We start from the raw sequence: 115343 nt of genomic DNA on the forward strand, positions 1-115343 counted from the left end.
TTCCATGCTTTTATATTCAGCACCTTCTTTGACATCAAACATTTCCATTTTGCGGGTTGTCGCATCTACAATAGTATAGATTTCTCTGTAAGGTGCTTTTTTTCCTGTTACCGGATTTACTACTTCACCTTTAAATTCCATACTTTTTTTTCCTTCATCATATTTTCCCGTGGCAACCATCATTCCGGTTCCCATATTGTCGATAAAAGTTGTGGTGTATTCTTTACTCGCGTTGTTATAGGCTAATGTACTTTTTCCTTCAAATGGTGCTCCCATAATTTTTCCAACATAATTACTTTCCTGATAACGTCCGCCAAGAATCATTTTGATAGTCGCAACTGATGTTGATTTTTCTGGTTTTCCGTTTGGTTCGTGCCAAAAAGTCATTTCACAATTCCACGTTCCAACTTCGTCTGTCATTAATTTGTGCGGTGCGCCCGGAGTTGAATACGCTTGCCAGGCTTTCATTTGTGACGCAGAATCTACTGGTGCTTCGGCTGCTGGTTCTTCAGTTTTAATACTGTCCAAATCTTTTGGCGTATCAACTTCGGTTTTTACTTCTTTTTTACAAGAGATAAAACATAATGCAATAATTACTAATGTTGTGGTTACCTTTTTCATAAGTATTTGTTTTTATGTTTGTTATAAAAACAAAAGTAAGAAAAATAATAACTAGAGTTGTTTCAGGTTTGAAGTTTCAGGTTTCAGGTTATGCTGTGTGGTTTTTAGCGCAAAGTTCGCTAAGGTTACGCAAAGAAACGCAAAGTTGTTTTTTAAGAACCTGACTTAAATTATCTTATATAACTTATATGGTTTTAATATTCGTTTAGAAAACTTGAAACTTGAAACCTGAAACTTGAAACAAACTTTTTATCGTTTATCTATTTTCACAGATTTAATGATGGCTTCGAGATCGAACATTAAGTCGCGTTCTTGGTTTGAGGGTGAATAGCAGAATCCTTCGATAACCAGTATTCGGTTATAGACTGGATCTACAATTGCGTAGTTAATGAAAGGTCCGGCCATGAAGTCATTTTTCAGTTCCCATGTTCCTTTGGTTTCGAAGGCTTCTTTTCCGTCTAATGAAGTATTCGAAAAATAAGGTGCATACGCTTCTCCGGTAATCATTCGGGTTTTTGGTTCTCTGCCTTTGATGTAGTAACCAATTGAGTCGCGCATTTTTATTATATTTCCCACTATATTTCCACGGGTTTTAAAGTTGTGCAGCGGAATCTGGTATATTAATAAACTGGTGTTTCCACTAATAATATCTTTTTTAAGCCAGATAAAATTCTTTTTGTGAAGCATATATTCATATCCGGTTGGAATCTGGATATCAATATGGAATTTGTTTTTGATAACAGCCGGATTTAAAAGTGAAGCACTGTTGTCTTCCTGAATTTTCTCGATTTCGGCATCGCGAATCATTTTGATGATTTGTGCCGAATTCAATTCGATACTGCAAATAATGTCATCAACAGATTTTCCGTAAATACGAAAAGTGTTGTGCGGCAATGATTTATTGTGGGTTATTTCAAACTTATCTACAGCTGATTTTTTAACAACGATAATGCTTCGGCTGTCGGTTACAAATCCTTCGAGAAGTTTGGCAGGATATTGATTGATTGTAAATAAAGGTTCTTCCTGAGTTAAACCCAGAACTGGCGATGCAAATTTATTTCGGATACTGTCGCCAACTTCTCCATACCATAACTGATCGTCGATGATGATGGAAATTGTATTTGTTTTTCCGGAAACAGGTTCTTCTTGTTTATCTGTTTTTAAACAAGAAATCAATAGAAACGGAAGTATTATAAATAAAAAATGGGTTTTATTCATTTTCTTAATTTATGAAATAAAACCCAAATTTAAATAAGATTTTTTATTATCCGTTTATTTTAAGTTTCATTCCGGGTTTTATATCTTCATCTTTAATACCATTCCATTTTTTAATATCTGAAATTGTTACTCCAGGATATTTTTTAGAAATACTGTATAAAGAATCACCTTTTTTAACGTAATAATCTTCCGCAGCAGTTTTTGCTGAAGGCGCTTTCTTTTTGAAAGAGTCAACAGAAGTAGAAGCAATAGCAGTAGAAACCGGTTCGTGGATCTCTGTAACTATTTTAGAAACTACTAATGTTTTTCCTAAACCAATATTATTAGAGCTAAGATCATTTAACTCTTTTAAGTCCGCAATAGTCGTACCGAATTTTTTAGCAATGCTTCCTAAATTGTCTCCGGCCAATACAACGTACTCTACAGTTTGTATTGAAACTTTATCATTATCTTCTGCAGAAGCAACTGCTTCTTCTGTATTTTTCTCTACAGCAGGTAATACTTTCGGCTCTTTAATAACTTTGGCAGAAGTATCAACATCTGATTTAATTTTTAAAGATTTTCCTAACGCAATTGCATTTGATTTAAGGTTATTCCATTTTTTTAGATCTGAAATATTCACATTATACTTATCCGCAATACTGCCTAAGTTATCTCCTTTTTGAACTTTATAGAACTGAATATCTTTAATCTCTTTATCTTTAGACACTTCCAGAGATTTGGTATCTCTAACCGGTTTTCCTTTTGGAGCAATTTTCATTGCTAAACGTGTTGGAATAGTTCTGTTTTCTGATTCGTGTTTTACGTAAGCATAAATCTTGTCTTCATTTGAAACAAAGGTTGCGATTTTGTCTTTTGGTAACCGAAGGAAATTTTGTTCGCCTTGGTAAGCCGGTACAACATTTAATTTATAAGATGGATTTAAAAGCTGTAACTGTGATTGCGGCATGTCTAGCAAATCAGCAATTTGTTTAAAAGACATTTGATTTTTAACCGCTACAGTATCTGTTTCAAAGTTTTTAATAACAGCTCTTTCCGGATTGATTCCGTGTTCTTTGTGATATTCAAAAAGATACATTGTAGCATAAAATGCCGGAACATAACCTTGGGTTTCTTTTGGAAGGTAATTACGAATATCCCAGTAACCAGTTTTTCCGCCAGAACGACGAATTGCTTTAGTTACATTTCCAGGACCTGAATTATAAGAAGCTAAAACAAGTTCCCAGTCATTAAAGACATTGAACATTTTTGTCATGTAATTTGAACAAGCAGCAGTAGCTTTAAGAGGATCACTTCTTTCATCAATATAAGAATCGATTTTTAAAGCGTATTGTTTTCCGGTTCCGTACATAAACTGCCAAAGTCCGGTAGCGCCCATTTGAGAAACTGCTTTAGGGTTTAAAGCAGATTCTACAACGGCCAAATATTTTATTTCCAACGGGATTTTTTCTTTAGCGAAAGTTTCCTCGAATATTGGAAAGTAGTATTCTGATAAAGCCATTAATCGAGAAAACGATTTTTTTCGATTCTTAAGAAATGACTTTATTATATTTTCTAATCCTTGATTGTATTCAATTTCAAAAGGCGATTTTGCATTCATTGCCGCCAAACGCTGCTTAAGCAGTTCTGTTGGTAATTCTTCATCAACCGTAACGTCCTTGTTAATGGTTTGAATATCTTTTGTCAAATCATCGTAGATATCTAAACTTACTAACTCATTCATCCAAAGGCTGTCAACTTTTGTTGCCAGATCATCTTTCTTGAATGTGCTTTTGATAGAATCTAAATAAGACAGCTTTACTTCGGGCTTAATTTCTCTTGATACTTCTGCAGTTTCCTGCGAGAACATCGATAGAGAAAACAATACGGTTACCGCTAATGATATTTTCTTTACAATCATATAACATTTTTTTAAAATTCTATAAATCAACCCATTATAGAATCATTATTTTTGCAAACTTAAAAAGTTTAAGGCTTAAATATACGCAAAAAAATGTTAATTGTGATTTTTTAGTCTAAAATTGCAGCAATTCCAGGTAAAACTTTGCCTTCTAACATTTCAAGCATTGCGCCTCCACCAGTAGAAACATAACTCATTTTGTCTTCAAAACCGAATTGTTTTACTGCTGCAACAGAATCCCCTCCTCCAACTAGAGAAAATGCTCCTTTTTCAGTTGCTTCTGCAATATAATCTCCTAATGCAATTGTTCCTTTAGAGAATGTTTCCATTTCAAAAACTCCTAATGGGCCGTTCCAAAGAATAGTTTTTGATTCTAAAATTACTTTTTTGAAGTTTTCTAATGATTTTGGACCTGCGTCAAGACCTTGCCATCCATCAGGAATTGCTGTTACGTCTACAACTTGTGTGTTTGCTGAATTTGAGAAATCATCTGCAGCAATTACATCAACAGGAATATGAATTTGAACATTTTTTTCTTTTGCTAATCTTAAAATTTCAAGTGCTAAATCTAATTTATCATCTTCGCAGATTGAATCTCCTACTTTTCCGCCTTGAGCTTTAATAAATGTAAAAGTCATACCGCCGCCAATAATCATGTGGTCAACTTTGTCTAAGATATTTTCGATAACGGTAATTTTAGAAGAAACTTTAGAACCACCTAAAACTGCTGTTACTGGCTTTTCGCTATTTTTAAGTACTTTGTTTAAACTGTCAATTTCTTTTGCCAATAAAGTTCCAAATGTTTTATCGTTTGGAAAAAACTGTGCAATAATTGTTGTTGAAGCATGCGCTCTGTGTGCAGTTCCAAAAGCGTCGTTTACATAAATATCACCAAGTGAAGCTAATTCTTTTGCGAAAGCAACATCTCCAGCTTCTTCTTCTGCGTGAAAACGTAAATTTTCAAGTAATAAAACTTCTCCAGGCTGTAAGTTTTTAGCAGCTGTTTGAGCTGGTTCCCCAACGCAGTTTTCAGCAAACTTAACTTGTACTCCTAAAATTTCAGAAGCTGTTTTTAAAATATGTTTTAAAGAGTATTTTTCTTCAGCTCCTTTTGGTCTTCCTAAATGCGACATTAAGATTACACTTCCACCTTGAGCTAAAATAGTATCGATAGTTGGTTTTGCAGCTTCAATACGTGTCGTATCAGTTACATTAAAATTCTCATCCAAAGGCACGTTAAAGTCTACACGGATAATTGCTTTTTTATTTTTAAAGTCGAAATCGTTTAAAGTTTTCATTTGATATTTTTTTTAGTTTTTTTAGAAAGAAAAACAAATATAGGACTTTTAAAGTACTAATAAATTCGGATAAACTAAAAAAGAGACAACAAAAAGAACGAAAACGTTATAAATTCACAAATAAATTGGTTTATTAAGGATTAAAAACAATTATCGATAGTAATTTGATACCTGATGAAATGAAAAAACCTTTTCTGTTAACAGAAAAGGTTAATCTATTTGGATTAAAAAGTCGTTTATTTCTAAATCGTTTTAAACTCGGAGAGAATAAGAGTTTATTTAATTAATTTTTCAAGCCTCAACATCATTTCATCTTTCTCTTTCAACATACGCTCATATAACGCAATTTTTTCTTCATGAAGTGAAATCAATTTTTCAATTGGATGAATATTAATTGTTCCGTAATTAAATGAATTACTAAAAGCGTGCTCTCCAAAAGTATTAGAAATAATATTCACCGCTTGTTCTTCATCAAAATTTTTAAAAGCTTCAACAGGAATATTCAGAACTGCAGAGATCTGTTTAAGCAGGTTGTCTTCAATTACATCTTTTTGTTCTAACAAAGAAATCTTCTTTTGATTCCAGTCTTCTCCCAGATCATAAGCTAATCCTTCCTGTTTTATGTTAAGCATTTCTCTGAAACGTTTTACATTTCTTCCCTGATGAATTTTCTGTTCCATAATGAGTGTCATTTTTCTGAAGGCTCAAAGATAAAGCCATTTCGATTAAAAGCCCGAATTTCAAAGATAAAAAATATCCTGCAAAAATCCATTTTATAAAAAACCCTTTTCTGTTAACAGAAAAACAGAAAAGGTAAAAAATGAATTAGATTATTTTTTGTTTTTGGATCTTGAATTAGTCTTCTGTTTGAATGAAACAAATAGACAAATTATGCTGAACGGGAAACATTAACGTTTCATATTCGTTTGTGTTTTCGGTATTTTTTGAAACGAGATAATTGCCTTCGATAATTCCGAAGTAGTTTAATAAAGGCGAATAAAATGTGATTCCGATTTTATGTTTTGATGTATCTGTAATGTCTGTATTGATAATATCCAACTGATAATTGATAAAAGGAAAATAGTTATTTCCCAAAATATCTGTTACACGGTGGAAATTTCCTTTTAACTGCTCTACATAACCGCTGGCAGCGATTCCGGTTAGAAAATGCAGTTGATTTGCTTTTTCATTTTCACTTAATAATTCTCTAAATGTATTTTTTGGATTTGATGCCGAATTAAACTGCTGAGACTGCATTTGGTATTCTTTGAAAGTATCTTCAAAAACATATTTATCCCAAAGCAAAGTCGATGAGCTGTCTATTACTATACGATAAGCGAGTTTTATTTTCGTTATTTTCATTTAATTTGAATTTAGAGGAACTTCAATTACAAGCAACATCGCATTTTGTGACAACGATTCCCATTCTATAGTTTCGGTTTTTTGGATAGCTAAACCATCTTTTGCTTCCAGAAGTCGGTTTTCGATTTCAAAAGCTCCGTTAATTACGAAAACAAAAACGCCATTATTGGTATTCTTTAAAGTAAAAGTTCCTTCTTTTCTTCCGTCATAAATGCCAATAAATCCAAAAGCATTTCCAATTTCAAATAATGAATTCAGTTTATTATGTGTACTTAAGTCGAATTTATATTGCTGAAAATCATTTTTAAGATCTTCTTTTTCCATTTGAAATTCAAATTCTAAATAACTCACATTTTCCTTTTCGTATGGATTAAAAATTTCAACGGTTAATTCTTCAAATGTTTTCAGAATTCTAATTTGCTCTACATGCAAAAATTCCTCATTACCGATATTATCTTTAAATTCTATTCCGCCAAATAAAGGCAGGATGATCACATTTGTGTTTGGGTTTACAAATCGAGTAATACTTTGTTGGGGAGCTAATATTACTTCATTTAAAACTTTTAAAGATCCGAATGCGTAACGGGATAAATCTTGGTAATGTTCAAAATTAAAAGTCGAGAAGCAGTTGTGTTTTTCTGAATTAGAAAACCCTCTTGAATCTGACTTGTAAATTTGTGCCGGAATTTGAGCTATCATAAATTATAATTTGAAATTATCCTGCAACGTTAATGGTGTGAGTTAAAACAAAACCTTCATTAACGCTTCCTGTTATTGTACCTAATTCATTTGCAACAGAATCTGAAAAGACGTTGTCTGAAGCATTATAGGTGTAACCAGACATTCCTTTTGTATAACCATTTGTACTCGATGCGTTTACTAAAGCAACGGCACTGTTTGTTCCTTCGGGAAAAGCAATTTGTGTTACGAGTAATGAAGTTCCGCTGGCGTTATAAATGTGAACGTGAATATGAGTTGCTCTTCCTGAATACCAGCCCGGAAAGATTGAGGTAAAAGTTACCAAACCATTAGCATTGGTAGTTTGTCTTCCTCTTAAAAAGTGAGCGGTTGTGTAATTTACAGATTGCATTGAAGTTCCACCGTATTCTGAATAATAACCGTCTTTGTCGCAGTGCCAAATATCTACAATGGCATCTTTTAATACGGCACAGCTTGCATTTGTATTTTTTATGCTAATTTTTATGGTGAAAGCTACGCCAGTTCTGTCCATTGTAATATCTGATTTTACTAAAGAAGATGGTGTAATGGTTGGAAATGGCCCAGCAGTTTCTGAAGCTGTAACTGAACAATCACCTGAAGATGAACCTGAACCAGAAGATGAATCTGTATTAGTTGAAGAATTTGATGAACCATCATCATTATCCTGACTACATGAGTTTATGATGGGAATTGCTAATGAACCAATTCCTATTAAACCTAAACCTCTTAAAAACTCTTTTCTTTTCATTGCTTTTTCGTTTAAATGTTATTTTAATTGAATGAATAACAGTTGTTTTCAAGTAAAATTATTCGAAATAAAAGCGTTGTAAAAAGTTTGAGGTAAAGGTTATAATTTATGAGGTGAACGAATGAATATTAATTTTTTGTAGTAAAAATCTTTAACAAATAAAAGGTGTTATTTTTGATCAAAAAGTTTTGAAAAAGCTTCTTCGTAACTGACACTGATTGGAATTTCGGCTTGACCGATGAAAATTATCTTATTTCTTATTTTAGAGATTTTAGAAATAGGAATAATAAAAGAACGATGAACTCTTAGGAATTCGGTTTCTGGCAATTTCTGGAGAATTGCTTTTAAGGTCATTCGCGCGACAACTGTTTTTTGGTTTTGGATGTGGATTTTTAAATAATCGTCTAAACCTTCTATATATAAAATATCTGAAAACAGAATTTTAATCAAACTATAATCGGCACGAATAAAAAGATATTGCTGTTTGATGTTTTGGTTTTGCAGTTTCCATTGTGAAAAGGCTTTTTCGGCCGCTTGTTGAAATCGGGAAAGCGAAATTGGTTTTAACAGATAATCGGTTGCGCTGAGCGTAAAGCCTTCAACGGCAAATTCAGAATAAGCTGTTGTAAAAATTACCATTGTTTTATGCGGAAGCTTTTTGTAGAAGTCTAAACCGGAAATGGACGGCATATTGATATCGAGAAACAATAAATCGACAGGATATTTTTTTAAGTATTTGAATGCTTCATCAGATTTCGTGAAAGTCTTGTTCAGTTCTATGTAATCAATTGTATCACATAAACTCTGAAGAATTTCTAATGCCAATGGCTCGTCATCTAATGCTATTGCTTTTATCATCGTATTTTAACGTTCAAGTTTACAATGTATTTTTCTGCTGAATCTTCGATTTTTAAGTGGTGCTTATTAGGATATACTAACTTCAATCTTTCGATTGTATTGTGAAGTCCAATTCCTGAATCTGATTGTATCGAAAATGTCTTTTTATTAGAAACGTATAAACTTAGTGTTTCATCATCGATATCAATTTTGATACAAATCTCGGAAGTCAGATCTGGATTTACTCCGTATTTGAATGCATTTTCAATAAATGAAATCAAAATGAGCGGTGTTATGACTTTTCCAAAAGTGTTTCCGGTTACATTATAATCTACGTTTACTGTGTTTCCTAAACGTGTTTTTTGAAGTGAAATGAAATTGTTGATGTAATTGATTTCCTTGTTTAATTCAATAACCTCATCGTTTGAATTGGTCATTATATAACGCATTAACTCCGACAGCTGAACTACGGCGTCTGCCGTTTTATCGTCTTTTTTTAAGGCCAATGCGTAAATGCTGTTTAGTGTGTTGAACAAAAAATGCGGATTTATCTGGGCTTTTAAAAAAGCTAATTCTGATTTTACTTTTTCTTTTTCAACATTTTGCAATCTTCCTGAAATGGCGAAAAGCAAACTTGAAACTACGCCAATTAAATAAACAAGTGTTGTGTGTCCGTATTGTGTTGGCGGACCTCCGTTGAACTCAAAAGGCATTGGCTCGTTTCTGTGCGGCGGTGGAAATCTCCCTTCAAATGGTTTGGGGTGAATTGGTAATTTTCCGGAATGATATTCAAAATCCAAAAAGTTTCGGCTTGGATGATCCAAAACGGTAGATATCCAAAGAAAGAATAAAAGAAAGATGGCTATTATGAAATAATACAGAAGCTTTTTTTCTGAAAAGTATAATCTGGGAATTAGATAATAATAATTAAAGTAAAAGAAGCAAAGAAGTGTAAAATAGATAAACAGGTAAATGCGATCGTGCGGATTTGTGTACAAATGCGGTAATGAGAAAACGGTATTTGTAGACGTGAACGCATACGGTATAAATAAAAAAGCGAGGCACAGAACTATATGTTTCGCATAAAGTGAAAATTTTGCTTTCATGAATCAAATTTGATTTATACCGTTTTGACAACCAAAATGATATATTCAAATTTAATGCTATTGCATGTTTATTTCAAATTATTGCGGTAAAAACACATAATGTTGCGACTCGCTTTATAATTTTTGGCTTTTCAGCCTATTTTAAAATAATCGTCTTTTGGCGATTAATCGTGTACCGGACTTTGTGTACAAGGACAGTTACTGATAGCTTGTAAGAAATCGAACCCTATAGTTACCACGTGTGTTCCTGTATTGTAATTTCCTAAATCGTTGAACATAACCTGATATGAATATCCAAAATAAAATTTAGATTTCATGAAACCTGCCATTGGCCCAACTGATAATGGTTTTGGAAACTGGTCGTTTAGGAAACGGTATGAAACTCCAATCCAATAATAATCTTCGTAACGATTATATCTTCTGTACTTGAAGTTAATATCGGTTGTTGAACGTTTATCACTTGCAAAGTACTGATAGAAAACAGATGGTTCGTATTCTATACGGCTATTTTCAGCATCACGAAAAACATAACCAGTATAAACCTGATAGTTTGAAAGCAGGTTTGGTTCTACTCCACGATATTTATCTGTATTTTTCTTTAAAACGTTGTTGGCATTAAAACTTATATAAAAATCTTTATTACGGTACAAAGCACTAATGTCAAAGTTGTTGTTTGCATTGTAACGATTGTCTGTAACTGTTGGATCTATAACAGGATGTTCTATCGTGGTATTGAATTCATCCGTATCAATTCTAAATGTATTGAAGTTGTATGAAATACCAAAAGATAAATACTGTTTTGAGTAATAGTCTAAGATAAGGTGGTGCGCAAAGGATACTTTAGCACCGGTTTGTCTTGTATATCCGTTTTTATCATTATAAAGCGATATACCCACCCCTGAACGATCTAAGATTCTAAAATCGGCATAAAGCGACTGGTTTTGAGGTGCATCTTTAATTCCAACCCATTGTGTTAAACCATTTGCTCTAATTCTAAGGTTGTCACCAATACCTGCATAGGCAGGAGAAAGCACAAACGGGTTATCAGCCAGATACTGAGTAAAAACTGGTAGGTTTAACTCTTGGCTGTAACTTGTTGTTACAGCCATGAGTACTAAGGATAAAATAAACTTTTTCATTGTAATAATTTTTTTAGATAACATCATAAGGGGCTATATTTTGTTATCTGTATAAAGTGAAATGTCCAACAAACTCTCTTGCATCATTCACGTCATTAAGTTTAAGAACATACCAGTAATCACCTGTTGGTAATTCCTCGCCATTGTATCTACCATCCCATTTTTGACCATAATGATATTTAGCAATCTGACGTCCGTATCTATCGAAGATCGCAAACTCAAGATTAGTGTAAATATTTGTACAACCAGGTCCCCAACCACTGTGAGTTCCGTTTGGTGTAAAGTAATTGTCAAGACAAACATCAATGTAAGTCAATGGTATTGTAATTGTGTCAATACATCCGTTTTGATCTCTTACCTTAATTACATAATCTCTAGACTCATAATATTTAAATTTAGTCTCAGATGTAAATGGACCTCCGTCAAAACTGTATTCATAAGCAGGTCTTCCGCCAATTGCAGTTAAAGAAACAATATTCATTTCTTGTTGTCCTCCAGCTAATTGAATATGTAATTTATCAAATGCCTGGATTGTGAAACTTGCTGTTGGCTGGATACATCCGTTTGTATGTCTTGCGTAAATTACGTGATCACCAGGTAATACATCTTTAAATTCATTTGATAATTGATATGGACCAGCTATAACATCTAAAGAGTAATCAACATCAGCAGGATCTACAGAAGGATCTATAGTTACTGTCACTGTATTAGTTTCACAACCGTAAACAACTTCTGCTATTGGATTGATGTCAACTGCCAATGGCACAAGAACCTCAATTTCAAAGTTACATCCATTTGCATCTTTAACATAAGCGGTATGCTTACCTCCTGCAAGACCATCAAATGTATGCTGAGTTCCAGTAATTGGATCAAAAGGACCATTTGGTAAATCAAGACTTACTGTGTAAGGAGCAGTTCCACCAGTGATATCAATTGTAAATTCTCCATTTAAGTCGCCTTTACATTGTTCTCCTAATATTGAGCCTGCTGTAACTATAAGCGGTGCAGCTGGCTGCGTGATTGTGATATCTGTCATTACATAACATCCGTTTTCATCTTGCGCAATTACAGTATACAATCCTGGAGCAAGTTTATCAAACACACTGATTGTATCAAACTGATTTAGATCTGGTGAGATTGCGTATTTAATAACTCCTGTTCCTCCTGTTGCAGTTACTACAATTTTACCATTGTTTTCACCGAAACATGTAACATTAGTTGGCGTAAACACAGCTTGTAAAGCAACTGACGGCTCGTTGATTGTAATTACAGCAGATGCATCATCACAATCTCCACTTTCTACTTTTACAATGTAATCTCCAATTACTAAGTCTTCGAAGATTCCAGTAGCCTGAGGACCTTGGATAATAGTTCCAGCAGTATTCTCTAATGTATAGATATAGTTTCCTAAACCTCCTTTAGCTTCTGCTACGATAACTCCCGTAGCTTCACCTGTACATTTTACAACTGCATTTGTTACATCAACCTCAATGTTAAGCGGTTCAAGAGGATCAATTGTGATCTCATTAGAAACATAACCTACACATCCTGCAGCATCTTTTACATAGTAGCTGTATTTACCAACAGCAACCGGGAACGTAACTGATGCATTGAATGAACCAATAGTTGTTGCAAAATTAGCATCAGTACTATAAGTGTAAGGAGCTGTTCCGCCCACTGCGCTTAATGTAAGTGTTGCCTGAGTTAAACATGTTTGTGAACTAGCTTCAACTAAAGTTGGAATAACCTCTGTTGGCTCATTGATCACAATATTTGCTGAAGTTGCAGAACAACTAAATCCGTCAGTAACTGTAATACTATAAGTTCCAGCACCTAAACCTGTGAATATTGGGCTAAGTTGTGGTCCAGAACTAATAACTGGATTTGCTGAAAGAATATTTAAAGTATACTGATAGTTACTTCCTTGTCCACCTGTTGGAGGGTCTACTGTAATTATTGCAGTTTTATCTCCAAAACATGTTAGTGTTGTAGCACTTGCTGATGCAGTAACCACGATTGGTGCCGGAACAACTAATACTTCTGTTGCTGTAGCGATACAACCTACATTATCTCTAACGTTAATTGTATAGTTACCTGCTGATAATCCTGACCACACGAATTGAGCTGAGTAGTCAACTAATGTTGTACCATTCAATACCAATTGGTATTCGTATTTATTATCCCATCCGCCTGCTGCTGAAGCAGTGATTTCTCCGTCGTTATTTCCTGTTACACAAGTAATATCCGATTTCGCTGTTGTTACTGTAAGAGCTGCTGTTGGCTGCTCAATTGTGAACAATGTAGAAACTGTACAGAATGGGTTGTTTACTAGTGTTGCAACAACTGTGTATTGACCAGCAGTTAAGTTAGAAATACTAACCGGACCTGCATTTGTTGTTGTTCCGTTACTTGGAACTGGTCCTGTAATTACATAGTTGAATGCACCTGCATCATTTGTTGGGTTTAACTGATTATCTACAAAAGTTAAATCAACGCTTCCGTTTGCAGTACCGTAACAGATTTGTCCGTTAACTGGTGTTACATTAATATCAAAAGTATTAGGATCATTAACATAATGTGCTTGTACAATTGAACATCCTGTAGCAAGGTTTGTAACGGTAATTAAATAATTTCCGATAGTTAATCCTGTAAAGACACCAGTTGTATTTGACTGATTGTATGTATTTCCATCAGTTCCGGCAACATTGTAATTCAATATTGCTGGTGTTCCTCCAATAGATGTTACCGATACAGTAATATCTTCATTAGAAATACAAGTTACAGCAGTATTTACAGCAACATTTATTTGATCTAAACGAATGAAAGGATTTACTCTAATTATTCCTGTACTAGATCCCATACATCCTTTATCATCGTAAACATTTACTGTATAGTCACCACCTGTAAAGTCTGACTCGCTGTAAGCATTTGATGGACCTCTTTGAACTACAACTCCACCTTTAATGAACTCATAGATTGTATAAACTCCAGAACCACCAACAACGTTATTTACTGTAATAACTGCATAGTTTGAAACGTTTGTTCCAGTTGTACAATTGTATTGTGTGATAACTGGTGCGTTAACTGTAATTAGGTTTGGTTCGCTGATTCTAATATCTTCAGAATCCACACAACCTCTACCAGAAGTTACTGTTACCGTATAATCTCCAGCCTGAAGGTTATCAAAAATGTTTTGAGTCTGAGCTGGTCTGTTAACCGCTACTCCTAAAGCTGTAGTTCCTGTTAATGTATACGTATAAACCGGGTTATCGTTTACGCCTGGTGCACTTGGAGCTAAATTAGCCGTGATTGAACCATCTGAATTACCTCTACAAGAAACATTTGTTCCGTTTAAAGTAAATCCAGTAATAACTGTTGCCGGATCAATTACGATTGTAACGTTAAAGTCACAAGTTGTTAATACATCTCTCACTCTGATAACGTGTGTACCCGGAGCAACGTTGTTAAATACAGCCGGTGTAGTATTTATGCTTACACCTCCGTCTAAAGTATATCTATAATTAGCTGTTCCTGAACCTCCTGTTGCAGTAGCAGTAATTACACCATTATTAAATGTACAACTTGGTAATGTTGTAACTGTAGTCTCTAACTGTAATCCCGGAGTGATCGTTACTGCAGCAGTTGCTGTAGCTGTACATCCGTTTGCATCTCTTACTGTTACGTCGTATGTTCCTGCAGCGTTTACAGTAAATGTAGGGCTTGCTTGGAATCCTGCTCCAATACTGTATTCGTAAGGTGCTACACCAGAACCAACAGTAACTGTAAATGTATATTCACCTGCTGCCGTAGGACATTGGCTAGTAACATTAGCTGTTATTGCAGTTGGTAATGGATCTACCGCAATTGTTATTGGGATAAATGTTTCACAACCTTTAGAATCTAATACGTATGCTCTCCAGTTTAAGCTTACTGACGGATCTAAAACAGCATTATTACTGTTTGTATAATCTGCTGATGTTGGAGTTCCTGCTCCTGCGATGAAAGCATATTTATAATCTGGTGTTCCCCCTGCAGCTGTTACACTAACCTGAGCACCTGAATTACAATTAGCATTTACATTTGAAGCCACAGTCAATGTTAATACTGAAGGCTGACCAACAGTTACTGAAGCTGAAGCTGTACATCCTGTTGTTGTGTCAGTAACTTCTACTGTATACGTACCGATTGGTAAGTTTGTCAGCGTTACTACTTTTCCAACTTGAGTTAAAGTTCCTGTAGTTGGTCCTCCAATTAAAGCAGCTGTGTAAGCTCCGCCAAAATTGTCAACATCAAATTTCACTGATCCGTTTGAACCTCCGTTACAGCTTACGTCATTTACTAACTGACCTGCTGCTGTAATGTTTACTAATGGATCAACAGTGTAATAGATATCATCTTTACATCCGTTAGCGTCTGTTACCTGGAATAAGTAAGTATCTGCTGTTAGACCTGTAAAGATTCCGTTTGCTGCACCAGAAACATTTGTAACGGCGCTAGCTGGAGAAAGAATCTCGTAGTGTAATGCACCAACACCATGTGAAACAGTTACAGTAACTGTACTTGTTGTGTTAGCAGCTGGTGTACACCAAATATCTGTTCCTGTTACAGAATCGATTACTGGAGCATCTAGTGCCGGAATTGTAACACTTACCGGTACTGCAATTGTACAATTATTAGCATCTTTTACCGAAGCTGTAACTGTTCCTGCATTATAAGTAGTGAATGTGTTCGTTGCACTATAATTTATTCCATTAAAACTGTATTGGTAAGGTGCTGTTCCTGTTCCTGCAGTTACATTGATTGTAACAATTGCTGGCTGAGTAGCATTACCTGTTCCACAAGTTAAACTTTGAGTTAATACCGCAGTTGCAGCAAGAGCCGTCGGCTCCGTAATTGTAGCTTGTACGATTACTGAAGAACATTGTTTAGCATCACGAACAACGATGTCATAAGTTCCTGCGATTAATCCTGTGAAAACATTTGAAGCTTGGAAGGCTCCTCCATTGATACTGTACTCATATGGTACAACACCATTAGCAGCAGTAACAATGATACTTCCGTTATTTCCTCCTACACAGCTAACATTAGTTTGTGTAAATGTTGCTGATGGAGTTGTTGTTGGAGTTACTATTACCGGAATAGAAACTGCCTGACATCCCTGACTGTCTGTTACTCTGAAAGTATAAGTTCCAGCAGCTGTAGCCGTGTAAGGTGATGTTGCAGGGAAGTATCCTCCTGCATTAAAGTCAACTTCGAATCCTGTGTAAGTAAGAGTACCCTGAGTTGCCAATAGTGTAATAACAGCTGATCCTGCACAAGTTAAATCTTGTGTTAAACTAGCTTGTAATAATAATTCCTGATTTAATTTATAAGGGCTTGAAACGATACAACCGTTACCATCTTTAATATAGAATGTGTAGTTTCCTGGCGCATTCAATACAAAGTTAGGGCTAGATTGGTATCCGTTACCAATGCTGTATGTTGGTGTTCCAACATAAGTTCCTGTAATTGTAATTGGCACCGGACCTCCTGTGTAGCAATATAATCCAGCTGATGAATTGATTGTTGGCAATGCATCTGTAGCAATTGTTACATCAATTTTAGTTGTACATCCGTTTGCATCCATTGCATAAACATCCCATTGTGTATTTACAGTTGGGTCTAATACAGCGTTTGCAACAGTATCGTAATCTAAAACATTTGGAGTAACTCCGTCTTCAACGAATACATATTTATAAACCGGAGTACCGCCAGAAGCAAGAACTTCAACTTTAGCACCGAAATTACAATTTGCATTTATGTTGCTTACTACGTTAAGAGCTATAGCTGTTGGCTGAGCCACAACTACTGAAGCAGTAGCTGTACATCCAGTAATTGCATCAGTAATAAGAACTGTATAAGTTCCCGGAACTAATCCTGTCACATTTACAGTATTTCCTGTTATAGCTAATGTACCAGTACCTGCTGTTAATACTGCTGTGTAAGTTCCTGTGTAATTTGCAACTGTAAATTTAACCGCTCCATTTGATTGTCCATTACAAACCACATTACTTACTAATTGACCTGCAACTGTAATATTTGTTACCGGATTAATAGTATATGATTCTTGGTAAGTACAACCATTAGCATCTGTCACTTGGAATAAGTAAGTGTCTGGAGTTAATCCTGCAAATACCGCTGAAGTTTGTTTTGCTACAGCGATTGGAGAAAGAATCTCATATTGAAGTGTTCCTACACCATTAACTACGTTACTAATCGTAACTGTACTTGTTGTACTTGCGGCTGGAGCACAATAAATTGGTGTTCCATTAATATCCATATTTGTCGGCGCATTTAACGCTGGAATAGTGATAGTAACTGGCGTAGCAATGATACAGTTATTAGCATCTTTTACATAAGCTGTAATTGTACCTGCATTATAAGTAGTCAACGTATTTGTTGTACTGTAATTTATTCCTCCGTTAAAACTGTATTGGTAAGGTGCTGTTCCTGTTCCTGCAGTTACATTGATAGTAACAATCGCAGGTTGAGTTGAATTACCTGTACCACAAGTTAATCCTTGCGTTAACACAGCTGTTGCTGCTAAAGCTGTCGGCTCAGTAATTGTAGCTTGTACGCTTACTGAAGAACATTGTTTAGCATCACGAACAACGATGTTGTAAGTTCCTGCAACTAATCCTGTGAATATATTTGAAGCCTGGAAAGCTCCTCCGTTGATACTGTACTGATATGGAACAACTCCATTTGCAGCAGTAACAATAATACTTCCGTTATTTCCTCCTATACAGCTCACATTAGTTTGTGTAAATGTTGCCGTTGGAGTTGTCGTTGGTGTAACTACTACCGGAATAGAAACTGCCTGACATCCTTGGCTGTCTGTTACTCTGAAAGTATAAGTTCCAGCAGCTGTAGCCGTGTAAGGTGATGTTACAGCAGCATATGCACCCGCGTTAAACGATACTTCGAATGTTGTGTAAGTAAGAGTACCCTGAGTTGCCAATAATGTGATACTCGCTGATCCTGCACAAGTTAAATCTTGTGTTAAAGTAGCTTTTAACAACAATTCCTGACGTAATGTATAAGGGCTTGAAACAATACAGCCGTTAGCATCTTTAATATAGAATACATAGTTTCCTGGCGCATTCAATACAAAGTTAGGGCTAGATTGGTATCCGTTACCAATGCTGTATGTTAAAGGTGCAACACCTGTTCCTGTTATAGTAATTGGTACTGGACCTCCTGTGTAGCAATATAATCCAACTGATGAATTGATTGTTGGCAATGCATCTGTACCAATTGTTACATCAAGTTTTACTGTACATCCGTTTGCATCCTTAGCATAAACATCCCATAGAGTATTTACTGTTGGTGCTAATACTGCATTTGCACTATTTGTATAATCTGCAGCAACTGGTGTAACACCATCCTGAACAAATGCGTATGTATAATTTGGTGTTCCTCCGTTTGCTAAAACAGTCACTTTTGTACCGAAATTACAATTTGCATTTACGTTGCTTACTAAGTTAAGACCTAGAACTGTTGGCTGAGCCACAACTACAGAAGCAGTTGCTGTACATCCTGTCGTTCCATCAACAACCTGAACTGTATATGTTCCAGGAACTAATCCTGTTACGTTTACAGTATTTCCTGTTTGAGTTAATGTACCTGTTCCTGCAGTTAATGTTGCAGTATAAGAAGTTCCATAATTAGCAACAGTAAATCTAACTGCTCCATTTGCACTTCCGTTACAAGTAACGTTACTTATTAATTGACCTGCAACTGTAATGTTAGTTACCGGTAAAACAGTATATGATTCTTGGTAAGTACAACCGTTAGCATCAGTCACCTGGAATAAGTAAGTATCTGGAGTTAATCCTGCAAATACCGCTGAAGTTTGTTTCGCCACAACAATTGGAGAAAGAATCTCATATTGAAGTGTTCCAACTCCGTTAATTACGTTACTAATTGTAACTGTACTTGTTGTACTTGCCGCTGGAGCACAATAAATTGGTGTTCCGTTAATATCCATATTTGTCGGCGCATTCAACGCTGGAATAGTGATAGTAACTGGCACTGCAATGATACAGTTATTAGCATCTTTTACGTAAGCTGTAACTAATCCTGCATTATAAGTAGTCAACGTATTTGTTGTACTATAATTTGTTCCTCCGTTGAAGCTGTATTGGTAAGGAGCTGTTCCTGTTCCTGCAGTTACATTGATTGTGACAACTGCTGGTTGAGTAGCATTTCCTGTACCACAAGTTAATCCTTGCGTTAACACAGCTGTTGCAGCTAAAGCTGTCGGTTGAGTAATTGTAGCTGGTACGCTTACTGAAGAACATTGTTTAGCGTCACGAACAACGATGTTGTAAGTTCCTGCAATTAATCCTGTGAATATGTTTGATGTTTGGAAAGCTCCTCCATTAATGCTGTACTGATATGGAGTAATTCCATTTGCAGCAGTAACAGTAATACTTCCGTCATTTCCTCCAATACAGCTTACGTTTGTTTGTGCTAATGTTGCTGTTGGAGTTGTTGTTGGAGTTACTACTACCGGAATAGAAAGTGCCTGACATCCTTGGCTGTCTGTTACTCTGAAAGTGTAAGTTCCAGCAGCAGTAGCCGTGTAAGGTGATGTTGCAGTAACATATCCACCTCCGTTAAAGTCAACTTCAAATCCTGTGTAAGTTGTAGTTCCCTGAGTTGCCAATAATGTAATACTAGCTGATCCTGCACAAGTTAAATCTTGCGTTAAAGTAGCATTTAATAATAATTGTTGGTTTAATGTATAAGGAACTGAAACAATACAGCCATTAACATCTTTAATCGAGAATGTATAAGTTCCTGGTGCATTCAATACAAAGTTAGGACTAGACTGGAATCCGTTACCAATACTGTATTCAGCTGTAGCTCCTACAAAAGTTCCAGTAATTGTAATTGGTACTGGACCTCCTGTATAACAATATACTGAAGCAGTTAAGTCAATTGTTGGTAACGCATCTGTACCGATTGTTACATCTAATTTAACTGTACATCCGTTTGCATCTTTTGCATAAACATCCCATAATGTGTTTGTAGCCGGAGCTAATACAGCGCTTGCACTATTTGTGTAATCTGCAGCTACCGGAGTAACACCATCCTGAACGAATGCGTAAGTATAGTTTGGTGTTGCACCTGAAGCAATAACTTCAACTTTTGCACCAGAATTACAATTTGCATTTACGTTGCTAACCAAGTTGATGCTTAGAGCTGTTGGCTGAGTAACTACAACTGAAGCAGTTGCAATACATCCTGTAATATCATCAGTAACCTGAAGAGTGTATGTTGCCGGAACTAATCCTGTAACGTCAACAGTATTTCCTGTTTGTGTTACCGTACCTGTTCCTGCTGTTAATGTTGCAGTATATGTTCCTCCAAAGTTTGCAACTGTGAATTTAACGGCACCATTTGCTTGTCCGTTACAAATTACATTACTTACTAATTGACCTGCAACTGTAATATTAGTTACCGGAGCAACTGTGTATGATTTTTGATCTTTACATCCGTTAGCATCAGTTACTTCAAATAAGTAAGTATCCGGAGCTAATAATGTGAATATTCCGCTAGCAGCACCTGAAACATTTGAAGTTGCACTAGCTGGTGATAAAATTGCGTAAGCTAAAGTACCAACACCATTTGTTGTAGTGATAGTAACTGTACTTGTAGTACTAGCCGCCGGAGCACAATAAATTGGTGTTCCAGTAATGTTTGTAATTGTTGGCGGATTTAACGCTGGAATATTAACTCCATTTGTTAAAGTGAATATACATCCTTTAGCATCTTTAACTAAAACATTGAATGTTGTTCCAGCAAAAGCTTCGTATGTATTTGTACTTGTATAAGTTACACCGTTATCAAAACTATATAAGTATGGAGCAGTACCATCTGCAGCTGTTACAGTAACTACTGCTTTTGTTGGTACATTTCCTGCAGCACATGTCAATGCTGTAGTTAAAGCAGACGTTGCTGTTAATGCTGCCGGCTGCGTTATTGTGATTGGCGTACCTGGATAAAGACAAGATTTAGCATCTCTTACCGTAATAGTATATGCAGTACCTGCCGCTAATCCTGTAAATACATTTGATGTTTGGAAAGCTCCACCATCTAATTGATATTGATAAGGACCAACTCCTGAAGTAACATTTACCGTAATTGTTCCATCTGTACCTCCATTACAACTTACATGTGTTTCAACAGTAGTAAATAATGTAGGCTGGATAGGATCTAATGTTAAAGTAGTAGTTGCCTCACATGCTGTTGGCAATTTAGCATCATTTACTTTGAACATATAGTTAGCTAAAACACTAGTTGTTAGAACATTTGATGGCATCAAGGTATAGTTAAGACCTCCATCAGTAGAATAATAATAAGTGTATGCTGTGTTGTAACCTCCTGTAGCTGTTAATGTAATTTGAGCGTCTGGAGTTACAGTACAATCTAGTTCTTTTGTTAATGCTGCACTTAAGTGTAGCTGTGGTTTAACTTCATAAGTTGTAGTTGCTGTACAACCATTACCATCTTTAATTACTAAAGTATAAGTACCTGAAGCATTAAACGTGAAGCTTGGACTTGTTTGGAAAGTACTTCCGTTTACGCTGTAAGTAGCTCCTCCAACTGCTGGATCAACTGTTCCAGAAATTGCAAATGTGAATGGATTACCGTCATAACAAATTCCAGCTGGTGCTGTAATTGTTGGATCGACATCTTTATTTAATGTAATAGCTGCGAATTTGATACAGCCATAAGCATCTTTTGCGTAAGCAATGTAGTTTCCTGCATTTCTGTTAAATGTATTTACAGAAGCCCAACCTGTAGAAGCTGCTGTTGGTGCAGGATCTGTAGACAATAATAATTGATATGTATATGGACCTGTTCCGTCTTTTGCAACAGCTGTAATTACACCAGAGTTTGGATTACAATTTGCATTTTTAGTAACTGAAGCCGTAACTGATAAATCAATAGCAGATTCAGTAATGTTAAATGTATTACTAGCAACACTACAACCTGCATTAGTTCCACCTGCAGTTTCTTTAATTACAACAACGTAATTTCCAAAACCTAATGCACCAATGTTGTTAATTGGAAGTGAACCATTAGCAGGTACTGTACCTGTTCCGGTAACACCTGTAGTAACCATAGTGAAAGAATTGAATATCTCATAACTAATAGGCGTTGGTGTTGGATATGTACTATTTACTGTCAATGAAACATTTCCATTATTGCTTCCTTTACAAGTAACATTGTTAGCTGTTAATCCAGTTACAGTTAAAGTAGAGTTAGTTGGAATAGGGAATTGAGCTGTTTCATAGTAGTAACAACCTGTTCCTGCATCATGAACGATGAAAGTATATTTAACTCCTGGTAATAAGTTTGGTATGCTTGTTTTTTTACTTCCTGGGTTTACTCCTGCAGGAACTCCTAAAACGTCTTCATCATACCACGGTAAAGTAGTTGGAGAAGTATAAGTCATTCCAGGACCTGTGTAAACAGCGAAGTGGAATGGCCCATTACCTGTAATATTAGTAGATGCAGCACCAATAGCTACAACTGCTGAACCTAAAGAAGAACAATCAGCTGGCGGTGGTGTTACTGTAATATCAAGATCATTTGGCGGTGAAGCAACAAATATATTTTGCTCTATATTAGTACAACCATTTGCATCTGTAATGATAATTTGGTATAAACCAAAGTCAACTACTTCGAAAACAACTGAAGCTCCAGTTTGACCTGTAATTTGTTTGTTATATCCATTTACTCCGGTTACATGATAAGTATAATTAGGAGTTCCTCCTGTAACAGAAGTAATTGTAATAGCTCCTAATGAAACACCTAATGCACCACAAGTAATAGGCGTAATTGTTCTGTTTACTACGATTGGTGTTGGCTGAGCAATATTAATATTATCTGTATCTGTACATCCTTTTGCATCAGTTACAGTAATTACATAATTACCAGCAGCTAGGCCAGAAGTTTGTGAACCGTAATTAACTCCTGTAGTTGTATTTAAAACAGTATATACAAATGGTGCTTGTCCTTGTGTATTATCGATTGTAATAGCGATTGCTGCAGTAGCATCACCATTACAGTTTATACTTTGAGTTTGTGTAACTCCTGTAATGTCTGGATTAACTGGAGTTGTAACGATAACCGCAGTAGATGTAGCTGTACAACCTCTAGAATCAGTTACTGTGAAAGTGTATGATCCTGCTGTATTAGTTGTAAATACATTTCCAGCAATTGTTCCTGTATTAGGAGAAGCTGTATAAGTAAATGGTCCGCTTCCTCCTGCTGGTGTCAAAGTAATTTGAGCATCAGTTGGAACTGAACATGTAATGTCCTTGTCTAATGTCGCATTTAGTGTTAATGCGTTATTTACTAAAACAACATTACTATCTGCTGTACATCCGTTACCATCTTTAATTCTGATAGTATAACTTCCAGGTGTAGTAACAACAAACGTGTTACCTGCCTGATATGAAGCTCCTCCATTAATACTGTAGCTCAATGGTGCTACTAGTCCAACTCCCGGAGTTGCTGTAATAGTATAGCTTCCTACACCAAAACACTGACCCGCTGCAGAAGCTGTAACAGTTGGAACAACATCTTTAGCTATAGTAATATCTAATTTAAATGTACATCCGTTTGCATCTATAACGTGAACGTCCCAGTTTAAGTTAACAGCTGGATCTAAGTTTGCTTTGTTATTGTTTGAATAAGCTCCTACCGCAGCACCATCCTGAACAAATGAATATCTGTATATAGGCGTTCCTCCAGTTGCTGTAACTGTAACTGCTGAAGTACTAACAAAACAGTTAGCATTTACCGCAGCATAAGTTGCAGATAAAGCAGCTGCCGGTTGATTAATAGTAATCGAAGCGTTAGCTGTACAACCTGTTACTTCATCTGTAATAACAATTGCGTAAGTATTTGCTGTTAAATTTGGTAAAGTTACAGTTCCAGTATTAACTCCTGTTACTGCCGTACCTCCATTAACTGTATAAGAATATGTAGAACCGAAACCTGAAACAGTTAATCTTATAGATCCTGTATTTCCTCCGTTACATAATACATCACTTAATTTACTAGCTAAAACAGTAATTGGAGTTACCGGATTAACTGTATATGATTCTGTATAATAACATCCGTTAGCATCGGTAACTTTAAACATATAAGTACCTGGTGCAAGATTTGCAAAAGCATTAGATGTTTGTTTAGGAATGATAACCGGAGATGGAGCAATTGTTTCGTATTGTAAAGTTCCAACACCATTTGTCGCTGTTAAAGTAACAGTAGTTGTTGTAGCCGTACAAGTAACTGCCGGAGCAGCAAATGTTAAATCTGTTGGAGAGTTTAATCTCAATAAAGTTCCATTACCTGTTACCGGACATCCTTTTGCATCTCTTACTGAGTAAGTATAAGCTTGGTTAGTTCCGTTATCATTTAATGTTAAAACATTATTTGAGCTGTACCCGCTTCCGTTGAAGCTGTATTCGTAAGGAGCAGTTCCTGTTCCTGCTGTAACATTAATTGTAACTGTTCCTGCTACTTTAGCATTTGAAGTGTTACATGAGAACGGAACTTCAACTACTGTAGCAGCTAATGTTAAAGGCTGCGTAATTGTAACTGCTACTGATCCAGTACAGTTTTTACTGTCTTTTACATAGAAAGTATAAGAACCTGCAGCTAATCCTGTAAATACCGGATTTGCAGCAAATGGTCCTGCAACATTGTTGCTATATGTAAATCCGCCTGATCCTCCAGCACCTGTTAAAGTAACTGAACCATTTGAACTTCCATTACAGCTTGCATTTACCTGAACAGCTGTAACTGTTGGGTTTGTAATAGGAGCAACTGTAACAACTGCAGTTCTTGTACAGCTGTTAGAATCTGTAATTACAAATGTATAAGTATCTGCATTTGCAGGTGTTACTGTGTATGTAAATGTTGGTCCCGAAATAGGTGCACTTGCTGCACTTGGAGCACCAGCACCTTTTTGTACTGTATAAGTATATGTAGATCTACCTCCGCCTATTGTAACTGTAATTGTTGCATTTGGAGTAGCTGTACAATCTAATGTTTTTGTAACTGTACCAGCAGCTGTTAATTGCGGGTAAACCACTGTTGCAGCCGGAGCCGCAGCAATACATCCGTTTTTATCTTTTACATAAACGGTATAAGTTCCTGCAGCTACTGAGAAAGTATTACTTGTTTGGAACGCTCCAGTTGGACCATTAATTCCGTAAGTTAATGGTGCTAAACCTGTAGCAGTCGCAGTAATAGTGAATCCGCTTCCAGAAGCTGTACATTGATTATTAACCGTTACGTTAGTAATCGCTGGCATTGCATCCAAAATAACTGTAGCTGTTGATTTAGCAATACAGCCATTTGCATCTTTCACGTAAACATCCCAAACTAAATCAGCTCCAGAATTAGTATCTACTGTTAAAACAGCACTATTTCCGTAAGTTGAAGTTGGAACTGTTGACGGGCTTTTCGCGAAAGAGTAAGTATAATTTGGTGTACCGCCTGTAGCTGTAACCGTAATTTGTGAATTATCGTTATTACAATTAACATTAGTTCCTACAGCTGTAGTAATTGCTAAAGCAGCCGCTGGCTGACCAATAACAATGCTTGCAGAATTAGTACATCCTGTTGCAGTATCTGTTACCTGAACAGTATAAGTTCCTGCAGCAACATTTGATAATGTTAATGTATTTCCTGATTGTGTTAATGTTCCTGATCCTAAAGTTCCTGCTGTTAAAGTAAATGTATAAGCACCAACTACAGCATTACCAGAAACTGTATAAGTTCCAGATCCCGTTGAACCTCCTCTACATAAAACATCACTTGTTTTATTTCCAGTAATTGCAATTGGAGTAACTGGATTTACAATGTAAGGTTCTGTATAATAACATCCGTTTGCATCTGTAACTCTAAAAGTATAAGATCCAGGTGCAAGATTTGCGAATGAATTTGATGTTTGTTTAGCAATGATTACTGTCGATGGAGCGATTGTTTCGTATTGCAAAGCTCCAACTCCATTTACTGCTGTCAAAGTAACAGTTGTTGTTGTTGCTGTACAAGTAACAGCCGGATTAGCAAAAGTTAAGTCTGTTGGAGGGTTTAGTCTCAATAAAGTTCCTGAACCTGTAACCGGACATCCTTTTGCATCTCTTACTGAGTAAGTATAAGGCTGATTAGCACCATTGTCATTTAATGTTAAAACATTATTTGAGCTGTATCCGCTTCCGTTGAAGCTGTATTCGTAAGGAGCAGTTCCTGTTCCTGCCGTAACATTAATTGTAACTGTTCCTGCAACTTTAGCATTTGAAGTGTTACATGTAAATGGAACTACTGCAACTGTTGCTACTAATGTTATAGGCTGAGTGATTGTAACTGCTACTGATCCAGAACAGTTTTTGCTGTCTTTTACGTAGAAAGTATAAGTACCAGCTGCTAATCCCGTAAATACCGGATTAGTTGTAAATCCTGTTGTTGGGTTATTACTGTATGTGAAACTACCTGATCCTCCGGCACCTGTTAAAGTAACTGAACCATCTGCAGCGCCATTACAGCTTGCATTTACCTGAACAGCCGTAACCGTTGGATTTGCAATTGGGGCAACAGTAACAACTGCTGTTCTCGTACAGCTGTTAGAATCTGTAATTACAAATGTGTAAGTATCTGCATTTGCAGGTGTTACTGTATAAGTAAATGTTGGTCCTGTAATTGGTGCGCTTGCTGCACTTGGCGCACCAGCTCCTTTTTGTACTGTGTAAGTATATGTAGATCTTCCACCGCCAATTGTAACTGTAATAGTTGCGTTTGGAGTAGCTGTACAATCTAATTCTTTTGTAACTGTACCAGCTGCTGTTAATTGTGGGTAAACTACTGTTGCAGCCGGAGCTGAAGCAGTACAGCCGTTTTTATCTTTTACACTTACTGTGTAAGTTCCCGCAGCAACTGTAAATGTATTTGAAGTTTGGAAAGAAGTTCCATCAATACTATATGTCAATGGAGCTAAACCTGTAGCAGTTGCAGTAATAGTGAATCCGCTTCCAGAAGCTGTACATTGATTGTTAACCGTTACATTAGTTATAGCCGGCATTCCATCCAAAATAACTGTAGCTGTTGATTTAGCAATACAGCCATTTGCATCTTTCACGTAAACATCCCAAACTAAATCAGCTCCAGAATTAGTGTCTACTGTTAAAACATTACTAGCGCCATAAGTCGATGATGGTACTGTTGATGGGCTTTTCGCGAAAGCGTAAGTATAATTTGGAGTACCTCCTGTTGCTGTAACTGTAATATTTGAATTATCATTATTACAATTTACGTTTGTAGCAACTGCTGTCGTAATTGCCAATGCAGCCGCTGGCTGACCAATAACAATACTTGCAGAATTAGTACATCCTGTTGCAGTATCTGTTACCTGAACAGTATAAGTTCCTGCAGCAACATTTGATAATGTTAATGTATCTCCTGATTTTGTTAATGTTCCTGATCCTAAAGTTCCTGCTGTTAAAGTAAATGTATAAGCACCTACTACAGCATTACCAGAAACTGTATAAGTACCAGATCCTGTTGAACCTCCTCTACATAAAACATCACTTGTTTTATTTCCAGTAATTGCAATTGGAGTAACTGGATTTACAATGTAAGGTTCTGTATAATAACATCCGTTTGTATCTGTAACTCTGAAAGTATAAGATCCAGGTGCAAGGTTTGTGAATGCATTTGATGTTTGTTTTGCTCTAATTACTGTCGATGGAGCAATTGTTTCGTATTGTAAAGTTCCTACTCCATTTACTGTTGTTAAAGTAACAGTTGTACTTGTAGCTGTACAAGTAACCGCTGGAGAAGCAAAAGTTAAATCTGTTGGAGGGTTTAGTCTCAATAAAGTTCCTGAACCTGTAACCGGACATCCTTTTGCATCTCTTACTGAGTAAGTATATGGCTGATCTGCACCGTTGTCATTTAATGTTAATACATTATTTGAGCTGTATCCGCTTCCATTGAAGCTGTATTCGTAAGGAGCTGTTCCTGTTCCTGCTGTAACATTAATAGTAACTGTTCCTGCTACTTTAGCATTTGAAGTGTTACATGTAAATCCTACAACGGCAACTGTAGCTGCTAAAGTACTTGGCTGCGTAATTGTAACTGCTACTGATCCTGTACAACCTTTACTGTCTTTTACATAGAAAGTATAAGAACCTGCCGCTAATCCGTTAAATACTGGATTAGTAGTAAATCCTGTTGTTGCATTATTACTGTATGTGAAACTACCTGATCCTCCAGCACCTGTTAAAGTAACTGAACCATCTGCAGCTCCATTACAGCTTGAATTTGTCTGAGCAGCTGTAACCGTTGGGTTTGAAATTGGGTCTACTGTAGTTACTGCTGTAGCCTGACATCCATTAGCATCTGTAATTACAAATGTATAAGTGTCTGCATTTCCAGGAGTAACTGAGAAAGTAAATGTTGGTCCTGCAATAGAAGCGCTTGGTGCACTTGGAGTACCTGAACCTTTTCTAGATGTATATGTAAATGGAGTTCTTCCCCCGCCAATTGTAACTGTAATTGTTGCGTTTGGAGTAACTGTACAATCTAATTCTTTTGTAACAGCACCTACAGCTGTTAACTGTGGATAAACTACTGTTGCAGCCGGAGCTGAAGCAGTACAGCCGTTTTTATCTTTTACACTTACTGTGTAAGTTCCCGCAGCAACGTTAAAAATATTTGAAGTTTGGAAAGAAGTTCCATCTATACTATATGTCAACGGAGCTAAACCTGTTCCTGTTGCAGTAATAGTAAACGAATTACCTGAACCTGTACATTGGTTATTGATTGCTGCAGTTACGCTTGGTAAATTATCTGTAGCAATAGTAACTGTATTTTTTGTTGTACAGCCATTTGCGTCTTTCACGTAAACATCCCAAACTAAATCAGCTCCAGAATTAGTGTCTACTGTTAAAACAGCACTATTTCCATAAGTCGATGATGGTACTGTTGATGGGCTTTTCGCGAAAGCGTAAGTATAATTTGGCGTACCGCCTGCAGCCGTAACTGTAATTTGTGAATTATCGTTATTACAATTTACATTAGTAGATGCTGCTGTAAATGTTAATACATTTGCAGGCTCTGCAATAATAATACTTGCTGTATTTGTACAACCTGTTGCATTGTCTCTTACTTGTACAGAATATGTTCCTGCAGCAACGTTTGCTAATGTTAATGTATTTCCTGATTTTGTTATTGAGGCAGCCGCCGCAGGAGGTGTTACTGTATAAGTATAAGCACCAACTGTTGCATTACCAGAAACTGTAAAAGTTCCAGATCCTGTTGCTCCTCCTTTACAAAGAGCATCACTTGTTTTATTACCAGCAACTGAAATTGGACTTACAGCATTGATAATATATGGTTCTTCATAATAACATCCGTTAGCATCAGTAACTTTAAAGTTATAAGTTCCCGCTGCTAATCCAGCAAATACTCCTGTAGTATTTGTTGCTACAGATGCTGCTGGTGATGTAATTGCATACGTTAAAGTCCCTACTCCATTCGTGGCAGTAGCAGTAACTGTAGTTGTAGTTGCTGTACAAGTAACCGCAGCATTACTAAATGCTAAATCTGTTGGAGGGTTTAATCTGTTAATTGTAACTGTTTGAACTGGAGTTTTACAACCTTGTGCATCACTAACTACATAAGAAATAGTTTGGTTTGTTCCATTATCTGTTACAGATAATGTACGCGTGCTTGTAAAAGTTGTCCCTCCGTCAAAACTATATTGATAAGGAGCTGTACCTGTTGTTGGAACAGCAATTGTTACAGTAGCCGCTTGTTTAACATTTGAAGCATTACATGAAAATGCAGTTGCACTTGCAGTAGCTGTTAATGTTGTTGGCTGCGTAATAGTAATATTTCCAACTGCAGATTTACAACCTTTACTATCCATTACCTGGAATGTATAAGTTCCTGCAGCTAATCCTGTGTAATCTGATTGAGCAATAAATGTTGCACTTCCGTTGAAACTGTAAGTATATCCTCCAGATCCACCTGCTCCGACTAATTGAATAGAACCTGTTGAAGCTCCATTACATGTTGCATTTACTTTTGTAGCTGTAACTGTTGGATTTGAAATTGGATTTACAACTGCGCTAGTTGTAGTAATACAACCTTTTGAATCTGTAATTTCAAAAGTATAAGTATTTGCAGTTGTTGCAGTATATACAAATGAATTACCTGTTACATTGTTACTACCACTGTAAGTTCCTGAACCTATTTTAACTTTATATTTAAATGCACTTGTACCTCCCGTAATAGAAACTGTGATAGTAGCATTTGGAGAAGTAGTACAATCTAACGTTTTAGAGATTGTTGCGCTTCCTTCTAATTCAGGTGCAATTACAATGTTGCTAACTGTAGCTGTACAGTTATTACTGTCTGTTACAACAACATTATGTGTACCAGGACCTACATTCGTAAATGTATTTGAAGTTTGTGCAGCTCCGCCGTCTAAACTATAAGTTAAAGTTCCTGTTCCTGTAGCTGTTACTACAAGTGTTGCCTGATTAGTAGAATCATAACATAAATCTGAACTCGCAGCTAATGAAGCTGTTGGAGCTGTTGGATTATTAATATTTACAGTAGCTGAAGCTGGAGAAGTACAAGCGTTTGCATCTCTAACCACTATTCTATATGTTCCTGAAGCAACGTTTGTAAATATATTCGAAGTTTGGAATGGTACTACAACTGTAGTTCCATTAGATTGTCTTAACTCATATTGGTAAGCCGGTGTCCCTCCTGTTACTGTTGCGGTAATAGAAGCGCCAGTTGTACAAGTAGGCTGAGCCGTAACCTGAGCTGTAACTGCTAATGCTGCTGGTGCAGTAATAGGTTGAGAGAATGGGAAGCTACAAGTCGATGCACTATTGTTGAAACGAACTTGAATTGAATAGGTTTGGCTTGTTAAACCTGTTACAGTTACAGGAGATACTTTAGAATTTACCCAGGTAGTTCCATTATTCATAGAATAATCGAATCCGTATGGAAGATTAAAGTTTTCTGCTGCTAATGTAATTTCTCCGTTATTTCCTCCATTACAAGTAACATTTTTAACTCCTGTTATAGAAGCTGTAAATGCTTTATTACTGTCGATAACAATAGGGAAATCTTTTTGAGTAATACATGATTTTGGAATCTGACGTACCCAGATATCATCGATAACTAAGTCATTACCTCCATATTCAGTACTTCCTGAACGAATTCTGAAAGTAAGGTTTGTGTTATTTCCTGGATTTAACGAGATGTTTATTGGAACCCATTTTGTTCTGTTAGCATCATTTGCTGCTTCAGCAATTTTACCTGTATCTTCAGTAGCAACAACATTACCAGAACCATCAACCAATTCGAATCTTACAATTGGAGCTGCTCCGGTTACACCTGTATTTAATAAGTTACCTACATATAAGGAAACCATTACAGGCTGATTTGGGATAACATCAATAATTGGTTTGCTATATAAAACTCCATAAGGTCCTGCTGCACCACCAATATTTACTAATAAATATCTTCCGTTTGCATCTGTTCCATTTGTTGTATGGTCTTTAAAGTGGTACCAAGCTGTATCACCTCTCCAGAAGAAACTTGTAACTGAGTATTGGTTATCTTCAACAGAACGAGTTGGAGTTCCGTTTAAAGAACAAGTATATGGAGGGTTAACTCTTTGGTCGTTGAAACAGTAAGCCGATGCAATACCAGGAGTTGTTGTAGTTCCTCCAGAACCAAAATCTTCTTGTAATAAATTACTATAAGTTGGTACTGAAACTAAATTGTATTTTACACTTACTGTGTGAGATCCTGATGGAACATTTACAAAAACGTTCGAAGGAGTATTTGTGTTTAAAACATTATCTAAATAATATTCATAGCTGTAATTTGCCCCACCACCATTTGTTACCGTTACAGTACTTGTTGCAGTTCCATTACAATTAAATACTGGTGCTCCAACTGCAATTGTAGGGTCTGCAGGTTTTGGATCTAATATAACTCCAGGCATTGCGAACGTACAGCCTTTTGAATCTCTAACATAAAGTGTATAAGTTCCCGGTGCTACGTAAGCTTCATTTGATGTTCCGTAAGTTGTTCCTCCGTTAAAGCTATATGTGTAAGGAGGAGTTCCGCCTTGAGGGTTTGTAATACGTACTTTACCAAAACCATTACCTGATGGATCACAACCTGCTAATTCAGAAACACCCGCAGAAGCACTTAATGCATTTGCAGGAGCTGTAATTGTAATAGTAGTTGTCGGATCAGTACATGTAGTTCCTGATAAAGTATATTTAACTACAACATTATAAGTACCGCCTGTTAAATTAGAGAAAACAGGAGTAGTGCTAAATGTTGCACCATTGTCAATACTGTATTGTAAAGTATATCCGTTTGCGTTTGTAACATTAATATTTATTTGAGCTGTACCGCCGTTACAATTAATTTCTGTATTTGTTATATTGTAAACAGGCTTAGGATTTCCTGTAACTGTAATTGATGTTGTTGCCTCACAGTTATTAGAATCAACTAAACGAATATTATATGTTCCAGCTGTTGTAAAAGTAATTTCGTTTGAAGTAAGGAAAGTGGTCGATCCATTTACAAAGAAGAAATACGGAGCTGTTCCACCTGAACCCGATAATGTAATTTTACCATCGCTACATGCTGTAAGAGGTGTTGTCAAGGCTGCAGTTGCTACTAGAGGAGCTGCAATGTTATTTATAGAAATAACACTTGACACATTACAAGTTGGAGCTGGTGTACCGCCAATTGGTGCATTTGTAACTCTTACCCTGTAAGTGGTTCCAGGATTTAAATTAGCAAAAGTATAATCTGAAGCTGCAATAGGCCCAACACTATTTACAAGTGCATTTGTAGCATTATTATATAAGTAATAATAATATTGCGGGTCTATATTTAAAGCACCTACTTTTATACTTCCTTTATCTCCGTAACAAGTTGGTTGAGTTACTGCTGTAGTAATCTGTAAGTCTCTGCTTCTAATAAGAATACCCGGAACAGAAAAAATACATGGATTAGTAGCAACACCAATTTGTCTGATATAAACAGTATAAGAGTTAGGAGTTGTAATATTGAAAGTATTACTTGTTTGATATGCTCCTACTGCACCACTAGGATCTGTTCTGATAGCATATTCATAACCTGCAGGCACGCCGCCAATTGTAATACTTCCAGGAACACCACAAATAATATCTTTATGTGTTTCTGTTGGAGTTAACAAATTCGTATAAACATTAAAGTAGAAACGGTTGAAACATCCTCCCGCATAATTTAATGTTACTCGAAATTGTCCTGCCTGGTTTGCCGTATAATTTGGCCCTGAACCAACACTAGCCCATGTACAGGCAGCATTTTCATTGGCACAATTTTGATTTGTAACAGCAGTACAACTTCCTTCATTTAATTTCTCCCAAACAATACTTGTTGCGTCAGAAATACTTGTAGTAATTTGTCTGACAGCATTTGAACCACACAAGAAAATATTTGGTAATTTTTTTCCATCATTAGAACAAGTTACTACCTGATCTGCGAAAGGAATTACCGGATTTTCTACTGTTGCTCCAAATCTTGTTACAACAAATGACTGATAGATTGATCTACAAGGTGCAGCAGCGAGATTATAAACATAATAAGTTCCAGGATCTTTTACATTAAATACTTGTCCTTTTCCTATTTCAATAGTTCTTGCTTCATCACTATACCAAGTATAATCTGAATAACCATTAGCAGCTGTTAAGTTAATATTTGCTCCACAAAGTGTAACGTTCGTGGTGTATTTACAACCATCTACTCCAACTAAAAAGTTTGTCGCTTTTGGAACTAAAATACATCCTGTATTGGTATTAACACTCGGGTCATCAGAAATTGTAAAACTTGTATTTTGCTGTCCTTTGTACGTTGCATAAGCAGAGTTGTCAATACTATTAGAACAAGCCTCACTTAAACTTTGACAATCAGGAACAACCTTAACCTTAAAGCTTATAATTTTTTCAGGGTCACCAACTTTAACAATGTTGTTGTTTATTGCAAAAACAATATTTCTTGTCGTTGCATTATAACTTTGAACCGTTACCCCAGTTGGTAACGAAACAATATCAGCCGGATAATTGAAAATAATATTAATAGGCAGCTGATCTCGAATTGTAAATGAGGTAGCATTATCATTACCTGTATTTTTAAAACCAATTTCGTAGTTTAACTGCTGTCCTAAAGTAACATTTTGCCCGCCAATATTTGCTCCTAAATTATTTTTTACAATTTTAGTTAAAACAATTTTCGGTTCAATAATCTCAACGTTAAAAGCATTGAAAAAGAGTCCATAACCGTCTCCTCCCGTACTAAGCTTTAATTGTGCCGAGGTATCGTTGTTTTTAATAATTGCATTTGCGGCATTATTAAGATTTATAATCCCGGCTTCAAATCCCAGCGTATTACCACTACTCGGTGTTCGGTCTGTATAGGGACCATTAACGTCATTAAACGTACTATTAAAGAAGTTATTTACATTACGTTCAGTAGTAAAAATATCAGTATTATTGATAGAGTATTTATCCCCTGTAAGGTTAACGTCTCCCTCTAAAGCAGCAAAAGCCAGTTTTGCTTTTACAACTCCTGTTGGAATTGTTTTAAAACCTGTTAAGTCATAAGTTACAGGTCCACTAGATGCTTGTATCCAACGAAGACCATCGAAAGAAGTGATATATTTTGCAGATGATTTTGGATCTTCATAAACCACAAATAAATTCCAACCTGCAGAAAAACCTCCATTGATTCCACCTCTTCCAGAAATAATATTAGCAACTGTATACGTTCCTTCAGGATTTGCTAATCCTTGTACCATCGTTGTTAGATCATAATAGTATGCATAAGGCATCTGATCACCATTTGACGTCGTTGGATAGTAATCATAAATTAATGATCCTGAAATATTCGTATAAGCTGTTTGATTTGGAAGTTTAATCTTAATTGAACCAAGATTAGCACGATTTACAGTACCATTGTCAACAGTACCTTTACTGTAAATACCAGCCCAATAAAGACCTGCATATACTATTTTATAACATTCTCTACTAGATTGCGGAACAGTTAAATTTGCCGAACTCGAACTAAACGTAGTATTGTCACTATCAATATCAATATATTGCATAGTAAGGTCGTTATTGTTCTGGTTCGTCGCATTGAACGCATTGTTCGGCCGCTCACCATTCTTATTGTTATCTCTATTCAAAATATTATTACCTATCAAGAGCATATCACCTTTTAAACTTTGGTCAAAGCGAGGGGTGAAATCCTTTTGAGAGAACATAATAAAACTCTGTATAAAAAATAATACAGTTAAAACTAATTTTAAAGTAGTAGGTTTCTTCATGTTACTATGGTTTCAGTTTAACTGTTGTTCTTTGAAGGGGCATTCAAAGAACAACATTCAATCTTAATTTAAATTTATGTTTTTACTTTCCTTCTTCTTTCGAAGAAGCCGCCGTCTATATCCTATTATTAATTTTCGACTTTTACGATAGCCATTTTCCCGTTGTATGGTGATTTACCTTTAGCTTCTAATGCCTTAGTTGCTTCTTGCAGACCATCGAATTTCTCGTAATAGATATAATATTTACTTGTTGTTATATTGTAAAAGAAATTAATATTTGAAAGCCCTGATGCTACAGCTTTAGTTAAGAACTCATCTCGTTTTTCAACACTGCTGTGTACTGCAAGAATCATATAATAACCACTTTCAGAATTTTTAATATTCTTAATAATCTGCATGTTTGACTGATCTTCACCAAAATCAAAATCAGCTGCCGTGAGCGGTGTACTGCTTACTTTCGTTGTTTCTTTAATACGTTTAAGAGCAGCTACATCCTGAGCATATCTTCCCTGATCATTTTCGTATGCCGCACGCTTAATTCTACGTTTTTTCTCAATTTCAGTTTCAGCTTTAATACGCTCTAAGTCGGCAAGTAATGCTGCACCTTCAAGTTCCATTTTTAACTGTGCTGCTTTCAATTCGTTTATCTTCTCAAGATAAGCTTTGTTTAAAGCATCATTTTTATTAGGAACTTTTTTAAGCCTTTCGTTATATAAATTTGTCAGCTTAGCAATCTCATCTTTCTGTGCTTTACTAGCATCTGCCAACTGCGATTTTAAAGCTTCTATCTGACTGTTTTCTGCAGCTACGCTTTTGAAAGGTTTTGGTTCTTTATAAATACCTTTTTCACTTAAATCATTCTCTTCTTTTAAATCATTCAAGTCTTTTTGTTTATTAGCTACTGTTGATTTAAACTGATCTAATAAATCGTTTTGTGCTTTACCTGAACTTTCAATTGACTGAGTTAAGCTTTCAATCGCTTTTGCTGTTTCATCTTTTGCAGCTGCTGCTGCTCTGGCCGCTGCTGCTTCTGCATCAGCTTTAGCTTTCTCTACTGCTAATCTTGCCTGACGTTCTTCTTCTTCTTTTAATTTTCTTGTTTCTTCGTCAGCTTTTTGTTTTTCTGAAGCTTCTGCATCCGCTTTTGCTTTTGCATCTGCAGCAAGTTTAGCTTGTAATGCTTCTGCATCGGCCTTAGCTTTTGCATCCGCTGCTAACTTAGCTTGTAATGCTTCTGCATCGGCTTTTGCTTTTGCATCTGCTGCTAACTTAGCTTGAAGTGCTTCTGCATCGGCTTTCGCTTTTGCATCTGCTGCCAATTTAGCTTGTAATGCTTCTGCATCTGCCTTAGCTTTTGCGTCGGCTGCTAATTTCGCTTGTAATGCTTCTGCATCGGCTTTTGCTTTTGCATCCGCTGCAAGTTTAGCTTGTAATGCTTCTGCATCGGCTTTCGCTTTTGCGTCTGCTGCTAATTTCGCTTGTAATGCTTCTGCGTCAGCTTTTGCTTTTGCATCTGCAGCCAATTTAGCTTGTAGTGCTTCTGCATCTGCCTTAGCTTTTGCATCTGCTGCTAGTTTAGCCTGTAATGCTTCTGCATCAGCTTTTGCTTTTGCGTCTGCTGCTAACTTAGCTTGTAGTGCTTCTTCAGCTTCTCTTAATTGTTTTTCTTCTGCTTCCGCTTTTGCTTTTGCAGTTGCTTCCGCATCGGCCTTAACTCTTGCATCGGCAATTAATTTAGCTTGTAAAGCTTCCATATCTGCTTTTGCTTTCGCTTCTGCAGCTAATCTTGTTTTTTCTGCTTCTGCATCCGCTTTTGCTTTTGCATCTGCTGCTAACTTAGCTTGTAATGCTTCTGCGTCAGCCTTAGCTTTTGCGTCTGCTGCTAATTTAGCCTGACGTGCTTCTTCATCTGCTTTCGCTTTAGCATCTGCCGCTTGTTTTGCTTGTAATGCTTCTGCATCTGCCTTAGCTTTTGCGTCTGCAGCTAGTTTAGCTTTTAATGCTTCAGCGTCGGCTTTAGCTTTTGCATCAGCTACTAATTTTGCTTGTAATGCTTCTGCATCTGCTTTAGCTTTTGCTTCTGCATCAAGTTTTGCCTGAGCCTCAGCGTCGGCTTTTGCTTTTGCATCAGCTTTCGCTTTTGCTTCCGCATCTAATTTAGCCTGAGCTTCTGCGTCAGCTTTTGCTTTTGCATCGGCTGCTAATTTTATTTTTAATGCTTCTGCATCGGCTTTTGCTTTTGCTTCTGCAGCTATAATTGCTTGTCTGGCTTCTGCATCCGCTTTTGCTTTTGCATCAGCTGCTAATTTTTCTTTTAGAGCAGCTCCTTCTGCGGCTTTTGCTTTTGCGTCAGCGGCTGCTTTTGCTCTGTTTGCAGCATCAATCGAAGCTTTTGTTTTTGCTTCAGCAGCGGCTTTTGCTTTTGCTTCTGCAGCTAATCTTGCCTGAAGTGCATCTGAGTCAGCTTTTGCTTTAGCATCTGCAGCCAGGATTGATTGTAAATCTGCTTCTTCAGCTTTTGCTTTAGCATCTGCTTTACGTTTTGCTTCTGCAGCATCTGCTTTAGCTTTCGCATCTGCAGCTAGTTTTATTTTAAGTGCTTCTGCATCCGCTTTTGCTTTCTCAGCAGTTAATTGTGCTTGTGTTTTTTGCGGAGCCGGAGCCGGCGTTGTTGGCGTTGCCGCAGCTGTTTGTTTCGCTTTTGCTTCTGCATCTGCCTTAGCTTTAGCATCGGCTGCAAGCTTAATTTTTAATGCTTCAGCATCTGCTTTCGATTTATCTGCAGCTAATTGTGCAGCTGTTTTTTGTGCAGCTGTTGCAGATGGTTTGTTTGCTTGTGCTTGTGCTCTCGCAGCAGCGGCAGCATCAACTCTTGCTTTATTATCTGCAGCTAATTTTATTCTTCTTGCCTCAGCATCTGCTCTTGCTTTATCTGCAGCTAATTGTGCGGTTGTTTTTTGTTCTGCAGCAACGGCTCTGTTTGCTGTTGCTGTCTGTGCTCTTGCGGCAGCTGCGGCATCTGCTTTAGCTTTAGCATCGGCGGCTAATTTTATCTTAAGAGCTTCAGCATCTGCTTTAGCTTTATTGTCTGCGTCTAATTTTGCTTTTGCTGCAGCATCGGCATCAGCCTTAACTTTTTCTGCAGCAGCAAGTCTTGCTTGTTTTGCTTCGGCATCAGCTTTTGCTTTTGCTTCAGCAGCTAATCTTGCTTTCTCAGCTCCATCTACTCTTGTTACAGGAGCTGCATTTGTTTTTGGTTTAGCAATTACTGGTTTAGATGTCGTTCTCGAAGGGTCTATTAATGATCCTTCTTCATCATCTCCGTAATAGTAATTTCTGTTTTTGAATTTATAAGCAATAGCAAATTCATGAGAACCTCCCATATTTGTAAAATTGCCCATTCCTCTTTCGTAGTTATATTCGATTGCAATGCTAGGTGAAATGTTAACCCCTAAACCTGCAGAAACTCCATATAATGTATTGTAACCTGCCTGTGCCCAAACTCCTTGTTTCAACGAAAGCATGGCAAGTCCTGAAAGAACTGTTTTATCTTTTTTAATTTCTGTTTTTACGATTCCTGAGAATTTACTTTGCTCAAAAAAACCATAACTGTCAATGTAACCTGTATACATTGCGTGTAATTCAATTGCTCTTTCCGGATCTTCTTTTACAACGCCAGAACCAAAATTGTAAAGAATTAAGTTGTTTACCGATAATCCGAAATCAAGAAAAGCGGTTCCATAATTAATCCCCGGATTTACAGTAAGCATTGTGTTTGAAGGATAGTCTCCATTTAAAATATCCGGATCATCAGATATAATTTTTCCTTTCTCTAAACCGCTTTGGTAAGCGCCTACGTTTAAACCAAAAGTAAGGTTACTGTCTTCCTGCAAAACGATATTGTGAGCGAAATTAACAACTCCGCCAAACACGGTCATTAAACCATAATTTTGTTGAAACAAACCAATAGCAAAGGCTTCATTTTCTCTAAATCGGCCAGAATAATTAGCTAAATAAGTTTGCGGTGCATTGTCAAACTGCACCCATTGTCTTTTGTTGTAAAAGCTTGCATAAGCATTTGATTCGCGAACAAAGCTAAATGCAGGGTTTATTAAATATCTATTAAACTTTAATGAATTTCTGATAGGTAATGAAAACGAAACAACTCCATTCTCAACTTTGTCCTGAGAATAGAGTACATTAGAAAAACCGTAAAATAAAGTTATGAATAGTAAAATTTTCTTCATTATTTAATCACAGTTATTGATCCTTTTTTTTCACCTGTGTCTGATTGAATGACATAGTAATAAACTGGATTTACATTTTTAAAATCTTTTATAAAAGAGTTAAGTTCCGGATCGTAATTGCTGCCGACATCATCATACATTACCTCTCCATTTGAACTTAAAATTATTAGCTTCGTCGACGGCGTTTTATACGCATCTGGAATATTCCAGTAAGGATAAGCACCGCTCAGTTTAACAATATTTGGAATTACACTAGTAACAGCATCTGTTGCTGATGTAACTCTAAATGTAAATTCTCTTGAAGCTATACAACCTGATTCCTGTGATATTTTAACTTTATATAAACCTCTTACGGCTACCAGATAACTTGCACCGTTAGCACCATTTATTGGTATATTATTTAAAAACCATTCGAATTTTGGAGTCCCTGCATCTGTCGTTACAGATACGTTTAATGTTTCTCCTTCTTGAAGCTCATAAGTTTCCGGAACATCTAGGCTGGCCGTGAAACTATTGCTTTTTAAATCGATGCTTCCTGTAGCTTTACAACCGCCAAAATCAACCTCAACAGAATAAAGACCAGATTCACTTGTAGTAATACTGCGAGATGTTTGCGCGATTACAACACCATCTTTTTTCCAAACATAACTGTTACCTGATGTTGCTGTTAAAATAGTTCCTGAACCGTTTGAACAGAAAGGGTTTCCCAAGCTTGAATCAACTGTTACTGCAGATCCTCCGCCAGAAGATACTACTGTAACACGATTAGAACTAAAGTTATCATCATCACAACCGCCGTAATCGATTTGAGCATAATAAACACCTGGACTATTTGCTACTAACGTTGTACCGCTTTGTCCTGCTATTAATACGTCATCTTTGTACCATTTATACTTTAAATTTGGATAATTGGCAGGAGATGATGGTGTGTCTGCTGGAGTTGGATTATCTACAGAAAGACTTAAATTTCCACCTGAACAAATAGTTGCATTGGCTTCGTTATTATTGATAAAAAATTTCTCTGCAAAGATTCTGTAATAAGCCGGAAACGAAGTCTGGTTCTGGAAATTCTTAACCCTCTGGCTGTAAATAGGCGTGGCCGTATTACTTTTAATGCGAAGGCTGTATGTATTTGATCCTTTTAAATTCGTAGGAATAGCAAACTTAATCGTTTGCTGCTGCGCCACAGGATCGTCTACAAACGAAATTTTTGTTGTAGCAGTAGGAGTTGTGAAACTTCCTAAATCATCTGAAAGTTCTACTTCAAAAGTAGTTCCTGCCGGAAAGTTTAAATAGCTGAATGTTGCGAAGTATTCATTAAATGGCGTTCCATTTACTTCTAAACCGGCACAAATTCTGTCAAAAGGAAGCTGCTGTCCAACTATTGCTGGTGTTTGAGCATAGGTATGCGATTTAGTAAACAGAATTATACTAAATAAAATGAAAACTTTAAAAAAAGATAAAGTAGTTTTTTGAATCATATAGTACGTGTTCTTGCTAAGTCTATACGCTCAAAAAACAAGATATCAATGAATGTTTCAGAAAAATCATATTTGTAGTTCTCAATAATATCTTTTGCAAGAATTGAAGTAGAACCAATCAATGAGTTTTCTTCACAATCTGAAGATTGATCTTTCAAATCAGCCGGCATAGTAAGGCTGTCCTTGGGGGTGGACAGCCCTACTATTAACTGATTAGAATTATCTAATTTGCTGATAGATTTATCAGCTGATTCGTTATTTTGATTTATCTCAATTGAAGCTAATTTGCAGTCAGAAACAGCAGAAACCGTAGGCTTTTCTATTGCTGAACTTTGTGCATACAGACTTAACGAAATAGGAGAAACCAAAAAGAATATATATAAATACTTTTTTGTAGATAGAGCCATTATGTTTTGATCTTTATTTGGTCCTTTTAAGACGATACATAAATTGTGTCTGGGGACTTTATTAATAAAATTTACGCTTTGAAATAAAAATCGAAATCTATTTATCTATTGCCGCTTGAAGCTGTAATTTTTCCTAATTGTAATCTAAAGTCTGGCTTTTTAGGGTTGAAGATATCAATAAATGTCTCTTTGTTGTCACTTTGAGAGTAAACATTAAAGAACACACTGTTTCCATACCAGCTCTCTAAATCTTCGTTGTTTGAGTTGTATTCAGTAAAGATATTTCCTTTACATAAGTTGAAATACATTTCCTCAAATTTGATTTTTTTAAGGTTGGCATCATTGATTTCTGTTTTGCTGTCTAATAACACTGCAGGGTTAAATCCAGAGATCACACTTCTTTTCATTTCAAGAGAAGCAGTTTCAGCTACGTAAACAGCCTCTTTTACTAAACCTGATTGAATGTCAGCATTGATGTTTTCACTGTCATTAAGCATTGTAATGTTAGTAGCAACAACTAAAGTAGTTTTTTTAGTAAAATCTGTTTCGCTTTTCTTTTCGAATGATTTTACCTCCATACAACGAGATCCGTCTTTATTACTAGATAAGTAAGAAGATCTAACTGCTAAAGAGTTATATAAACGACATTGTACACCTTGTGTAAATTTGTAATCGTCGTTGATTGATTTATAAGAAACAAATTTTGTAGCGTTAACGTCTCCACCGAAGAAAGCAAATGAATCTCCTCCAGAGTAGCTAACCATAACGTTTTCAAGAATTGTTTTGTTACCAACACCTGCAATAGTTAAACCGTTGAAAGTATCAACTCCTTTCACTTTTTTACCTGCAAATTCGATTCTAACATATCTTAAAATTCCAGAGTTTGAAGCAACATTGTCACCACCGTAAGTAGTTAAAGTTGGATCAAGGTCCATATTGTAAGAACCTACGTTACCGAATTTGTTAATAGGAGCGTCACCAAGAATTACAACTCCACCCCAGTCTCCAGCTTTTTTCTGGCTGCGGTTAGATGTAAATACGATTGGGTCAGTTTCTAAACCATCAGCAACAAGTTGTGCACCTTTTGTAACTACCAATGTTCCTTTTGTTTCGAAATCACCAATAATTAAAGTTCCAGGTTCGATTGTTAAAACCGCATTGTTTGTAACGTAAACGTTACCTTGCAAAACATAGATATTCCTTTTAAGCAATTTAGTATTAACAGAAATGTTTCCTGCTAAAATTTGATTTGCTTCTCCATACTCTACTTTGTTAGGCTTAAATTCAGTCCAGTTATTTAACCAGTTAGTGTAGCCCATAATTCCTTTCTCTTGTTGAGCACTCATACTCGTAACTGTCAAAAGAACGCAGATCATTTGAGTAATTTTTTTCATGATAAAGGTGTGTATTAGGTTAATAATAAATTTGGGTATGCTTTAAATAATTTGGGTATGCGTAAATGAAAAAAACTGTTCTCGGTTTTTCTAAGTATTATTCAGAGTAAATCGAGAACGAGTTGTTTTGTTTTACTTTTTCAAAATAACGCAGAAACTAAATCCATCTACGTAAACATTCCAAAAAAGGTTTTAAAATATTTTTTTAAATTTTACATTTCGTTCAATTCGTTGAACTCGTGTAAAGATTTTAATGTGTTTTCGTAAAATAAAATTGCCGCGATAAGGTTTCCTTTATCTGAGTAAGGCATCATTTTTCTTTGAAACTCAACTGTAGTATCTAAGAAAGTTGTTGTTCCAAGTGCCTGAGCATCCAAAACTTTTTTGTGTTCACTATCGTCTGGAATACCTAAGTCTGCCATAGTAACACCCGGTTTTGTAACCAACGCAATGTAAGGGAGAGTTTTTACTAATACTTTAATTCGCTCAATATACAATTCCAAAAGTTCTCCTTTTTGCATACCACTCAATTCTTTTTGATCATGGTATTTACGAATAAGAGCTGTTGTACTAATAATACTTCTTGGAGCGTTTTTTGCCTGTGCAGAAACAGCTGCAGAAGTCATGATAAAAAATGCACTAAATAAAATAATTTTCCCTTTCATAAATTCTTATTTATATTGGTTGTTGATGCAAACAAAAATATAGAAATTAACTTAAATTGCAACTTTATTGAATTCTTTTTTCAAAAAAAAAGCTTAAAAAAACCTTAAAACCCCGCTCTATGTCGAGAAAATGTGCGTTTTAACGGGCTTTTTGTTAAATTTGTTAAAACAGGAAACGTAAGAGATTATCTATAAAATTGGAATAAAAATTTCACTATAAATAGCCAAAAAAAGCATACGTTTATCGTTTTGAACAAAAAAATATTAACAAAAAAGTCTTGATATCTGCTCGCGTGAAGTAATTTATTAACAAAACTTAGCGGCAACAGAACAAAAAATTTAGCAAAAAACAATCATATTCTCATAAATGAAATCCAGCTCAATAATCTTTAATCTAAAATTTTTGACTACATCATTTTCTGCTATCTTTGCTTCATGCAATTTTCTCAAATTTTAGGTCAGGATTACATCAAAAGTCACTTGATAAAAAGTGCATCTTCCGGGCGAATTCCTCATGCACAATTATTCATTGGGCCTGAAGGAAGCGGTACATTATCTACAGCGATTGCTTATGCACAGTACATATTGTGCAGTAATACGGGAAATGAAAACGAAAACGGAAATGATTCGTGTAATTTGAAATTTCAAAATATTTCGCATCCCGATCTGCATTTTATTTACCCAACTGTTACGACAGAAGATGTCAAAACAAAACCCAAAAGTTTAGACTTTATTCAGGACTGGCGAAACTTTATTCAGGAAATGCCTTACGGCGGATTATTTGACTGGTATAAACTCCTTGGCGTTCAAAACAAGCAGGGAGAAATCAGAGTCGAAGATGCTCAGGAAGTTTTAAAATCGCTTGCGCTTAAATCCTACGAAGGCGGTTATAAAATCATGATTATCTGGATGGCAGATAAGATGAATATTGCAGCTTCAAATAAACTTTTGAAACTGCTGGAAGAACCTTCAGATAAAACAATTTTTATTCTGATTTCTGAAAACGAAGAAGACATTATTCAAACCATACGTTCTCGCTGTCAGGTGATTCACTTTAACGGACTTCCCGAAAAAGTAATTGCCGAAGAATTGGTTTCCAAAGAAAATATAGACCCAAATTTAGCCAAAAAAATTGCCCATCAGGCGCAGGGAAATTTTAATAAAGCATTGCATTTATTGAAAGAAGATGATACTGAATATCCTTTTGAGCAATGGTTTGTAAATTGGGTTCGTGCTGCTTTCAGGGCAAAAGGAAATGCCGCAGCGATTCAGGATTTAATTTCCTGGAGCGAAGAAATCGCCGGACTTGGCCGCGAAAGCCAGAAAAAATTTATTCAGTTTTGTATCGAAATGTTCAGACAAGCTTTATTACTGAATTATCAAACGCCAAGTTTAGTTTACATTGAGCCAAAAGTCGACAAGTTTAAACTCGAAAATTTTGCGCCTTTTGTAAACGGAAATAATATTCACGAAATTTTCAAAGAGCTTTCTGATGCGATGTATCACATTGAAAGAAACGGAAATGCGAAAATAATCTTAACCGATTTATCTATAAAACTGACTCGTTTAATTCATAAAAAATAGTCCTCAAATGAACAATGTTGCCTCTATTTTAATATTAGCATTTTTAGCCTTAACTTTTTTACAATCGGGCTATGAAAAAATTTTTTACTGGAAAGATAATGTTGTCTGGCTTAAAGAACATTTTGCCAAAACACCATTAAAAAATCAGGTGCCGCTTGCTCTTTTACACTTGTTAATTTTAGAATTAATTTCCGGAATTTTAAGTGTTGTGGGCGCGATTCAATTACTAACAAACAGCGGTCGTGACTATGGTTTTTATGCCGGAATTTTTTCATGTATCTGTTTGTTAATGATGCTTTTCGGACAACGATTAGCCAAAGATTACGATGGCGCAAGAACCATTGTTATTTATTTAATTCCTGCCGTTATGTTAGTGAACTGGATGAATTAATTTATAGAAACCTATTTGTTTCTAAAGTACTAAAGCATTTTAAAATCAATATTTCTAAAAACACTAATATGTCAAAACACATAAAATTAATAGTACAGGATCACGAAATATCTATGCTAAATATTAACAAAAGCGATTATATCTGTTTAACTGATATGATAAAAGCTAATGATGGTGATTTTTTTATAAGTGACTGGTTAAGAAATAGAAATACTTTAGAATATTTAGCTGCTTGGGAAAGTTTAAACAATCCAAATTTTAATTATGGCGAATTCGCCATAATTAAAGAAGGTGCTGGATTAAATACTTTTAAAGTAAGCGTTAAGGAATGGTGTGAAAAAACAAATGCAATAGGCATCACTGCAACAACAGGCAGATATGGTGGTACTTATGCTCACAAAGATATTGCCTTTAACTTTGGAATGTGGATAAGCCCTGTTTTTCAATTGTACATTGTTACAGAGTACCAAAGATTAAAAGAAATTGAAACAAATCAATATAACTTAGAGTGGGATGTAAGAAGAATTTTGAGTAAAGCAAATTATTCAATACATACAGATGCTGTTCAAAAATTTATAATCCCAAAAAGTTCTCTTCCACTAGATAAAAGAGGAATTGAGTATGCAAATGAAGCAGAAATATTAAATCTTGCCCTTTATGGTTATACGTCTAAAGAATGGAAAGAAGCAAATCCAGATTTATCAAAAACAAAAAACATGAGGGATTTTTCTAGCATAAATGAACTTCTAGTTATGTCTAACTTAGAAGTAATGAATGCTGAAATGATAAAATTAAATACTGAAAAAAAAATAAGATTTACTCTACTTCAAAAAATGGCTAAAGAACACTTAGAGCAACTTTCAAAAGTAGATATAATAAAATCTGTTAGGAAAAAAGACGAAACTACATATCTTCAGGCGAAAGATAAAACAGGTGAAGAGTTAGAAGGCGAATCTAAAAAATCCATACTTGAAATTAACAAAGAAAATCTCTTAAAATTTAAAAAAGACAAAGAATCAAATCAAAAAAAGAAAGATTAAATCCTTTCATATATACTTTATCAAAAAAATGAATCCAAAACACCCTTCAGAATCGCTGACAATATTAACTGATTTAGTTTTACCGAGTGAAACAAATCCTTTAAACAATCTTTTTGGCGGCGAATTATTAGCCCGAATGGATCGTGCAGCAAGTATTGCAGCGCGCAGACATTCACGCCGAATTGTAGTTACAGCATCTGTAAATCACGTTGCTTTTAACAGAGCAATTTCCCTTGGAAGCGTTGTTACTGTAGAAGCAAAAGTTTCAAGATCATTCAAAAGTTCTATGGAAGTTTTTATAGACGTTTGGGTAGAAGACCGCGAATCTGGAAACAGAACCAAAGCAAACGAAGCTATTTATACTTTTGTCGCTGTTGACGATACGGGAAGACCTGTTGAAGTACCGGCAATTGCCCCGGAAACAGAGTTAGAAATACAACGTTTTGAAGCTGCTTTACGCCGTAAACAGTTAAGTTTAGTACTTGCAGGAAAATTAAAACCTTCTGACGCTACAGAATTAAAGGCTTTATTTTTGTAATACAAATTGTTACAATTTGAAACAATTTGAAGCAATCAAACTTCAAAAAAAGAAGTATTTTTACACATTCTAATTCGCTAAATAAAATCAGGAAAGTATTTCCATTATTTGGTTTTGAAAGGCAGAAAATAACAATTTTAGATATTTAAGAAAAGATGAGTTCAGACAAAGAAGCCAAATTAAAAGCGCTGCAGTTAACGCTTGATAAACTTGACAAAACCTACGGAAAAGGAACCGTAATGAAAATGGGCGACAGAGCCATTGTAGAGGTAGAAACGATTTCTTCTGGTTCTCTTGGCGTTGATTTAGCTCTTGGAGTAAATGGATATCCAAAAGGAAGAATTATTGAAATATACGGACCAGAATCATCTGGTAAAACCACATTAACATTGCATGCAATTGCCGAAGCTCAAAAAGCGGGCGGAATTGCAGCGTTTATTGATGCGGAACATGCTTTTGACAGAAACTATGCTGAAAAATTAGGTGTTGATATCGAAAACTTAATTATCTCTCAGCCAGACAATGGTGAGCAGGCATTAGAAATTGCCGAAAACTTAATTCGTTCCGGAGCTATCGACATTGTTGTAATTGACTCTGTTGCGGCTTTAACTCCAAAAAGTGAGATCGAAGGTGAAATGGGAGATTCTAAAATGGGTCTTCATGCGCGTTTAATGTCTCAGGCTTTAAGAAAATTAACGGGAACAATCAGCAAAACAAATTGTACTGTTTTCTTTATCAACCAGCTGCGTGAAAAAATTGGTGTTATGTTCGGAAATCCTGAAACAACAACCGGTGGTAACGCATTAAAATTCTACGCTTCTGTACGTTTAGATATTCGTCGTTCTTCTCAAATTAAAGACGGTGAAAACGTGATTGGTAACAGAACTAAAGTTAAAATCGTTAAAAACAAAGTGGCACCGCCGTTTAAAACTGCCGAATTCGACATTATGTACGGAGAAGGTGTTTCTAAAACAGGTGAAATTCTTGACTTAGCGGTTGAATTTGAAATCGTTAAAAAAGCAGGATCTTGGTTTAGCTACGGAGACACTAAACTAGGTCAGGGACGTGATGCCGTAAAAGCTTTAATTAAAGACAATCCAGAATTGGCTGATGAATTAGAAGTTAAAATTAAAGCTCACATCAAAGAATTAGCTGATGCTTAAAATAAATAAAAGTATTTAAAAATCAATACTTTACACTCTAAACCCGAAAGATTTAAAACCTTTCGGGTTTTTTATTTGGAAAAAAATAAAAAAAAGACGCAACCTTTTTGCAGCTCTTTCATCTATACAAATAGACATAATGTTTAATTGGTATTGGCCATAAATACACAGTTCAACATTTTTTTTATAATAAATTTGGTTGGTTGATTCATTAAAAGTCCGTTAGTTTCTCTCATGGTTCTAACGGGTTTTTACTGCTTTTTGAAAAAAAATTTAGCAGCTCATACAACCTTTTTACTTTTTTGCGATCTAATATATTATGCCGTTAACTTGAGTTTACCCAAACTCCTTATTATCAAGCCATAAATATTTAACCATGAAAGAAAAAAGAGAAGTGCTGAGGAGTAGAAAACGAAAAAAAACCAAATTAAAAATTAAAAAAATATTGCGTTTTATCTCTGAGAAAATAATTCATCGATAAGCTTTTTGAATATAAACGGGGGTTTTTATTTCGAAAGAAAACCCGGCAAGTGTAAAATCCTGCCGGGTTTGTTATTTTAATTACTTTTTTAAATCTTTCTTTTGAAATTCGAGTAAACCATTATAAATCAATTGTCTTATCTGATCTCTTAACTCTTTTCTGTGATCCAGTGTCATACCGCTTGTTTCTACAAAAGGGAGAATTTTCCCTCTCATTTTTCCGGGACTTCCGCTTAAAAAAGTATACGAGAAACGTTGTTTATTGTCGGCAAAAACAATAGGTACAATAGGAATTTGATGTTCAATTGCCAGTCTAAAAGCGCCGTCTTTAAACTCGTCCAGTAAAATAGATTCATCATCAGGAACTCCGCCTTCAGGGAAAATACAAATACTTAAACCTTGATTTAAACGGTCTTGTGCACGTTTAAAAACTTCATTTTTGCTTTTAGAAGAATTTCTGTCTACCAAAATACAAGTTCTTTTGTAGAAAAATCCAAATAGCGGAATCTTCACAAGTTCTTTCTTTCCAACAAAAACAAACGGGTTTTTTATAATGGCAAGCATTAACATAATATCCGTCATTGAAGTATGATTTGCCACGATCATATAACTCTTATTCTTGATAAGCTTTTGTTCGCGTTTTACTTTGTAATAAAAACCCATCCCGAAAAGGATGAATTTAGCCCAAATGCGGGCCATTTTAAAAAAATAAGGGTATCCTCTCTCTGAGATAATAGAAATCAGTAAAAACGGCAGCATAATCAATATCGGAATCGCCATTAAAACGTAAAACCAAATGCGCCAAATAATCCAAAAAACAATCTTTAATCCTTTCATGGTTTCAAATGTAAGAAAACCGAAATGAATTTTTATAAAGATTTTGTTTGATGAATAATTTTACACTAAGTCTTGAGGTTTTTAACACAAAGAGCGCAAAGGTTTTTCGCAAAGTTTGGGAGTTTCTACAGTTGTTTTTAACGCAAAGAGCGCAAAGGATTTTCGCAAAGGAAAGAAGTTAATTTTTTTTGAGACTTGCTTTGCAATGAGCTCGCAAAGCTTTATCTATAAGTTGTTTATGACTCTTCTTATTCCATTTTTTCAAGAGACTTTCATTGAAATTTACGAGTAAGCCCTGTTTATAATTTCCTAGTTTTAAATAGGTTAAAGTTTGTGCCAAATGGTTAACAGTAAGTGATTCTACAGTTTTTATTTCGATTAAAAACTTGTTCTCAACAAGTAAATCAATTCGGTATCCACAATCAAGCTTCACTTCTTCAAAAATTAATGGTAAAGCTTTCTCTTTTTCAACTAGAAGTCCTCGCTGCGCAATTTTATAAAACAAGCATTCTTTATAAACATTCTCTAATAAGCCCGGGCCAAGTTTTTTATGAATTTCAATAGCAATTCCAATTATAATATTTGATATTTCGTTTTCTATCATATTAAAAAAATGTCAAATTTATAAATATATTCTTATAATTAAACATAATAATCTTAAGTCTAAAACTTTAAAAATATTGATCCTTATACACAAAGCTTCGCGAGCTCATTGCAAAGCAATTCTTAAAAAAACTTCTTTCCTTTGCGAAAATCCTTTGCGCTCTTTGCGTTAAAAACCACATAACAAACTTTCCAAACTTTGCGGTTAAAAAAAACATCACGACCTTTGTCGTTAAAGAATAAGAAAAAACGAGAATGGCAAAAATACTTACTGGTGTTCAGAGTACTGGAACGCCACACTTAGGCAATCTATTGGGAGCAATCATCCCTGCAATTGAATTATCGAATAATCCAGCAAATGAATCATTTTTGTTTATTGCTGATTTACACTCGATTACACAAATTAAAGATGGTAAAACATTAAGAGAAAACACGTACAGCACTGCTGCGGCATGGCTTGCCTGTGGTTTAAATCCAGATAAAGTTACCTTCTACAGACAATCTGATGTGACTCAAACTGCTGAATTGACCTGGTATTTAAGCTGTTTTTTTCCTTACCAAAGATTGACTTTGGCACATTCTTTCAAAGATAAATCTGATCGTTTAGCAGATGTAAATGCTGGGCTTTTCACCTATCCGATGTTAATGGCTGCCGATATTTTATTGTATGATGCAGAGTTTGTTCCGGTTGGAAAAGATCAGGAGCAGCATTTAGAAATTACACGTGATGTCGCTTCAAGATTTAATCACCAAATGGGAGAAACATTTGTACTTCCAGAAGCCAAAATTCAGGAAGAAGGCAAATTAATTCCCGGAACAAATGGCGGAAAAATGAGTAAATCTGCCAACAATATTATCAATATTTTCCTTGATGATAAAGTGTTACGCAAACAGATTATGAGCATTGAAACGGACAGCACACCGCTGGAAGAACCAAAAAATCCTGATACCTGCAACGCTTTCGCAATATATGCTTTGTTAGCAAATGAAACTCAAATTGCCGAAATGAGAGCGAATTATCTTGGTGGAAATTACGGTTACGGGCATGCAAAACAAGCTCTTTTTGAACTGATTACAGAGAAATTCAAAACCGAAAGAGAAAAATATAATTACTACATAAATAACCTTGAAGAAGTTGATGCCTTATTGAAAAAAGGCGCTGCAAAAGCTTCTGTCATTGCAGATAGTGTTTTAGCAAAGGTTCGAAATGTTCTTGGATTTGAGAATTAAATTTTTCTTATTAGACATTTAATTTATGACGAAAGAAGAAGCAATAGAAGAACTAATGTACCAAAGCGCTCACCATGAAAACATAGAAAGCGATCGCTGGAAAAATGGTTTTCTTGGTCAATTACGTCCGTTTAGAAGAGTTTTACACGAGAAAAATTATCATCTAATTATGCAGGCTTTACAAGTTCTTGCACCAGAATTAGAAAAGGATTTTGTAGATAAAAGAATAATCTCTTGTGTTTGGGGAATTTGTCATTATGGAAGAATGTGGGCACTTTATCCGGAAGGAATGCTGCAAGGTAATAATTTGATTACCAAAGAACAAGTAGAACAAATTGATCAGTGGTTAATTGATATTTCATATGCTGCTTCCTGCCTTCTTGAAGGTGCTGTAGAAGAAGCCTTTTGGAATTATAATGAAGAAAACAAAGAGTAGATTAAAAATCTAAAAATAAAAAGCCTGCTAATTGATTTTAGCAGGCTTTTTTTATATAAAAATCTTTAAGCTCTTCCTAATCTCGCCAATAATAAAATCAATCGTAATACAACGATGGACCAAGTAGACATTCCTCCAGATGAACTGCTGCTGCTATATTCTCTATCCTTTGCAGCGTCGATTCGGTCTTTGTGAGATCGTATTGTATTACTCAATTCGTAATCTATTGGTTTATAATTAACCATTGAAGATACCATTGGTTCTAAAAACTCATTTCGTACGCCTGCACTAACAATTGAACCAGACATTTTACTGTAAATTGCCCTGATTTTCTTGTCATTTTCTGCAGATCTAAAATGAGAAAGCAAGGTGTAAAAACTTCTGTATTTAATAAATTCAATTGTTTCAGCACCAGATGATAAAGAAGGATTTTCATCAAATTTATTTACAACAAAATCAAGTTTTGTGCTTATCTTTTGGCTCAGATTGTCTAATGAATTTTGAGGCAGATATTCTTTAACATTTAAAAGATCATCAAATCTATTCTGCGCTATGTTTTGATCGAAAAAAGTATCTAAATCTTTAGATAAAAATCTGCCTATAAATGATTTAATATTTTCTTCATTAACAGAAACAGAATAATCTGTAATGAATCTGTTTCGGGAGTAATTTTTTCTGGCAAAGAAATTATACAGAATCCGATTATTCGAAATAAACAAAATCTCTTTTGGAAATTCGTTAAATGCAGTAATCAAATTATCTGCAAGATTTGGATCTAAATTTGGGTTTTGTGATCGCTCAATTTCAAATTGCTTCCTGACTTTTTCAGAGTCTTCAGTGCTGAAAGCGCTTCGGTTTTCTTTATAAATCCCAGCATTTTCAATTAGTTCTATTATATTCATTTTTAAGGTTTTTGGTAGAGCAAAAATATACTTTTATTACACTTTGCCTAATTTATTTTAGCATAAATGTTAAATAATTAAATATCCTTTACATTCAATTAATATTTAAGAAATCTGGAATTTAAATATGAAATATCTTTAGTGAGAATACACATTAAATTGCTTCAAATAATTTCCCAGGCAAAGGCCTAATAACTCCTTTAAGTTCCATATTTAGAAGAATTCCTGAGATTTTAAAAACAGGAAAATCACATTCGAGCGCAATAGTGTCAAGCAATTCTTTTCCGTTTTTTAGGAGAAAATCGTAAATCTTTTGTTCATCGAGTTCCAGATCAATAAACAACTGTTTTTGAATGGCTTTTGGTTTCTTTTCGATATCCCAATTGAGAACATAAATCAAGTCGGCTGCACTGCTTAACAAGCTTGCCTTTTGGGTTTTAATCAAATCATTACAACCTTGACTATATCTGTCTGTTACTCTTCCCGGAACGGCAAAAACATCGCGGTTATAATCATTGGCTAAATTGGCCGTGATAAGCGATCCGCCTTTATCTGCAGATTCAATTACTATTGTGGCTTCACTGATTCCGGCAACAATACGATTTCGGCGGACAAAATTCTCTTTATCCGGATTAGAAGTACTCCAAAACTCGGTAATAAAACCTCCATTTTCTTCCATTTTTGCCATGTACTTTTTGTGTGCTTTTGGATAAACCTGATTTAATCCATGAGCTAAAACCCCAATAGTCTGCAATTTATAATCCATTGCAAATTGATGCGCCACGATATCAACGCCATAGGCAAAACCACTCACAATTACAGGATCCAGCGGTGCAAGATCTTCAATGAGTTTTCGGCAAAATTCAGTTCCGTAAGATGTAATTTGACGTGTGCCAACGATACTAATTATCTTCTTATTTTTCAAATCTATATTTCCCCCGGTAAAAATCAAAACAGGAGAATCTATACAATGTTTTAAACGATCCGGATATGTTTCGTCCTGAAAGAAAGAAATCTTGATATCATTTTTTCTGATAAATTCAAGTTCCTGATTGGCCTTTTCAAAAATAGCTTTGTCTTTTATGTTTTTCAGCATAACAGAACCAACTCCATCAATTGCAGCAATTTGATTGGTTTTCGATTTAAAAATTGCTTCTGCATTTCCGCAATGATTTAATAATTTTTTTGCCATAATATCTCCCACTCCATCCACTTTCATTAAGGCTAATAAATAAAATAAATCCTGATCTGACATTTGCAAAAAATATTATGTAAAATAGAAATAAAAACTGTACTCAAATAATAGTGCAAATATGCTAAAAACAAAGTAATTTCTTAATAAAAAATAAAATTTATACAGAAACAAAATAAGCGATGCTAATAAAGTTTTAATTAAAATACTGATAATTAATTGTATATAAAAATCTTGCAATTGTTAATAAAAATTGTGAATAAAATTTTGATAACTATATTCATTACTTAACTTTGTTGCTATGAAAATCGAAACTTATATCGCGCAATTATTATATCGTTATCAGTGTGTAACGGTTCCCGGATTTGGGGCATTTTTAACCGAAATTCAATCAGCACAGCTGAATGAAAGTACGAATTCGTTTTTTCCACCGAAGAAAACGGTTTTTTTCAACAGCCGCTTAAAAAATAATGACGGACTGCTGGCCAATCATGTTGCCCAAGCAGAAAATATATCTTACGGAACTGCCGTAAATGGTATCGCTTTTGAGGTTCAAAAATGGAGACAGACACTTGAAGAAAATGGTGTAATCAGCCTGAAAAATATTGGAGATCTTCGTTTAAATTCTGAGAACAATATCATTTTTTCACCAAACGATCAAATTAACTATTTGTCGACTTCTTTCGGATTAAGTCCGTTTGTTTCTCCAATGGTAAAAAGAGAAATTTTCGAAAAGAAAATCGAGCAAATCTCAGAGAGAGAAACTGTCGAATTGTATGAAGATGAAGAAGTAAGATCATCAAGATCTTATTTAAGATATGCTGCTATTTTTGTTCTTGGTTTAGGCGTTACCGGAAGTATTGGTTATCCTTTGTACCAAAATCAAATTGCTGCACAAACGCTTGTTGTAGAAGGTAATGTCCAGAAAAAAGTTCAGAACAAAATACAGGAAGCAACATTCGTGATTCAAAATCCGCTACCTGCTGTAACTTTAGCTGTTGATTCTGCAAAAGTAGAAACTGCAGAAGTCAAACTTATGCCTTATCATATCATGGCCGGTGCTTTTAGAAGCGAAGCAAATGCAAAAAAAGCGTACAACCAATTAATCAAAGACGGTTATAACGCCAGAATGCTTGGCGAAAACAAGCATGGTTTATTCCCGGTTTTATATGGAAGTTATGCCACAATGGGAGAAGCTGAAAAAGCACAGAAAGAAATTCAAAAAGGCGAAAATCCAGATGCCTGGATTCTGGTCGAAAACTTATAAAATCCTCAAAATCCTATTCTTACCGAATAGGATTTTTTTTGTCTTATTTTATCATTTTTAAATAGTTATCTGGTAATCTTAAAATTAATCATCATTTAATTTCGTCGCCAATAAAATTTAAAAATGATGAATAAAATTCTTAAAACATTTGCAGTTGTGATGTTTATAATGAACTCACAATATTTTATGGCACAGCAAACAATTCAGAATCAAAAAGCTTACGAAATGGAATTGCAAAAAGCTGAAAACGATGCCAGAAAAGCTTCTGTTGAAAATCACAAAAAGCTTGACGATAAAATTTCGGAATTACAAAAGCAGCAAAAGGAAATTGAAAAGCAAAGAAAAGAGGTTGAATCAAAGAAAAAAGCATTGGTCAAATCTGAAGATAATTTAAAATCTACAAAGGAAAAGATCAACAAACTGGAGCTGGCCAATCAAAAAATTGAAAACAAAATAACAACATCTTCGATCTCAGATGAAGAAATTCAAAAACAAAGGCTAAAAACCAAAGAAAACGAGGTTAGTATTCAAAAACTCAAATTAACGCAAATAACGCAGCAAAAAGAGCTTGAAAAAGCCATTTCGTCTCTATAACTGAAAACAAAAAACCCGATTCTGTTTGAATCGGGTTTTTTGTTTATCGTGAAACAATTTTAGCGTTTTGTGAAAGGATTTCTTTTCCATCTTGCGTAATAACTAATCTTGCTGGCGGAGAACCTTTTTCTCCCAAAACTATAATATCGCAAGTATAAACATAATTTCCTTTTTTAAATTCGTAACTGTGGTTTCCTCCTGTACCATCAGCAATAAATTTACCATTTTGAATAATTAAATCCGGTTTCTCACTCATCTTCTGCTTTACAGACCAGGATGCATAACGGTAATTATTATTTCCTAAATCATCAATCCTAATTTTGAATTTTGAGGTTTCAAAAACACAAATCGGACTTTTGAACTTTGCTATACTCGAATGAACGTTTTGCTTTTGAGAAGAAACAAGTTTTGTTTTTAAATCTTTCTCAATTTTCGACTGATAATTAATCGATGTCAATTTCCCATCAGTATCAATCCAGATCGTCCCGTTGTTGAGCATAATGCCCCGCCATCCCATTTCTGACCAGTCTTTATCGGGTTTTGACGATGTTATTTCTTTCTTTAAATCTGCATCAAAAATCTCCGAATATCGCTTTATAAACTCTGTTTTATTTTTGATTGGAGGGATTGGCGTTTCTCTTTCCAACGGATAAGAAATCATATTTGCAATTGCTTCTTTCTTATCCCTTTTTACGTTGTTAATAAAAGCTTGAATGAATTTTTGATATTCCTTTTTGAGTTCCTGACCACTCATACCCGTGACAGAAAAAATAACTAATGCGATGTATATAAGCTTTTTCATGATTTTCTATTTTACATAATGTTTATTGGAAATTATTTAAAATTTCAGTCTATTAAACCCTAAGTTACAAAAAGGAAATCAAGAATCTTCGTTTTATAAAAAATAAGCACAATGAATGTCATTTCGACGAAGGAGAAATCTCCGCACGAAGCTCGGCAAAGATTGGGTTTTCGTTGCGGAGTTACTTATGGAGATTTCTCCTTCGTCGAAATGACAAAAAAGCGTAAACCAACTTTAAAATTAAGTCTTTCTCTAGGTTTATATAATCTTGATTACAAAATCTAAAATCAATTAATACTAGCTTTGAACATCTTAAGTTCATCCCAGGTAAATTCGTCTCCGTATTTTTCCTTTAGCGGACTCAAAGATTCTTCTGCATAAAATTCAAAAGCTTCTCTTAAAGCTAAGATTTTATCATAAGGAAGAACATCTGTAATCTCAACTTTCTTGGCCTGAATCAATTTTATTAAATGCGATTCAACCGTTTGAACGGTCAGCTTTCTCATTCGGGCAATATCTTCAACAGAGTTTTTTGCCAGCCATAGTTCGTGCGTCTCTTCAACAGTAGTCTTTTTTTCAGCTTTTTCTTCCGTTTTATCTGCTTTTTTATACGAATAACGAGTAACTGGCTCATCAACCTGAAACATGTCTGTATTCGTCATTTTAAACTCTTCTTTGGTTCTGGAAATCTTTTCGGTTTTGTAGTTTTTTATTGCTGGAGAAGTCAGGCTTTCTTTGCTGATTGTTTCACGGGAAACCACGATTTCAACAAGCAATTTGGCTTTCATCAAACGTAAAACCGCTTTAGTCTGCAAATCATCTAAAAAGGCTAATTCTTCATAAAATTCTTTTACTTTTTTAAATTTCTGAATTTCAGCCATTTTACTCAAAAGATCCGTAACCAGTTTGTCCATTGGTTTGAAAAAATAATCATAAGCCGCCTCTACTCTTTCCTTGACAAACAACAAATCAACTGTTTCTTTATTGAAAATTTTATTAAGCTGCTGCACGAATTTCTGCGAAGGATCTGCAAGTCCGTCGATAATTTCTAAACGTTTATGTGCCCAGGCAGAATGTTTTGATTTTTCTGATGCAGCGGCATTTTCGTTATAACTAAAACGATGATTTCTCCATTCTTGTGCTAAATCTGTCCAGTTAAAACTGTTAATCAAATAGTTATGAATAAAATTTTTGGTTTCAAAATGAAGCGAATTTTTTAAGTCGTCTTCCGTCGCTTTGTTTAAAGCATAATCCATCACATCCTGATCGTTCGACAGCCCGTTCATTTGTATCGGAGAAAGCAAAATAAGCCCATTTAAGGACGTTAAACGTGAAAGTGCTACATAGGCCTGTCCGGGCAAAAAAACTTGCGATACATCGAGCGCAGCTTTTTCAAAAGTTAATCCCTGACTTTTGTGCACAGTAATCGCCCACGCCAATTTGATTGGATAATGCGCAAATGTGCCTAAAACTTCTTCTTCTATGTCTTTTGTGAGTTCGTTTACTTTGTAGCGAATGTTTTTCCATTCGTATTTTTCGACTTCGATTGTTTTGTTTTCTTCCGGAAAATGAACGAAGATTTCTTCCGGGGAAAGCGATTTGATAACGCCCATTTTTCCGTTGAAATATCTTTTATCAAAAGACAAATCGTTTTTGACAAACATAACCTGAGCGCCAACTTTTAGTTTTAAATTTTCTTCTACGGGAAAAATCTTCTCAGGAAAATCATGAACTACAAATGGCCGATAAGAAAATTCATTTCCAGGCAAATCATTGATTGCCTGTTCGTTGATTGTATCTGCTTTTGCGTTATGCGTGGTTAAAGTTATAAAACCGGGATTCATTTTTAGATCGAAATCTGGTTTTACATATTGGTTTAAAATCTGAACATCTTCTTTTGTAATCTGGTTGTTTCGAAGGTTGTTTAAAACCGAAATAAATTTGTCATCACTCTGGCGGTAAATCTTAGATAATTCAATGTACAGCGGCGGATTATGTTGCATTACATGCGAATGAAAAAAGAATTTTCCTTTGTAATAATTACGCAAAGTTCGCCATTCTTCATCCCGAATTACGGGCGGTAATTGCAATAAATCGCCAATAAAAAGTACCTGAACGCCTCCAAAAGCTTTGGTATTTCTTCGTACTGTCTGCATCATAAAGTCGATAGCGTCCAGCAAATCAGCGCGAAGCATACTGACTTCATCAATAATCAGTAACTCCATATTGCGGATCACATTTCGCTTGACATTGTTCATTTTGAAATGTCGGCGAAGTGATTCTTTATTCTCAAATTTTACGGTTTCTGTAAACTGAGAACTCTCTTCATAAGTGGGTAAAAATGCCGAAAAAGGCAGCTGAAACATCGAATGAATTGTTACACCGCCTGCATTAAGAGCCGCAATACCTGTTGGTGCCACTACAACTGTATTTTTGTGCGTTGTGGCAATGATTTCACGCAATAAAGTGGTTTTTCCTGTACCGGCTTTGCCTGTAAGAAATATCGATTTTTGCGTTTGATTGATGAATTGTAAGGTGTAAGCTGCAGCTTCTGAAACGTTTTGCATTAGGCAGGTATTAAACGTCAAAAATATCGCATTTTTATAAAAGAAAAAAACCTAAATCCAGATCTGGATTTAGGTTTTTCATTTAGTTTAGTTAGTTTGGCAGTTTATTATTTTTTAGCCTCTTCTTTTGCAGCTGGTTTATCTTCTGCTTTTGGAGATGCTTTGTACTTATCGTTCAACTCTTTAATAATAACTTTAGTGATATCGTACTTGTCTTCAGCGTATAAAACTGTAGCCGCATCACCTGTCCCGTAGATATAAGAATATCCGTTTTTCTTTCCGTAATCTTTGATGAATTTTTTAACTCCGCTTACAAGAGAATCCATTTCTACACCACTTTCTTGCTGTAATTGCTGTGATAAAGCTTGTTGAGCATAACCCAATTGCTGTTCTCTTTTTTGCAATTCAGCCCCTCTTTGTTGCGCCCAAGCTTGTCCATTTGCTTGTGCCTGACTTTGAAAATTAGCAGCGTCTTGTTTAAAACGAGTAATCTCAGCTTGCAGTTGTCTTCCTTTTTCTTCTGCCTGAGCTTTGTATTTAGCTTCAAGGTCTTTTGCCTCAGTGTACTCTTTCATCAAAACTGAAGTATCCACGTAAGCTGTTTTTACTTCTTTAGCTTCTGTCGCTTTATTACACGAAACAACCAAAATTGAAAGTGCGGTAATTACTAATGCTTTTTTCATTTTTTAAATTTCTAATTTTTTTATTGTATTGAAGACAAAAATATAAAAAAATAAATAGCATCGACATAAAGTTTAAAAAATGCTATAATTTTATGATATTGGTTTTATTTATGGACTAAAATACTACTATAAAATATCACTATTAAAAGTGGCTTTTATAGCTTTTATTACAGCAGTTTTCTCAAAAAAGACAATATAAAGCCCCAATTTACCTGAGAAAACGCCTTAAATGCGCTTATTTTACGTTTTGATCCTTTTTAAGTGTTTAATCAGTGTCTAAAACTTTTTTGAAATTTACGTTTTTGAATTTCATGAGAAAATGACTGAAAAAATGCTCATTTTAAAATTTTTGCTTTTTTTGAAAAATTGACTGGAAAATTTTTCTTGAAGGTTTTTTAAAATTTTCATTTTTAAAAAATAAAAAAACAGGAAGCGCAAAAAACAAAATTTTCGTAATGTTTTGTTCGACGAAATTCAAAAATCAAAAATCGGAAAAAACAAGAAAAAAAGCCAAAAACTGTAGTCTTTTTGAGGTATTAGTTTTCTTTATCGATGCAAAAAAAGCTATAAAATATCACTATTAAAAGCGACTTTCATAGCTTTTATTAGAACCGTTTTCTCGGAAAAGACGACACAAAGCCTCGTCTAGTCAAAGAAAGCGTCTTAAATGCGTTTATTTTGCGTTTTAGTTGTTTTTTAGCACGTAAATGTGAGATGAATACTCTTTTGTACTCGACGCTTTTAAATTTGATTTTAAACCGATGAAAAATGCTTTGATAAAATTCATTTTTCCGGTTTTGTATTTTTCAGAAAGTAGACTCACATAAAATGAATCAAATTTCATTGGAAGTACTTTTTCTAATTTCATGTCCACTTTTTCAAAAAGCGTTTTGATGGCTTTTTTTGAAAAATGCCAAAAATGAATTGGCACATCAAAAGCTGCCCAAAATTCTCCGTAATGTTTTGCGTCGAACGATTTGAAATTTGGAACCGCAACAATTAATGTTCCAGTTGGTTTTAATAATCGCTTCAATTCCTGAATTTGAAGTTCCAAATTTGGAACGTGTTCTAAAACGTGCCACATTGTAATTACGTCAAAGGAATTATTTTCGAGTTCGCTGATTTCTTCAACAAATGAAATTCCTTTTTGCTTTGCAATATTTTTTGCTCGCTCGCTTGGTTCAACTCCAATTACATTCCAACCGTCATTTTTTGCTGTCAACAAAAAATCTCCGGTTCCGGCACCAATGTCTAAAATTTTTCCTTTTTGAGATTGTTCTGAATTAATTAAATTCAGTTTATTTTTTAAAGCTATACTTTTTACAAAATGATATACTTTTTCAAAAACAGAACGTTTGTTATCTGTATGCGAAATATAATCTTCGCTTTCGTAATATCTTCCTAAATTTTCTAAATCCGGCTGAGGAGAAGTTATCAGCATATCCAGATTTTCATCATAGTACAAATCGAAAATTTCTTTCGAAACAGAATGGTCTTTTACAGTAAGAAAATGTTTTTTGTTTAAAACGTCCATTTTTTAATTATAGGTATTTTGGTTGAATTTCATAGCAAACCCTAAAAGTCAAAATTTCACTTTTAGGGTTTCTAGTTTTTATATTTTATTTATTGTTTCCAATTAATTTTTACTCCCGACATTTTTTCATTTTCAATTCTGATTTCTGTCAAAATTGTAAAATCATTTTTAATGTAAAATGGCATTGGAGATTTATAATGTGCTGCATTTTGTTTTACTTCATTTTCATGATCCACAACCCAGCCATTCAAACTTGTATTATTCTTTTTTAATTCGTTCATCAAAAGTGTCCCATTTCCTTTTCCCTGAATTTGATGATTCAAAATTATGGCGAACCAATTTTCATCTTCTCTCAAAAAAGTAAATGCCCAGCCGCTAATTTTATCTAACGCATCAAACAGCAAATAATGTTTTGTATTTGAAAGACCGTTTAAGTACAATTCAAAATCCTGCATCGTTTTGCAATTTAATCGTGCCGGATATTCCTCGTTCCAAAGTTCTCTTAAAACTTCTTTTTCTTCGTCAGATAAAATTTCTCTTTCAACAATTCTCATATAAAGGAATTTTAGATTTTAGCTCTTTTTGTCATTCTGAGGAACGAAGAATCTTCGTTAGTAACCCCACACCAAAAGAACAAATCTTTGTCTATCTAGCAACGAAGATTCTTCGTTCCTCAGAATGACAAACTATATCAATTTCAAATTCGTTTCACGTGGAACAAATACCATTTTAGATTTCAAAGTTTAAATTTTAGATTGCTTTATTAGAATCTAAAATTTCAATTCACTTCAATTTGTTTCACGTGAAACAAATCAAATACTTTCTAATATGCAATTCTAGAAAAATCTAAAATCTAAAATCTAAAATTTAAAATCTCTACCTTCCCATATAAATCAAAAGCACGGAAATATCACTTGGTGATACACCGCTTATTCTTGATGCCTGAGAAATTGTAACTGGTCGAATTTTGCTTAATTTTTGTTTTGCTTCAATCGACATTGATTTAATTTTATTGTAATCGAAATTCTCCGGAATTTTCACTTCTTCTAAACGAGTTAGTTTATCGGCGTTGTTTCTTTCCTTTTCGATATAACCAGAATATTTAACCTGGATTTCTGCTTGCTCTAAAATTTCTTTGTCCAAATCATTTTCTTCAACATATGCTTTTACTTTTTCAAATTTCAGCATATCCTCTAAATCAATTTGCGGACGTGAGAATACTTTAAACATTTTATCACCTTGCGTAATTGGAGCCGTTTCTTTTGCTTCTAAAATTGGATTTGTTTCAGCAACCGAAACACTTGTTTCTTTGAAGAACGCAACCATCTTTTCAGACTCATTTAATTTCTTTTCCATTCTTCGCAAACGAGCTTCAGATGCAAGACCAATTTCATGCGACATTGGCGTCAATCTAAAATCGGCATTATCTTGTCGCAACAATGTTCTATATTCTGCTCTAGATGTAAACATACGATACGGTTCTTCTGTTCCTTTCGTAATTAAGTCGTCGATCAAAACACCAATATACGCTTCATCACGTTTTAAAATCAACGGTGCTTTTTCGTGCACTTTTAAATGCGCATTTATTCCGGCCATCAAACCTTGCGAAGCTGCTTCTTCATATCCTGTCGTTCCATTAATTTGTCCGGCAAAATATAAACCTTCAACTAGCTTCGTTTCCAAAGTATGTTTCAATTGCGTTGGCGGGAAATAATCATATTCTATCGCATAACCCGGACGGAAGAATTTCACTTTCTCAAAACCGGCAACAGAACTCAATGCTTTAAATTGAATATCCTCCGGAAGCGAAGTTGAAAATCCATTGACGTAAACTTCACAAGTATTCCATCCTTCTGGTTCAACAAAAAGCTGGTGACGTTCTTTATCTGCAAAACGATTAATCTTATCTTCAATCGACGGACAATATCTCGGACCCAAACTTTTTATTCTTCCGTTAAACATTGGCGAACGATCAAAACCTTCTCTCAAAATATCGTGAACTTCAAGCGAAGTGTATGTCATGTGACAAGATCTTTGATGCGTTAACGGAACGGTCAAATCCGAATAAGAAAACTTATCCGGAACTGCATCTCCTTTTTCTTCGTTCATTTTAGAATAATCCAAAGAACGTCCATCAACTCGTGGCGGCGTTCCTGTTTTCATTCTTCCAGCTTCAAATCCTGCTTTGATCAAATCTTCGGTAATTCCGGTTGCGGCACTTTCGCCTGCTCTTCCTCCACCGAATTGTTTTTCACCGATATGAATTAATCCGTTCAAAAAAGTTCCGTTTGTCAACACAACCGATTTGGATCGAATCTCAACTCCAAGCGAAGTTCTAATTCCTTTTATCTTTCCGTTTTCGATAATCAGACCTTTTACCATCTCTTGGTAAAAATCTAAATTTGGAGTTCCCTCCAACATCATTCTCCATTCTTCTGCAAAACGCATTCGATCACTTTGAACTCTCGGCGACCACATTGCTGGTCCTTTTGATTTGTTCAACATCTTAAATTGAATTGCAGTTCGATCTGAAACAATTCCGGAGTAACCTCCAAGTGCATCGATCTCACGAACAATTTGTCCTTTTGCAATTCCCCCCATTGCAGGATTGCAAGACATCTGGGCTATGTTCTGCAAACTCATTGTAACCAACAAAGTTTTGGATCCTAAATTTGCGGCCGCTGCCGCGGCTTCAGATCCTGCATGTCCAGCACCAACTACAATAACATCGTATTCTTCTAAAAACATTTTGTTTTATTATTCTCTGCAAACCGTTTAAGGCGATTCTCAGAATTAACTTTATTTTTCTTTTGTTCCACGTGGAACTGTGCTAAAGCACAAATAACAATTTTAAAAATTTCAAATTCCAACTTCGTTGCGTTCCACGTGGAACGTTTGTTTTGAATCAGAAATAACCAAATCTAAAAAACACAAGCTTCTTGATTTCTTGTTCCACGTGAAACATTATAAATCACGAATCCAAAAAAAAACAGATTCTTGTTCCACGTGAAACACTTTATAAATTTTAAAAACCTAAAATCTTTATTTAAACTCGATACGGTTAAAAAACGAATCGCTTTCACCAGTGTTTCACGTGGAACGTTAATTATAAATTCAACTCAAAAAACAGAAATGTTTCACGTGGAACGTTATGTATAAATATTAAAATCTGCTTTGAAACCGAAACAAGATTTAATATGTTTCACGTGGAACAGTTGGAATTTGAAATTTTAAAACTTTGGAATTTGTTTCCTTGTTACTGTTTCACGTGAAACATCGCAATCTTTTCATCTTCTTTAGAACGCATAAGTTCTGCATCTGCATCACTTTTATCTTTGTATCCACAGTAATGTAATATACCGTGAGCCAATACGCGTTTCAATTCTTCGTCGAAAGAAACATTAAAATCTTTCGCATTGTCTTCTACTCTTTCAACAGAAATAAAAATATCTCCGTTTAGTTCGTTACCAACTGTATAATCAAAACTGATAATATCAGTTAATGTGTCGTGGTTTAAATATTCTACATTTATTTTATGCAGGTATTCATCATCACAAAAAATATAATTTATTTCTCCCTCGTTCTTCTTTTCAGAAACAATAACTGCGCTTAACCAATCTGTAAAAGCTTGTTCGTTATCTAAAGAAAATTCGGTTTCGTAATTAAAGTTTATCATTTTGTATTAAAATATTCTTGAACCTTTTGATTAAAATTCGAGCGCAAAGGTAGCGATTGTCTATTTAAAATTTCTACACTATTTAAATAATCAGTTAATGAGCTTGGTAACGCATTTGAACGATTAGAAAATTCAGCCTTGTTTGTTTCAGATTGACGCTTCGTATCCTGACCTTGTTCCTGAACTGCGTTGTTTAATTTTAATAGTTCTTGCTGAATATTTAAAATTCTCTGCAGGTTCTCATTCTTAAAACCTTTATTTAAAATCTGTTTTTCTGAAGCTTTCATTTGTTCAATTGCAGATCTTCCTTGCATGTCTAATCCTTTTTTGGCTAACTCTTTTTGTAAAGCTTCACGAAGTTTAACCTGCTCTTTGTAAATCTCCATTATCTTTTCAGCGTCACCTTCTCCATCTTCTCCATCATTTCCTTCGTTACCTTTTCCTCCTTCTTTTCCTGCTTGTCCATTTTTACCCTGACCATTTTTACCGTCTTTGCCTTGTCCATCTTTTCCTTGTCCGCTTTCTTTACCCTGTCCTTGGCCTTGTTTTCCTTCTCCACTTTTTCCTTGCTGACCACTTCCCGGTTTATCTCCCGGCTTCATTCCTTCTTTCATTTTATCAGCCAAGCCTTTTTGTTTTTGAATAATATCTGGTAATTGCATTCCTTGTCCGTCTCCAGGTTTTGGTTTACCCGTTCCCGGTTTAGACATTTGCATCTGCATATTATTCAAAAGGTCACTTAAAAAATCGGCTAATTTATTTGCAGATGAAACAGCGTATTGCTGATGCGAAACTCCTTTTGGGATTTGAACATCGGTTAAAACTTCAATCGCTTTGTCCATATTATATTGTACGTTACCAATTTCCTTCGTAACATCTTCTGCTATTTTTGGATTTCTAAGAGACATTGCAAACAAACTGTCATCGACATGACGGAACTGTTGTTTTAAATTCTGCTGAATTTTTATGTTCTTCGTATATGCAGAAGAACCTAATTTCATCGATTTAAATTGTTTCATTACATCTTCCTGAGATAATGAAAATGCTAAAAGGTTATCCAGAATTTGACGAAGCATGGCAACATCTTCTTCTAATTGATCTTGTTCTCCTCCTTCCATACTTGAACTCATTTGCTCAGCCATTGACTTCATTTTCTTTGAAGCACTTTTTTGTTTTGGCTTAGCCGAAGAAGTATTCTTTTTATTTAATTCTTCCGAAGCTTTGTTCAAATCATTCTCTACATCTTTTTCTTTTGAAGCATCTTTCGGAATATCCAAAGGAGATTTCAAACTATTGTTTTCGTCTTTTAAATCTTTAAGATCTTCCTGAATTTTATCAAATGATTTATTGATATCGTCTTGCTTTTCTTTTGTGTTTTCAGCATCTTTATTAGAAAGCTGTTCTTGTTTATCTGCTAACTTATTTAGCTTTTCTGCAACTTGCTCTGCTTTCTTTTCTACATAAAAACGCTTCGTTAATTCAACTAATTGTTCTAAATTACGAGATTGATTTTTGCTGATTTGTTTGAACTTTTCCATCTTATCAAACAACTCTTCGCTGTTTAATTTGTCGTTTAAGTTCTTCAACTCATCCATCAATTTCTGATTTTTCTCTAAATCTTTCTCGGCATTATCTAAACGCTTTTGTAAATCTTCGGCAGTTTTATCTTTCTTATCTGTATTATATTTATCTAAATTCTTGTTCATTTTTTCAGCAAACTGTTTCATCATTTCGTCTTGTTGTTTCTGACGTTTGATAAAATCATTTACTTTTTGCTGATCTTTAAACTCTAAATTATCTTTTTCTTTTCCGGTATTTTTTAGTTTATCCATTTCAGAAAATTGCTTTTCCTGATTCTTTAATGATTTAGATAAACTATTAATGTTGGCATTTTGCTGTTGCAATTCTGCATCCTGAATTTCATCTGTTGTAGAAACACGATCTGAAAATGTAGAAGATTTTGTGCTCTTAAATCCGTGCAATGCATCGTTATCAAAAACCTCAAAATAGTATTCATACGATACTCCTTCTTCTACTGCAAGGTTGCTTGGAAAGTTAAAAACGAACTGATCGAAAACTCCTTGCTTTACAGGAATGGTTCCTCGTTTTGCAGTTTGCGGTTTGCCATGTTCGTAATAAACAACTTGTAATTTTGATAAACCGTAGTCATCACCTAATCTTCCTAAAACATAATTCTTATCTAATTTTAAACTATCCGGAGCTGGCGAAACTGTAATTGTTGGATGCTGATCTTTGATAACTGACAGCTGATAGTCTAATTTCTCGTAGTCTTTAACCTTATTATTTGAAGTAAGAATTTGATATTCTGTATTTTGATTAATATTTTTAGCTAATTTAAACTCGTTTTCGGTCTTATTAAACTTCAAAACTGAGTTTTCATCTTTCCAAACTACCTCTTGAGTTGACTGCGTTTTCATTTTCCAGGTTACAATTGTTCCTTCTGGTACGATTGCATTTCCGGTTCCCTGAATCGTTTCTGATTTCTTTTTTAGGTAAGATGGAAAATTCAAAACCATTTCGAAGTTGGCAATTGATGGAACTGTAATAACTTTTAATTCATATTCATTTGATGAAACTGAATTTCCTTCAAATGAAAATTGAACATCTGATGTTGGTTTTTCGATCTTAAATTCAAACTTTCCTGTTTGAGAAGATTCCATAAAATAGCTTTCGTTACCTATATGAATCATCACATTTTCCGGAACAACGTTTCCTTCTGTTTCTGCTTTTACAATAAAATCTTTGTTTTGTTCTGTTTGAAGTTTATCATTTAGAACCACAAATTTGAAAGGAGCCGGTGGCAAAAAAGCGGAATTGAAATGCACTACTCTATTAAAACTTTGCGAAATTATATTGCTGTTTCCAGAAACAAAAAAGACTGCAAACAGTAAAACCGGAATCAAAGCTAACGGCAAATACTTCTTGTTTGATTTATAATTGATGGCATTTCCAAACGGAATTGGCTGTAATGAATTTGCTTTCTGCTCAATCGAAGCCAACATTAATTCTGAACTTTCTGCTGAATTTTCATTTGAAGAAAGCTGTAAAAAGTTCGTTAGTTTATCACTTACTTCTGTAAAATGATTTCCAATAATAGCCGAAGCCTGATTATAATCGATTCCTTTTTGAAGTTTGAACAACTTAAAAATTGGAAATAAGATAAAACGAAACAACAAGAAAACTTCTACTGCAATAAATATCCAGAATAAAAGTGTTCTTCCTAATGGTTTAAGCCAAAGAAAATACTCTATAAAAAGCGTAAACAGGAAATACAAAAGTCCAAAACCAATAAAAAGAAGTGCTCCTTTTATCAATTCATTCATGTAATATTTCTTTATAAATCCTTCTAACTTCTGATATATTGCAGATGATGTTTTCAAAATAAAATCTCTTTTAATTATAACCCATAAAAGTAGTAATTATAAAGATTCAAATTCCAAAAAATAAATTCCAAATTCCAACCTGAAATACACATTGGAATTTGGAATTTTAAAAAATTGGGATTTATCTAAAGTTGTATCTTTGCATCAAAATTTATACAAATGTCAAAGCAAGTTCGAGTGCGTTTTGCACCAAGTCCGACTGGACCATTACATATTGGCGGAGTTCGTACTGCCCTATTTAATTATTTATTTGCAAAAAAACATAACGGTGTTTTTTATCTGAGAATTGAAGATACAGATCAGACACGTTTTGTTCCAGGTGCCGAAGCTTATATTATGGAAGCGCTGGAATGGTTAGGAATTTCTCCTGAAGAAACGGTTGGAAAAAATGAAAAATTTGGTCCGTACAGACAAAGTGATCGTAAAGAAATATACCAAAAATATGCAGATCAACTGATCAATTCGGGCTGGGCTTATTACGCTTTTGATACTCCGGAAGCTCTTGATGCACATAGAAAACAACACGAAGCTGAAGGAAAAACTTTTATATACAATCATCATAACCGTGAAAAGTTAGATACATCCTTAGTAATTTCTGCTGAAGAAGTTTCGAAAAGAATTGCAAATGGAGAACATTATGTGATTCGTTTTAAAACTCCGGTTAACGAAACTTTACATTTAAAAGATATCATTCGTGGTGATGTTAAGTTTGAAACAAGTTTACTTGATGACAAAGTTCTTTTCAAAAGTGACGGAATGCCAACCTACCATTTAGCTAATATTGTTGATGATCATTTAATGGAAACTTCACATGTAATTCGTGGTGAAGAATGGTTGCCATCGATGCCACTTCACGTTTTATTATACAGAGCTTTTGGTTGGGATGCTCCGGAATTTGCACATTTACCTTTGATTTTAAAACCTGTTGGAAACGGAAAATTATCTAAAAGAGATGGTGATAAATTAGGATTTCCTGTGTTTCCATTAGAATGGAAAACCGAAGAAGGCATTTCTTCTGGTTACAGAGAGAAAGGATTTTTCCCGGAAGCAGTTGTAAACTTCCTTGCTTTGTTAGGTTGGAATGATGGAACAGAGAAAGAATTATATTCATTAGAAGAATTAGTGGAAGCTTTTGACTTAAACCGAGTGCATAAAGCGGGAGCAAAATTTGATCCTGAGAAAAACAAATGGTTCAATCACCAATATTTAATCAAACAAAATGATGCCGATTTAGCGAAAAGCTTCTCTCCTATTTTGGTTGAAAAAGGTGTTGATTTATCTAAATATGACGTTACAAGAATTGTTTCTTTGATTAAAGAAAGAGCTCATTTTGTTTCTGAATTTTGGGATTTAACTGATTTCTTTTTCCAGGCGCCAACATCATATGATGAAAAAGCAAGCAAAAACTGGAAGGAAGAAACTCCGGCTTTAATGCAGGAATTGATTTCGACTCTGGAATATATTGATGGTTTTGACTCAGCAAATATCGAAGCAATCGTAAAAGATTGGTTAACTAAAAACGAAATTGGAATGGGGAAAGTTATGCAGCCTTTTCGCTTGAGTTTGGTTGGAGCTTTGAAAGGTCCTCACCTATTTGACATTGTTGAGATCATTGGAAAAGAAGAAACTATTTCTAGAATTCAAAAAGCGATAGCAACTTTATAAAAATTTTACCATTAAGATATTAAGTTTATTAAGCTTACTTAATGGTAAAATTATATAAATATTTAAGTTTATAAAGCTTAGCTTAATTAACTTGACAAAGCTTGACTTAATTTACTTAATGCCTTAATGGTAAAAAACTTTAAACGCTAAGAAACATCTAACAAATGTTCTTAGCGTTTTTTTAATGTTTTAAAATTTTATTTTAGAAGAATTTTCGTAATTTACCAAGATCAAAAATATAAACTATATCACCATGAGTACAGCATTTATTATCTTATTAGTACTAGCATTCTTTATTTTCATGTCTTCTTTCTTTACAGTAAAACAACAAAGTTCTGTAATTATCGAAAGATTTGGAAAATTTCATAGTGTTAGAAATTCAGGATTACAGTTAAAAATTCCGTTAGTTGACAGATTGGCCGGACGTGTAAATCTTAAAATTCAACAGTTAGATGTTATCATTGAAACTAAAACAAGAGACAACGTTTTTATTAAAATGAAAGTTTCTGTTCAGTTTAAAGTTATTCAGGATAAAGTATATGATGCATTTTACAAACTGGAATATCCACACGATCAGATTACTGCTTATGTATTTGACGTAGTTCGTGCCGAGGTTCCGAAACTAAAATTGGATGATGTTTTTGAAAGAAAAGACGATATCGCAATTGCAGTAAAAAGAGAATTGAACGAAGCGATGACAACTTACGGATACGATATCATCAATACTTTAGTTACAGATATTGACCCGGACATTCAGGTTAAAAATGCAATGAACAGAATCAACGCTGCTGACAGAGAAAAAACGGCTGCAGAATTTGAAGCTGAAAGTTCAAGAATTAGAATTGTTGCAAAAGCAAAAGCCGAAGCTGAAAGTAAACGTTTACAAGGTCAAGGTATTGCAGATCAACGTCGTGAAATTGCAAGAGGTCTTGTAGAAAGTGTTGAAGTTTTAAACAATGTTGGAATTAATTCTCAAGAAGCTTCTGCCCTAATTGTGGTTACACAACATTATGATACTTTGCAGGCAATTGGAGCTGATGCAAATTCAAATTTAATTTTGTTACCTAATTCTCCACAAGCCGGAAGTGATATGTTGAATAATATGGTTGCTTCATTTTCAGCATCAAACCAGGTTGGTGAAATGATGAAAAAACACAATAAAAAAGTGGAGAAACCAAAACCAATTCAACCACAATCTGGCTATGAAGATGACATTCAACCAGAAGTTCAATCATAATTTGAAAATAAAAAAGAGGCTTAACTGCCTCTTTTTTTATTTATAAACCAACCAATTACATAAGGTAAAATGGATTGCAAAATTTGCGGATACGAATTTTTAAAGTAATCTGTATAAGATGAAACGAATCCGTTTACAATGTTTTGCGGTGTTATGCTTTCTTTAGTTCTCTGAAAACTCAGAACTAATTTCTGATAATTGATATCTTTTTCCAGTTTTAGAATTTCTAAATCTCTGTCGATTTCAGCATATGAGGAGTATTTTTTCTTTTCCATAATTCTTAATCGTTAAAAAATATTTCTGAAAATTTCTCTAAAATTGGACCTTCAACAATCTTATCTTTTATCAGAAAAAGTAAAATGGTGAACAAAAGATAGATCCCTCCTACTGCCAAAAATCCTAAAGCATTACTTCCGAATAAATCTCCAAAAGCATATGCTGCTGCAAAAGATCCGAAAAGTAAAACCATACTAAAACACAATAATATCAATGTAAATTTGAAAATTAAAGTTGTCGATTTCATAGCTACTTTAAAACCCCAAAGTTTGTAGTAAGCTAAATGACTGTCAATGTAAACTTTAGTTTGATCCTGAATTTTCTCGGTATTTTCTTTTAACTCTTCAAAAGCCATAATTAGTTTTTTAAAATGAAAAAGCACAAAACTGTCTTATAAAAATAAGACAATTATGTGCTTCTTTAATAATTATTATTTTTGAAGTTTAGCGTTTTGTGCTTTTAAATCAGCCAGTTTAGATTCTAAAAAAGTAATTACTTCTTCTGTTTTATGACTTACATTTGAAAGTAAATCATTTAAAGTTCCATCAAGATTTTGTGTCGCACCTGTGAATTTTTCACGAAGCACTTCAGAACTTGCCTGAAAAGAATCCTGCAGATTATGTTTTGCATCATCAATTCCTTCTTTGAGTTTAGCTCTCGTTTTTGATCCTTTATCCGGGGCAAACAAAATTCCGATTGCTGCTCCTACTGCAGCACCAGCTAAAATTGCTGCAATTGTATTTGAATTATTTGACATGATATTTATATTTAAAGTGATTAATAAAGATACTCCTTTTTTAAAATGCTAAACTTTAAAATCTAAAATTTAACAATATAATTAATACACATAAGCAACAGCTTCATATTTTCCATCGGCCTTTTCAATAATACTCACAAAAGGATAACCATTTGAAGCTGACTTAGTTTTGATTCTCATAGCAGTCTGCTTTTGATTTGCAATTGGCGGTTCACCTTTTGTCCTTGTCGAGACTCCGGTAAAACTTGCTGCCTGCTTCAGTCCTATTGTCTTTTCCTGAGGAAGAACCGTTACCATTTTGTAATCGTCTTTTGAATCAACTATTATTTTATCAGAAATTTTTTGAGTTTGTTTTGTCTGCTTATTAGTAATTGATGAAACAGCATATTTACTAATTTTAATTTCTTCAGAACTTCCGTTCAACGAATAATAAATTAAACCATTTTCGTTTTTAATAAAATTAACATCAAGTTGTTCACCATTGTGTTTTGTAATTTGATGTGTTTGAGAAATTGCAATATTTGCAAATAACATCATTAGCGTAAAATATAAAATTTTCATGATAATTGGATTTAAGTTTTTATAATTAAAATTTGTCAGATTGAATTATAAAAAAATAATTGCCTAAAACTAATGCTATGGAAATTTCATAATTAGGAAGAAATTTGAAAAATACCTTTTACGCGAAATATTATCAAAACAACTTCATAATAAAATTAGAACATAAAATTTGTCGTTTCAAGAATTCAAATTAGAAATAATCTTAAAAACAAAAACTATTACCTTTTGCTTTCAAAAAATTCAACTTAGAATCTAATTGGAAATATTAATTTATAAAATCATTTCTGACTTTTGGTATTGAGATAAAAATAGCAACTTTATAAACAATTGTATGTTAATAACCCGTTAAACTGACAAAAATTACGGTGAAACTTAAAATTAAGGCCATAAATAAACAATAATTCAAAAAACAAGTTATATGTCGACCTAAATTAAATATTACCTTAAAATCAATTTATGAAGGTTAAAATTAATCTATAAAAGCTATTAATTTTAACATTTAAATAGATTTTATAAATAATAATTAAAATTAATAATATTAAAAATTTAATAAATTATTTTAATAAATAAAAATTGGTTCATTTTCTATTTTTATGAAGTGAAAAAAGCAAAAATTGACAAAAAAAGACAAAACTTAAAATAAAGAGTTTTAAAAAAGGATTTCAAAAAAAAGGATTCAAGAGATGGAGAAAATTAAAAATTGTCTTAAAATTAATTTATGAAAGTCACTTTTAATTTAAAATATTTATAAAAATTTTAATTCTAATAGAAAATATAAATAATAAAAAAAGCGCTTATAAAAAGCGCTTTCAATAGATTCTAATTATTTTTATTTTTTTACCATTTCAGATAAAATTTCAATTTCTCTCTCCGATGCATTTTTTGGAGGATTTGAATATAATTTTAGAATTTCATCATCAAATTGATTTTTGAAACTTTCACTTTCTATATCTCTTAAATTTAAAAGTGCTTTTGATCGAACATAAGTTGATTCACTTTTTAAAGACATTGAATATAATTTCTTAACATCTTCTTCTTCAAAATCTGTAGATTTCCAAGTTGAATATTTCAAAATAAATTGAGAAAACAACAGCGAAGCTTTATTATTGTTGATATTCTTTTTTAATGAATTTTGTAAAAGTGAAAAACTAGAAACATTTTTGATGTTCTCCCCTATTGCACTTTCAATTGCAATACGTTCTGGTTTAGTTTCAACTTTAAAATATTTGTTGATTTCTTTTAAAGAATTGTTGATGCTGTTCTCTTCTTTTTTACCTTTTTCTTCCCAGGCATCTTTCAATCCAACAGTTTTGTTAAATACTAATTTTGAAGTAGTTGAGTCTTTATCAACAGTAAAATAACCTAAACGTTGAAACTGAAATTTATCTTCATTTTGAACTGTTGCTAAACTTGGTTCAACAAATCCGGTTACAATTTCTAATGAATTTGGATTGACAAAATCTAAGAAATTTTTGTCTTTATAACTGTCCGGAGCTTCATCTGTAAACAAACGATCGTACAAACGAACTTCTGCTTCCAATGCATGTTTGATAGAAACCCAATGTAATGTTCCAGATACTTTTCTTTGGCTTGCTTCTGTTCCGCTTCCGCTTAAAGAATCAGTATCATATGTTACATGAATTTCAGTAATATTTCCTTCTGCATCTTTTATAACACTTTCACCTTTGATGATATAAGCATTTTTAAGACGTACTTCTTTTCCTAAAGTCAAGCGGAAAAATTTAGCTGGAGCTTCTTCTAAAAAGTCTTCTCTTTCTATGTATAATTCACGAGAAAAAGGTACTTTTCTGAATCCTGCATTTTCATCTTCCTGATTATTTTCGGCTTCCAACCACTCTTCTTTTCCTTCCGGATAATTTGTAATTATCAGTTTTACAGGATCTAAAACAGCCATTACACGAGGTGCAATTTTGTTCAAATCTTCACGAATACAGAATTCTAAAACCGATACATTTATTAAATTATCACGTTTTGCAATACCAATTGTATTGGCAAAATTACGCAAAGATGCAGCTGTATATCCTCTTCTTCTTAACCCAGAAATTGTTGACATTCTAGGATCATCCCAACCGTTAACATGCTTTTCTTTAACTAGTTGCTGTAATTTTCTTTTACTAACAACGGTATGTGATAAGTTACGTCTTGCAAATTCTCTTTGCTTTGGACGCAGTTTATTTTCATCTAAAATTTGATCTAAAAACCAATCGTATAATTCACGGTGAGGCAAGAATTCAAGTGTACAAAATGAGTGTGAGATTTCTTCTAAATAATCACTTTGTCCGTGTGCCCAATCGTACATTGGATAAATTTTCCAGCTGTCTCCCGTTCTATGGTGATGTTTGTGTAAAATTCTGTACATGATAGGATCACGCATTAACATGTTTGTTGATTTCATGTCAATTTTTGCACGAAGAATATGTGTACCAGCCTCAAATTCGCCGTTTTTCATTCTTTCGAATAAATCTAAATTTTCTTCAACAGAACGATTTCTAAATGGAGAATCTGTTCCAGTTGTCGATGGAGTTCCTTTTTGAATCGCCATATCTTCAGAAGACTGACTGTCAACATACGCTTTATCTTTTTTAATTAATAAAACTGCCCAATCGTACAATTGTTGAAAATAATCAGAAGCATAACGTTCTTCTGCCCAGGTATAACCCAGCCATTCTACATCTTTTTTAATAGCATCAACAAATTCCTGCTCTTCTTTTTCTGGGTTTGTATCATCAAAACGTAAGTTTACAGGTGATTGATAATCAATACCTAAACCAAAATTTAATGCAATAGAACTTGCATGTCCAATGTGTAAATAACCATTTGGTTCTGGTGGAAAACGAAAATGAAGTTTAGTTTGTGAAAGACCTGATTTTAAATCTTCCTCTATGATTTGTTCAATAAAATTGAGTGATTTCTCTTCTGATGCCATTATTTTATAGTAATTTTAGCAAAGATAAAAAAGTTTACAGTTTTCGGTTTACAGTTTACAGTTTTCTTTAGAAACTTCTCAGTAAACCTGAAACTTAGAACTTGAAACTAAATTAAAATGGGAGTTATTAAACTAAAAAATATCCGTACTTTTTCTTACCACGGATGTTTAATTGAAGAAGGAAAAATTGGATCTGATTATACAGTTGATCTAAAAGTGAAAACGAATCTTCAAAAATCAGCAGATACAGATCATCTTTTAGATACTGTTGACTATGTTCATTTGAACAAAATTGTTACCGAAGAAATGGCAATTCGTTCGCATTTATTAGAACATGTAGCCAAAAGAATCAATAATCGTGTACTTGCAGAGATAGAAACTGTAGAAAAAACAACAGTTTGGGTTTCTAAAATAAATCCACCTATTGGCGGTGATGTTGAATCAGTTACCATAAAAATGACAGAAATTAGAAAGTAATTATTTTTATTAAAATCGTATTTTTTCAAAATAGTTTATATGAAACTTTTGAATTTTAAAGATTTTAGTTACTTTTGCCATCCGTTCAAGCAATGGCGTCGTGGCCGAGCGGCTAGGCTGGGCTCTGCAAAAGCTCCTACTCCGGTTCGAATCCGGACGATGCCTCTAAAAGAGATACAAAATGTGTCTCTTTTTTTTATGCCTAATTTTTCCACATTCTTGTCATTTCGACGAAGGAGAAATCTCCGTGAGAAACTCGACAAAGATTGAACAATTGTTGCGGAATTATTTGCGAAGATTTCTCCCTTATGTCGAAATGACAAACTTTGTATGAATATGCTTCGTTCCTCCCAATGACTTATAAACACAAAAAAACCTCTGAAATTCAGAGGTTTAATTTTATATTTTTGAGTTATTAACAACTACTTATTTTCAATCTTTTCGAAAGCGTTTTTAACCATTTCTTTTTCTTTTGGAAACCAGCCTTGAGTTATTAACACCACTCCAAAAACCATTAAAACTATACTAATTCCTTTTTTGATTTTTAAGATATTAGTTGGTGTCATTTTTGATTTTAATTGTTTGGCTAATAATATTTTAAGACAGTCAACTAACAAATAAGTTATGATTACTGAAGTAAAAAAAGTAATCATTCTTGAGTTTTGCATTTCTAATTTTGGCCCAACTGAAATAATTACGGCTAACCAAAAACCTAAAACTCCAATGTTGATAACGTTAAGTAAAAAGCCTTTTATAAATAAACTTCCGTAATTTCTTTTTATAATATCACGGTCAATTTCTTCATCATCAATTTTTTCTTCATTTCTTAATCTTACAAAGGAAATTATACCGTAAGCCAGCATAATTATTCCGCCAAAAATGAAAAGGGCAGGTTTATCTTTTAAACTCTGAATTAATCTATAACTTCCTAAATAGGCAATTGCTATAAAAAAAATATCACCTAGAACTACACCAAGATCAAATACCAATGCGGCTCTGAATCCTTTTGTAATACTGGTTTCTAATAGTATAAAAAATACTGGACCTACCATAAAGCTTAGAAAAAGTCCCCATGGCAGTCCAGCCAGAATATCATTTATCATCAAATTACTAGTTGTTATTTTACTTCTTCGATTTTACCTCCAAATACTGTTTTTTGATTTATTTGCTTTGGTTTACCATAAATGTAAATAGAGCCTCCTGCGCTTACTTTTGCGTCAACAAGGGTTGATGCATTAACATCGGCTTTTCCGCCCGCAGAAACGCTTACTTTAGTCTGAGATGTGGCTAATTTACTTCCTAAGAAATATCCGCCGGCTCCTAAACTTGCATCAAGGTTATCTGCTTTACCCGTTGCCGTGATTTCTCCGCCGGAAACTGAACTTACTTTTAGTTTATCAACATTCAAATCTACATTAATTTTTCCACCTTCCTGTGCACTTACTTTAAATGAAGTTGCTTTTATAGCATCTTTACTGATTACTTCTGCACCTTCATTAACATCAATCAGTTCAATATGTTTATAATACAAAGTAACTTCAAGATCATTTCCTGACAGCAATTTAGGAAAAGGCATTCTTAATTTTAATACACCATTTTTGTTAACAGCTTCCAGCTCTGCTTCTCTTGCTCCTTTTATAACAACTTTATTTTCAGATGACGGAACTAATTTTACACTTAATTTATCGTAAACTTTTACGGTATCAAAATCACCTAACTCTTTAGTAACCTGACTAAAAGACATTTGTACAAATAAAATTGCTGCTCCAATAATTAGCTTTTTCATACTTTTATTTTTAAAAAATTAATACTTATTCTGCTCTTCGTAAAAAATGAAAATCCAGTTGTTTCTTCACTAAATCGGCATTTTTTACTTTCACATAAATTTCGTCTCCTAATTGCAAAATGCTGTTTGAAGTAGCTCCAACCAATGCATATTGTTTTTCATCGAAAGTATAATAATCATCTTTTATTTCTCTGATTCTTACCATTCCTTCGCATTTATTAGAAACGATTTCAACATAAATTCCCCATTCTGTAACACCAGAAATAACACCAAGAAATTCTTCATCCTGATGATCCTGCATGTATTTAACCTGCATGTATTTAATACTATCTCGTTCAGCATTAGTCGCTAAACTTTCCATATTAGAACAATGTAAACTTTTTGTTTCATATGTTTCTTCATCTACAGAAGCTCCTCCATCCAGATAATACTGTAACAAACGATGTACCATAACATCTGGATAACGACGAATTGGCGATGTAAAATGGCTGTAATAATCAAAAGCTAAACCATAATGTCCAATATTATCTGTTGAATATTTGGCTTTACTCATACTTCTAATCGCAAGAGTATCAATTAAGTTTTGCTCTTTTTTACCATTTACTTCTTCCATCAAAGAGTTCAATGATTTTGCAATATCACCTTTATTTCTAAAATCTATTTTATAACCAAATTTAGCAATTACGGTTTGCATCGCAATCAATTTATCTTCGTTTGGTTCGTCGTGAATCCTGTAAACAAAGGTTTTCTTTTGTTTACCAATGTATTCAGCCACTTTTCTATTGGCTAAAAGCATAAATTCTTCAATTAGATGATTGGCATCTTTTGAAATTTTAAAGTAAACCCCTTCTGGTTCTCCTTCTTCATTCAAATTAAATTTTACTTCAACTTTATCAAAAGAAATAGCACCATTCTGCATTCTTTTCTTTCTTAAAATCTTCGCTAATTCATCTAGTTTTAAAGTTGCTTCTACAATTTCATCTGAAACTACATAAGATTCTCCTGTAATAGAAATATCAACCGGAATTGTATTGTCTTTTGTTTCAATGATATATTGTGCTTCTTCATAAGCAAAACGCTGATCTGAATAAATTACTGTTCTTCCAAACCATTGGTTGATAACCTGTGAAGTTGGAGAAACTTCAAATACTGCAGAGAATGTATATTTCTCTTCATTCGGGCGAAGCGAGCAGGCAAAATTAGACAATACTTCAGGAAGCATTGGCACTACTCTATCCACTAAATAAACCGAAGTTGCTCTTTGATAAGCTTCATCATCCAGAATTGTTCCTTCTTCTAAATAATAAGAAACATCGGCAATATGGATTCCGATTTCGAAATTTCCGTTCTCTAACTTTTTGAAAGATAATGCATCATCAAAATCTTTTGCATCTTTTGGATCTATCGTAAACGTAAGCGTATCACGCATATCACGACGTTTTGCAATTTCAGATTCCTGAATCGAAGTATCTAATTTTTGTGCAAAAACTTCTACTTCTACCGGGAAATCAGATGGCAATCCGTATTCAGCTAAAATAGCATGAATCTCAGTATTGTGTTCTCCGGGTTTTCCTAAAACTCTAATTACAGATCCAAACGGACTATCGGCTCTTTTTGGCCAGTCATCAATTTTTACAAGAACAACATCTCCATTTTCTGCTTCACCTATTTTATCCTTTGGAATAAAAATATCGGTATACATTTTAGGATTTGCAGTTGAAACAAAAGCAAAATTTGCCTGAATATCAATTACTCCAACAAACTCTGTTTTATCTCTTTCTATAACTTCAATTACTTCACCTTCAGGTCTTTTACCTTTTCTACGGTTATAAACGTAAACTTTTACTTTGTCTTTATCTAAAGCACGATTCAAATTATTAGTCGGAATAAAAACATCTTCTTCAAATTCGTCACAAATAAAATATGCCGTTTTTCTGCTCGTCATATCTATCGTTCCTTCGTAATAATCCTGACTAATAGCTTTGACTAAATATTTTCCAGGTTCTGTTTCTACAATTTTCTTTTGAGCAGCCAGAATTTTTAAATCTTTTATAATCTGGTTTCTGCTATTTGTATCGTCAAGTTCTAACTTTGCTCCTATCTGTTTATAATTAAATGGCTTATTGGCATTTTGCGATAAAATCTTAAGGATCTTCCCAGAGAAATCTTTCTCTTTTTTTATCGGCTTTCTAATTTTCTTACTCATATATCTTTTCTTATAAGGTTTAAAATTACAAATAAGAAATCAGATAATTCTTTTTAACAAATAGAATTATTAAAAATATAACTTTTCGTACATTTACAAAAAGACCTCATATGGAAAGCTTTAAGACGATCGCCGTATTCAATTATCTACACGAAACAGTGGTTCTCAAACACTTACTTGAACAAGAAGAAATTCCATATTTTTTTGAAAACGAAGTGACGCTTTCTGTTATGCCGCTTTACTCAAATGCGCTCGGCGGAATCAAACTCAAAGTTCATCCAAACGATTTCGAAGAAGTGCAGCAAATTCTGGACAATCTGAACAATCCTCTTAAAATCGTTTAAATTCTTTCTTTTTTCAAACTCAAAAAAATTTTTTTTCCTTTTCAACTTTAATAGTTTTCAACATATATTAAATACAACAAAAAAGAAATTTTAAATTTAATTAATTTTTGATGGTTATTATAGCTTGTTAATATGTCGAATAAATTTATTTTTAAAAGTATTGAAATGAAGTTTCTCTTAGTTATTGGGAGTTATCAACATAGTTATATTGAGCTAAAAGATTAATTTATAAGACTTTTTGTATTTTAATTAACAACGGTTGACAACCAAAAATGGATTCATTTTGTAGATAAGTTCATATGCTGCTATTTGTTGAAAATGGCATTTTTGATATTGATAACTTTTCCAAAAATTCCTCAAACTTTATTAGGATTTTTAATTCCAGTTTTGGATTAGGTTTTTTTTTGACACAACCAAAAAAAACTTCTAATTTTCTATATCAACTTATTAACAAATAATGTTAACTTAAAGTTAATTGAATATCAACGAATTACGAATTGGTATTAACATTCTAAAATTTTAACAAATTTTCTGTTTATTCTTAATTGATTATGAGGTACTTATGAAGTTATCAAAAATGTTGATAAGTGTTAAGGTTTTGATATGATGTAAGTTATAAATAATCCAGTATTTAGTGGATTTACGTAAAGCACACAAAGTTTTACTCAAAGTTGATAAATTGAAATTTGGATAATCTTTGACTAAATTATTGTTGCAAAAGAACACAAAGTTTAGTTTTAAAAGATTAAATTTTTGTAAACAAATTCAATTTTGATTTTTTAAAACACAGTAAAATGTTAGTAAGCAAAAAATTAGTGAAAATTAGTGAAATTCGTGGCAAACATTTATTAATTGAGTAAATTTGTACTACACAACTTAATAGTATAGAAAAATGAAAATTTCGATAGGAAACGACCACGCAGGACCAGAATATAAAAAAGCAATTGTGGCAATGCTTGAAGCAAAAGGATATGAAGTAACGAATTATGGAACAGATACTGATGCTTCTGTTGATTACCCTGATTTTGGACATCCGGTTGCAAATGATGTATCTGAAGGAAAAGCTGATTTTGGAATCGTTATCTGCGGAAGCGGAAACGGAATTGCAATGACGGTTAATAAACACCCGAAAGTGAGAGCCGGATTATGCTGGACGAAAGAAATTGCTTATTTAACACGTTTACATAACGATGCTAATATTGTGAGTATTCCGGCGCGTTTTACTTCTATTCACCAAGCGGTTGAAATAGTAGAAACTTTTTTAGCGACTGCATTTGAAGGCGGAAGGCACCAAAATCGAGTTAATAAGATTGCTTGTTAATAAGATTCGAAAAAAAATCGGGTGCTTCGCACCAAATAAATAGAAACACACCGGGCGGATTTTTAAAATCCATCCGATTTTTTATTTAAATACTTAAATTACAGTTGATTAAAATAAATTAAATGAGCAAAATTTAAGGTTATCAACAATGTTAATATCTATTTTTTATTAGTGAAGTAGAAGTAAACTAAAACAGCCTGAATCAAAAAAATCAGCAAGAATTTGACAATAAATGAAGTTTTACTCGTTTTATGTCTAAAGAAAAACATTGCTGATAATAAACCTGGCGTTCCTCCAATTGCTTCAAGAAAAAACAAAGTATTTTCGGGGATTCTTCGTTTATTTTTTCGTGCTTGATGTTTATCATATCCAGCAAGAATAAAAACGATGATATTTATAAATAAAAAATAGAGTAAAAAAATTTCCATTGGCATAATATTCAAAACAAAGATATTATTTTAGCCGAATCATTGATTAATTTCCGAATTAATTTTAACAAGTAAATTATATCAATTTATAATTAAGAATTTATTTCATTAAAGTATGACTAATATTCAATTCATTGCAAAGTCTGTTCAGGCACCTGCAGTTAGTATTCAAAACACTGTAAAATTATTAGAGGAAGATTGTACGATTCCGTTTATTTCGCGTTACCGAAAAGACTCGACCGGAAATCTTGATGAAACCGTAATTGAGCTGATTGCAAAATTGCAAAAAGATTATGATACACTGGTAAAACGTAAAGAAGCTGTTCTAAAATCAATTGAAGAACAAAAAGCGCTTACGCCAGATTTGAAGAAAAAAATTGAAGAAAGTTTTGATTTACAGGAAATAGAAGATTTTTACCTTCCGTACAAAAAGAAGAAAAAAACAAAAGCCGATGTTGCCCGCGAATTTGGTTTGGAACCTTTGGCAAAATTGATTATATCTGAAAGTGATGTTGATATTGATTTCCTTTCTACACAATACATCAATGAAAATGTTATTAACGAAGAAGCAGCCATTCAAGGCGCAAGAGATATTGTAGCGGAATGGATTAACGAAAATATTTACGTTCGTAAACAGCTACGTAGATTGTTCCAGAGAAAAGCAACTATTGGAACTAAAGTTGTAAAAAAGAAAGCCGAAGAAGAAGGTGCGCAAAAATTCAGTCAATATTTTGATTGGGAAGAATCTTTAACAAAAGCGCCCGCGCATCGTTTACTAGCAATGCTTCGTGCAGAAAATGAAGGTTACATCAAAATGAAAATTGATGTTGATATCGATGATGCTTACGATGTTATTGACGAAATCATCATTAAAAAACAAAATAATACAACAGCTCATTTACAATTAGCAATTGAGGATAGTTACAAACGTTTATTGAATCCGGCAATTGGAAATGAAACCTTGCAGGAAGCAAAGGCAAAAGCAGATGCCAATTCAATTCAGGTTTTTGCTAACAATTTAGGACAATTATTATTGGCTCCGCCTTTAGGAGAAAAACGAATTTTGGCAATCGATCCAGGATTTAGAAGCGGATGTAAAGTAGTGTGTCTGGACGAAAAAGGCGATTTATTATACAACGAAACGATTTATCCGCACGCACCTCAAAACGAGGAATCGATGGCGATAAAAAAAATCCGTTCGATGGTCAATGCGTATCAAATTGACGCGATTTCTATCGGGAACGGAACGGCTTCAAGAGAAACCGAATTTTTCATCAAAAAAATCGCGTTTGACAAACCAGTGCAGGTTTTTATTGTTTCTGAAGCTGGAGCGTCGGTTTATTCAGCATCAAAAATTGCTAGAGAAGAATTCCCTAATTATGATGTAACGGTTCGTGGTTCAGTTTCTATCGGAAGAAGACTTTCAGATCCTTTGGCCGAATTGGTAAAAATTGATCCAAAAGCAATTGGAGTTGGACAATATCAACACGACGTTGACCAGACTAAATTAAAAGAAGAACTAGACAGTACGGTAATTCGCTGCGTAAACTCGGTTGGAATTAATATCAATACAGCAAGTAAACATTTACTAAGTTATGTGAGTGGAATAGGAGAGAAGCTTGCTGAAAACATTGTACAATACCGTTCTGAAAACGGACCTTTTGAAGACAGAAAACAGTTGAAAAAAGTACCGCGTTTAGGCGATAAAGCCTATCAGCAGGGAGCAGCGTTTATTAGAATTACAAATGCTAAAAATCCGCTTGATAATTCGGCGGTGCATCCGGAGGCTTATCCAGTTGTTGAAAAGATGGCAAAGGATTTGAATCTTTCGTTAAATGACTTAATTGCAAATAAAGAGAAAACGGCGCTTATTAAGCCTGAAAAATATGTAACACCTGAAATTGGTTTACTTACACTAAAAGACATCATAAAAGAGCTTGAAAAGCCTGGATTAGACCCAAGAAAGTCGGCGAAGGTTTTTGAATTTGATGCAAATGTAAAATCGATCAAAGATTTGAGAACCGGAATGATTCTTCCGGGGATTGTTAATAACATTACCAACTTTGGCTGTTTTGTTGATATCGGAATCAAAGAAAGCGGATTGGTTCATATTTCGCAATTAAAAGCCGGTTTTGTAAGCGATGTAAACGAAGTGGTAAAATTACATCAACATGTTGATGTGAAGGTTACTGAGGTTGATGAAGATAGAAAGAGAATTCAGTTGACGATGGTGCTTTAAAATTTTCAAAAAAGAAATTCCAAATCCCAAAAGGATATAAAACAAAAAATCCCAGACTACAATTTGTAATCTGGGATTTTTAATAAGTTGAAGGTTATTATTTTGTTTCTTCCTCTTGTTTTTTTGCAGGAGCAGGTTGATCGTCTTTAGCAGCGTTTTTAAATTCCTTAATTCCACTTCCTAAACCTTTCATTAATTCTGGAATTTTTTTACCTCCAAAAAGTAATATCACAATACCTACGATAACAAGGATTTCTGTAAGACCTAATCTTCCCATGACTATTATATTTAATGCCGAAGCAAATTGATTTTTTATTTTCACCGCAAAGGTATATAGAATATACGAACAAGAATGGTTTTTGGATTAAAAAATTTCTTTTTTAGTGCGTTAAATATTTTATAAAATCATTATATTACTGCAAATGCTCATTTTTTGCAAGCATTAACAATGCGATTAATTACTATATTTGCTCATATAAATAACCAAAATGGCTAAGAAAAAAAGGAACTTAAGGAAAAAATTATTCATCAAAAACCGATTGGTAATTTTGAATGAAGATACTTTTGAAGAAATTTTTTCTTTCAGACTTACATTAATGAATGTGTTTGTAATGTTTACTTTAGGCGGAATATTTCTTATTCTGGTTACTACCTTCATTATCGCATTTACTCCTTTAAGAGAATTTATTCCGGGTTATTCTTCTTCTCAATTAAAAAGGAATGCGACGGAATTGGCCATAAAATCAGATTCATTAGAAACAGCGCTTAAAAAAAATGAAGCTTATATAAAAGGAGTTCAAAAAGTTTTGAGCGGCCAGCTTGAATACGCAAAATTTAATAAAGACTCTATTATAGGTGAAGCTGATGAACCTTCAGATTTAAATATGAAAGCCTCAGAAGAAGAAATTAAACTAAGGGAAGAAGTGGCGAAAATAGAGCAGGAGACAAGCCAGAAAAAGGGCAAGAAAAACAAAAGTGACAAAAAATAATACCACAAAAAATGTCAATTAAATCGATAGCAGCAAAAATATTTGCCCGCAAAATATACAACCAAACTCTTTCTTGGGCCAATAAACCAATTGAAACTCAACTAGAAGTTTTTAAAAGCCTGATCGAAAATGCGAAAGAAACAGAATTTGGAAAAGATCATAATTTTGCCTCAATAAAAACATTTGAAGATTTTCAAAAAAACGTTCCTATTCGCGATTACGAAGATTTAAAAAATTATATAGAAAAGGTTAAGGCTGGCGAAGAAAACATTCTGTGGAAAGGAAAACCTCTTTATTTTGCCAAAACATCGGGAACAACTTCTGGCGCCAAATATATTCCGCTCACGAAAGAATCAATGCCTACGCATGTCAATGCAGCTCGTAATGCAATTCTACATTATATTAATGAAACCGGAAATGCTGATTTTGTTGATGGTAAAATGATTTTTTTGCAGGGAAGTCCCATTTTGACTGAAAAACACGGAATTAAATTTGGAAGACTTTCCGGTATTGTAGCGCATTTTGTTCCGAAATATTTACAAAAAAACCGAATGCCCTCTTGGGAAACCAATTGTATTGATGACTGGGAAACCAAAGTAAATACAATTGTAGGCGAAACGATTAATGAAAACATGTCTGTGATTTCTGGAATTCCGTCTTGGGTACAAATGTACTTTGAGCGTTTGCAGGAAAAAAGCGGAGGAAAAAAGATAAGCGAAATCTTTAAGAATTTTAATTTGTTCATTTACGGAGGTGTTAATTACGAACCTTATCGTGCCAAGTTTGAGCAAATGATTGGTAAAAAAGTAGACAGCATTGAGCTGTTTCCTGCTTCTGAAGGATTTTTTGCGTATCAGGATTCTCAAAAAGAAAAAGGAATGCTTTTATTGTTGAATTCGGGTATTTTCTACGAATTCATTAAAGCCGATGAATTCTTTACCGAAAACCCAAAAAGATATACAATTGGCGAAGTAGAATTAGGTGTAAATTATGCTTTAATTGTTTCTACAAATGCCGGACTTTGGGGTTATAATATTGGTGATACTATTCAGTTCACCTCTTTAGCTCCGTATCGTGTCATAGTTTCAGGACGTATTAAACATTACATTTCTGCTTTTGGTGAACACGTAATTGCAAACGAAGTCGAAAACGCAATGAGAGAAGCTACGGCAGGAACTAACATTGTAATAAACGAATTTACAGTTGCGCCGCAAATCACGCCGGCAAACGGATTGCCATATCACGAATGGTTAATTGAATTTGAAAAAGAGCCGGAAAATATAGAAATTTTTGCGGAAGCAATCGATGATTCAATGCGAAAGCAAAATATTTATTATGACGATTTAATTACCGGAAACGTTTTAAGAAAAGTCGTTATCAGTAAAGTTTCAAAAAACGGATTTCAGGAATACATGAAATCGCAGGGCAAATTAGGCGGACAAAATAAAATTCCGAGATTGTCGAATGACAGAAAGATTGCGGATAATTTGAAATAGAATCATCGATTTTATTAATCTCTTCTAACAATTTGTTAAATACCATTTTACTGAAATTACATATATAATTCCTACTTTCGCTTGTCAAAAGTTAGAATGATCTTCACTATTTCGAAGATTTTTAAAATAAAATAAAATGAAAGAAACCAAACATATATCAAGATCAAGAGCTCAGGAATCATCTGCAGCGATAGAAAAAATGTACATTACAATGCGCCATTTATTCAACCGTGGTTTTTACAAACCAATGGGAGTTTCTGGTGACAGCTTACGCGAATCATTATTAGCATTACGTCCGGAAATCTACGGAAATATTGCCGAAGAAAAAGTAGAATTAAACGGGCTTTTATACGTTATAGAGCGTCTTCCGATAGGAATTGAACAATGCCGATTCATCAACTTAACTTCAGACGAAGGATATTCTAAATCACATTTTCAGCCAATTGTTCCTCCAAAAAGAAGAAGAAATTGCTACAGAATCGACGAAGAACAAATGAATGTTGAAATCACGCGCGGACGTTCGGACATTTATGATATCCTGACACATTTGACTTTTATTTTCATCGAATCTCATAAAATTAAAAACAGGGTTTTAATTGACGACGGCGGAGAAGTTTCGCGTGATTGGCTAAAATTAGAACAAGCCGTTACGCAGACAAAAAAGCTTTCGCAGATTGAAAAAGAAAAAGCAATTTCGCACGTTGCCAATATTCTAGCCAGAACTTTTGAAGAAGTTTTAGACATTTACGATGCCTTTGGTTCAGAAAATGCACCAGATCGTTTTCTGCATGTTATCTATTGGTTAGGAAAATTAGCGATCGAAGAAATTGTAGAAAACAATAAACGAACGATAACTTTTAGTCCAGTTTTACGTGAACGTCTTGGACATCATATTCACGGAGAAATCTGGGCAACAAACATCAAGGAAGTTCTAAAAGCAAACGATCTTTTAAAACGTCCAATTCACGTAATAAGTGCCAATATGCACAGCGTGATGAACTCGATTTTTGCAACACCTTTATTAACATCAAAATACAAAGGCAAAACAGATTTCTTTATTTATGAAGAATTAAGCAGTTCGGGTTCAAAAGAAATAAGAACCCAGGTTGAAGAACTAGCGTTGAAAAACGGGATGATTTCTTTACCAGATACTTCAGGAACAAATATCGACGTTCAAATTTTTGATACTGCCAAAATTGACTGGTCAAAAACGTCATTTTCATACGCCAATATCGACGAAGAGAAACCGGTAATTATTGTAATGGATTATGCTTTTGGAGAACAGGCCTATGAAACAATCGATGAGCTTTTAAAACCATTTAAAAAAGAAACGTTGCTAAACGTAAAATCAGTTTCTATTATGGGTAAGGCCGGAATTCTGGAAGGAGGAAAAGGCGATATCATGATTCCTTCGGCACATATAAATGAAGGAACGGCGGATAACTATTTCTTCGAAAATGAATTAACAGGCGCAATGTTCGAAGGAAACGACATCGACGTTTATGAAGGTGCAATGGTTACCGTTTTAGGAACTTCATTACAAAACAGAGATTTATTGAAATTTTTCCACGAATCGACTTGGGGAGTAATTGGTCTTGAGATGGAAGGTTCTTATTATCAAAAAGCAATTCAGTCGGCATCAAAAATTAGAAAAAGCGTGCCACACGATATAAAAGTTCGTTACGCATATTATGCTTCAGATAACCCATTAGAAACAGGAAGTACATTAGCTTCGGGCGGATTGGGAACAACGGGTGTAAAACCAACTTATCTGATCACAATTAAGATTTTAGAGCAGATTTTCAACATCAAATAAAAACCAAAAATGAGTACAAAAGTACCACAAAATAATACTGATCATGAGATTGATCTATTTCTAATTTCAAAAAGTATAGGTAGATTTTTTGATAGAATAAATACTGCTATTTTTAGATCGATTCAATTTTTAATTCGAAATTGGATCATTGTTGTAACATTACTTTTATTTGGATTTGGATTGGGTTGGTATTTTGACTCAAGTAAAAAATCATTTCAAAATGAGATTGTTGTATCACCAAATTTTGGAAGCGTTGATTATTTGTATTCAAAAATTGATTTAATTGATTCAAAAATTAATGCCGGTGATACCATTTTTCTAAAAAATGTGGTTGGAATTTCTCATCCTAAAGCAATTAAAAAAATTGAAATTAAACCTATTTCTGATGCTTTTAAATTTGTAGAAGATAGAGAACAAAACTTTGAACTTATTAAGTTAATGGCTGATGAGGGTGACATTAATAAAATTTTAATTGATAATGTTGTAAGTAAAAATTATACTTATCATACAATTTCTTTTATTTCAACTGAATTAGTTAATGAAAAAGATTTTATTGAACCATTATTAAAATATTTAAATTCTTCAGAATATTTTGACTCTGCTCAAAAAATAGGTTTTAATAGTATGAAACAGCAAATTGCTCAAAATGATACTATTATTGCTCAAATAGATAATGTTTTAAGTGGTTTTTCAAATACAGTGAAAAACACGAATAAAAATGATAAATTGGTTTATTACAATGAAAATACCCAATTGAACGACCTTATTAAAACGAAACAATATTTAGTTGTTGAGCAAGGTAGAAACAGATTAAAATTATTAAGTTTTGATAAAACGATTAAGGAAATCAATTCTACTTTAAATATAAAAAATACAAAATCACTTAATGGGAAATTAAAATTTATATTCCCTGTTTTGTTTCTTTTTTTGTTTCTTTTCTTAAATTTTCTTTTTAAATTTTATAAAAAACAGTTATTAAAGGAGAAATTGATTGAACCATAAAATAAGTTAGTTTAATGATTTATTTATGAATAAGTTGAACTGATAAGAAAAAGAATGGACTCTATTATTGGTTATTAATTGTATTTATAGACCAATTGCTAATAATGAAAAAGAATACAATAATAGATTATCTAACGTATGGTTCAGGGCAGTTAATAAACTTAATTGCACCGTTATTAGTGGTCCCAAAAGTCATTTCTATATGTGGCATTGAAAATTGGGGAAAGATTGGCGTTGCACTATCTGTTTTTACATTATTGGGATTGTTTATTGATTTTGGGTCTAATATTCTGGGAGTTAAAGAAGTCAGTGTTCATAAAGAAAATTTTCGCATAATTCAGGAATATTTAAACACTTCGTTTGCGATTAAACTCATCAACTTTTTTATACTTTTTCTAGGTATCATCTTAACAAGTTTGATTTTTAATGATATTGATAAAAAGCTCTATTTATTAGCAATAACACTTTTATCTGGGCAGTTTTTTAATATTTCATGGATTTATCAGGGACTGGAAAAATTTGGTAGTATAAATAGACTTATATTCTTTTCAAAAATAATTTACGTCTTAGTAGTTTATCTTTTAATACGAGAGAAAGAAGACTATTTCTTAGTTTTATTTATACTAGGAACATCAAATACCTTAGTTTATTCGTTTTTTTTTATAAAAATATGGAAATCATATCAGCTGTCTCTTTTTAATGTTAAAATAGATTCAGTTATAAAACAGTTTAAAAATGAATATTCTATACTGATATCTAATTTTTCTATTGCAGCATATGTACAAAGCCCCATTTTAATAATTCAATGTTTACTTGGTGATTATTACGCCGGAATTTATAAAATTGGCGATATGATTCTCAACATTTTCCGAAGCTATTTATCTGTTTTTTTTAATGTTAGTTTTCCTAAATTTTGTGAGAGCTACAGTAAAAGCAAGAATGAAGGCATTTTATTCTTAAAAAAAATAAACGGCATTAATATTTCACTATTAATTTTTGGAATTGCAGTTATTATAACTGGCGGAGCTATTTTTATAAATTACTATACGATAGATAATAAAATTTATAACCTTCTGGGTTTTTATTCAGGTTTTATAATAGTGCCAATTATTACGGCTTTAAATATTCCTTTTTATCAATATTTAATTTACAAAAATGAGCAGAAGTTATTATCTAAAATTTTATCTTTCGGCTCTGTAATGATGTTGATTTTAGGTTATTTTTTGACCTTATTTTTTAAATTACAGGGAAGTTTGACTGCCGTTTTTTTAATAGAAGCATTGATCACAACTTTGATAATACTATTTTGTATCCAGAAATACAAAATTAAGGACATTTAAATCAGTGGGTAAGCAATATGCAAGAATCTTATTTAGATAAAGAAAAAGGATATTTTTCAAATATTAGAAAAGATATTATTTCTTTTATAGGTACATCAAAAGATCAAACAATATTAGAAATAGGTGCCGGCACCGGCGCGACTTTATTAGAATTAAAAAATAAAGGTGCTGCAAAAATAATAATGGGATTTGATATTGTTGATGTTAATCAGAATAAAGAAAAATTTGATTCTTTTATTATTGGAAATATCGAGCAAGATAATGTTCCTTTCGAATTAGATTTTTTTGATAGTATACTATTGCCGGATGTTTTAGAACATTTAGTAGAACCGCAAAAAACAATTCAAAAACTAATTCCACATTTAAAAAAAGACGGTAATTTTTACATTAGTTTACCTAATATAAGAAATTTTGAAGTTTTTTATAAAATCTTTATCAAAGGAAGTTTTGAATATGCAGATGAAGGAATTTTTGACAAAACACATATTCGTTTTTTTTGTAAAAAAGATATGCTAAACCTAATCAATTTATTTCCTGAGTTAGAAGTACAAAAAATAGAATCAAATTTGAAACACCTTTCTTCAATGAAATCAACTTTAAACAAAATAACGTTTGGTGTTTTTGAACAATTTTTAAGTACACAATATTTTCTAAAAGTTAGACGAAATTAAAAATATATAACGCTGTTAATGAATAAGAAGGTATATATTGTTCTTTTAAATTATAATAATTCTGAGGATTCTATTGAATGCTTAGAAAGTATTTTAAAGTTACATTATACCAATTATCAAATTATTATTATTGATAATAGCGAAACATTGCAATATTTTGGAGAGCTGCAATTGTGGGCAGAAGGACAATCTTCATCGTTTCTAAATATTGATGAAAAGGATTTTTTATTAGAAAGTAAAAAAGAAAAAATACTTTTTGTAAAAGCTAAGGAGAATAAAGGTTTTGCTGCAGGAAATAATTTGGCGTTAAAATATATTTTAAATCAAAAAGAACGGGATTCCTATATTTGGCTCTTAAACAATGATACGGTTTTAGAAAAAAACAGCCTTACAGATATTATTTCTGAAATTGATAAGCAACACATTTCAAACTCAAAAGTTATTTACGGAACGGCTTTGTTAGAATATGATAATCCAGAGAAAGTTCAATCTTTAGGAGGTTTGTATCATTCAAAAACAGGATTAACATCACATTTGGGAGAAGGAATTTCGATTAATGAAGCAATTTTAAATTTTGACACAATAGTAGATAAAGCAAATTATCCTATTGGGGCTTCTATGATAATTAAATATCATGATCTGGAATCAATAGGATTATTATCAGAAGATTACTTTTTATTTTATGAAGAACTTGACTGGATTTTTCGAGCAAAACAAAAAGGAGGAAGTTTAAAAATATTGCCGGTTTTTGGAATTTATCATAAACAAGGAAATAGCACAAAGTCAAAAATTAACGAACAAAAATCTAAGTTTATAGACTTGGTTACGATGAATAGCCGAATTACTTTTGCTAAAAAGTATAACCGAAAAAATCTCGGATTTATTTATCTATCGATTTTAACTTTAACGATTGGGAATAGAATTTGGCAGAGAAATTTTAAAGTGATTCCAAAGATTTTAAAAATGGTTTTTAGTAAAAGCAAAAAATTAAAGCAATCAAATGAAAATTGATATTAGAAAAGTTTTTTTAGTGTTTCTGCCTTTTACTCAGGCACTAACATTGAATATTTTTTTTCCACTCAAAATATCTGAAATTGCACTTGTAATTTTACTGCTGTTCTATATCAATAAAAAAACGATCTCAAGAGACACGCTTTGGTTTTTTAACAATAATCTTATAATTCTATTAGTAGCGATTTTGGTGACGTTATCGTTTATCGTAAATATATATTGGAATTATCCTTATCCGCCAAAAGGATTTCCGTTTCGAATCAATAGGGTTGGAGATAGTTTTATTAGACTCTGTTATTTTTATTTGTGTCTGGCAGCTTATTTTATATCCTATAGATTATTTACAAAAGATATAAAAATTTTAGAAATATGGATTTTTGGAGCCATAATAGCAGCGGTCAATGGATGGTATTTATTTTTATCATCAAAATTAAACATACCATATTTTAAGCTTCCGGGAATTGAGGAGCCGCAAATGTTAGAAGGGTTTATTAGATCTAGTACTTTCAAAGAAGGTAATTATTTTGGATTGTTTTTATTACTATCGGCATCCGTTTCATTTTATTTAAAAAAAATGGTTCATGGCTGGTTTTTACTTTTTAGTGTTATTGTATCAATGTCTACAATTTCAATACTTTCGGTATTTATTTTTATTTTCTTTTTTTATAAAAAAAAGCTTCTGCAATTAAGTTTTCTTCTTAAAGTAATTCCAGTTGTAATTATAGGTATATTAATACTTATTCAAACTGAATTCTATCAAAAGTATGTATATGGAAAACTGTTTGATCCGACAAAAACGCTCACTCAAAATAATTTTTCAAAAGCAGACAGGATTATTACCGGAAATGTTGCTTTTTATTCTGGAATAGAAAATCCTTTTTTTGGAGTAGGTCCTGCAAATTATGGTCTTCATTACGACCATTATAATAAGTATAAAAAAATTGTGGTGAATAGAAATGCATATTTTGACCATTTTGCACAACGAAAAAATGAACGAGCCATTCCTAACAATGTATATTTAGAGGTTTTCTCAGAATATGGTGTAATAGCTTCAGTATTATTTATACTGTTTCTGTTTTTAATTTTAACGAAAGCTTATTATTTAAAAGAAGATTCGATTACAGCAGGTATAATTTGCATCATTTTATCTTTTAATGCATTTCCGTCCTTTATTATGCTTTTTATTTGGGTTTTTCTGGCAATACCTTTTGCTATTCATAGAAATAAATTAAACGAACAGAAGCTAATAACAAATTAATTTGGTCACTCAAAAAATATACTATTATGATTCAAGATATCTTTAAGAAATTTAAAATAGAATTAGTTTGTTTATTTTTCATAACATTCTCATTTGTGTTTAAAATATCTTTGGCTACACCAGCTATTTTGCTATTATTACTTTTGAATGTTTCAAAAATAAAAAAACAGGATAATAATTTAACCGTTAAGTTATTGAGCTTATTGTTTGGATCAATTTATGTTTTATACATTTTATCTTTCCTTTTCAATTACGATTCTTCCTCCAAATTAATTGTCAGATCGCTTGGTTTTATATTTATTCCGGCAATGTTTTTAGTTAAAAAATTCAGCTTTGAGGAAATTAAATTTTTTCTTTTTTCTTTTTTGTTTCTGCAGCTAATACATTTATTATATGTTGATTTTATTGTATTACAATATCAGTTTTTTGCAGCCTCTAAAAGCTTTGAAAATTTTACTGCCTTAGTAGAAAACAAGTTTATTCTGGAAAGGCCTTATTTTTCTTTAAACTGTCTGCTCTCTATTTTTTGTATTAAGTTTTTGTTAGACAATACAACTATTAAAAAAGGATTTCTTTATATATTTATTGGTCTAATAATATTTACGTTGTTTATTATTGCGGCAAGACTTGCAATGGGAGTTTCAGTTTTGCTTTGCTTTTTTATCTTTTTAAAACAAATAAAAATCGTTTACGTTGTAGGATTTGTAAGTGTCTTGTTTATTATTGTATTCACTAATCAATACATAATGCAAAGATTAACCGTTGAAAAAGGAGAACCAAGAATTGTAATTTGGAAATGCGCAAAAGGAATAGTCGATGAAAAAACGTTTAATTATTTTACCGGAACATTTAGCAGTGAACAGGTTGATGCAAAATTAATAGATTGTTATAATTCAAAAGAAGTATTGAGCGGTCCATATTGGTGGATTGGAAAAAAGAATTTTAAATACAATACACACAACCAATATATTTGGTACTTTGTTACGTATGGTTTCTTGGGGCTTACTTTATTTTTAGGAATTTTTGGTGTTCAATTTTGGAACTTTATAAAAAATAAAAATGGGTATTCATTTTTTTTCATTTTCATTTTTTCATCCCAAAGTTTATTTGAAAACCTCTTAAGCAGACAACTCGGGATATATTTGTTCTTATGGTTTTGTTATCTCTTTGTAATTCGAACTGAAAATACTATTCAAGATGCATAATAAAATAGTTGTCAATGGTCGTTTTTTAACTCAAAAAGTTACGGGAGTTCAGCGAGTAGCTACAGAAATAGGTAAAAATCTGCAGCAGTATTATAATGAAGAAATAGTTTTTCTTTGCCCAAACAAACCCTTCTTAAACCCTGTTTCAGAATCATTAAATTGTAGAAAAATAGGTTACTTTTCAGGTTATTTTTGGGAACAAGTTGAATTACCCCTTTTTTTATTTCGGAATAAAGTTTCCCTATTAATTAATTTTTGTAATACAGCTCCAATTCTATTTAAAAAGAATGTGATAGTGGTTCATGACATGGCTGTAAAAGAGAACAAAAATTGGTTTAACTGGAAATTTGCTTTTGTTTACAACATATTATTTTATTTCAATTTAAAAAAAGCTTTAAAAATAATTACCGTCAGTAATTTTTCTAAAAATGAAATTTTAAAATTTTATCCAAATGTTGAGTCTTCAAAAATAGACGTTGTTTATTTGGCAAGTTTTTTTAGCTTTAATGAAGAAGTAAATCAAAAAGGCGATTATTTTATTGCCGTAAATTCATTAAATCCCAGAAAAAATATTCAAGTAATTTTAGAAGCTTTTAAAACATTAGATCTACATCAATTTAAATTAAAAATTATTGGAGGATCTTTTAATACTATATTTAAAAATGATCTTTTAGGATCTGATAGTTTGAATGTTGAATTTTTAAATGATATTTCAGATGTTGAATTAAAAAAAGAAATGGAAGGAGCAAAAGCACTTATTAACGGTTCTTTTTACGAAGGATTTGGGCTTTCTGCACTTGAGGCAATGAGTGTTTCTACACCATGTATTTTGTCAAATATTCCGGTATATAAAGAATTATATAATGAAACAGCATTGTTTTTTGATCCAGGCAAACCTTTAGAATTAGTGCAAAAAATAAAAGATTTAATTGATTTAGAAAACTATACCGATCTTTGTAAAAAATCATTTGAACTATCTCAAAAATTTAACTGGGAAATAACATCACAACGTTATATTTCTATAATTGAAAATTTGAAAAAAACAAAATAACTTGAAAAAAGCACTAATTAACGATTGGTATTATGTGAATGGAGGTGCCGAAAAAGTAATTCATTCCATTAACTCAATTTGGAATAATTTTGATCATTTTGCATTAATAGATTTTCTTAATGATGAAGATCGAAACTTCATTCTTAATGGAAAAAAAGCCAAAACAAGCTTCATTCAAAAATTACCAACAGCAAAGAAAAACCACCGTAAATTTTTGCAGTTATTTCCAATTGCAATAGAACAATTTGATTTAAGCAATTATGATTTAATCATTAGTTCATCATCAGCTGTAGCAAAAGGTGTTGTAACAAAACAAGAACAATTACATATTTGCTACTGTCATTCGCCTATGCGTTATGTGTGGGATTTACAAGAAGAATATTTACAAGACGCCAATTTAAATAAGGGCATAAAAGGGATTTATGCTAAACATGTTTTAAATAAAATAAAAAAATGGGACGTTGCAAATTCTAAGAATGTTGATTTTTTTATTGCAAATTCAGACCATATTGCCAAAAGAATAAAAAGGATTTATAATCGGGAATCAATTGTAATTTACCCACCTGTTGATGTTGATTTTTTCCAGTTAGAAGAACAAAAACAAGATTATTATTTTACAGCCTCGCGTTTAGTCTCCTATAAAAAAGTTAAATTAATTGTAGAAGCTTTTAATGAATTGCCACATTTAAAATTAATCGTTGCAGGAGATGGACCAGAATTTAAAAAACTGCAAAAAATAGCTAAAAGCAATATTAAACTTGTTGGTTTTGTTGATTATGAAATGCTTAAAAATTATATGCAAAAAGCAAAGGCATTCGTTTTTGCTGCTCAGGAAGATTTTGGAATAATTCCTGTTGAAGCACAAGCTTGTGGAACTCCAGTTATAGCTTTTGCAAAAGGAGGAGCTTTAGAAACAGTTGTTGAAAATGAAACAGGGATTTTTTTTAATGATCAATCGTGTAAAAAGATTAAAGAAGCTGTAATTGCTTTTGAAAAAATAGAATTTGATCCTAAAAAAATTCGAGAACATGCCATGAAATTTTCTAAGCAGCGATTTGAAAATGAAATGAAAGATTTTGTTGAAACAAAGTTTAAAGAGCATATAAACAAAAAAAATTGTTAAATACTATGTTAACAATATTTTCTTAAACAATAAATTTTATCTGTAAAACAATTATTTTTAAAAACAATTAAATCATAAAAATTTAGACATGAAAAAATCATTTTCAATATTAACATTTTTTATTTCTGCAATGTGTTTTTCGCAAATTTATGTGCCATATGGTACTGTATATGCTACTACAAATTCCAGTACAACAAGTAATATTGGAATTGCGGTTACTGATCCAAATGAGAAATTAACAATTGATGGAAATATAAATCTTATAAATCCGGTAAATGTGTATCGAAAAATTGGATTTACAACAACAGATAGTTTTTCAAATGCTCAAACCAACAATATACCAATAGCAAATTATGGTATGACGATGAGCAAATTTGATAGTTCTAGCCCATCGCCAACAGTTTCATTCTCTGGATGGAATGGAATTAATTTTTATACAAATACTGCAGAAAGAATGAAAATAAGCAGTTCTGGAAAAGTAGGAATTGATGTAACTACTTTTCCGACAAATCCACTTTATGCCAACTATAAACTTTTTGTAAAAGGAGGTGTCTTAACAGATGAAATCCGCGTTAGTTTAAGTTCAAATGGAACTTGGGCAGATTATGTATTTTATGATAAGTATAAATTAATGCCTTTATCTGAAGTAGAAACTTTTATAGCAGCTAATAAACACTTACCAAATGTTCCATCTGCTAAACAAGTGAAAGAAGAAGGAATTAACGTATCAGAGATGTTTAGAATTCAACAAGAAAAAATAGAGGAGTTAACGCTATATATTATAGAACAGAATAAAAAAATAGAAGCACTTGAAACAATAGTAAAATCTAAGAAATAGTATAAAAATCATTCTTCTTTTTAAGAATGATTTGATTTAAAAATAGCATTTATATAATAAATAACTGCCTAATTAATTTTAGGCAGTTTTGTTTTTTATAATAGTTCTATAATTTTCAAAACACTTACATTTGCGTTGTATAAATAATCATTATGAAAAGAATACTTATTACCGGAGCAGCGGGTTTTTTAGGATCACATTTGTGCGATCGATTTATCAAGGAAGGTTATTTTGTTATCGGAATGGATAATTTGATTACCGGAGATCTTAAAAACATTGAGCATTTATTCAAATTAGAGCATTTTGAATTTTACCATCACGATATTACAAAATTTGTCCACATACCGGGTGATTTAGATTATATTTTACATTTTGCTTCACCTGCAAGTCCTATTGATTACTTAAAAATTCCAATTCAGACTTTAAAAGTTGGTTCATTAGGAACCCACAATTTGCTTGGTCTGGCGAGAGTTAAAAAAGCAAGAATTCTCATCGCTTCGACTTCTGAAGTATATGGAGATCCGTTAGTACATCCGCAAACTGAAGAATACTACGGAAACGTAAATACAATTGGACCAAGAGGTGTTTATGATGAAGCTAAACGTTTTCAGGAATCCATAACAATGGCATATCATACATTTCACGGTGTAGAAACCAGAATCGTGCGTATTTTTAATACATATGGTCCGAGAATGCGTCTGAATGACGGACGTGTTATTCCTGCGTTTATTGGTCAGGCACTTCGCGGAGAAGATTTAACTATTTTTGGAGATGGTATGCAAACCCGTTCGTTTTGTTATGTAGACGATCAGGTTGAAGGTATTTTCAGATTATTACATTCAGATTATGTATATCCGGTAAATATTGGAAATCCGGATGAAATTACAATTAAAGATTTTGCAGAAGAAATTATAAAACTTACTGGAACAAATCAAAAAGTAGTATATCATCCATTGCCTATAAATGATCCATTGCAGCGTCAGCCAGACACTACCAAAGCAAAAGAATTATTAGGTTGGGAAGCAAAAGTAAGCCGTTCTGAAGGAATGAAAATTACATACGATTATTTTAGATCACTTTCTAAAGAAGAACTTTCTAAAGAAGAACATAAGGATTTTTCGAATTACATAAAATAGTATATAGAAAAAACAATTTATGACGGTGGTTCAAACAGGAAGATACTCAAAATATATAAGGCCAATCAGTATTTTAATAGATCTGATAGTAATTGCTATTTTGAGTTTTTTTGTTTTTAAAGAATTAGTTGCAAATACTTTATTATTTGTCTTTTACCAATATTTAGGATGGAGCTTAATTGCTTTTTCTATAAAATTTTACGATGTATATCGATTCACACCACCAGTTGTAATTGCTTCAAAAATATTCCAGCAAACAATTCTGTTTCTTTTAATTGTAATTGCTTTTTTTCCATTTTCCAAGCACGCGATTTTTGAACAAAGAGCCATTGCAATATTTGCATTTTCAATCACAGTATTGATAAGCATTTTTAAGTTTTTGTTATTTTTTTATTTAAAAAAATACAGAATAATAACTGGAAGTAATTACAGAAATGCTATTATTATTGGGTTTACGCCAGAAGCAATTCGGTTAAAAGATCTATTTGAAACAAGAAAAGATTATGGATATCGTTTTTTGGGATTTTTTTCAGATAAAAAAGAAAATCAAGAGATTACAGGTAAATTAGAAGATTTAAAACCTTTTGTACTAGCAAATTCTGTTGATGAAATATATTGTTCTTTACATGAAGTATCAAATAATTACTTAAAAGGACTAATTGATTTTGCTTATGAAAACAATAAAGGCATAAAATTTATTCCAGATACAAAAGAGATTTTCTCAAAAAATCTAAAAATAGATTATTACGATTTATTTCCTGTGCTTTCGTTGAAACAAACAATATTAAATGAACCGGCAATTAAAATTCTAAAGCGCTTTTTTGATATTTTATTCTCTATTATAGTTATTGTTTTTTTATTATCATGGATATATCCATTATTAGGAATTTTGATAAAACTAGAATCTAAAGGGCCTGTTTTTTTTAAACAAGGAAGACCAGGTATAGATGAAAATGAATTTATTTGTTATAAATTCCGTTCAATGAAAATGAATAAAACAACAGAGAAGGAAGCATCGAAAGATGATCCGCGTGTTACAGCAATTGGTAAATTCATGAGAAAAACAAGTATTGATGAGCTTCCGCAATTTGTCAATGTTTTATTAGGCGATATGTCAGTTGTTGGACCAAGACCACACCTTTGGTCACAGAATAAGGAATACGGAAAGAAGTTAAAAAAATATATAATTCGTCATTCTGTTAAACCAGGAATTACCGGATTAGCACAAGTAAGTGGTTTTAGAGGAGAAATTACAACAGAAAGAGATATGGTTAACAGAATAAAATTTGATGTTTTTTATATCGAAAACTGGTCTTTAATTCTGGATTTAAAAATAATTTCTCAAACAGTAATAAACATATTTAAAGGAGATAAAAAAGCATATTAATGAACGATTTAGTATCTATTTTAACACCGACCTATAATACTGAAAAGTTCATTAGAGCCACTATAGAATCAGTTCAAAACCAGACGTATCAAAACTGGGAAATGATTTTGGTTGATGATGCATCGACTGATGAAACGGTCAAAATTATTGCTGATTTTGCAGAAAAAGATAACCGAATAAAACTCTTCAAATTACCTAAAAATTCTGGAAATGGTTTCGCTAGAAATGTTGCTTTAGAAAAAGCTTCCGGAAAATATATTGCTTTTTTAGATGCCGATGATTTATGGTTTCCCAATAAACTCGAAAAGCAGCTTCAGTTTTTAAATGCAAATAATTTACCGTTTACTTTTAGTTTTTATGACAGTATTGATGAGGAGAGTAATAATTTAAACAGAAGAGTAGAAGCGCCCTTAAACCTAACTTACAATGAATTATTCTTTTGCAATTACGTTGGTAACTTAACGGCCATTTATGATGCAGATTACTTCGGAAAAATTGTGATTGAAGATACCCAAAAAAGGCAAGACTGGCGTTTGTGGCTTACGATTTTAAAACAAATAAAAGAAACAAAACCAGTTCCTGAACCTTTAGCTTTTTATAGAATTCGAAAAGATTCTATTTCATCTTCAAAATTCAAATTGATAAAACACAACTTTGGTGTTTATCGAGATTTTCATGGTTTTAATTTAGTGTCTTCTGTTTTATTGATGATACGATTTCTATTTACTCAGCTGGTTATAAAACCAAGATATATAAAGAAAGTTTAAATATTCTCTCTAAGGTCGCAATTTGCGACCTTAGAGAATCACAAATAGAATTGGAGATCACAAATTGTGACATCCAATTCTGAAATTAAGATATTTTGAGAGTCAATCATCGCAAAACTTGAAGTCGCAATTTGTGTCCTCCAATTTAAACATAAAATCTTCGCATAAACTTGAGGTCACAAATTGTGACTTCAAGTTTTAAGATCACAATTTGTGATCTTAAAGGATTAATTTTTATACCCAATCTTGATTCTTCCAACTTCATTTTCTTTTTTCTCAGTTAGTTCATCTAAATAAGAAAAAACTAATTCAATATTCTTATCATGATTCTCTAACTTCTTTTGAATCTGCAGAATATCAACTTTAATTTCCGTTGTATCCAAAAGCATTTGTCTCACTTTCGTGAAGATACGCATGATTTGAATATTGGTTTGAATTGCTTTGTCGCTTTTTAAGATACTTGAAAGCATAAGAATACCATGTTCAGTAAATGCAAAAGGCAAGTATTTTAAATTAGATCCTCTTCCATTCTTCAAGGTCACAATTTGTGACCTTGAAGAATCATACTCTAACTTAGTAAGTTCGAACATGAAATCTTCGGGAAATCTGGATAAATTTCTTTTAACGGCTTGTTTTAATACTTTCGTTTCTATTTCATAAAGTAAAGCTAAATCGCTATCAAGCATCACTTTTTGACCACGGATAAAATATATTTTATTAGAGATACTTTCTTCAGAAAGCAGAGATTGATCGTCCATAAGTTTTTATTAGAAAAACAAATGTAAGATTTTATTTATATTTATAAATACGATTTAAACTGTTTTAATTTCCCACGATTGGTTCTTTCTAAAACAGATTTTCTAGTAAAAGTGAAGTTTAAATTCGGCTCTAAATATAAATCGATGGCTTCATTTATTTTTTGAATTTGTTCTGAAACCAATTCTTTTTCAGCAACATATTCAATTTCAAAAATATCTAAATGAGTTTGTTTGATTATAAATTCTTTTACGTTTCCATCATCTTCAATAATGCTTTTGGTTACATAATAGAATGTCAAACCAGGAGATTTTTTTCCGCTTGGTAAAATGGCAACATCATTTGTTCTGCCAATTAATTTTTTTAAAATTGGTTTTTGAGGAGTACTTTTTTCATCAAGAATTCCGATATCTCCAATTTCATATCTGATAAAAGGATTTGCTTTGTTGAATAAAGATGTAATTACAATTTTTCCTTCCGTTCCATGTGGAACAACATTATTGTTTTCATCTAAAATTTCTACAAAAAGAGTTTCAGCATTTACCTGCCATTCGCCTTGTGGATTTTCAAAAGCAATTAGATCAAGTTCAGAAGCACCATATTCGCTGATAATCGGAATGCCGAATTGTTTTTCCAGCAGTTTTTTATCTGTTTCAAAAAGCATTTCCGAAGTCACAAAACAAGCTTTTAATGTTGGACAGATTTCATTTAGAAAGATATTTCTCTGTTCTAAAAATTTGGCGAATAAAACAATAGAACTGGTATAACCATTGACATAATCGAATTTTTTCGATTTGAATTTCTGCAGAAATTTTTCTAAAATATCATCAGATAAATCAAAAACCGGAAAACGAAAACGATGTGTCAGGAAATCTTTGAAACGTTCTTTTTGGTATCCAATAAAATCCATCGGAATGCCATAAAAACGTGCTTGGTACGAATGATTAAAATCAATATTAAACCAACCAAAACGCATAATGTTTGAAGCCCATGTTAAAGCGTGCGAATATTTATCTTTAGCAAAAACAAAAGGTGTTCCGCTTGATCCGGAGGTTTTGTTGAGGTAAATATTGTTTTTTGAATAACCGTTTGAAAGTCTTTCTTCGAGAGGTTTTTGCAGATTTTGTTTGTTTAAAATCGGTAAATCTTCCCAATTTTCGACAGTTGTATTTCCAACTAATTCTCGATAAAAAGAGTTATTCTTTAAATGAAAATCAACAATTTCTTTCTTTTGACTTTGGAGAAATGAAGCATATTCTTCTTCAGAAAAATGAACAATTTTATCCAATTCGGCTTTGGCTTTCTTTATAGGAAAACCATTTAATTGAAGGGAAAGATCAAAAAGGTGAACCATTAAACAGCTTCTTTTAAATCGTAACGTTTAATTGATTTCAATTCCTGACGTTTATTTGATTCTTCTTCTTCAATATCAAAATCGTCCTGAAGTCCCAGCCAAAATTTAGCAGAATTTCCAAAATAATGACTTAATCGCAGAGCAGTATCAGCAGTAATTCTTCTATTACCTTTAATGATTTCAGAAATCCTCGTTTGCGGAATTTTCAAATCTTTAGATAAACGATAAGGTGTAATATTTAGAGGAATTAAAAATTCTTCCGATAAAATCTCTCCTGGATGTATATTTTTTAATTTTTCCATTTTAATTCTTTTTTAATGATAATCGATAATTTCAACATTTGAAGCATTTCCATTTTCCCAAACAAAAATTATGCGCCATTGATTGTTAATTCGGATGCTGTAAAAATCCTTTAAATTACCGCTTAATTTTTCAAGACGGTTAGAAGGTGGAATTCTTAAATCGGTTAAATTTTGAGAGTTATGAAGCATTCTAAGTTTTCTTCTACCAATTTGCTGTATTTCAATTGAAGGTTTTTTGACAACAACACCATTCCAAATTTTTTCAGTTTCTTTCGATCCAAATGAGATTATCATACCTTTCGCATTACTAACGTCAAAAGTAAGTAAAAAAAATTATTATATACGGTTAAAAGCAACTATTTTTGCACCACAACATAAATACAACTATACCATGACAATTTTATTATTGGGATCAGGCGGAAGAGAACATGCTTTTGCGTGGAAAATGATTCAGAGCCCGCTTTGCGAAAAACTTTTTGTTGCACCAGGAAATGCAGGAACAGCTGCAATTGCTGAAAATGTGGCAATTGCTCCAACTGATTTTGAAGCAATAAAAGCATTAGTGCTTAAAGAAAACATAAGCTTAGTAGTCGTAGGGCCAGAAGATCCGTTGGTAAAAGGTATTTATGATTATTTTAAAAACGACGAAAGTTTAAAAAATATCCCGGTAATTGGTCCATCAAAATTAGGAGCTCAATTAGAAGGAAGTAAAGAATTTGCAAAAGAATTCTTGATGAAACACAATATACCGACTGCGGCTTATGATAGTTTTACTGCCGAAACGGTTGAAGAAGGATGTAAATTTTTAGAAACATTACAATCTCCATTCGTTTTAAAAGCAGATGGTTTAGCAGCAGGAAAAGGAGTTTTGATTATTCAGGATCTTGAAGAAGCAAAAACAGAACTTAGAAATATGCTGGTTCACGAGAAATTTGGAGCAGCAAGTTCTAAAGTGGTTATCGAAGAATTTTTGGACGGAATCGAATTAAGCTGTTTCGTTTTAACAGATGGAAAAAGCTATAAAATTCTTCCAACAGCAAAAGACTACAAAAGAATTGGTGAAGGCGATACAGGATTAAATACAGGCGGAATGGGAGCAGTTTCTCCAGTTCCTTATGTTGATGCTGTTTTGATGGAAAAAATCGAAACTCGTATCGTAAAACCAACAATTGAAGGTTTCCAAAAAGACGGAATCGAATATAAAGGATTTGTATTTATTGGTTTGATCAATGTAAAAAATGAACCAATTGTTATTGAATACAACGTAAGAATGGGAGATCCTGAAACTGAAGTTGTAGTTCCTAGATTAGAATCTGATTTAGTTGAATTGTTTCTTTCGGTTGCCAATCAAAAATTAGATGAATTCGAATTAAAAGTTGATCCAAGAAGTGCAACTACAATTATGGTAGTTTCTGGCGGATATCCTGAAGATTTCGAAAAAGGAAAAGTAATTACAGGCTTAGAAAATATTACTGATTCGATAGTTTTTCACGCCGGTACAAAATTAGATGGCGAAAATGTCGTTAGTAATGGAGGACGTGTTTTGACTGTGACATCATATGGAGATGATTTTCAACAGGCCATAAAAAAATCTTACCAAAATATAGATAAACTAAATTTTGATAAGATGTATTTTAGAAAGGATATCGGCTTCGACTTACTTTAAGAAAGAGTGAGCCGTTGTATCTTGGTTTTCAGTTCCTGCAGCATCAAAAATACGTAATTGTTTAATCCAATATACGATTGCTGCAGAACAGATAATCATAAAAATCCAGTTGATAGTGTTTGCACCAAACCATGTTTTTAATTCTAAATGACGTAAAAAGTCAAGTGGAGCAAATAAAATGTTAACGAATAAGTATTGTATTCCTTCAAAAAAAGCTTTCATAATTTATAAAATTATATGTTATTATTGTTTTAACGCCTTGAAGCAAAATTCAAACTGAGAATCTTTTTTCAACTTGTTGGTTTTCCTTTTTAAACAAGTATTATATTTACAGTCACAAAAGTATAAAATATCCTTATGATAACAAGTGTTTTTAAAAAATCTACACCATTAAATTATTCGTTGGTTGTAATTTTGATACTGGTTTTCTTCTTTATGTTTCAAATTCGAGAAACGTCTTGGATAAATTCTTATTTTACGATATTTCAAAAAGTAAGTTTACTGTGTTTTATTTTTGCTTCATTCTTCATGGTCAATTTTATTGTCAAGAAAAACGGGCTCAGTAAAGACAACGGTTACGCGATATTTTTCTACTTATTATTCATCTTGTTTTTCCCAACAATATTCAACCATCCAAATGTTGTTTATGCCAATTTCTTTATATTATTGGCACTTCGAAGATTAATTTCCCTTCAGTCTTTAAAAGCATCAAAAGAAAAAATATTCGACGCTTCTTTTTGGATTTTTGTAGCTTCTTTATTTCAATTTTGGAGTATCCTTTTTGTAATTTTAGTTTTTATATCGATAATTTTTCACGTTTCGAGAGATTATAGAAACTGGGTTCTGCCATTTATTGCACTTTTGGCTGTGTCAATCGTGTTTTATATGGTTTCATTAATGTTCCATATTGATGCTGTTAAGTTTGTTCAGGAACGTGCCATGGTCGATTTTAGAATAGATTATTTTAAAAATAATTACGAAAATGGAGCGCTTTCGATATATGCAGCAGTTGTTGTATTTTTTGTGTTTTCAATGTTAACAACCTTGTCAAACAGACCGCAAATTGTGCATACATCGTATAAAAAAGTGGTAGCCTGTTTTTTTATTGCGGTTCTTGTTTTCCTTATTTCGCCAGATAAAACGAATGATTTATTATTGTTCAGCATTGCACCATTATCAATGATGGCGGCAAGTCACGTAGAATATATGCAGCAAAAACTCAACAACGAAATTGTATTTTATGTTTTGATTTTGTGCAGTTTATTTACTTTTTTCTCTCAGTTATAATTTACTTCCGTACGCAAGATCGCCGGCGTCACCAAGTCCGGGAACAATGTAATTTTTGTCATTCAGTTTTTCGTCTAAAGAAGCAACCCATAAATGACAATTTTCGGGAAGGTTCTTTTCAAGATGAGCAATTCCTTCCGGAGCAGCAATAACTACTACAATATGAAATTCTGTAGGAGCAGCATTTTCAATCAGTTTTTTATGAACCGCTACAATAGATTGTCCAGTAGCAAGCATAGGATCAAGAAGTAAAACCGTTTTGTTGTTTAAGTTTGAAATAGCCTGATATTCAACTAAAATTTCAAAATCGTCACCACCATTTGGATGAAACCTACAGGCAGAAACAAAGCTGTTTTCGGCGTGGTCAAAATAATTTAAAAAGCCATTATGAAGCGGTAATCCGGCTCTTAAAATTGGACACAAAACCAAATCAGTTTCAATTTCAGTTGTTTTTTTGATGCCTAGCGGAGTTTGAATTTCAACACTTTTATACGGTAAAGTTTTGCTTAATTCATAAGCCATAATTTCGCCAATGCGTTCAATATTTCTTCTAAAACGCATACTGTCGTTCTGCACATTTACATTTCTAATTTGTCCCAGAAAATGATTTAGAACACTATTGTTTTCAGATATATAATGAATTTTCATGATGATTTTTTAATTTATTAACGAACAATTATATAAAAACAAAAAATAATTTCTTTTTTTCGCAGCATAAAAGTATAAAAAGTATCTTTGTATCTCTAAAAAATAAAGACATGTTTTCAAAATTAGCATATTCTGTTTTCGAACAAAGCATTAAGGATTATCATCAATTTGATAATGTTGACCAGCCTATAAACAATCCGTTTCCAAAAGATAAATTCGAACATTTATTATATTTAAAAAACTGGATTGATACTGTTCAATGGCATTTTGAAGATATTATTCGTGATCCGCAAATTGATCCTGTAGCAGCTTTGACTTTAAAAAGACGCATTGACGCTTCAAATCAGGAGCGTACTGATATGGTTGAATATATCGACAGTTACTTTTTGCAAAAATACAGCCATGTAAAAGCAAAAGACGGAGCAAAAATCAACTCTGAAAGTCCGGCTTGGGCATTTGACAGATTGTCTATTCTGGCTTTAAAAATTTATCACATGAATGAAGAAGCGACTCGTGCAGAAGCAACTCAGGAACACAGAGATAAATGTCAGGAAAAATTAAATATTCTTTTAGAGCAAAGAACAGATTTATCTACAGCAATTGAAGAATTATTGACTGATATCGAAAGTGGAGAAAAATTCATGAAAGTGTACAAACAAATGAAAATGTACAACGACGATGATTTGAACCCGGTTTTATACCAAAACAAAAAATAATTTGGCAGAGTTGTCTAACAGCCAAATTAAACATATAGCCGTCATGAGACTTTCCGCAATGGGAGATGTCGCCATGACGGTTCCTGTTTTACGCGCTTTTGTAAAGCAATATCCAACGGTGAAACTAACCGTTATTTCCCGCCCTTTTTTTAAACCTTTTTTTGACGGAATCCCCAATCTTGAGTTTTTTGCTTTTGATGAAAAAGAAAGACACAAAGGTTTTCCGGGACTTATACGTTTATATAAAGACGTACAACAACTCAAAATAGATGCTTTTGCAGATCTTCATAATGTTTTACGATCTAAAGTGGTGAGTTTGCTTTTCGCTTTAAGCGGAAAAAAAAGAGCAACTGTAGATAAAGGCCGAGAAGGAAAAAAAGAATTGACAAGAGCAGAAAACAAAATTTTCAAGCAATTGCCAACGATGTTCGAAAGACATGCAAAAGTGTTTGAACAACTTGGTTTTCCTGTAGATTTGTCGAACCCAGAGTTTCCTAAAAAGGCAATTTTTGGTGGAGAAATCACAGATTTGGTTGAAGAACATTATGAAAAACTAATTGGAATTGCTCCTTTTGCCCAATACGATTCTAAAGTTTATCCTTTAGATTTAATGAAGGAAGTAATAACAAAACTGGCAGAAAATAAAGATTATACTATTTTACTTTTTGGAGGAGGAAAGAAAGAAATTGAAATTTTAAATTCACTTTCAGAACCTTTTAAAAATGTAATAAATGTTGCCGGAAAAATTAAGTTTCAGCAGGAACTAAAATTAATAAGCAATCTTGATGTAATGCTTTCTATGGATTCTGGAAATGCACATATTGCTGCAATGCTTGGTGTAAAAGTAATTACACTTTGGGGCGCAACACATCCTTATGCGGGATTTTTACCTTTCAACCAAAATTTAGAAAATGCTTTAACTTCAGATAGAAATCAATATCCAAAATTACCAACTTCTGTTTACGGAAATAAAATGGTAGAAGGTTACGAAGATGCAATGAGAACAATTTCTCCAGATGACGTTGTTTCTAAAATTAAGAACCAATTAAACTAAATAGTTAAGTTTCAATAAAAAAATTCCAAATTCCAACGTTAAATGGAATTTGGAATTTTTTTTATTGGAATTTCTTATAAATCCAAAAGAAGATATCCTATCGCTTTCTTTTTGTTTTTATCAACTACAACTTTTACAAAATGATTTTCTTTTTCAGTGGCTAACAAAATATGTTCAAAATCATTGGTTGAATTTCTGTAAACTTTATGTACCAATTCAGATTCTTTAATTTTTTTCGATAGAATTTTAGCCGCTTTCAATTCACTTACATAAGGCCAAATATTAAAAAAGCTATCATTAGAGATTGATATTTCGGTCATTCCCTCATTCTTTGAGCAATCATACTTTTCTTTTGAAAGTAGTTTAGGAGCTTTTCTGTTTCTTCTTTTTTTGATTACGAAGTAGATACAAAAAAGAGAAGTTATTACAAAAAGTAATATAAAAGTTAGACGGAGGTAGTGATGCATTGCCATAATATTGAATGTTTTAAAAAACGTTTTGACAAGTCTTAAGTGCACTACTAATATACTAAATTTCTGGTATGTTTTTTAAAAATAACCCAATTATTTGAATGCTTTTTTGTGTATTTCTTAAATTTGAAAAGTATACTTTCTAAATTTTAAACGGGATAAAAGAAATAACTCACAAAAAAAATTCCAAATCCCAATTGTAAAATCGGGATTTGGAATTTATATTTTAAAATTTAGAAGATTAAACGTCGTCGTAATCTACATAAATAGTATCTGAAGTTGGGTGCGCCTGACAAGTTAAAATTAAACCTTCGGCAATTTCACCATCTGTTAAAATAGAATTTTTTGTCATTTCAGCAGTTCCGGCGGTAACTCTTCCTAAACAGCTGCTGCAAATTCCGCCCTGACAAGAGTAAGGAGCATCAACACCATGTTTTAAAGCTGCATCAAGAATAGTTTGTTTTTTAGACATTTCAAAAGTAACTTCTTCATCATCAACTAAAACAGTAATTTTAGTATGTCCTTCCTGAGAACCCTGGATTACGTGTTCTTCAGAAGAACTAGTAAAAAGTTCAAATTTAATAGCAGATTCTTTTACGTTTTTCTCTTTCAAAACATTCGAAACTGTATTGATCATTTCTTCAGGTCCGCACAAATAAAATTTATCAAATTCTAATTCTTTGTGTTTGTTGTTCAATACAAAATTTACGGTCGATTTTTCGATTCTTCCAAACAATGCATTTTCAACTTTCGCCTGACTGTAAACATAATGCACGAAAAAACGGCCAACATACTGTAATTGTAAGTCGTGTAATTCCTGATGAAAAATAGTTGCTTCAGGAGTTCTGTTTCCGTAAACCAATACAAATGAACTTTTTGGTTCATTCTTTAAAACTGATTTTAAAATAGAAAGTACCGGCGTGATTCCACTTCCGGCAGCAAACGCCACATAATTTTTTTGTCTTTCAGCATCAGGCTCAAAAGTAAATTTTCCTTCTGGCTGACCCACTTCAAGAACGTCTCCTGCTTTTAGTATTGTATTCGCAAATTGCGAAAACAAACCGCTTTTTACAGCCTTAACCGCAATTCGCAATTCACCGCTTTCTGGTGCAGAACAAATAGAGTAGGCACGACGAATTTCTTGATTATCAAGCGTTAATTTTAAATTTATGTATTGTCCGGCTATAAATTTATAGTCTTGTTTAAGTTCTTCTGGAACATTAAAAAGTACCGAAACCGCATCGGCAGTTTCACGTTTTACCTCTTTAATTATAAGTTTTAAGAATGAAGGCATGATTTAATTTTTTTGCAAAAGTAGCAAACCATAAGTAATTGACACTTACTAAAATATTTTTTTTAACTTTTTTTGTAACGTTTTCCTACATTTGATCTCTTACTACAAAAATCAAAACCAATTAACCATGATTAAAAAGTTTATTTATCTCGAATGGAAAGCCTTTATCAGGTCGGCATCATTTGGTAAAAACCTGGCAATGAAAATTATACTGGGGTTTTTAATGATCTATTTTTCATTAATTTTTATAGGAATGGGTGTTGGGGCATTTTACATTCTTAAAGAAATGCATCTGGAACCATTTGTAACCGTAAACAGGTTTTTGATTTATTACTTTCTTCTTGATTTAGTAATTCGTTTGCTGCTGCAATCAATTCCCGTTTTAAATATAAAACCGTTATTGGTTTTGCCTTTTAAGAAACCCGTAATTGTTCATTTTTCATTGGGCAAAACTGTTTTGTCTTTTTTTAATTGGGTTCATGCTTTATTCTTTGTTCCGTTTTCAGTTGTTTTGGCAATTGAAGGATATGATATAACAGCCATTATTTTCTGGAATTTGGCAATGCTTTCTTTTATATACATCAACAATTTTTTAAATATAATTTTAAGCAATATCGATAAATTATTTGTTGTCTTTCTTGGATTAATTCTTGTTTTGGGCGGTGCGCAATATTACAAATTGTTTGATGTCACAATTTTCACAACTCCCTTTTTTCAAGGACTTTATAATATAAAAGGATTATTTTTAATTCCCGTTTTAGTATTAGCAGGTTTGTATATTTTTAGTTTTAAATTCCTCAAAAAAAATCTTTATCTCGACGCTGGGCTTTCTGTAAAAGAAGATGTTGCTCAAACAGAAAATCTTTCGTGGCTGAATCAGTTTGGAACTTTGGGAACGTTTCTGAAAAACGATATTAAACTTATCAAAAGAAACAAAAGGTCGAAAACGACTATTTTTATGAGCATTTTATTTTTGTTCTACGGATTTTTATTTTTCTCCGGAGGAATTGAAACCTACGACAAACCAGTAATGCACCTTTTAGCAGGGATTTTTGTTTCGGGCGGATTTTTATTTGTCTTTGGACAATTTGTTCCAAGCTGGGATAGTGCATATTATCAATTAATGATGACACAAAATATTCCGTATCGCGGTTATATTATGGCAAAATGGTGGCTGATTGTTATTGCCACAATTATTTCTACAATTCTGGCTTCATTTTATATTTATTTTGGATGGCAGATTTATTTAACGATTGTTGTTGCAGCAATTTATAACATTGGAGTCAATTCGCATTTAGTTTTATTGGGAGGTGCTTTTACTAAAACTCCAATCGATTTAAGTAATGCAGGCGGTGCTTTTGGAGATAAAAAAGCGTTTAATGTAAGTGCGATGTTATTAACGCTTCCAAAAATTTTACTGCCTTTAGGACTATATGGAGCAGGAATTTATTTTGACAATAAAAACCTCGGATTAGCACTAGTTGCCGGAGCAGGTGTTTTAGGTTTTATCTTTAAAGACAAAGTTTTTTCTTTAATCGAAAAAAGATATAAAATCGAAAAGTACAGTACAATAAATGCGTATAAACAAAAGAGTTAATTAGATAATTAGAAAATGAGTCAATTTGATAATTAATCTAAAATCAACAATCTAAAATCTAAAATTACAATGATACAAGTAAATCAACTTTCAAAAAAATATAACGGTACTACAGTTTTAAATATCCAAAATCTTGAAATTCCAAAAGGACAGAGCTTTGGATTAGTGGGCAATAACGGAGCAGGAAAAACTACTTTTTTTAGTTTGCTTTTAGATTTAATCCAGCCTTCGACAGGAAATATAACAAGCAATGATATTCAGGTAAATACGAGTGAAAACTGGAAATCTTTTACAGGTTCTTTTTTAGATGAAAGTTTCCTGATTGGCTATTTAACTCCCGAAGAATATTTTTATTTTATTGGAGATTTACGTCATCAAAATAAAGCCGATATTGATGCATTGCTAGCGAAACATGAAGAATTTTTTAATGGAGAAATTTTAAACAACAAAAAATACCTTCGTGATTTATCAAAAGGAAATCAAAAGAAAGTTGGAATTATTGCCACACTTATTGGAAATCCTGAAGTAGTAATTTTAGACGAACCTTTTGCAAATTTAGATCCGACAACAGTAAGCAGATTAAAGAAAATTATTAAAGAATTAGCTGAAAATCCAAACGTTACTGTTTTGGTTTCGAGCCATGATTTACAACACACCGTTGAGGTTTGCGATAGAATTGTTGCACTCAATAAAGGTGAAATTGTAAAGGATATTCAAACCTCAGAAGAAACCTTACAAGAATTGGAATTGTTTTTTGCTGTATAAGTCTCTAAAGTTTCAAAAAAGAAGTGTATTTTTACAAGTCATTATACTAAAAATGCTTTTTAGAAGTTAATGCTTTAAAATCAGTTCTATTGAAAAAGAATACTCTTAAATATAGTTTTTTTCTCACGTTTTTTCTCCTTTTGATAGCATGTTCTACCAAGAATAATACTTTTGTGAACAGAAATTCCCATGCATTAAGTACAAAATATAACATTTTGTACAATGGAGGAATTGGTCTTGACAAAGGGCTGCTGGCTATTCAGGCCAATAATCAGGACAATTTCTGGAAAAGGCTTCCTATAGAAAAAATGCAGTTTGATGAAAATTTTTCGGAAGGATCAAAAACAAAAAATCCTGACTTCGAAAAAGCAGAAACTAAAGCAACAAAAGCAATTCAAAAACACTCCATGAATATTGGAGGAAGAGAAAGAAACTATCAAATTGACGAGGCATATTTAATGCTTGGAAAAGCCAGATATTACGATCAGCGTTTTATTCCGGCCTTAGATGCTTTCAATTACATTCTCTACAAATACCCAAACAGTAGTAATATTTATACAGCAAAAATCTGGCGCGAAAAAACCAATATGCGTTTAGGAAATGATGCGATTGTAGTTAAAAATATCAATCAATTATTAAAGAAAACAGATTTAAATAAACAAACATTTTCTGATGCCAATGCTTTATTGGCCGAAGCTTTCCTGAATTTAGAAGAAAGAGACAGTGCCGTTGCAAAACTTAGAATTGCAGAAGAATTTTCAAGAATAAACGAAGATCGTGCCCGTTATAAATTCATCCTGGGACAAATGTATCAGGAGGTTGGAAATAAAGACAGCGCCACCTATTATTATGATGGCGTAATCGATATGAATCGTAAAGCCAACAGAAAATACATGATGCACGCTTACGCAAAAAAAGCGCAGATGTACGATTATGAAAAAGGCAACGATACTATATTTTTAAAAATCTATAATAAGCTAGTTGCAGATCGTGAAAATCGACCTTATTATGATGTTCTTTTTTATGAAATGGGAGTTTTCTATGATAAAAAGAAAGACAAAGAAAATGCATTAAAATTCTACAATAAATCTTTAGGCAGAAAATCTACAGATCCTTATTTAATGGCATCGGCTTACCGAAACATTGGAAACATGTATTTTAAAAATACAGATTATACAATGGCTGCTAAATATTATGACAGTACATTGACCAAGTTAGATCCAAAAACAAGGGAATTTGTTTTAATAGAGAAAAACAGAAAAAATCTTGACAACGTAATTAAATACGAAGGAATTGCAAAACGAAATGACAGTATTATTAAAGTTTACGGATTGCCTGATGCTGACAGAAAAATTTATTTTGAAAATTATATTGCCGAGCTGAAAAAGAAAGACGAAGCAAAACGAATTTTAGAAGAGAAAGAAAAAGAGAAGTTAGCAAATATTGACCGAAACACAAATGCGTCGAATGCGCCAACAGCAATAAACCCAAATTCATTAGGAAAACCTGTTGATCCTGATGACGGAATAAGACCTCCATCTGGAAATGATGCC

Annotated in this window: 84 protein-coding genes and 1 tRNA gene (2 of these 85 running past the window's edge); 38 read left to right on the top strand and 47 right to left on the bottom strand. The window is 33.2% G+C overall.

What is annotated here, in order from left to right:
* The 17 genes from APR43_RS17345 to APR43_RS17425 form a co-directional block, all read right to left on the bottom strand.
* Positions 1-621: the 5' portion of a DUF1579 domain-containing protein gene (locus APR43_RS17345; protein ID WP_053474375.1), read on the bottom strand. Its footprint begins 21 nt before the window's first position; 621 of the gene's 642 nt are visible here — the first part of the coding sequence; it begins with the start codon at positions 619-621; its stop codon lies beyond the left edge, outside the window.
* Between the two features lie 249 nt (positions 622-870).
* Complete coding sequence (locus APR43_RS17350) at positions 871-1839, bottom strand: DUF4837 family protein (protein ID WP_053474374.1); 969 nt, start codon at positions 1837-1839, stop codon at positions 871-873.
* Positions 1840-1885: 46 nt separating this feature from the next.
* Positions 1886-3739, bottom strand: coding sequence for a LysM peptidoglycan-binding domain-containing protein (locus APR43_RS17355; RefSeq protein WP_053474373.1), 1854 nt, complete (start codon positions 3737-3739; stop codon positions 1886-1888).
* A gap of 110 nt (positions 3740-3849) precedes the next feature.
* The gene (locus APR43_RS17360; RefSeq protein WP_053474372.1) at positions 3850-5037 is read right to left on the bottom strand and encodes a phosphoglycerate kinase; all 1188 of its coding nucleotides are present in this window, start codon (positions 5035-5037) and stop codon (positions 3850-3852) included.
* 275 nt (positions 5038-5312) lie between these two features.
* Positions 5313-5717: a helix-turn-helix domain-containing protein gene (locus APR43_RS17365; protein ID WP_053474371.1), complete on the bottom strand. Its 405-nt coding sequence runs from the start codon at positions 5715-5717 to the stop codon at positions 5313-5315.
* Positions 5718-5892: 175 nt separating this feature from the next.
* Positions 5893-6399 (bottom strand): hypothetical protein, encoded by a 507-nt coding sequence (locus APR43_RS17370; protein WP_053474370.1) that lies wholly within the window; start codon positions 6397-6399, stop codon positions 5893-5895.
* A complete protein-coding gene (locus APR43_RS17375; RefSeq protein WP_053474369.1) occupies positions 6400-7098 on the bottom strand; it encodes a hypothetical protein in 699 nt (232 codons plus the stop codon).
* A 16-nt stretch (positions 7099-7114) separates the two neighbouring features.
* A complete protein-coding gene (locus APR43_RS17380) occupies positions 7115-7867 on the bottom strand; it encodes an intradiol ring-cleavage dioxygenase (RefSeq protein ID WP_053474368.1) in 753 nt (250 codons plus the stop codon).
* Positions 7868-8035: 168 nt separating this feature from the next.
* Positions 8036-8725 (bottom strand): LytR/AlgR family response regulator transcription factor, encoded by a 690-nt coding sequence (locus APR43_RS17385; protein WP_053474367.1) that lies wholly within the window; start codon positions 8723-8725, stop codon positions 8036-8038.
* On the bottom strand, positions 8722-9504 hold the full coding sequence (locus APR43_RS17390; protein ID WP_053474366.1) for a sensor histidine kinase: 783 nt from the start codon (positions 9502-9504) through the stop codon (positions 8722-8724). Before APR43_RS17390 ends, APR43_RS17385 begins: the two co-directional genes overlap by 4 nt.
* 470 nt (positions 9505-9974) lie before the next feature.
* Entirely contained in the window at positions 9975-10949 is a 975-nt protein-coding gene (locus APR43_RS17395; RefSeq protein WP_053474376.1) for a type IX secretion system membrane protein PorP/SprF, read from the bottom strand.
* Between the two features lie 43 nt (positions 10950-10992).
* Positions 10993-35430 carry a T9SS type B sorting domain-containing protein gene (locus APR43_RS17400; RefSeq protein ID WP_088636422.1) on the bottom strand — a complete coding sequence of 8146 codons (24438 nt, stop codon included), beginning with the start codon at positions 35428-35430 and terminating at the stop codon, positions 10993-10995.
* Positions 35431-35558: 128 nt separating this feature from the next.
* Positions 35559-39677, bottom strand: coding sequence for a type IX secretion system membrane protein PorP/SprF (locus APR43_RS17405; protein ID WP_088636423.1), 4119 nt, complete (start codon positions 39675-39677; stop codon positions 35559-35561).
* The gene (gene sprC, locus APR43_RS17410) at positions 39677-41158 is read right to left on the bottom strand and encodes a gliding motility protein SprC (protein WP_053474363.1); all 1482 of its coding nucleotides are present in this window, start codon (positions 41156-41158) and stop codon (positions 39677-39679) included. The genes APR43_RS17405 and sprC overlap by 1 nt, the downstream gene beginning before the upstream one ends.
* Positions 41155-41565: a hypothetical protein gene (locus APR43_RS17415; RefSeq protein ID WP_053474362.1), complete on the bottom strand. Its 411-nt coding sequence runs from the start codon at positions 41563-41565 to the stop codon at positions 41155-41157. The genes sprC and APR43_RS17415 overlap by 4 nt, the downstream gene beginning before the upstream one ends.
* Positions 41566-41666: 101 nt before the next feature.
* Positions 41667-42959, bottom strand: a complete 1293-nt coding sequence (locus tag APR43_RS17420) for a hypothetical protein (protein ID WP_053474361.1) — start codon at positions 42957-42959, stop codon at positions 41667-41669.
* A gap of 212 nt (positions 42960-43171) precedes the next feature.
* Complete coding sequence (locus APR43_RS17425; protein ID WP_053474360.1) at positions 43172-43624, bottom strand: hypothetical protein; 453 nt, start codon at positions 43622-43624, stop codon at positions 43172-43174.
* Positions 43625-44059: 435 nt separating this feature from the next.
* Here APR43_RS17425 and APR43_RS17430 point away from each other — a divergent pair, with 435 nt between their 5' ends.
* The 5 genes from APR43_RS17430 (at position 44060) to recA (ending at position 48340) form a co-directional block, all read left to right on the top strand.
* A complete protein-coding gene (locus tag APR43_RS17430; protein ID WP_053474359.1) occupies positions 44060-45208 on the top strand; it encodes an ATP-binding protein in 1149 nt (382 codons plus the stop codon).
* A 7-nt stretch (positions 45209-45215) separates the two neighbouring features.
* On the top strand, positions 45216-45599 hold the full coding sequence (locus tag APR43_RS17435) for a hypothetical protein (RefSeq protein WP_053474358.1): 384 nt from the start codon (positions 45216-45218) through the stop codon (positions 45597-45599).
* Positions 45600-45667: 68 nt separating this feature from the next.
* Positions 45668-46639: a KilA-N domain-containing protein gene (locus APR43_RS17440; RefSeq protein ID WP_082356489.1), complete on the top strand. Its 972-nt coding sequence runs from the start codon at positions 45668-45670 to the stop codon at positions 46637-46639.
* A gap of 28 nt (positions 46640-46667) precedes the next feature.
* Positions 46668-47177: an acyl-CoA thioesterase gene (locus APR43_RS17445; protein ID WP_053474357.1), complete on the top strand. Its 510-nt coding sequence runs from the start codon at positions 46668-46670 to the stop codon at positions 47175-47177.
* 155 nt (positions 47178-47332) lie between these two features.
* Positions 47333-48340, top strand: coding sequence for a recombinase RecA (gene recA / locus APR43_RS17450; protein ID WP_053474356.1), 1008 nt, complete (start codon positions 47333-47335; stop codon positions 48338-48340).
* Positions 48341-48901: 561 nt separating this feature from the next.
* Here recA and APR43_RS17455 read toward each other — a convergent pair.
* Entirely contained in the window at positions 48902-49657 is a 756-nt protein-coding gene (locus APR43_RS17455; protein WP_053474355.1) for a lysophospholipid acyltransferase family protein, read from the bottom strand.
* A gap of 178 nt (positions 49658-49835) precedes the next feature.
* The gene (locus tag APR43_RS17460) at positions 49836-50261 is read right to left on the bottom strand and encodes a GxxExxY protein (protein WP_053474354.1); all 426 of its coding nucleotides are present in this window, start codon (positions 50259-50261) and stop codon (positions 49836-49838) included.
* A 254-nt stretch (positions 50262-50515) separates the two neighbouring features.
* On the opposite strand from APR43_RS17460, the gene trpS reads away from it, so the two are divergent.
* The gene (gene trpS, locus APR43_RS17465) at positions 50516-51490 is read left to right on the top strand and encodes a tryptophan--tRNA ligase (protein WP_053474353.1); all 975 of its coding nucleotides are present in this window, start codon (positions 50516-50518) and stop codon (positions 51488-51490) included.
* A gap of 25 nt (positions 51491-51515) precedes the next feature.
* The gene (locus tag APR43_RS17470) at positions 51516-51926 is read left to right on the top strand and encodes a hypothetical protein (protein ID WP_053474352.1); all 411 of its coding nucleotides are present in this window, start codon (positions 51516-51518) and stop codon (positions 51924-51926) included.
* A gap of 65 nt (positions 51927-51991) precedes the next feature.
* Here the strand turns inward: APR43_RS17470 and APR43_RS17475 are convergent, their stop codons facing one another.
* Together APR43_RS17475 and dprA are read right to left on the bottom strand one after the other, a co-directional pair.
* Positions 51992-52828: a hypothetical protein gene (locus tag APR43_RS17475; RefSeq protein WP_053474351.1), complete on the bottom strand. Its 837-nt coding sequence runs from the start codon at positions 52826-52828 to the stop codon at positions 51992-51994.
* 154 nt (positions 52829-52982) lie between these two features.
* Positions 52983-54083 carry a DNA-processing protein DprA gene (gene dprA / locus APR43_RS17480; RefSeq protein ID WP_053474350.1) on the bottom strand — a complete coding sequence of 367 codons (1101 nt, stop codon included), beginning with the start codon at positions 54081-54083 and terminating at the stop codon, positions 52983-52985.
* Positions 54084-54321: 238 nt separating this feature from the next.
* On the opposite strand from dprA, the gene APR43_RS17485 reads away from it, so the two are divergent.
* A complete protein-coding gene (locus APR43_RS17485; protein ID WP_053474349.1) occupies positions 54322-55287 on the top strand; it encodes an SPOR domain-containing protein in 966 nt (321 codons plus the stop codon).
* Between the two features lie 123 nt (positions 55288-55410).
* On the top strand, positions 55411-55881 hold the full coding sequence (locus APR43_RS17490) for a hypothetical protein (RefSeq protein WP_123924563.1): 471 nt from the start codon (positions 55411-55413) through the stop codon (positions 55879-55881).
* Between the two features lie 43 nt (positions 55882-55924).
* Here APR43_RS17490 and APR43_RS17495 read toward each other — a convergent pair whose 3' ends face one another.
* The 8 genes from APR43_RS17495 to APR43_RS17530 all read right to left on the bottom strand — a co-directional run bounded on the left by APR43_RS17495 (position 55925) and on the right by APR43_RS17530 (position 68544).
* On the bottom strand, positions 55925-56683 hold the full coding sequence (locus APR43_RS17495) for a hypothetical protein (protein WP_053474347.1): 759 nt from the start codon (positions 56681-56683) through the stop codon (positions 55925-55927).
* A 287-nt stretch (positions 56684-56970) separates the two neighbouring features.
* Entirely contained in the window at positions 56971-59250 is a 2280-nt protein-coding gene (locus tag APR43_RS17500; RefSeq protein ID WP_053474346.1) for a helix-turn-helix domain-containing protein, read from the bottom strand.
* A 107-nt stretch (positions 59251-59357) separates the two neighbouring features.
* Positions 59358-59933 carry an OmpH family outer membrane protein gene (locus APR43_RS17505; protein ID WP_053474345.1) on the bottom strand — a complete coding sequence of 192 codons (576 nt, stop codon included), beginning with the start codon at positions 59931-59933 and terminating at the stop codon, positions 59358-59360.
* A gap of 685 nt (positions 59934-60618) precedes the next feature.
* Positions 60619-61467, bottom strand: coding sequence for a class I SAM-dependent methyltransferase (locus APR43_RS17510; RefSeq protein ID WP_053474344.1), 849 nt, complete (start codon positions 61465-61467; stop codon positions 60619-60621).
* A gap of 89 nt (positions 61468-61556) precedes the next feature.
* Positions 61557-62021, bottom strand: a complete 465-nt coding sequence (locus APR43_RS17515; protein WP_053474343.1) for a hypothetical protein — start codon at positions 62019-62021, stop codon at positions 61557-61559.
* A 322-nt stretch (positions 62022-62343) separates the two neighbouring features.
* Positions 62344-64215: a tRNA uridine-5-carboxymethylaminomethyl(34) synthesis enzyme MnmG gene (mnmG, locus tag APR43_RS17520; RefSeq protein ID WP_053474342.1), complete on the bottom strand. Its 1872-nt coding sequence runs from the start codon at positions 64213-64215 to the stop codon at positions 62344-62346.
* Between the two features lie 508 nt (positions 64216-64723).
* The gene (ybeY, locus tag APR43_RS17525) at positions 64724-65143 is read right to left on the bottom strand and encodes an rRNA maturation RNase YbeY (RefSeq protein WP_053474341.1); all 420 of its coding nucleotides are present in this window, start codon (positions 65141-65143) and stop codon (positions 64724-64726) included.
* A complete protein-coding gene (locus APR43_RS17530) occupies positions 65140-68544 on the bottom strand; it encodes a DUF4175 family protein (protein ID WP_053474340.1) in 3405 nt (1134 codons plus the stop codon). The genes ybeY and APR43_RS17530 overlap by 4 nt, the downstream gene beginning before the upstream one ends.
* A gap of 162 nt (positions 68545-68706) precedes the next feature.
* On the opposite strand from APR43_RS17530, the gene gltX reads away from it, so the two are divergent.
* Both gltX and APR43_RS17540 read left to right on the top strand, forming a co-directional pair.
* A complete protein-coding gene (gltX, locus tag APR43_RS17535; RefSeq protein WP_053474339.1) occupies positions 68707-70212 on the top strand; it encodes a glutamate--tRNA ligase in 1506 nt (501 codons plus the stop codon).
* Between the two features lie 253 nt (positions 70213-70465).
* Complete coding sequence (locus APR43_RS17540; protein WP_053474338.1) at positions 70466-71449, top strand: SPFH domain-containing protein; 984 nt, start codon at positions 70466-70468, stop codon at positions 71447-71449.
* 20 nt (positions 71450-71469) lie between these two features.
* On the opposite strand, the gene APR43_RS17545 is transcribed toward APR43_RS17540, so the two are convergent.
* From APR43_RS17545 to APR43_RS17565, 5 genes are all read right to left on the bottom strand, one after another.
* Positions 71470-71724, bottom strand: a complete 255-nt coding sequence (locus APR43_RS17545) for a DUF6327 family protein (RefSeq protein ID WP_053474337.1) — start codon at positions 71722-71724, stop codon at positions 71470-71472.
* A 5-nt stretch (positions 71725-71729) separates the two neighbouring features.
* The gene (locus tag APR43_RS17550; protein ID WP_053474336.1) at positions 71730-72080 is read right to left on the bottom strand and encodes a hypothetical protein; all 351 of its coding nucleotides are present in this window, start codon (positions 72078-72080) and stop codon (positions 71730-71732) included.
* 75 nt (positions 72081-72155) lie between these two features.
* Complete coding sequence (locus APR43_RS17555) at positions 72156-72482, bottom strand: YtxH domain-containing protein (RefSeq protein ID WP_053474335.1); 327 nt, start codon at positions 72480-72482, stop codon at positions 72156-72158.
* 81 nt (positions 72483-72563) lie between these two features.
* Positions 72564-73043 carry a hypothetical protein gene (locus tag APR43_RS17560; RefSeq protein ID WP_053474334.1) on the bottom strand — a complete coding sequence of 160 codons (480 nt, stop codon included), beginning with the start codon at positions 73041-73043 and terminating at the stop codon, positions 72564-72566.
* An 829-nt stretch (positions 73044-73872) separates the two neighbouring features.
* Positions 73873-75990 carry a glutamine--tRNA ligase/YqeY domain fusion protein gene (locus APR43_RS17565; protein WP_053474333.1) on the bottom strand — a complete coding sequence of 706 codons (2118 nt, stop codon included), beginning with the start codon at positions 75988-75990 and terminating at the stop codon, positions 73873-73875.
* Between the two features lie 117 nt (positions 75991-76107).
* Between APR43_RS17565 and folB the strand changes: the two genes are divergently transcribed.
* The gene (gene folB, locus APR43_RS17570; RefSeq protein ID WP_053474332.1) at positions 76108-76467 is read left to right on the top strand and encodes a dihydroneopterin aldolase; all 360 of its coding nucleotides are present in this window, start codon (positions 76108-76110) and stop codon (positions 76465-76467) included.
* Positions 76468-76561: 94 nt separating this feature from the next.
* Positions 76562-76632, top strand: a tRNA-Cys gene (locus APR43_RS24520).
* A 257-nt stretch (positions 76633-76889) separates the two neighbouring features.
* Here the strand turns inward: APR43_RS24520 and APR43_RS17575 are convergent.
* From APR43_RS17575 to rnr, 3 genes are read right to left on the bottom strand one after another with little or no spacing between them, the layout of a single operon-like run.
* A complete protein-coding gene (locus APR43_RS17575) occupies positions 76890-77570 on the bottom strand; it encodes a LysE family translocator (RefSeq protein WP_053473025.1) in 681 nt (226 codons plus the stop codon).
* A 14-nt stretch (positions 77571-77584) separates the two neighbouring features.
* Complete coding sequence (locus tag APR43_RS17580; RefSeq protein WP_053473024.1) at positions 77585-78253, bottom strand: head GIN domain-containing protein; 669 nt, start codon at positions 78251-78253, stop codon at positions 77585-77587.
* A gap of 25 nt (positions 78254-78278) precedes the next feature.
* Positions 78279-80459, bottom strand: coding sequence for a ribonuclease R (gene rnr / locus APR43_RS17585; RefSeq protein ID WP_053473023.1), 2181 nt, complete (start codon positions 80457-80459; stop codon positions 78279-78281).
* A 110-nt stretch (positions 80460-80569) separates the two neighbouring features.
* Between rnr and APR43_RS17590 the strand changes: the two genes are divergently transcribed.
* Entirely contained in the window at positions 80570-80803 is a 234-nt protein-coding gene (locus tag APR43_RS17590) for a putative signal transducing protein (protein WP_053473022.1), read from the top strand.
* Positions 80804-81695: 892 nt separating this feature from the next.
* A complete protein-coding gene (rpiB, locus tag APR43_RS17595; protein WP_053473021.1) occupies positions 81696-82124 on the top strand; it encodes a ribose 5-phosphate isomerase B in 429 nt (142 codons plus the stop codon).
* A gap of 158 nt (positions 82125-82282) precedes the next feature.
* On the opposite strand, the gene APR43_RS17600 is transcribed toward rpiB, so the two are convergent.
* Positions 82283-82552, bottom strand: a complete 270-nt coding sequence (locus APR43_RS17600) for a DUF1294 domain-containing protein (RefSeq protein WP_053473036.1) — start codon at positions 82550-82552, stop codon at positions 82283-82285.
* A 115-nt stretch (positions 82553-82667) separates the two neighbouring features.
* Here APR43_RS17600 and APR43_RS17605 point away from each other — a divergent pair, with 115 nt between their 5' ends.
* Positions 82668-84791 (top strand): Tex family protein, encoded by a 2124-nt coding sequence (locus tag APR43_RS17605; RefSeq protein WP_053473020.1) that lies wholly within the window; start codon positions 82668-82670, stop codon positions 84789-84791.
* Between the two features lie 97 nt (positions 84792-84888).
* Here the strand turns inward: APR43_RS17605 and APR43_RS17610 are convergent, their stop codons facing one another.
* Positions 84889-85068 (bottom strand): twin-arginine translocase TatA/TatE family subunit, encoded by a 180-nt coding sequence (locus APR43_RS17610; protein ID WP_042564899.1) that lies wholly within the window; start codon positions 85066-85068, stop codon positions 84889-84891.
* A 211-nt stretch (positions 85069-85279) separates the two neighbouring features.
* On the opposite strand from APR43_RS17610, the gene APR43_RS17615 reads away from it, so the two are divergent.
* The 15 genes from APR43_RS17615 (at position 85280) to APR43_RS17685 (ending at position 101881) form a co-directional block, all read left to right on the top strand.
* Positions 85280-85780, top strand: coding sequence for a hypothetical protein (locus tag APR43_RS17615; RefSeq protein ID WP_053473019.1), 501 nt, complete (start codon positions 85280-85282; stop codon positions 85778-85780).
* Positions 85781-85791: 11 nt separating this feature from the next.
* Complete coding sequence (locus APR43_RS17620) at positions 85792-87276, top strand: GH3 auxin-responsive promoter family protein (protein WP_053473018.1); 1485 nt, start codon at positions 85792-85794, stop codon at positions 87274-87276.
* Positions 87277-87412: 136 nt separating this feature from the next.
* Positions 87413-89092, top strand: a complete 1680-nt coding sequence (locus APR43_RS17625) for a DUF6909 family protein (RefSeq protein WP_053473017.1) — start codon at positions 87413-87415, stop codon at positions 89090-89092.
* 9 nt (positions 89093-89101) lie between these two features.
* Positions 89102-90094 (top strand): hypothetical protein, encoded by a 993-nt coding sequence (locus APR43_RS17630; protein ID WP_053473016.1) that lies wholly within the window; start codon positions 89102-89104, stop codon positions 90092-90094.
* A gap of 104 nt (positions 90095-90198) precedes the next feature.
* Entirely contained in the window at positions 90199-91434 is a 1236-nt protein-coding gene (locus APR43_RS17635; protein ID WP_053473015.1) for a lipopolysaccharide biosynthesis protein, read from the top strand.
* Between the two features lie 17 nt (positions 91435-91451).
* On the top strand, positions 91452-92105 hold the full coding sequence (locus APR43_RS17640) for a class I SAM-dependent methyltransferase (RefSeq protein WP_053473014.1): 654 nt from the start codon (positions 91452-91454) through the stop codon (positions 92103-92105).
* An 18-nt stretch (positions 92106-92123) separates the two neighbouring features.
* Positions 92124-93116 (top strand): glycosyltransferase, encoded by a 993-nt coding sequence (locus tag APR43_RS17645; protein ID WP_053473013.1) that lies wholly within the window; start codon positions 92124-92126, stop codon positions 93114-93116.
* Positions 93106-94374, top strand: coding sequence for an O-antigen ligase family protein (locus APR43_RS17650; RefSeq protein WP_053473012.1), 1269 nt, complete (start codon positions 93106-93108; stop codon positions 94372-94374). Before APR43_RS17645 ends, APR43_RS17650 begins: the two co-directional genes overlap by 11 nt.
* A 746-nt stretch (positions 94375-95120) precedes the next feature.
* Entirely contained in the window at positions 95121-95579 is a 459-nt protein-coding gene (locus tag APR43_RS24325) for a hypothetical protein (protein WP_123959157.1), read from the top strand.
* Positions 95572-96630 (top strand): glycosyltransferase family 4 protein, encoded by a 1059-nt coding sequence (locus APR43_RS17660; RefSeq protein ID WP_053473010.1) that lies wholly within the window; start codon positions 95572-95574, stop codon positions 96628-96630. Before APR43_RS24325 ends, APR43_RS17660 begins: the two co-directional genes overlap by 8 nt.
* Before the next feature lies 1 nt (position 96631).
* A complete protein-coding gene (locus APR43_RS17665; RefSeq protein ID WP_053473009.1) occupies positions 96632-97753 on the top strand; it encodes a glycosyltransferase in 1122 nt (373 codons plus the stop codon).
* An 88-nt stretch (positions 97754-97841) separates the two neighbouring features.
* Complete coding sequence (locus APR43_RS17670; RefSeq protein WP_053473008.1) at positions 97842-98591, top strand: hypothetical protein; 750 nt, start codon at positions 97842-97844, stop codon at positions 98589-98591.
* A 152-nt stretch (positions 98592-98743) separates the two neighbouring features.
* Entirely contained in the window at positions 98744-99727 is a 984-nt protein-coding gene (locus APR43_RS17675; protein ID WP_053473007.1) for a UDP-glucuronic acid decarboxylase family protein, read from the top strand.
* A gap of 19 nt (positions 99728-99746) precedes the next feature.
* Positions 99747-101114 (top strand): exopolysaccharide biosynthesis polyprenyl glycosylphosphotransferase, encoded by a 1368-nt coding sequence (locus APR43_RS17680; RefSeq protein WP_053473006.1) that lies wholly within the window; start codon positions 99747-99749, stop codon positions 101112-101114.
* Positions 101114-101881, top strand: a complete 768-nt coding sequence (locus tag APR43_RS17685; protein ID WP_053473005.1) for a glycosyltransferase family 2 protein — start codon at positions 101114-101116, stop codon at positions 101879-101881. Before APR43_RS17680 ends, APR43_RS17685 begins: the two co-directional genes overlap by 1 nt.
* 227 nt (positions 101882-102108) lie before the next feature.
* On the opposite strand, the gene APR43_RS17690 is transcribed toward APR43_RS17685, so the two are convergent.
* Genes APR43_RS17690 through APR43_RS17705 form a run of 4 tightly spaced genes read right to left on the bottom strand, consistent with a single transcriptional unit; the run spans position 102109 to position 104587 of the window.
* On the bottom strand, positions 102109-102639 hold the full coding sequence (locus APR43_RS17690; protein ID WP_053473004.1) for an ORF6N domain-containing protein: 531 nt from the start codon (positions 102637-102639) through the stop codon (positions 102109-102111).
* A 41-nt stretch (positions 102640-102680) separates the two neighbouring features.
* Positions 102681-103991 (bottom strand): phenylacetate--CoA ligase family protein, encoded by a 1311-nt coding sequence (locus APR43_RS17695; RefSeq protein WP_053473003.1) that lies wholly within the window; start codon positions 103989-103991, stop codon positions 102681-102683.
* Positions 103991-104293 carry a HigA family addiction module antitoxin gene (locus APR43_RS17700; RefSeq protein ID WP_053473002.1) on the bottom strand — a complete coding sequence of 101 codons (303 nt, stop codon included), beginning with the start codon at positions 104291-104293 and terminating at the stop codon, positions 103991-103993. Before APR43_RS17700 ends, APR43_RS17695 begins: the two co-directional genes overlap by 1 nt.
* Positions 104294-104305: 12 nt before the next feature.
* On the bottom strand, positions 104306-104587 hold the full coding sequence (locus APR43_RS17705; RefSeq protein ID WP_053473001.1) for a type II toxin-antitoxin system RelE/ParE family toxin: 282 nt from the start codon (positions 104585-104587) through the stop codon (positions 104306-104308).
* 97 nt (positions 104588-104684) lie between these two features.
* Here APR43_RS17705 and purD point away from each other — a divergent pair, with 97 nt between their 5' ends.
* Positions 104685-105959: a phosphoribosylamine--glycine ligase gene (purD, locus tag APR43_RS17710; RefSeq protein WP_053473000.1), complete on the top strand. Its 1275-nt coding sequence runs from the start codon at positions 104685-104687 to the stop codon at positions 105957-105959.
* On the opposite strand, the gene APR43_RS17715 is transcribed toward purD, so the two are convergent.
* Positions 105951-106181, bottom strand: a complete 231-nt coding sequence (locus APR43_RS17715; protein ID WP_053472999.1) for a DUF6341 family protein — start codon at positions 106179-106181, stop codon at positions 105951-105953. The genes purD and APR43_RS17715 overlap by 9 nt on opposite strands.
* Positions 106182-106316: 135 nt before the next feature.
* On the opposite strand from APR43_RS17715, the gene APR43_RS17720 reads away from it, so the two are divergent.
* The gene (locus APR43_RS17720; RefSeq protein ID WP_053472998.1) at positions 106317-107246 is read left to right on the top strand and encodes a DUF6427 family protein; all 930 of its coding nucleotides are present in this window, start codon (positions 106317-106319) and stop codon (positions 107244-107246) included.
* Here the strand turns inward: APR43_RS17720 and upp are convergent.
* Positions 107241-107894: a uracil phosphoribosyltransferase gene (gene upp / locus APR43_RS17725; protein ID WP_053472997.1), complete on the bottom strand. Its 654-nt coding sequence runs from the start codon at positions 107892-107894 to the stop codon at positions 107241-107243. The two genes, APR43_RS17720 and upp, sit on opposite strands and share 6 nt — an antisense overlap.
* A 110-nt stretch (positions 107895-108004) precedes the next feature.
* Here upp and APR43_RS17730 point away from each other — a divergent pair, with 110 nt between their 5' ends.
* Both APR43_RS17730 and APR43_RS17735 read left to right on the top strand, forming a co-directional pair.
* On the top strand, positions 108005-108610 hold the full coding sequence (locus APR43_RS17730; RefSeq protein ID WP_053472996.1) for a DUF4254 domain-containing protein: 606 nt from the start codon (positions 108005-108007) through the stop codon (positions 108608-108610).
* 43 nt (positions 108611-108653) lie between these two features.
* Complete coding sequence (locus APR43_RS17735) at positions 108654-109664, top strand: glycosyltransferase family 9 protein (RefSeq protein WP_053473035.1); 1011 nt, start codon at positions 108654-108656, stop codon at positions 109662-109664.
* A 74-nt stretch (positions 109665-109738) separates the two neighbouring features.
* Here APR43_RS17735 and APR43_RS17740 read toward each other — a convergent pair whose 3' ends face one another.
* On the bottom strand, positions 109739-110137 hold the full coding sequence (locus tag APR43_RS17740) for a hypothetical protein (protein ID WP_053472995.1): 399 nt from the start codon (positions 110135-110137) through the stop codon (positions 109739-109741).
* 238 nt (positions 110138-110375) lie between these two features.
* On the bottom strand, positions 110376-111428 hold the full coding sequence (locus APR43_RS17745; RefSeq protein WP_053472994.1) for a ferredoxin--NADP reductase: 1053 nt from the start codon (positions 111426-111428) through the stop codon (positions 110376-110378).
* A gap of 127 nt (positions 111429-111555) precedes the next feature.
* Between APR43_RS17745 and APR43_RS17750 the strand changes: the two genes are divergently transcribed.
* The 3 genes from APR43_RS17750 to APR43_RS17760 form a co-directional block, all read left to right on the top strand.
* Positions 111556-113025 carry a DUF5687 family protein gene (locus APR43_RS17750; RefSeq protein ID WP_053472993.1) on the top strand — a complete coding sequence of 490 codons (1470 nt, stop codon included), beginning with the start codon at positions 111556-111558 and terminating at the stop codon, positions 113023-113025.
* 69 nt (positions 113026-113094) lie between these two features.
* Positions 113095-113790 carry an ABC transporter ATP-binding protein gene (locus APR43_RS17755; RefSeq protein WP_053472992.1) on the top strand — a complete coding sequence of 232 codons (696 nt, stop codon included), beginning with the start codon at positions 113095-113097 and terminating at the stop codon, positions 113788-113790.
* 89 nt (positions 113791-113879) lie between these two features.
* On the top strand, positions 113880-115343 hold the 5' portion of the coding sequence (locus APR43_RS17760) for a tetratricopeptide repeat protein (RefSeq protein ID WP_053472991.1). It continues 1149 nt past the right edge of the window; the window shows 1464 of its 2613 coding nt (coding positions 1-1464); it begins with the start codon at positions 113880-113882; its stop codon lies off the right edge, out of view.

It is taken from the genome of Flavobacterium sp. NLM, from assembly GCF_002210235.1.
In the GTDB taxonomy this organism is placed as follows: Bacteria; Bacteroidota; Bacteroidia; order Flavobacteriales; family Flavobacteriaceae; genus Flavobacterium; species Flavobacterium panici.

What these genes read in the sequence shown, in the direction of transcription:
- APR43_RS17350 (WP_053474374.1), bottom strand. Translation starts at nt 1,839, where the DNA reads ATGAATAAAACCCATTTTTTATTTATAATACTTCCGTTTCTATTGATT.
- APR43_RS17355 (WP_053474373.1), bottom strand. Translation starts at nt 3,739, where the DNA reads ATGATTGTAAAGAAAATATCATTAGCGGTAACCGTATTGTTTTCTCTA.
- APR43_RS17360 (WP_053474372.1), bottom strand. Translation starts at nt 5,037, where the DNA reads ATGAAAACTTTAAACGATTTCGACTTTAAAAATAAAAAAGCAATTATC.
- APR43_RS17365 (WP_053474371.1), bottom strand. Translation starts at nt 5,717, where the DNA reads ATGGAACAGAAAATTCATCAGGGAAGAAATGTAAAACGTTTCAGAGAA.
- APR43_RS17370 (WP_053474370.1), bottom strand. Translation starts at nt 6,399, where the DNA reads ATGAAAATAACGAAAATAAAACTCGCTTATCGTATAGTAATAGACAGC.
- APR43_RS17375 (WP_053474369.1), bottom strand. Translation starts at nt 7,098, where the DNA reads ATGATAGCTCAAATTCCGGCACAAATTTACAAGTCAGATTCAAGAGGG.
- APR43_RS17380 (WP_053474368.1), bottom strand. Translation starts at nt 7,867, where the DNA reads ATGAAAAGAAAAGAGTTTTTAAGAGGTTTAGGTTTAATAGGAATTGGT.
- APR43_RS17385 (WP_053474367.1), bottom strand. Translation starts at nt 8,725, where the DNA reads ATGATAAAAGCAATAGCATTAGATGACGAGCCATTGGCATTAGAAATT.
- APR43_RS17395 (WP_053474376.1), bottom strand. Translation starts at nt 10,949, where the DNA reads ATGAAAAAGTTTATTTTATCCTTAGTACTCATGGCTGTAACAACAAGT.
- APR43_RS17400 (WP_088636422.1), bottom strand. Translation starts at nt 35,430, where the DNA reads ATGAAGAAACCTACTACTTTAAAATTAGTTTTAACTGTATTATTTTTT.
- APR43_RS17405 (WP_088636423.1), bottom strand. Translation starts at nt 39,677, where the DNA reads ATGAAGAAAATTTTACTATTCATAACTTTATTTTACGGTTTTTCTAAT.
- sprC (WP_053474363.1), bottom strand. Translation starts at nt 41,158, where the DNA reads ATGATTCAAAAAACTACTTTATCTTTTTTTAAAGTTTTCATTTTATTT.
- APR43_RS17415 (WP_053474362.1), bottom strand. Translation starts at nt 41,565, where the DNA reads ATGGCTCTATCTACAAAAAAGTATTTATATATATTCTTTTTGGTTTCT.
- APR43_RS17420 (WP_053474361.1), bottom strand. Translation starts at nt 42,959, where the DNA reads ATGAAAAAAATTACTCAAATGATCTGCGTTCTTTTGACAGTTACGAGT.
- APR43_RS17425 (WP_053474360.1), bottom strand. Translation starts at nt 43,624, where the DNA reads ATGAAAGGGAAAATTATTTTATTTAGTGCATTTTTTATCATGACTTCT.
- APR43_RS17430 (WP_053474359.1), top strand. Translation starts at nt 44,060, where the DNA reads ATGCAATTTTCTCAAATTTTAGGTCAGGATTACATCAAAAGTCACTTG.
- APR43_RS17435 (WP_053474358.1), top strand. Translation starts at nt 45,216, where the DNA reads ATGAACAATGTTGCCTCTATTTTAATATTAGCATTTTTAGCCTTAACT.
- APR43_RS17440 (WP_082356489.1), top strand. Translation starts at nt 45,668, where the DNA reads ATGTCAAAACACATAAAATTAATAGTACAGGATCACGAAATATCTATG.
- APR43_RS17445 (WP_053474357.1), top strand. Translation starts at nt 46,668, where the DNA reads ATGAATCCAAAACACCCTTCAGAATCGCTGACAATATTAACTGATTTA.
- recA (WP_053474356.1), top strand. Translation starts at nt 47,333, where the DNA reads ATGAGTTCAGACAAAGAAGCCAAATTAAAAGCGCTGCAGTTAACGCTT.
- APR43_RS17455 (WP_053474355.1), bottom strand. Translation starts at nt 49,657, where the DNA reads ATGAAAGGATTAAAGATTGTTTTTTGGATTATTTGGCGCATTTGGTTT.
- APR43_RS17460 (WP_053474354.1), bottom strand. Translation starts at nt 50,261, where the DNA reads ATGATAGAAAACGAAATATCAAATATTATAATTGGAATTGCTATTGAA.
- trpS (WP_053474353.1), top strand. Translation starts at nt 50,516, where the DNA reads ATGGCAAAAATACTTACTGGTGTTCAGAGTACTGGAACGCCACACTTA.
- APR43_RS17470 (WP_053474352.1), top strand. Translation starts at nt 51,516, where the DNA reads ATGACGAAAGAAGAAGCAATAGAAGAACTAATGTACCAAAGCGCTCAC.
- APR43_RS17475 (WP_053474351.1), bottom strand. Translation starts at nt 52,828, where the DNA reads ATGAATATAATAGAACTAATTGAAAATGCTGGGATTTATAAAGAAAAC.
- dprA (WP_053474350.1), bottom strand. Translation starts at nt 54,083, where the DNA reads ATGTCAGATCAGGATTTATTTTATTTATTAGCCTTAATGAAAGTGGAT.
- APR43_RS17485 (WP_053474349.1), top strand. Translation starts at nt 54,322, where the DNA reads ATGAAAATCGAAACTTATATCGCGCAATTATTATATCGTTATCAGTGT.
- APR43_RS17490 (WP_123924563.1), top strand. Translation starts at nt 55,411, where the DNA reads ATGATGAATAAAATTCTTAAAACATTTGCAGTTGTGATGTTTATAATG.
- APR43_RS17495 (WP_053474347.1), bottom strand. Translation starts at nt 56,683, where the DNA reads ATGAAAAAGCTTATATACATCGCATTAGTTATTTTTTCTGTCACGGGT.
- APR43_RS17500 (WP_053474346.1), bottom strand. Translation starts at nt 59,250, where the DNA reads ATGCAAAACGTTTCAGAAGCTGCAGCTTACACCTTACAATTCATCAAT.
- APR43_RS17505 (WP_053474345.1), bottom strand. Translation starts at nt 59,933, where the DNA reads ATGAAAAAAGCATTAGTAATTACCGCACTTTCAATTTTGGTTGTTTCG.
- APR43_RS17510 (WP_053474344.1), bottom strand. Translation starts at nt 61,467, where the DNA reads ATGGACGTTTTAAACAAAAAACATTTTCTTACTGTAAAAGACCATTCT.
- APR43_RS17515 (WP_053474343.1), bottom strand. Translation starts at nt 62,021, where the DNA reads ATGAGAATTGTTGAAAGAGAAATTTTATCTGACGAAGAAAAAGAAGTT.
- mnmG (WP_053474342.1), bottom strand. Translation starts at nt 64,215, where the DNA reads ATGTTTTTAGAAGAATACGATGTTATTGTAGTTGGTGCTGGACATGCA.
- ybeY (WP_053474341.1), bottom strand. Translation starts at nt 65,143, where the DNA reads ATGATAAACTTTAATTACGAAACCGAATTTTCTTTAGATAACGAACAA.
- gltX (WP_053474339.1), top strand. Translation starts at nt 68,707, where the DNA reads ATGTCAAAGCAAGTTCGAGTGCGTTTTGCACCAAGTCCGACTGGACCA.
- APR43_RS17540 (WP_053474338.1), top strand. Translation starts at nt 70,466, where the DNA reads ATGAGTACAGCATTTATTATCTTATTAGTACTAGCATTCTTTATTTTC.
- APR43_RS17545 (WP_053474337.1), bottom strand. Translation starts at nt 71,724, where the DNA reads ATGGAAAAGAAAAAATACTCCTCATATGCTGAAATCGACAGAGATTTA.
- APR43_RS17550 (WP_053474336.1), bottom strand. Translation starts at nt 72,080, where the DNA reads ATGGCTTTTGAAGAGTTAAAAGAAAATACCGAGAAAATTCAGGATCAA.
- APR43_RS17555 (WP_053474335.1), bottom strand. Translation starts at nt 72,482, where the DNA reads ATGTCAAATAATTCAAATACAATTGCAGCAATTTTAGCTGGTGCTGCA.
- APR43_RS17560 (WP_053474334.1), bottom strand. Translation starts at nt 73,043, where the DNA reads ATGAAAATTTTATATTTTACGCTAATGATGTTATTTGCAAATATTGCA.
- APR43_RS17565 (WP_053474333.1), bottom strand. Translation starts at nt 75,990, where the DNA reads ATGGCATCAGAAGAGAAATCACTCAATTTTATTGAACAAATCATAGAG.
- folB (WP_053474332.1), top strand. Translation starts at nt 76,108, where the DNA reads ATGGGAGTTATTAAACTAAAAAATATCCGTACTTTTTCTTACCACGGA.
- APR43_RS17575 (WP_053473025.1), bottom strand. Translation starts at nt 77,570, where the DNA reads ATGATAAATGATATTCTGGCTGGACTGCCATGGGGACTTTTTCTAAGC.
- APR43_RS17580 (WP_053473024.1), bottom strand. Translation starts at nt 78,253, where the DNA reads ATGAAAAAGCTAATTATTGGAGCAGCAATTTTATTTGTACAAATGTCT.
- rnr (WP_053473023.1), bottom strand. Translation starts at nt 80,459, where the DNA reads ATGAGTAAGAAAATTAGAAAGCCGATAAAAAAAGAGAAAGATTTCTCT.
- APR43_RS17590 (WP_053473022.1), top strand. Translation starts at nt 80,570, where the DNA reads ATGGAAAGCTTTAAGACGATCGCCGTATTCAATTATCTACACGAAACA.
- rpiB (WP_053473021.1), top strand. Translation starts at nt 81,696, where the DNA reads ATGAAAATTTCGATAGGAAACGACCACGCAGGACCAGAATATAAAAAA.
- APR43_RS17600 (WP_053473036.1), bottom strand. Translation starts at nt 82,552, where the DNA reads ATGGAAATTTTTTTACTCTATTTTTTATTTATAAATATCATCGTTTTT.
- APR43_RS17605 (WP_053473020.1), top strand. Translation starts at nt 82,668, where the DNA reads ATGACTAATATTCAATTCATTGCAAAGTCTGTTCAGGCACCTGCAGTT.
- APR43_RS17610 (WP_042564899.1), bottom strand. Translation starts at nt 85,068, where the DNA reads ATGGGAAGATTAGGTCTTACAGAAATCCTTGTTATCGTAGGTATTGTG.
- APR43_RS17615 (WP_053473019.1), top strand. Translation starts at nt 85,280, where the DNA reads ATGGCTAAGAAAAAAAGGAACTTAAGGAAAAAATTATTCATCAAAAAC.
- APR43_RS17620 (WP_053473018.1), top strand. Translation starts at nt 85,792, where the DNA reads ATGTCAATTAAATCGATAGCAGCAAAAATATTTGCCCGCAAAATATAC.
- APR43_RS17625 (WP_053473017.1), top strand. Translation starts at nt 87,413, where the DNA reads ATGAAAGAAACCAAACATATATCAAGATCAAGAGCTCAGGAATCATCT.
- APR43_RS17630 (WP_053473016.1), top strand. Translation starts at nt 89,102, where the DNA reads ATGAGTACAAAAGTACCACAAAATAATACTGATCATGAGATTGATCTA.
- APR43_RS17635 (WP_053473015.1), top strand. Translation starts at nt 90,199, where the DNA reads ATGAAAAAGAATACAATAATAGATTATCTAACGTATGGTTCAGGGCAG.
- APR43_RS17640 (WP_053473014.1), top strand. Translation starts at nt 91,452, where the DNA reads ATGCAAGAATCTTATTTAGATAAAGAAAAAGGATATTTTTCAAATATT.
- APR43_RS17645 (WP_053473013.1), top strand. Translation starts at nt 92,124, where the DNA reads ATGAATAAGAAGGTATATATTGTTCTTTTAAATTATAATAATTCTGAG.
- APR43_RS17650 (WP_053473012.1), top strand. Translation starts at nt 93,106, where the DNA reads ATGAAAATTGATATTAGAAAAGTTTTTTTAGTGTTTCTGCCTTTTACT.
- APR43_RS24325 (WP_123959157.1), top strand. Translation starts at nt 95,121, where the DNA reads ATGCAAAGATTAACCGTTGAAAAAGGAGAACCAAGAATTGTAATTTGG.
- APR43_RS17660 (WP_053473010.1), top strand. Translation starts at nt 95,572, where the DNA reads ATGCATAATAAAATAGTTGTCAATGGTCGTTTTTTAACTCAAAAAGTT.
- APR43_RS17670 (WP_053473008.1), top strand. Translation starts at nt 97,842, where the DNA reads ATGAAAAAATCATTTTCAATATTAACATTTTTTATTTCTGCAATGTGT.
- APR43_RS17675 (WP_053473007.1), top strand. Translation starts at nt 98,744, where the DNA reads ATGAAAAGAATACTTATTACCGGAGCAGCGGGTTTTTTAGGATCACAT.
- APR43_RS17680 (WP_053473006.1), top strand. Translation starts at nt 99,747, where the DNA reads ATGACGGTGGTTCAAACAGGAAGATACTCAAAATATATAAGGCCAATC.
- APR43_RS17685 (WP_053473005.1), top strand. Translation starts at nt 101,114, where the DNA reads ATGAACGATTTAGTATCTATTTTAACACCGACCTATAATACTGAAAAG.
- APR43_RS17690 (WP_053473004.1), bottom strand. Translation starts at nt 102,639, where the DNA reads ATGGACGATCAATCTCTGCTTTCTGAAGAAAGTATCTCTAATAAAATA.
- APR43_RS17695 (WP_053473003.1), bottom strand. Translation starts at nt 103,991, where the DNA reads ATGGTTCACCTTTTTGATCTTTCCCTTCAATTAAATGGTTTTCCTATA.
- APR43_RS17700 (WP_053473002.1), bottom strand. Translation starts at nt 104,293, where the DNA reads ATGGAAAAATTAAAAAATATACATCCAGGAGAGATTTTATCGGAAGAA.
- APR43_RS17705 (WP_053473001.1), bottom strand. Translation starts at nt 104,587, where the DNA reads ATGATAATCTCATTTGGATCGAAAGAAACTGAAAAAATTTGGAATGGT.
- purD (WP_053473000.1), top strand. Translation starts at nt 104,685, where the DNA reads ATGACAATTTTATTATTGGGATCAGGCGGAAGAGAACATGCTTTTGCG.
- APR43_RS17715 (WP_053472999.1), bottom strand. Translation starts at nt 106,181, where the DNA reads ATGAAAGCTTTTTTTGAAGGAATACAATACTTATTCGTTAACATTTTA.
- APR43_RS17720 (WP_053472998.1), top strand. Translation starts at nt 106,317, where the DNA reads ATGATAACAAGTGTTTTTAAAAAATCTACACCATTAAATTATTCGTTG.
- upp (WP_053472997.1), bottom strand. Translation starts at nt 107,894, where the DNA reads ATGAAAATTCATTATATATCTGAAAACAATAGTGTTCTAAATCATTTT.
- APR43_RS17730 (WP_053472996.1), top strand. Translation starts at nt 108,005, where the DNA reads ATGTTTTCAAAATTAGCATATTCTGTTTTCGAACAAAGCATTAAGGAT.
- APR43_RS17735 (WP_053473035.1), top strand. Translation starts at nt 108,654, where the DNA reads ATGAGACTTTCCGCAATGGGAGATGTCGCCATGACGGTTCCTGTTTTA.
- APR43_RS17740 (WP_053472995.1), bottom strand. Translation starts at nt 110,137, where the DNA reads ATGGCAATGCATCACTACCTCCGTCTAACTTTTATATTACTTTTTGTA.
- APR43_RS17745 (WP_053472994.1), bottom strand. Translation starts at nt 111,428, where the DNA reads ATGCCTTCATTCTTAAAACTTATAATTAAAGAGGTAAAACGTGAAACT.
- APR43_RS17750 (WP_053472993.1), top strand. Translation starts at nt 111,556, where the DNA reads ATGATTAAAAAGTTTATTTATCTCGAATGGAAAGCCTTTATCAGGTCG.
- APR43_RS17755 (WP_053472992.1), top strand. Translation starts at nt 113,095, where the DNA reads ATGATACAAGTAAATCAACTTTCAAAAAAATATAACGGTACTACAGTT.